Annotated in this window: 110 protein-coding genes and 1 pseudogene (1 of these 111 cut by a window edge); 66 read left to right on the plus strand and 45 right to left on the minus strand. The window is 65.7% G+C overall.

Going from position 1 to position 112921, the window contains the following annotated elements:
- Positions 1–400: 400 nt before the first annotated feature.
- The 3 genes from ltrA to U9J41_RS20350 all read left to right on the plus strand — a co-directional run bounded on the left by ltrA (position 401) and on the right by U9J41_RS20350 (position 5712).
- Positions 401–1768, plus strand: coding sequence for a group II intron reverse transcriptase/maturase (gene ltrA / locus U9J41_RS20340; protein WP_322401867.1), 1368 nt, complete (start codon positions 401–403; stop codon positions 1766–1768).
- Between the two features lie 238 nt (positions 1769–2006).
- Entirely contained in the window at positions 2007–3458 is a 1452-nt protein-coding gene (locus U9J41_RS20345) for a family 8 glycosyl hydrolase (protein ID WP_322403988.1), read from the plus strand.
- Between the two features lie 22 nt (positions 3459–3480).
- Entirely contained in the window at positions 3481–5712 is a 2232-nt protein-coding gene (locus U9J41_RS20350) for a beta-glucosidase (protein ID WP_322403989.1), read from the plus strand.
- A gap of 45 nt (positions 5713–5757) precedes the next feature.
- Here the strand turns inward: U9J41_RS20350 and U9J41_RS20355 are convergent, their stop codons facing one another.
- The 5 genes from U9J41_RS20355 to U9J41_RS20375 all read right to left on the minus strand — a co-directional run bounded on the left by U9J41_RS20355 (position 5758) and on the right by U9J41_RS20375 (position 10230).
- Positions 5758–6069 (minus strand): Dabb family protein, encoded by a 312-nt coding sequence (locus U9J41_RS20355; RefSeq protein WP_322403990.1) that lies wholly within the window; start codon positions 6067–6069, stop codon positions 5758–5760.
- Positions 6070–6118: 49 nt separating this feature from the next.
- The gene (locus U9J41_RS20360; RefSeq protein ID WP_322403991.1) at positions 6119–7018 is read right to left on the minus strand and encodes a DUF2145 domain-containing protein; all 900 of its coding nucleotides are present in this window, start codon (positions 7016–7018) and stop codon (positions 6119–6121) included.
- On the minus strand, positions 7018–7485 hold the full coding sequence (locus U9J41_RS20365; protein WP_322403992.1) for a hypothetical protein: 468 nt from the start codon (positions 7483–7485) through the stop codon (positions 7018–7020). The genes U9J41_RS20360 and U9J41_RS20365 overlap by 1 nt, the downstream gene beginning before the upstream one ends.
- Before the next feature lie 224 nt (positions 7486–7709).
- Positions 7710–8801 (minus strand): anhydro-N-acetylmuramic acid kinase, encoded by a 1092-nt coding sequence (locus U9J41_RS20370; protein WP_322403993.1) that lies wholly within the window; start codon positions 8799–8801, stop codon positions 7710–7712.
- A gap of 70 nt (positions 8802–8871) precedes the next feature.
- Entirely contained in the window at positions 8872–10230 is a 1359-nt protein-coding gene (locus U9J41_RS20375; RefSeq protein WP_322403994.1) for a M23 family metallopeptidase, read from the minus strand.
- A 160-nt stretch (positions 10231–10390) separates the two neighbouring features.
- Between U9J41_RS20375 and tyrS the strand changes: the two genes are divergently transcribed.
- The 10 genes from tyrS to ruvB all read left to right on the plus strand — a co-directional run bounded on the left by tyrS (position 10391) and on the right by ruvB (position 19267).
- Entirely contained in the window at positions 10391–11680 is a 1290-nt protein-coding gene (gene tyrS / locus U9J41_RS20380) for a tyrosine--tRNA ligase (protein ID WP_322403995.1), read from the plus strand.
- Positions 11677–12135 (plus strand): D-aminoacyl-tRNA deacylase, encoded by a 459-nt coding sequence (gene dtd / locus U9J41_RS20385; protein ID WP_322403996.1) that lies wholly within the window; start codon positions 11677–11679, stop codon positions 12133–12135. Before tyrS ends, dtd begins: the two co-directional genes overlap by 4 nt.
- A gap of 61 nt (positions 12136–12196) precedes the next feature.
- The gene (locus U9J41_RS20390) at positions 12197–12871 is read left to right on the plus strand and encodes a YbhB/YbcL family Raf kinase inhibitor-like protein (RefSeq protein ID WP_322403997.1); all 675 of its coding nucleotides are present in this window, start codon (positions 12197–12199) and stop codon (positions 12869–12871) included.
- Between the two features lie 82 nt (positions 12872–12953).
- Complete coding sequence (locus tag U9J41_RS20395) at positions 12954–13628, plus strand: histidine phosphatase family protein (RefSeq protein WP_322403998.1); 675 nt, start codon at positions 12954–12956, stop codon at positions 13626–13628.
- 130 nt (positions 13629–13758) lie between these two features.
- Positions 13759–14781, plus strand: a complete 1023-nt coding sequence (gene dusB, locus U9J41_RS20400; protein WP_322403999.1) for a tRNA dihydrouridine synthase DusB — start codon at positions 13759–13761, stop codon at positions 14779–14781.
- A 75-nt stretch (positions 14782–14856) separates the two neighbouring features.
- Complete coding sequence (locus U9J41_RS20405) at positions 14857–15090, plus strand: helix-turn-helix domain-containing protein (protein ID WP_056447956.1); 234 nt, start codon at positions 14857–14859, stop codon at positions 15088–15090.
- Between the two features lie 95 nt (positions 15091–15185).
- Positions 15186–16772: a bifunctional phosphoribosylaminoimidazolecarboxamide formyltransferase/IMP cyclohydrolase gene (purH, locus tag U9J41_RS20410; protein WP_322404000.1), complete on the plus strand. Its 1587-nt coding sequence runs from the start codon at positions 15186–15188 to the stop codon at positions 16770–16772.
- Positions 16773–16899: 127 nt separating this feature from the next.
- Positions 16900–17445, plus strand: a complete 546-nt coding sequence (gene ruvC / locus U9J41_RS20415; RefSeq protein WP_056447952.1) for a crossover junction endodeoxyribonuclease RuvC — start codon at positions 16900–16902, stop codon at positions 17443–17445.
- Positions 17446–17461: 16 nt separating this feature from the next.
- Entirely contained in the window at positions 17462–18040 is a 579-nt protein-coding gene (gene ruvA, locus U9J41_RS20420; protein WP_322404001.1) for a Holliday junction branch migration protein RuvA, read from the plus strand.
- 153 nt (positions 18041–18193) lie between these two features.
- A complete protein-coding gene (gene ruvB, locus U9J41_RS20425; protein WP_322404002.1) occupies positions 18194–19267 on the plus strand; it encodes a Holliday junction branch migration DNA helicase RuvB in 1074 nt (357 codons plus the stop codon).
- A gap of 21 nt (positions 19268–19288) precedes the next feature.
- Here the strand turns inward: ruvB and U9J41_RS20430 are convergent, their stop codons facing one another.
- The 5 genes from U9J41_RS20430 to U9J41_RS20450 form a co-directional block, all read right to left on the minus strand.
- Complete coding sequence (locus U9J41_RS20430; RefSeq protein ID WP_322404003.1) at positions 19289–19750, minus strand: hypothetical protein; 462 nt, start codon at positions 19748–19750, stop codon at positions 19289–19291.
- 86 nt (positions 19751–19836) lie between these two features.
- A complete protein-coding gene (locus U9J41_RS20435) occupies positions 19837–20292 on the minus strand; it encodes a DUF2147 domain-containing protein (protein ID WP_322404004.1) in 456 nt (151 codons plus the stop codon).
- 94 nt (positions 20293–20386) lie between these two features.
- Positions 20387–20923, minus strand: a complete 537-nt coding sequence (locus U9J41_RS20440; RefSeq protein WP_322404005.1) for a DinB family protein — start codon at positions 20921–20923, stop codon at positions 20387–20389.
- 86 nt (positions 20924–21009) lie between these two features.
- Positions 21010–23808, minus strand: coding sequence for a valine--tRNA ligase (locus U9J41_RS20445; protein WP_322404006.1), 2799 nt, complete (start codon positions 23806–23808; stop codon positions 21010–21012).
- A gap of 239 nt (positions 23809–24047) precedes the next feature.
- Entirely contained in the window at positions 24048–25622 is a 1575-nt protein-coding gene (locus tag U9J41_RS20450) for a S8 family serine peptidase (protein WP_322404007.1), read from the minus strand.
- Positions 25623–25959: 337 nt separating this feature from the next.
- On the opposite strand from U9J41_RS20450, the gene U9J41_RS20455 reads away from it, so the two are divergent.
- The 4 genes from U9J41_RS20455 (at position 25960) to U9J41_RS20470 (ending at position 30700) form a co-directional block, all read left to right on the plus strand.
- A complete protein-coding gene (locus U9J41_RS20455; RefSeq protein ID WP_322404008.1) occupies positions 25960–26598 on the plus strand; it encodes an ANTAR domain-containing response regulator in 639 nt (212 codons plus the stop codon).
- Between the two features lie 63 nt (positions 26599–26661).
- On the plus strand, positions 26662–27768 hold the full coding sequence (locus U9J41_RS20460) for an S-(hydroxymethyl)glutathione dehydrogenase/class III alcohol dehydrogenase (protein ID WP_322404009.1): 1107 nt from the start codon (positions 26662–26664) through the stop codon (positions 27766–27768).
- 144 nt (positions 27769–27912) lie between these two features.
- On the plus strand, positions 27913–28407 hold the full coding sequence (locus tag U9J41_RS20465; protein WP_322404010.1) for an outer membrane beta-barrel protein: 495 nt from the start codon (positions 27913–27915) through the stop codon (positions 28405–28407).
- A gap of 202 nt (positions 28408–28609) precedes the next feature.
- Complete coding sequence (locus tag U9J41_RS20470; protein WP_322404011.1) at positions 28610–30700, plus strand: M13 family metallopeptidase; 2091 nt, start codon at positions 28610–28612, stop codon at positions 30698–30700.
- Between the two features lie 111 nt (positions 30701–30811).
- Here U9J41_RS20470 and U9J41_RS20475 read toward each other — a convergent pair whose 3' ends face one another.
- Together U9J41_RS20475 and U9J41_RS20480 are read right to left on the minus strand one after the other, a co-directional pair.
- Positions 30812–31324: a hemerythrin domain-containing protein gene (locus tag U9J41_RS20475; RefSeq protein ID WP_322404012.1), complete on the minus strand. Its 513-nt coding sequence runs from the start codon at positions 31322–31324 to the stop codon at positions 30812–30814.
- Positions 31325–31497: 173 nt separating this feature from the next.
- Positions 31498–32040, minus strand: coding sequence for an SRPBCC family protein (locus U9J41_RS20480; RefSeq protein WP_082548277.1), 543 nt, complete (start codon positions 32038–32040; stop codon positions 31498–31500).
- A 258-nt stretch (positions 32041–32298) separates the two neighbouring features.
- On the opposite strand from U9J41_RS20480, the gene U9J41_RS20485 reads away from it, so the two are divergent.
- Entirely contained in the window at positions 32299–34617 is a 2319-nt protein-coding gene (locus tag U9J41_RS20485) for a UvrD-helicase domain-containing protein (RefSeq protein WP_322404013.1), read from the plus strand.
- Between the two features lie 152 nt (positions 34618–34769).
- Here the strand turns inward: U9J41_RS20485 and U9J41_RS20490 are convergent, their stop codons facing one another.
- Genes U9J41_RS20490 through U9J41_RS20500 form a run of 3 tightly spaced genes read right to left on the minus strand, consistent with a single transcriptional unit; the run spans position 34770 to position 36996 of the window.
- Positions 34770–35537, minus strand: a complete 768-nt coding sequence (locus tag U9J41_RS20490) for a BPSS1780 family membrane protein (RefSeq protein WP_322404014.1) — start codon at positions 35535–35537, stop codon at positions 34770–34772.
- Positions 35534–36493 (minus strand): homoserine kinase, encoded by a 960-nt coding sequence (locus tag U9J41_RS20495; protein ID WP_322404015.1) that lies wholly within the window; start codon positions 36491–36493, stop codon positions 35534–35536. The genes U9J41_RS20490 and U9J41_RS20495 overlap by 4 nt, the downstream gene beginning before the upstream one ends.
- Positions 36494–36552: 59 nt before the next feature.
- Positions 36553–36996, minus strand: a complete 444-nt coding sequence (locus tag U9J41_RS20500; protein ID WP_322404016.1) for a DUF2782 domain-containing protein — start codon at positions 36994–36996, stop codon at positions 36553–36555.
- A 185-nt stretch (positions 36997–37181) separates the two neighbouring features.
- Between U9J41_RS20500 and polA the strand changes: the two genes are divergently transcribed.
- Complete coding sequence (polA, locus tag U9J41_RS20505) at positions 37182–39941, plus strand: DNA polymerase I (RefSeq protein WP_322404017.1); 2760 nt, start codon at positions 37182–37184, stop codon at positions 39939–39941.
- Between the two features lie 26 nt (positions 39942–39967).
- Here polA and U9J41_RS20510 read toward each other — a convergent pair whose 3' ends face one another.
- Entirely contained in the window at positions 39968–40756 is a 789-nt protein-coding gene (locus tag U9J41_RS20510; RefSeq protein WP_322404018.1) for an alpha/beta fold hydrolase, read from the minus strand.
- Positions 40757–40991: 235 nt separating this feature from the next.
- Between U9J41_RS20510 and U9J41_RS20515 the strand changes: the two genes are divergently transcribed.
- The 4 genes from U9J41_RS20515 (at position 40992) to U9J41_RS20530 (ending at position 44225) form a co-directional block, all read left to right on the plus strand.
- The gene (locus U9J41_RS20515) at positions 40992–42209 is read left to right on the plus strand and encodes a DUF4382 domain-containing protein (protein ID WP_322404019.1); all 1218 of its coding nucleotides are present in this window, start codon (positions 40992–40994) and stop codon (positions 42207–42209) included.
- A gap of 103 nt (positions 42210–42312) precedes the next feature.
- Positions 42313–43128: a dienelactone hydrolase family protein gene (locus U9J41_RS20520; protein ID WP_322404020.1), complete on the plus strand. Its 816-nt coding sequence runs from the start codon at positions 42313–42315 to the stop codon at positions 43126–43128.
- 112 nt (positions 43129–43240) lie between these two features.
- Complete coding sequence (locus U9J41_RS20525) at positions 43241–43990, plus strand: ZIP family metal transporter (protein WP_322404094.1); 750 nt, start codon at positions 43241–43243, stop codon at positions 43988–43990.
- A 91-nt stretch (positions 43991–44081) separates the two neighbouring features.
- Positions 44082–44225 (plus strand): hypothetical protein, encoded by a 144-nt coding sequence (locus U9J41_RS20530; RefSeq protein WP_322404021.1) that lies wholly within the window; start codon positions 44082–44084, stop codon positions 44223–44225.
- A 177-nt stretch (positions 44226–44402) separates the two neighbouring features.
- Here U9J41_RS20530 and U9J41_RS20535 read toward each other — a convergent pair whose 3' ends face one another.
- Genes U9J41_RS20535 through U9J41_RS20545 form a run of 3 tightly spaced genes read right to left on the minus strand, consistent with a single transcriptional unit; the run spans position 44403 to position 47316 of the window.
- Positions 44403–45266: a sulfurtransferase gene (locus U9J41_RS20535; protein WP_322404022.1), complete on the minus strand. Its 864-nt coding sequence runs from the start codon at positions 45264–45266 to the stop codon at positions 44403–44405.
- Positions 45267–45275: 9 nt separating this feature from the next.
- Positions 45276–46187: a DMT family transporter gene (locus U9J41_RS20540; protein ID WP_322404023.1), complete on the minus strand. Its 912-nt coding sequence runs from the start codon at positions 46185–46187 to the stop codon at positions 45276–45278.
- A gap of 13 nt (positions 46188–46200) precedes the next feature.
- Positions 46201–47316, minus strand: a complete 1116-nt coding sequence (locus U9J41_RS20545; RefSeq protein WP_322404024.1) for an aromatic ring-hydroxylating oxygenase subunit alpha — start codon at positions 47314–47316, stop codon at positions 46201–46203.
- 473 nt (positions 47317–47789) lie between these two features.
- Here U9J41_RS20545 and U9J41_RS20550 point away from each other — a divergent pair, with 473 nt between their 5' ends.
- From U9J41_RS20550 to dxs, 3 genes are read left to right on the plus strand one after another with little or no spacing between them, the layout of a single operon-like run.
- The gene (locus U9J41_RS20550; protein ID WP_322404025.1) at positions 47790–48074 is read left to right on the plus strand and encodes an exodeoxyribonuclease VII small subunit; all 285 of its coding nucleotides are present in this window, start codon (positions 47790–47792) and stop codon (positions 48072–48074) included.
- A complete protein-coding gene (locus U9J41_RS20555; RefSeq protein WP_322404026.1) occupies positions 48071–48967 on the plus strand; it encodes a polyprenyl synthetase family protein in 897 nt (298 codons plus the stop codon). Before U9J41_RS20550 ends, U9J41_RS20555 begins: the two co-directional genes overlap by 4 nt.
- Positions 48968–50836 carry a 1-deoxy-D-xylulose-5-phosphate synthase gene (gene dxs, locus U9J41_RS20560; RefSeq protein WP_322404027.1) on the plus strand — a complete coding sequence of 623 codons (1869 nt, stop codon included), beginning with the start codon at positions 48968–48970 and terminating at the stop codon, positions 50834–50836.
- Positions 50837–50941: 105 nt separating this feature from the next.
- On the opposite strand, the gene U9J41_RS20565 is transcribed toward dxs, so the two are convergent.
- The 3 genes from U9J41_RS20565 to U9J41_RS20575 are packed head-to-tail and all read right to left on the minus strand — an operon-like array spanning position 50942 to position 53236.
- Positions 50942–51637 (minus strand): 2OG-Fe(II) oxygenase, encoded by a 696-nt coding sequence (locus tag U9J41_RS20565; RefSeq protein ID WP_322404028.1) that lies wholly within the window; start codon positions 51635–51637, stop codon positions 50942–50944.
- Positions 51634–52671 (minus strand): rhomboid family intramembrane serine protease, encoded by a 1038-nt coding sequence (locus U9J41_RS20570; protein WP_322404029.1) that lies wholly within the window; start codon positions 52669–52671, stop codon positions 51634–51636. The genes U9J41_RS20565 and U9J41_RS20570 overlap by 4 nt, the downstream gene beginning before the upstream one ends.
- Before the next feature lie 10 nt (positions 52672–52681).
- Positions 52682–53236, minus strand: coding sequence for a cob(I)yrinic acid a,c-diamide adenosyltransferase (locus tag U9J41_RS20575; protein ID WP_322404030.1), 555 nt, complete (start codon positions 53234–53236; stop codon positions 52682–52684).
- 74 nt (positions 53237–53310) lie between these two features.
- Here U9J41_RS20575 and U9J41_RS20580 point away from each other — a divergent pair, with 74 nt between their 5' ends.
- The 7 genes from U9J41_RS20580 to U9J41_RS20610 all read left to right on the plus strand — a co-directional run bounded on the left by U9J41_RS20580 (position 53311) and on the right by U9J41_RS20610 (position 60680).
- Entirely contained in the window at positions 53311–54792 is a 1482-nt protein-coding gene (locus U9J41_RS20580) for an FAD-linked oxidase C-terminal domain-containing protein (protein ID WP_322404031.1), read from the plus strand.
- A gap of 2 nt (positions 54793–54794) precedes the next feature.
- Positions 54795–55859 (plus strand): glycolate oxidase subunit GlcE, encoded by a 1065-nt coding sequence (gene glcE / locus U9J41_RS20585; protein ID WP_322404032.1) that lies wholly within the window; start codon positions 54795–54797, stop codon positions 55857–55859.
- Between the two features lie 3 nt (positions 55860–55862).
- Entirely contained in the window at positions 55863–57092 is a 1230-nt protein-coding gene (gene glcF, locus U9J41_RS20590; RefSeq protein WP_322404033.1) for a glycolate oxidase subunit GlcF, read from the plus strand.
- 59 nt (positions 57093–57151) lie between these two features.
- The gene (locus U9J41_RS20595; RefSeq protein ID WP_322404034.1) at positions 57152–57466 is read left to right on the plus strand and encodes a hypothetical protein; all 315 of its coding nucleotides are present in this window, start codon (positions 57152–57154) and stop codon (positions 57464–57466) included.
- 243 nt (positions 57467–57709) lie between these two features.
- Entirely contained in the window at positions 57710–59230 is a 1521-nt protein-coding gene (locus U9J41_RS20600) for a family 43 glycosylhydrolase (protein WP_322404035.1), read from the plus strand.
- Positions 59231–59292: 62 nt separating this feature from the next.
- Positions 59293–59982, plus strand: a complete 690-nt coding sequence (locus U9J41_RS20605) for a pentapeptide repeat-containing protein (RefSeq protein ID WP_322404036.1) — start codon at positions 59293–59295, stop codon at positions 59980–59982.
- Positions 59983–60044: 62 nt separating this feature from the next.
- Positions 60045–60680: a class I SAM-dependent rRNA methyltransferase gene (locus U9J41_RS20610; protein ID WP_322404037.1), complete on the plus strand. Its 636-nt coding sequence runs from the start codon at positions 60045–60047 to the stop codon at positions 60678–60680.
- Between the two features lie 180 nt (positions 60681–60860).
- Here the strand turns inward: U9J41_RS20610 and U9J41_RS20615 are convergent, their stop codons facing one another.
- From U9J41_RS20615 to U9J41_RS20630, 4 genes are all read right to left on the minus strand, one after another.
- On the minus strand, positions 60861–61487 hold the full coding sequence (locus U9J41_RS20615) for a hypothetical protein (protein WP_322404038.1): 627 nt from the start codon (positions 61485–61487) through the stop codon (positions 60861–60863).
- Between the two features lie 253 nt (positions 61488–61740).
- Entirely contained in the window at positions 61741–62202 is a 462-nt protein-coding gene (locus U9J41_RS20620) for a hypothetical protein (protein ID WP_322404039.1), read from the minus strand.
- A 562-nt stretch (positions 62203–62764) separates the two neighbouring features.
- Positions 62765–63088, minus strand: coding sequence for a DUF4431 domain-containing protein (locus U9J41_RS20625; protein ID WP_322404040.1), 324 nt, complete (start codon positions 63086–63088; stop codon positions 62765–62767).
- Between the two features lie 354 nt (positions 63089–63442).
- Positions 63443–63817 carry a hypothetical protein gene (locus U9J41_RS20630; RefSeq protein ID WP_322404041.1) on the minus strand — a complete coding sequence of 125 codons (375 nt, stop codon included), beginning with the start codon at positions 63815–63817 and terminating at the stop codon, positions 63443–63445.
- A gap of 368 nt (positions 63818–64185) precedes the next feature.
- Between U9J41_RS20630 and U9J41_RS20635 the strand changes: the two genes are divergently transcribed.
- Positions 64186–66360 carry a TonB-dependent receptor plug domain-containing protein gene (locus U9J41_RS20635; protein ID WP_322404042.1) on the plus strand — a complete coding sequence of 725 codons (2175 nt, stop codon included), beginning with the start codon at positions 64186–64188 and terminating at the stop codon, positions 66358–66360.
- Positions 66361–66370: 10 nt separating this feature from the next.
- Here the strand turns inward: U9J41_RS20635 and U9J41_RS20640 are convergent, their stop codons facing one another.
- A complete protein-coding gene (locus tag U9J41_RS20640; protein WP_322404043.1) occupies positions 66371–66853 on the minus strand; it encodes a glutathione peroxidase in 483 nt (160 codons plus the stop codon).
- Positions 66854–66914: 61 nt separating this feature from the next.
- On the opposite strand from U9J41_RS20640, the gene U9J41_RS20645 reads away from it, so the two are divergent.
- On the plus strand, positions 66915–67346 hold the full coding sequence (locus U9J41_RS20645; RefSeq protein ID WP_322404044.1) for a hypothetical protein: 432 nt from the start codon (positions 66915–66917) through the stop codon (positions 67344–67346).
- Positions 67347–67428: 82 nt separating this feature from the next.
- Positions 67429–68343 carry a hypothetical protein gene (locus U9J41_RS20650; RefSeq protein WP_322404045.1) on the plus strand — a complete coding sequence of 305 codons (915 nt, stop codon included), beginning with the start codon at positions 67429–67431 and terminating at the stop codon, positions 68341–68343.
- Here U9J41_RS20650 and U9J41_RS20655 read toward each other — a convergent pair.
- Together U9J41_RS20655 and U9J41_RS20660 are read right to left on the minus strand one after the other, a co-directional pair.
- Entirely contained in the window at positions 68340–69476 is a 1137-nt protein-coding gene (locus tag U9J41_RS20655) for a PilT/PilU family type 4a pilus ATPase (protein WP_322404046.1), read from the minus strand. The two genes, U9J41_RS20650 and U9J41_RS20655, sit on opposite strands and share 4 nt — an antisense overlap.
- A gap of 16 nt (positions 69477–69492) precedes the next feature.
- Positions 69493–70536, minus strand: coding sequence for a type IV pilus twitching motility protein PilT (locus U9J41_RS20660; protein ID WP_056447783.1), 1044 nt, complete (start codon positions 70534–70536; stop codon positions 69493–69495).
- Between the two features lie 162 nt (positions 70537–70698).
- On the opposite strand from U9J41_RS20660, the gene U9J41_RS20665 reads away from it, so the two are divergent.
- The 12 genes from U9J41_RS20665 to U9J41_RS20720 all read left to right on the plus strand — a co-directional run bounded on the left by U9J41_RS20665 (position 70699) and on the right by U9J41_RS20720 (position 86869).
- The gene (locus U9J41_RS20665; RefSeq protein WP_322404047.1) at positions 70699–71400 is read left to right on the plus strand and encodes a YggS family pyridoxal phosphate-dependent enzyme; all 702 of its coding nucleotides are present in this window, start codon (positions 70699–70701) and stop codon (positions 71398–71400) included.
- A 37-nt stretch (positions 71401–71437) separates the two neighbouring features.
- Positions 71438–72256: a pyrroline-5-carboxylate reductase gene (gene proC / locus U9J41_RS20670; RefSeq protein WP_322404048.1), complete on the plus strand. Its 819-nt coding sequence runs from the start codon at positions 71438–71440 to the stop codon at positions 72254–72256.
- A 132-nt stretch (positions 72257–72388) separates the two neighbouring features.
- A complete protein-coding gene (locus U9J41_RS20675) occupies positions 72389–73441 on the plus strand; it encodes a LacI family DNA-binding transcriptional regulator (RefSeq protein WP_322404049.1) in 1053 nt (350 codons plus the stop codon).
- 1 nt (position 73442) lies between these two features.
- On the plus strand, positions 73443–74363 hold the full coding sequence (locus tag U9J41_RS20680; RefSeq protein WP_322404050.1) for an ABC transporter permease: 921 nt from the start codon (positions 73443–73445) through the stop codon (positions 74361–74363).
- Positions 74364–74367: 4 nt separating this feature from the next.
- Positions 74368–75291 carry a carbohydrate ABC transporter permease gene (locus U9J41_RS20685; protein ID WP_322404051.1) on the plus strand — a complete coding sequence of 308 codons (924 nt, stop codon included), beginning with the start codon at positions 74368–74370 and terminating at the stop codon, positions 75289–75291.
- A complete protein-coding gene (locus U9J41_RS20690; RefSeq protein WP_322404052.1) occupies positions 75288–76904 on the plus strand; it encodes an extracellular solute-binding protein in 1617 nt (538 codons plus the stop codon). The genes U9J41_RS20685 and U9J41_RS20690 overlap by 4 nt, the downstream gene beginning before the upstream one ends.
- Positions 76905–76992: 88 nt before the next feature.
- Positions 76993–78168, plus strand: coding sequence for a glycoside hydrolase family 88 protein (locus tag U9J41_RS20695; protein ID WP_322404053.1), 1176 nt, complete (start codon positions 76993–76995; stop codon positions 78166–78168).
- Between the two features lie 105 nt (positions 78169–78273).
- Entirely contained in the window at positions 78274–81129 is a 2856-nt protein-coding gene (locus tag U9J41_RS20700; RefSeq protein ID WP_322404054.1) for a TonB-dependent receptor, read from the plus strand.
- Between the two features lie 10 nt (positions 81130–81139).
- On the plus strand, positions 81140–82900 hold the full coding sequence (locus U9J41_RS20705) for a glycoside hydrolase family 35 protein (RefSeq protein WP_322404055.1): 1761 nt from the start codon (positions 81140–81142) through the stop codon (positions 82898–82900).
- Entirely contained in the window at positions 82897–84963 is a 2067-nt protein-coding gene (locus U9J41_RS20710; RefSeq protein WP_322404056.1) for a phosphocholine-specific phospholipase C, read from the plus strand. Before U9J41_RS20705 ends, U9J41_RS20710 begins: the two co-directional genes overlap by 4 nt.
- 11 nt (positions 84964–84974) lie before the next feature.
- The gene (locus U9J41_RS20715) at positions 84975–86054 is read left to right on the plus strand and encodes an ABC transporter ATP-binding protein (protein WP_322404057.1); all 1080 of its coding nucleotides are present in this window, start codon (positions 84975–84977) and stop codon (positions 86052–86054) included.
- Positions 86051–86869 carry an NHL repeat-containing protein gene (locus tag U9J41_RS20720; protein WP_322404058.1) on the plus strand — a complete coding sequence of 273 codons (819 nt, stop codon included), beginning with the start codon at positions 86051–86053 and terminating at the stop codon, positions 86867–86869. Before U9J41_RS20715 ends, U9J41_RS20720 begins: the two co-directional genes overlap by 4 nt.
- A gap of 129 nt (positions 86870–86998) precedes the next feature.
- Here U9J41_RS20720 and U9J41_RS20725 read toward each other — a convergent pair whose 3' ends face one another.
- Both U9J41_RS20725 and U9J41_RS20730 read right to left on the minus strand, forming a co-directional pair.
- Positions 86999–89938: a polysaccharide lyase family 8 super-sandwich domain-containing protein gene (locus U9J41_RS20725; protein ID WP_322404059.1), complete on the minus strand. Its 2940-nt coding sequence runs from the start codon at positions 89936–89938 to the stop codon at positions 86999–87001.
- 128 nt (positions 89939–90066) lie between these two features.
- Positions 90067–90414 (minus strand): hypothetical protein, encoded by a 348-nt coding sequence (locus U9J41_RS20730; protein WP_056447741.1) that lies wholly within the window; start codon positions 90412–90414, stop codon positions 90067–90069.
- 114 nt (positions 90415–90528) lie between these two features.
- Here U9J41_RS20730 and U9J41_RS20735 point away from each other — a divergent pair, with 114 nt between their 5' ends.
- From U9J41_RS20735 to U9J41_RS20750, 4 genes are all read left to right on the plus strand, one after another.
- A complete protein-coding gene (locus U9J41_RS20735; RefSeq protein ID WP_322404060.1) occupies positions 90529–90927 on the plus strand; it encodes a VOC family protein in 399 nt (132 codons plus the stop codon).
- Between the two features lie 49 nt (positions 90928–90976).
- Positions 90977–91204 (plus strand): hypothetical protein, encoded by a 228-nt coding sequence (locus U9J41_RS20740; RefSeq protein ID WP_056447736.1) that lies wholly within the window; start codon positions 90977–90979, stop codon positions 91202–91204.
- Positions 91205–92554, plus strand: a complete 1350-nt coding sequence (locus U9J41_RS20745) for an MBL fold metallo-hydrolase (RefSeq protein WP_322404061.1) — start codon at positions 91205–91207, stop codon at positions 92552–92554.
- Between the two features lie 121 nt (positions 92555–92675).
- Positions 92676–93083, plus strand: a complete 408-nt coding sequence (locus tag U9J41_RS20750) for a hypothetical protein (protein WP_322404062.1) — start codon at positions 92676–92678, stop codon at positions 93081–93083.
- Positions 93084–93126: 43 nt separating this feature from the next.
- Here U9J41_RS20750 and U9J41_RS20755 read toward each other — a convergent pair whose 3' ends face one another.
- The 5 genes from U9J41_RS20755 to U9J41_RS20775 all read right to left on the minus strand — a co-directional run bounded on the left by U9J41_RS20755 (position 93127) and on the right by U9J41_RS20775 (position 96327).
- Positions 93127–93459, minus strand: coding sequence for a hypothetical protein (locus U9J41_RS20755; protein ID WP_322404063.1), 333 nt, complete (start codon positions 93457–93459; stop codon positions 93127–93129).
- A 170-nt stretch (positions 93460–93629) separates the two neighbouring features.
- Positions 93630–94433: a lipid II flippase Amj family protein gene (locus U9J41_RS20760; protein WP_322404064.1), complete on the minus strand. Its 804-nt coding sequence runs from the start codon at positions 94431–94433 to the stop codon at positions 93630–93632.
- A gap of 99 nt (positions 94434–94532) precedes the next feature.
- Positions 94533–94835 carry a hypothetical protein gene (locus U9J41_RS20765; protein ID WP_322404065.1) on the minus strand — a complete coding sequence of 101 codons (303 nt, stop codon included), beginning with the start codon at positions 94833–94835 and terminating at the stop codon, positions 94533–94535.
- 278 nt (positions 94836–95113) lie between these two features.
- The gene (locus U9J41_RS20770; RefSeq protein ID WP_322404066.1) at positions 95114–95434 is read right to left on the minus strand and encodes a hypothetical protein; all 321 of its coding nucleotides are present in this window, start codon (positions 95432–95434) and stop codon (positions 95114–95116) included.
- A 107-nt stretch (positions 95435–95541) separates the two neighbouring features.
- Complete coding sequence (locus U9J41_RS20775) at positions 95542–96327, minus strand: DeoR/GlpR family DNA-binding transcription regulator (RefSeq protein WP_322404067.1); 786 nt, start codon at positions 96325–96327, stop codon at positions 95542–95544.
- A gap of 73 nt (positions 96328–96400) precedes the next feature.
- Here U9J41_RS20775 and U9J41_RS20780 point away from each other — a divergent pair.
- A pseudogene (locus U9J41_RS20780) lies at positions 96401–96970 on the plus strand (NUDIX domain-containing protein); the annotation flags it as partial.
- A 368-nt stretch (positions 96971–97338) separates the two neighbouring features.
- Here the strand turns inward: U9J41_RS20780 and U9J41_RS20785 are convergent.
- The 5 genes from U9J41_RS20785 to ubiA are packed head-to-tail and all read right to left on the minus strand — an operon-like array spanning position 97339 to position 99631.
- Positions 97339–97722 carry a hypothetical protein gene (locus U9J41_RS20785; RefSeq protein ID WP_322404068.1) on the minus strand — a complete coding sequence of 128 codons (384 nt, stop codon included), beginning with the start codon at positions 97720–97722 and terminating at the stop codon, positions 97339–97341.
- 5 nt (positions 97723–97727) lie between these two features.
- Complete coding sequence (locus U9J41_RS20790; protein ID WP_322404069.1) at positions 97728–98021, minus strand: hypothetical protein; 294 nt, start codon at positions 98019–98021, stop codon at positions 97728–97730.
- On the minus strand, positions 98014–98418 hold the full coding sequence (locus U9J41_RS20795) for a phage holin family protein (RefSeq protein ID WP_322404070.1): 405 nt from the start codon (positions 98416–98418) through the stop codon (positions 98014–98016). The genes U9J41_RS20790 and U9J41_RS20795 overlap by 8 nt, the downstream gene beginning before the upstream one ends.
- Positions 98418–98738 (minus strand): ElaB/YgaM/YqjD family protein, encoded by a 321-nt coding sequence (locus tag U9J41_RS20800; RefSeq protein ID WP_056447712.1) that lies wholly within the window; start codon positions 98736–98738, stop codon positions 98418–98420. Before U9J41_RS20800 ends, U9J41_RS20795 begins: the two co-directional genes overlap by 1 nt.
- Before the next feature lie 38 nt (positions 98739–98776).
- On the minus strand, positions 98777–99631 hold the full coding sequence (gene ubiA, locus U9J41_RS20805) for a 4-hydroxybenzoate octaprenyltransferase (protein ID WP_322404071.1): 855 nt from the start codon (positions 99629–99631) through the stop codon (positions 98777–98779).
- A 184-nt stretch (positions 99632–99815) separates the two neighbouring features.
- On the opposite strand from ubiA, the gene U9J41_RS20810 reads away from it, so the two are divergent.
- Positions 99816–100361 (plus strand): hypothetical protein, encoded by a 546-nt coding sequence (locus tag U9J41_RS20810; protein ID WP_322404072.1) that lies wholly within the window; start codon positions 99816–99818, stop codon positions 100359–100361.
- Here the strand turns inward: U9J41_RS20810 and U9J41_RS20815 are convergent.
- Positions 100339–101283, minus strand: coding sequence for a hydrogen peroxide-inducible genes activator (locus U9J41_RS20815; protein WP_322404073.1), 945 nt, complete (start codon positions 101281–101283; stop codon positions 100339–100341). The genes U9J41_RS20810 and U9J41_RS20815 overlap by 23 nt on opposite strands.
- 136 nt (positions 101284–101419) lie before the next feature.
- On the opposite strand from U9J41_RS20815, the gene U9J41_RS20820 reads away from it, so the two are divergent.
- Positions 101420–102610, plus strand: a complete 1191-nt coding sequence (locus U9J41_RS20820; RefSeq protein WP_322404074.1) for a PilT/PilU family type 4a pilus ATPase — start codon at positions 101420–101422, stop codon at positions 102608–102610.
- Between the two features lie 10 nt (positions 102611–102620).
- A complete protein-coding gene (rfaE2, locus tag U9J41_RS20825) occupies positions 102621–103100 on the plus strand; it encodes a D-glycero-beta-D-manno-heptose 1-phosphate adenylyltransferase (protein ID WP_322404075.1) in 480 nt (159 codons plus the stop codon).
- Positions 103101–103110: 10 nt separating this feature from the next.
- Here the strand turns inward: rfaE2 and trmL are convergent, their stop codons facing one another.
- The gene (gene trmL, locus U9J41_RS20830; RefSeq protein ID WP_322404076.1) at positions 103111–103581 is read right to left on the minus strand and encodes a tRNA (uridine(34)/cytosine(34)/5-carboxymethylaminomethyluridine(34)-2'-O)-methyltransferase TrmL; all 471 of its coding nucleotides are present in this window, start codon (positions 103579–103581) and stop codon (positions 103111–103113) included.
- Positions 103582–103652: 71 nt separating this feature from the next.
- Positions 103653–104558 (minus strand): ComF family protein, encoded by a 906-nt coding sequence (locus U9J41_RS29355; RefSeq protein WP_425260834.1) that lies wholly within the window; start codon positions 104556–104558, stop codon positions 103653–103655.
- A gap of 85 nt (positions 104559–104643) precedes the next feature.
- Between U9J41_RS29355 and U9J41_RS20840 the strand changes: the two genes are divergently transcribed.
- The 7 genes from U9J41_RS20840 (at position 104644) to U9J41_RS20870 (ending at position 110723) form a co-directional block, all read left to right on the plus strand.
- Positions 104644–105525: a methyltransferase domain-containing protein gene (locus U9J41_RS20840; RefSeq protein WP_322404078.1), complete on the plus strand. Its 882-nt coding sequence runs from the start codon at positions 104644–104646 to the stop codon at positions 105523–105525.
- 436 nt (positions 105526–105961) lie between these two features.
- A complete protein-coding gene (coxB, locus tag U9J41_RS20845; protein WP_322404079.1) occupies positions 105962–107158 on the plus strand; it encodes a cytochrome c oxidase subunit II in 1197 nt (398 codons plus the stop codon).
- Between the two features lie 95 nt (positions 107159–107253).
- On the plus strand, positions 107254–108849 hold the full coding sequence (ctaD, locus tag U9J41_RS20850; RefSeq protein ID WP_322404080.1) for a cytochrome c oxidase subunit I: 1596 nt from the start codon (positions 107254–107256) through the stop codon (positions 108847–108849).
- 7 nt (positions 108850–108856) lie between these two features.
- Positions 108857–108976 (plus strand): cytochrome oxidase small assembly protein, encoded by a 120-nt coding sequence (locus U9J41_RS20855; RefSeq protein WP_322404081.1) that lies wholly within the window; start codon positions 108857–108859, stop codon positions 108974–108976.
- A gap of 7 nt (positions 108977–108983) precedes the next feature.
- Positions 108984–109559 (plus strand): cytochrome c oxidase assembly protein, encoded by a 576-nt coding sequence (locus U9J41_RS20860; RefSeq protein WP_322404082.1) that lies wholly within the window; start codon positions 108984–108986, stop codon positions 109557–109559.
- Between the two features lies 1 nt (position 109560).
- Positions 109561–109791 carry a DUF2970 domain-containing protein gene (locus U9J41_RS20865; RefSeq protein ID WP_322404083.1) on the plus strand — a complete coding sequence of 77 codons (231 nt, stop codon included), beginning with the start codon at positions 109561–109563 and terminating at the stop codon, positions 109789–109791.
- A gap of 74 nt (positions 109792–109865) precedes the next feature.
- The gene (locus U9J41_RS20870) at positions 109866–110723 is read left to right on the plus strand and encodes a cytochrome c oxidase subunit 3 (protein WP_322404084.1); all 858 of its coding nucleotides are present in this window, start codon (positions 109866–109868) and stop codon (positions 110721–110723) included.
- 172 nt (positions 110724–110895) lie between these two features.
- Here the strand turns inward: U9J41_RS20870 and U9J41_RS20875 are convergent, their stop codons facing one another.
- Complete coding sequence (locus U9J41_RS20875) at positions 110896–111099, minus strand: twin transmembrane helix small protein (RefSeq protein ID WP_322404085.1); 204 nt, start codon at positions 111097–111099, stop codon at positions 110896–110898.
- Between the two features lie 43 nt (positions 111100–111142).
- Here U9J41_RS20875 and U9J41_RS20880 point away from each other — a divergent pair, with 43 nt between their 5' ends.
- The 3 genes in view from U9J41_RS20880 to U9J41_RS20890 are tightly spaced (at most 49 nt apart) and all read left to right on the plus strand, a layout consistent with a single transcriptional unit that may run on beyond the window.
- Positions 111143–111880: an SURF1 family protein gene (locus U9J41_RS20880; RefSeq protein WP_322404086.1), complete on the plus strand. Its 738-nt coding sequence runs from the start codon at positions 111143–111145 to the stop codon at positions 111878–111880.
- Between the two features lie 49 nt (positions 111881–111929).
- Positions 111930–112493, plus strand: coding sequence for an SCO family protein (locus tag U9J41_RS20885; RefSeq protein ID WP_322404095.1), 564 nt, complete (start codon positions 111930–111932; stop codon positions 112491–112493).
- Positions 112494–112500: 7 nt separating this feature from the next.
- Positions 112501–112921 carry the start of a COX15/CtaA family protein gene (locus tag U9J41_RS20890; protein ID WP_322404087.1) on the plus strand. 749 nt of this gene lie beyond the right edge of the window, so the window shows 421 of its 1170 coding nt (coding positions 1–421); the start codon lies at positions 112501–112503; its stop codon lies off the right edge, out of view.

The raw sequence follows: 112921 nt of genomic DNA on the forward strand, positions 1-112921 counted from the left end.
GTGCGCCCAGCATGGGCGCACTCTTGCGGGTGAAAGTCCCGCCGCAAGCTGACCACAGCGAGCGAAGTGAAGCGCAACTGCGGAAGAGTAATCGACCGTGGGGAGGAAGCGTGAATCGTAAATCATGAGCCGATGGACAAGAATCGCATAGAAGGCGCTGCCGAGCAGGGCGAGCGGGCGACAAACCGCGAAGCTCTTGTGGTCGAGGCGAAGCGGCGTAGATGCGGCGGTTGTGTGATGAAGGAGTGCGGCCCTTACCTGGGGACGCCCCGCCTCACGCCTGAAAGGGCGGCGGCGCTGCCGTAGCGGGGTCTCAGCAGAGGTCATAGTAGTTGGCGGTAGCGCCGGGAAGGCTCGACCCCGCCGACGAAGGACCGAACGAGTAGGAGTGTTGTCCGGCATGTCGATGCGACAGGCAATGCGTCAGATGCCCGCCAAGGCGGGGCGGGAGGCCGTAGGTCAGGGTGAAGCCTTGGCTGAAATCTCCAGCGACGAAGCCTGTCGCCCGCGACATGCGTCAGGAGACGCGGGATCAATGCTGCTGCATGCAGCGTTGAGAAGGGAAAACCTGCTGCAAGCGTTCAAGCGTGTGCGCGCCAACAAGGGCGCAGCCGGGGTGGATGGTCGGGACATCGACGAAACCTCGCGCTACCTGGCCGTGGCCTGGCCGGGGATACGCGAACAATTGTTGGCGGGGACGTACCGGCCCAGCCCGGTACGCAGGGTAACGATTCCGAAGCCCGACGGTGGCGAGCGCGAGCTTGGCATCCCGACGGTGACGGATCGGCTGATCCAGCAGGCACTGCTCCAAGTGCTGCAACCGATTCTTGACCCCACATTTAGCGAGCACAGCTACGGCTTCCGCCCAGGCCGGCGTGCGCAGGACGCGGTACTTGCCGCCCGAGCGTACGTCCAGTCGGGGCGGCGGATCGTGGTGGATGTGGACCTGTCGAAATTCTTCGACAGGGTCAACCATGACATCCTGATCGACCGCTTACGGAAACGCATCGACGACGCTGGCGTGATCCGGCTGGTGCGCGCCTATCTGAACAGCGGCATCATGGACCATGGCGTGGTGCAGTCTCGGCATGAAGGCACGCCGCAAGGCGGTCCGCTCTCGCCCTTGCTGGCCAATGTCCTGCTCGATGAAGTGGACAAGGAATTGGAACGACGCGGCCATTGCTTTGCGCGCTACGCCGATGATGCGAACGTGTACGTTCGCAGCAAGCGTGCGGGCGAGCGGGTGATGGTGCTGTTGCGCCGCCTCTATGCCAAGTTGCACCTCGTGGTCAACGAAACCAAAAGCGCGGTCGGCAGCACCTTCGGTCGCAAGTTCCTCGGTTACAGCCTGTGGGTGGGAAGGGGGAGGGTGGTGAAATTGAAGGTCGCGGAGAAGCCGCTGGCAACATTCAAGCAACGCATCCGCGAACTGACAAGACGCTCTGGCGGCCGCAGCATGCTCCAGATCGTCGAGAGGCTGCGCTCCTACATGCTTGGCTGGAAAGGGTACTTCAAATATGCCGAAACCCCGAAGATATGGAGACAACTCGACGAATGGCTGCGTCACAGGCTCCGGGCGATCCAGCTCAAGCACTGGAAACGCGGGACGACCATGTATCGGGAACTGCTTCGACTCGGGGCAATGCCTGCTGTTGCCGAGCAGGTTGCGGCAAATAGCCGTCGCTGGTGGCGCAACGCCGACCGGCTGTTGAAGTCAGTCCTTACGGTTGCCTACTTCGACCGGTCGGGAGTACCACGCTTGTCCTGACCTCAACTACTCGAACCGCCCGGTGCGGACCCGCATGCCGGGTGGTGTGGCAGGGGCGCAGCTAACATTAGCTGCCCCCTATGCCGATCCGCCACAGTGTTGGATGCTGCCGTAATGACAAGCTAATCGATGGCTGATGGGCAACTAGCCGTAGTACACTGATTGCGCCGATGGGCGTCCGCTGCGCGCGGGCGTGGCGGCAAGGAGACACATAACCCTATAAAACGAAAGAAAAACAATGTCGAGGGCACCCATCTTACTTGGCGGTGTTACCGCTATCATCATCGCCTGGACCGGCGCCGCCCAGGCGCAACAGGCACCCGCCGCGTCGGCCGTCGCCGCGGCACAGGCCGTCGATGACGGCGCCGGCGCCTACCGGACGCAGCGCTACCACAACCTGTTCGCCGAACGCCTGGGCCGCAGTCCGCAAGAAACGCATGCGAGGATCGAGAGCACGTTCCAGCGACTGTTCCACGGCGACGGCCAGGAACAGCGCGTCTATTTCGAGACGGGGGCGAACGCGAACGGCACGCTTGCCTACATCACGGACTGGGCCAACAACGATGTCCGCACCGAGGGCATGAGCTACGGCATGATGATCGCCGTCCAACTCGACAAGAAGCGCGAATTCGACGCGCTGTGGAACTGGTCGAAGACCTATATGCTGACGACCGATCCGGCCAATCCGTCGCGCGGCTATTTCGCGTGGTCGATGAACACGGACGGCACGCCGCGCGCCACCGGGGCCGCGCCGGACGGCGAGGAATACTATGCGATGGCCCTGTATTTCGCCGCGCGCCGCTGGGGCAACGGCAAGGGCATCTACGATTACCAGCGCGAAGCCGATACCATCCTGCGCGGCATGCGTCACCACCCAGTCGTGACGGGCCTGCCGCCGTTCCGCATCCATCCGGGCGATGCGCCGTTCGTCGAGCCGGATACGCCCTGGCCCAGCCCGAACAACCGCCGCGAACAGGCCGCGGCCGACAAGGCTGGCAAACCGTGGCCTTTGCACCGCCCGCGCCGCGAACCGCGCGCGGTGACGGTTGGACCGATGGTCGACGAAGCGCACGCGATGGTCCGCTTCGTGCCCGAAACGTTCGTCCCCGGCTCCGATCCGTCCTACCACCTGCCCGCGTTCTACGAGCTGTGGGCGCGCTGGGGTCCGCGCGAAGACCGCGCATTCTGGGCCCGCGCGGCGGCCGCCAGCCGCGACTTCTTCGTCAAGACGGCCGACCCCGCGACGGGTCTCGGTCCCGACCGCGCCGACTTCGATGGCACGCCCTTGAAGAGCTGGGACGGCAGTCCCGGCGCGTTCGCCTACGACAGCTGGCGCACGATCAGCAACTGGTCCGTCGACCGCAGTTGGTGGAACAAGGATCCGCGTCAGCAGGGGCTGTCCGACCGCCTGCAGCGCTTCCTGGCCACGCAGGGCGTCGACCGCTTCGCCGACCGCTACACGCTGGACGGCAAGCCGCTGTCGGACCGCCATTCGACCGGGATGCTGGCGGCGGCCGCCGTCGGCAGCCTGGCGGCCACGCCGGGGCAGGTGTCCGACGACTTCCTGCGCGCGCTGTGGGACACGCCGGTACCGAGCGGCGAGCAGCGCTACTTCGACGGCATGTTGTACTTGATGAGCATGATGCACGTGGCGGGCGAATTCCGCGTGATCGACACGGTCCGCAAATAACACCAACGACAAGGAGACAAGCATGATGAAACAAACGACCGTCGCCGTCCTTCTCGCCTGCGCGGCGATGGGCGCCCAGGCGCAGGACCGCCCCTGGCTCGACAAATCCAGGTCGGCCGACGAGCGCGCCCGCGCGGCCGTCGCCGCCATGACGCTCGACGAAAAGCTGCTGCTGATCGTCAGCTACACGGGCAAGGAAGACCTGGCCAGGCAGCCGGACGACATCGTGCCGCCAAGCGTGAAAGCCGACGTGGCGGCGCACGAGATCAAGGGCTCGGCCGGCTACGTGCCGGGCATCGCGCGCCTGGGCATTCCGGGGCAGTGGCAGACCGACGCATCGATCGGCGTGCGCGTGAGCGGCATGGAACGCACGGCGCTGCCGTCGTCGCTGGCAACGGCGGCCAGCTTCGATCCGGCCGTCTCCGAGGCGGGCGGACGCATGATCGCCGACGAGGCGCGCGCGTCCGGCTTCAACACCTTCCTGGCCGGCGGCGCCAACCTGGCGCGCGAGCCGCGCAACGGCCGCAACTTCGAATACGTGGGTGAAGATCCGCTGCTGGCCGGACGCATGGCCGCGGGACTCGTGAACGGCATCCAGTCGCGCCACATGGTGTCGACGATGAAGCACTTCGCGATCAACGACCAGGAAAGCCAGCGCACGACGGTCGACGTCACGATCTCGCCCGAGGCCATGCGCCAGTCCGACCTGCTGGCGTTCGAGATCCTCAACGACCTGGCGAAACCGGGCTCCGTGATGTGCTCGTACAACCTCGTGAACGGCCGCTGGGCGTGCGAGAACGAATACCTGCTGAACAAGACGCTGAAGCAGGACTGGAAGTTCAAGGGCTATGTGATGGCCGACTGGGGCGCCGTGCACTCGACGGCGGACGCGGCGAACTATGGCCTCGACCAGTTCACGGGCTACCCGTGCTGCAATCACCACGGCCCGTTCTATTCGGCGAAGAATTTCAAACAGGCGATGGACCGCGGCGACGTGTCGATGCGGCGCCTGGACGACATGGCGCAGCGCATCCTGTGGCCGCTGTTCCAGACGGGTACCTTCGACGATCCGCCGAAAGTGGGCACGATCGATTTCGCCGCGCACGCCGCCGTGTCGCAGCACGCCGCCGAGGAATCGCTGGTGCTGCTGAAGAACGAGAAGAACCTGCTGCCGCTTACGAACGTGAAGTCGGTGGCCGTCATCGGCGGCCACGCGGACAAGGGCGTGCTGGCCGGCGGTGGCTCGTCCGGCGTGACGCCGGTCGGCGGCAATGCCGTGCCGGACCTGGCGCCCAAGTCGTGGCCGGGCCCCGTCGTGTACATGCCGTCGGCGCCGCTCGCGGCGTTGAAAACCGAGCTGCCGGCATCGAAGATCGGCTACGCGAGCGGCACGGACATCGGGGCCGCCGTCGCGCTGGCGAAGCAGTCCGACATCGCCGTCGTGTTCGTGACGCAGTGGATGGGCGAGGGCTTCGACGGCAAGCTGGAACTGGACGGCAACCAGGATGCGCTGGTCGCCGCCGTCGTGCGCGCGAATCCGCGGACCGTCGTCGTCGTGGAATCGGGCGGCGCGATCCTCATGCCGTGGCTGAACCAGGTACCGGCCGTGCTGGAAGCGTTCTATCCCGGCATGCGGGGCGGCGAGGCGATCGCGCGCATCCTGACGGGTAAAGTGAATCCGTCCGGCCACCTGCCGATCAGCTTCCCCGCCTCGGACGCGCAGCTGGCGCATGCGGACATTCCCGGCTTCGGCCACAAGGACGGCGTCCCCGTCCACATCACCTACGACGAAGGCGCCGCGATCGGCTACAAGTGGTACGACGCGAAAGGGTATAAACCGTTATTCGCGTTCGGCCATGGCCTGAGCTATACGCGCTTCGCCGTCGCGGCGCCGAAGGCGAACGTCGCGAACGGTGCGCTGACGGTCGGCGCCGCGCTGCGCAACACGGGCGGCCTGGCCGGCAAGGGCGTCGTGCAGGTGTATGTCGCGCCGGCGGACGTCAAGGCGTCGGGCTGGGAAGCGCCGAAACGCCTGGTCGCGTTCCAGAAGCTCGACCTGCAGGCGGGCGCCGCCAGCGCGTTCACGCAGGCCGTCGATCCGCGCCTGCTGGCCACGTATGAAGTCGCGGACAACAGCTGGCGCATCCGTGCGGGCACCTACCGCGTGCTGTTCGGGCAGGCGGCGGACGACCTGCCGGTGTCGGTGGACGTGACGCTGCCGGACATGGTGTGGAGCGCCGTCCACAAGGAGTAACGCGTTATCCGGGAGGGTGGGCACCACGTGCCCACGCGTGACGTCTTATCTGGCCCAGTAGTCCAGCACCAGCGACTTGGCGAGAGCAGGCTTGAGCGTCTCGACGAAGCGCCGGTGCGCCGGATGCGCGAGGTAGGCGTCGCGGTCCTCGGCCGCGGCGAACGTCAACGTGAAGCAGTGCGTGAAGCCGTCGTTCAGGCGTTCCGGACTCACGTTCGTGCCCCATTCGTAGCCGGCGATGCCCGGGATGGATGCGGGGAGGGCAGTGAAGCCGGTCACGATGGCGTCGACGTCGTCGTACGACGCGTCGTCCTTGAACGAGAACAGGACGACGTGGCGGAGCAGTTGGGTGGGCATGGGGCGGTCGGTGCAAGTTGACGAGCCGTCATCTTACACGGCCGTCCGATCAGGGCGCGAGCGCGATCACGTCGTCGCCCGGCAGCGGATCGCAGGCCGCGCCGAGCGGCTCCCAGCCGCGGTGCACGACGATGCGGCGCTCGTCGTGGCACAGCTCCACGCGGCGCGTCCGCGGCGCTGTGCGGTGCACGAAGTCCTCGATCGTCGTCGGCACGCTGATGTGCAGCGCGAGGGCATGGATGTCGTCGAGCGGATGGTCGCCCACGTGCACGAGGGGCACGAACTGGCCGGCGAACATCGTCCAGTGCGAGGGAATCTTGACGGGCTTGGCCGCGTAGCCTTGCGCGCGCAGCCACGCCTGCGCGCGCGCGCGCGGGGCGCCGGATTCGGCGAGGTGCCCCCACGCGAACGCGAGCAGCTCCGCCACCCACTGGTTGCAGTTCTGGTAGCGCGTGCCGAAGGCATAGGCGTTCGCGCTGTAGCTGTCGCCCAGCAGCGCGAGCGCGAGGGGTTTGTCGAGCGCGGCCCGCTCGAGCAGCGCGCTGTCCGCGGCGGGCGGGAACAGCAGGGCGACGTGGCCGTGCGTCGGCGCGTCGGCACCGAGCACGAAGCCGGACATGCCCTGGTCGAACAGGCGCGGCCGCGATTCGTCGCACGCGTAGTACAGCTGGCGTACGACCCACGGGCCGCCCTGATTGTCCTGCAGGGCGATGCCCGCGTGCGAGTACAGCAGGCCGAAGCGGGAGAGGTCCAGGCCCGCGCGCGCCACGAGGGCGATGCTGCTGCCCGAGCGCGCCAGTTCGTCCTTGACGGCCGCGGCGAAGCGCAGCACGCGGTCCTGGTCCGCGGCCGTGACCTTGTCGGCGCGGTCGCAGAACGTCGGGATGCCGGCCCATGCGCCCGCGCTCGCGAACAGCAGCAGCGCGGCCGCAACGAGCCGACCGACCATCAGATGGTCACTTTGCGCGAGGCGAGTTCGCGATACCAGTCGTCCTGCAGCGCGAGGAAGAAGGGCTTGCGCGTGTCGCCGTACGCGAATTCGTAGCCGTACACGCGCTCGTTCACCTGCACGATTTGCCCCTTGTCGACGCGGCGGTCGGCCAGCGCGCGGTCGGGCACGTCGACCCAGAACTCGGTCGCGGCATCGCCCGCGGCGGCGCGCAGCGTGATGCGCGTGACGCCCGCCTTGGCCGGGGCCTGGGCGACGTCGATCACGCGGTACGGGCCGGTCTCCGCGCGCCTGTTGTCGCCGTGCGAGCTGTTGCTGGAGCCGCCGATGGAATCGGAGATGCTGCCCGACGACGCGGAGCCGGCGCTGGAGGCGGACGACGCGACGCTGTCGGCATGGGCGGGCAAGGACATGGCGGCCGCGGCCAGCGCCAGGGCGAGTGCGCGGGTGAGATTCGTGAAGGTCATGATGTCTTTCTCAAGCGTATTGGGTAGTCACAATGGTACAAGTGCCGCGTGCCGCTGAGAAGGCACACGTGGTTTTGTCGCACCAAATATCGTAGGGTGGGTGGCCCTACGCCCACGCGGATGCCTGCGCGACGCGAACGTCGCGCGCGGGCACGTTTCATTTGGGGCCCCCGGCCCCAAATGCCCGCCCTGCGGAGGCGGCCGTGGTTTTGTCGCAAACGGCGTCAGGCCGGATACAAGGCGCCCAGGATGCGCGGTCCTGCCGCCCCCGTCACCGCCGGCAGGTTGCCCGGCTGGCGGCGCAGGAAGCGGTAGCCCAGCCACGCGAAGGCGAGCGCCTCCACGCGGTTCGGCGCGACGCCCAGCGTCTCCGTCGACGCGACGGGAATCCCGCCGCCGAGCGCGGTGGCGATGTCGCGCAGCAGCACGCCGTTGTACGCGCCGCCGCCGCAGACGTAGACGGCCTGCGCGGCGGCTTCATCCTGGATGGCGCGGGCGATGGTCACGGCCGTCAGCCGCGTCAACGTTGCCTGCACGTCGGCCGGCGCCACGCCCGGCCGCTGCGCCAGCTTCGCATCGAGCCATCGCGCGTGAAACAGGTCGCGGCCCGTGCTCTTGGGCGGCGGCTGGCGAAAGTACGGTTCGTCCAGGAGGAGGTCGAGCAGGGCGGTGTCGACCGTGCCGGTGGCCGCCCAGGCGCCGTCCTGGTCGTACGGCAGGCCGCGGTGGCGCGCGATCCACAAATCCATCAGTACGTTGCCGGGACCGGTGTCGTAGCCGTTCACGCGGCCGTCGCCGTGCAGCACGCTGATGTTGCCGATGCCGCCGATATTGACGACGACGCGTACCTGCCCGCGCTTGCCGAAGCGGGCTTCGTGGAAGGCCGGCACGAGGGGCGCGCCCTGGCCGCCGGCGGCGACGTCGCGGCTGCGGAAGTCGGCGATGACGTCGATGCCGGCGAGTTCGGCCAGCAGGGCGGGATTATTCGTCTGGCGCGTAAAACCGAGTTCGGGGCGGTGGCGGATGGTCTGGCCGTGCACGGCGACGGCGCGGACTGGGCCGGGCGCGGCGGCGGCCAGCGTTTTCACGCACTCGGCGTAGCAGCGCGCCAGCGCGTTCGCGGCCAGCGCCTCGCGTTCCAGTTCGTTGGCGCCGGCGGCCTGCAGGGCCATCAGTTCGGCGCGCAGGTCGGCCGGGAACGGCGTGAAGGCGGCGTCCAGCGTGCGGATGCCGCGCCCGGAAAAGTCGGCCAGCACGCCGTCGACGCCGTCCAGGCTCGTGCCGGACATCAGGCCGATGTAGAGGGTGGATGCCATTATCGATTCCTAAAAGCAAAACGCCTTGCCGGCATGCCGTGCAAGGCGTCTATATCGCAAAGCTGAAGGATCAGCGTGCGGCCATCGCGTTACCGGCCGGCGAGAGCAGCGAGAAGCGGTGCGACATCTCGGCGGCGGCCATCCTGAATCGGTTCAATTCGCCCGGCGTCAAAGGCTGCTGCTGCAGGTTCTTCAGCGCCATCGGGTCGGTGGCGTGGCCGCCGATGCGGAATTCGTAGTGCAGGTGCGGGCCCGTCGCCCAGCCCGTCGCGCCGACGTAGCCGATTACGTCGCCCTGCGCCACTTTCTGGCCGCGGTGCAGGCCGCCGGCGAAGCGGCTCATGTGGCCGTACGCGGTGCTGTAGTTGGACCAGTGCTTGAGCACGACGATGTTGCCGTAGCCGTTCTGGGTGCCGACGAAGTCGACCACGCCGTCGCCCGACGCCTTGATCGGGGTGCCCATCGGCGCCGCGAAGTCGACGCCCTCGTGTTTTTTCCAGACGCCGAGCACCGGGTGCATGCGCATCGAGAAGCCCGACGAGATGCGGTTGAATGCCACCGGCGACTTGAGGAACGCTTTTTTCAGCGACTTGCCGTCCAGGCTGTAGTAGCCGCCCTGGTGGCTGATGGGGTCTTCGTACCAGACGGACTGGTAGGCCACGCCGCGGTTGACGAATTCGCCGGCCAGGATGCGGCCCGTGCGCACCATCTCGCCGTCCAGCCAGTAGGTTTCGTAGACGACGTTGAAACGGTCGCCGCGCTTCAGGTCCGAGCGGAAGTCGATGCTCGTCGAGAACATCTCGATGATCTGGTTGACGACGGAATCCGGAATCTGGCTGCCGTCGCTGGCGTCGTCGGTGGCGGCGTACAGCGAGCTCGTGATGTCGCGCGAACGCATCTCGACACGGCGCTCGAGCTGGGCCGGGGCCGCGTTGGAGACGAATTTGTCGCCCTTGCGCGTCACGGTGACGGTCTTGAACTGGTCTTTGTCGGCGATCGTCGCGTGCAGGCTCAGCAGCAGACCGTTCTCGTCGGTCTCGGCCTGGATGCGCTTGCCGGTCTTGAGCGAGAGGATGGAGCGGGCCACCTTGTCGGCGCGGACGAAGGCCTGGGCTTGCTGGTCTTCGATGCCGAGACGGTTGAACACGGCGCCCAGCGAGTCGCCGGGACGGATGCGTTCTTCGTGGATGAATTGCTGCTGGTCTTGCTGGAGGGCCGCGATCTGGTCTGCCAGGTTCGGCAGTTGCAGGTCTTGCGCGACCGACTTGACCGGAATGTCCGATGCGTCCGGTGCGATCGGCGCGACGGCGGTGGCGCCGAAGGCGCACAGTGCCAGGGCCGCGGCACCCCCGGCGACGATGCGGGTTTTGCGGCTCGTTTCAGCCAGGCCAAACCAGCGCTTGCCGGTGATTTTCTGTATTGGGTTCATGCAATCAGTTAAAATTTACCGCTTGAACAGCCCAAGACCATTTGTCGTTGTTATTAGTGTTGTCGTTGAAACTTTTCGTGCGGCAAGATTGACGGGATCGCGAATTATATCAAACTACCGGGTCTTACAACCGTTTTAGTCCTTTTCCTACAAGATTTTTATGACTTCTCCAGAAATTTCTGGTAATGCAAAAATTGCAACGCCAGCGGCCGGCCCGGCGCTCCTGCCCCTGAGCGATGCCGTCCAGGACGCCCTCGCCATCGCCAAGCGCGGCGTGGACGAGCTGCTGATCGAGAGCGAATTTGCCCAGAAACTGGCCCGTTCGGAACAGAGCGGCACACCGCTGCGCATCAAGCTGGGCCTGGATCCGACGGCGCCCGACCTGCACCTCGGCCACACCGTCGTGCTGAACAAACTGCGCCAGCTGCAGGACCTGGGCCACCAGGTGATCTTCCTGATCGGCGACTTCACGTCGATGATCGGCGATCCGTCCGGCCGCAACGCCACCCGTCCCCCGCTGACCCGCGAACAGATCGAAACCAACGCCGCCACCTACTTCAAGCAGGCCTCGCTCGTGCTCGACCCGGCGCGCACGGAAATCCGCTACAACTCCGAATGGTGCGATGCCCTCGGCGCGCGCGGCATGATCCAGTTGGCCTCGCGCTACACCGTGGCCCGCATGATGGAACGCGACGACTTCACCAAGCGCTACAAGAGTGGGACGCCGATCTCGGTCCATGAGTTCCTCTATCCTTTGATGCAGGGCTACGATTCCGTCGCTTTGAAAGCAGACCTTGAGCTGGGTGGAACGGACCAGAAATTTAATCTGCTTGTGGGCCGCGAGCTACAAAAAGACTATGGCCAGGAGCCGCAGTGCATCCTGACCATGCCGCTGCTGGAAGGCCTGGACGGCGTCGAGAAGATGTCCAAGTCCAAGAACAACTACATCGGCATCACCGAACCGGCCAACACGATGTTCGGCAAGCTGATGAGCATCTCGGACGTCATGATGTGGAAGTATTACGAGCTGCTGTCGTTCCGTTCCATTCAGGATCTGGCCGCGTTGAAAGCGGAGGTGGCAGGCGGCCGCAACCCGCGCGATGCGAAGGTCGCGCTGGCCCAGGAAATCGTCGCCCGCTTCCACTCTCAGCAGGCCGCCGAGGATGCGCTGGCCGACTTCGTCAACCGTTCCAAGGGCGGCATCCCGGACGACGTGCCGGAAGTCGACGTCAACGGCGCGCCGCTGGGCCTGGCCCAGTTGCTGCGCCAGGCCGGGCTGTGCGCCTCGAGCTCGGAAGCCATGCGCATGATCGACCAGGGCGGCGTGCGCATCGATGGTACGGTCGTGGCCGACAAGGCGCTGCAAGTCCAGGCCGGCACGTTCGTGCTGCAGGTGGGCAAGCGCAAGTTCGCCCGCGTCACGCTCGCCGCGGGGCCGCTGTCCGCATGATCGGCCTGCTGCAACGGGTCGGCGAGGCCAGCGTTACCGTCGACGGCGCGGTCACCGGTGCCATCGGCCGCGGGCTGATGGTGCTCGTGTGCGCGGAAAAAGGCGACACGGAACGCGAGGCCGACGCGCTGCTGGCGAAACTGCTGACGTACCGCGTGTTTTCGGACGACGCCGGCAAGATGAACCGCAGCGTGACGGACGTGGCGGGCGGCCTGCTGCTCGTGCCGCAGTTCACGCTGGCGGCCGACACCCGTTCGGGCACGCGGCCGTCGTTTTCCCCGGCCGCCGCGCCGGAGGATGGACGGCGGCTGTTCGACCATGTCGTGCGCCAGGCGCGCGAGCGTCACGGTATCGTCGAAACGGGCCGTTTCGGCGCCGACATGAAGGTGGCGCTGATCAATGACGGACCGGTGACGTTCTGGCTGCGTATTGATCCACCCCGGGTCGCGAGCTGAAAGGGGAAACCGCGCGCCGCGGCGATGGTCTTACGGTGAGCGGATGGGAAGGAGACTAATCATGAAGATATGGAGCGATTCCTTTACCGAGGGCGACATGATTCCGCCCAGATGTGCGTTCGCCGAGATGGACCCCGGCGCCCACATCAAGCTGTCGAGCAACCGGAGTCCGCATATCGCCTGGGACGACGTGCCGGCCGGCACGCAGTCGCTGGCGCTGCTCGTGCACGACCTCGACGTGCCGACGGACGGCAGCAACGTGAACCAGGAGGGCCGGACCGTCCCCGATACGTTGCCGCGGACGGATTTCTATCACTGGTCGCTGGTCGACATTCCCGTCTGCCTGAAATCCTTCGCCGAGGGCCTGTTCTCGGACATGGTCACCCCGGGCGGCAAGAGCGGCCCCCTCGTGCCGTTCACGATCAAGAACGGCACCGAGCACCAGTTGCGTCACGGCATCAACGATTACACGGGCTGGTTCGCGAACGATCCCGCCATGGCCGGCGAATACTTTGGCTACGACGGCCCGTGCCCGCCGTGGAACGACGAGCGCGTGCATACCTATGTGTTCACGCTGTATGCCCTCGACATTCCGCGGCTGCCGCTGGCGGGCCCGTTCACCGGCAAGGAAGCGCGCCTGGCCATTACCGGGCACATCCTGGACGAGGCGAAGATCTTCGGCGTGTATTCGCTCAATCCCGACGTGGCGGGCAATCTGATCGGCCAGCCTTCCTGACCGGTTTTCACTCTACCTACGGCTGCCCGGCCAGCCGGGCAGCCCTGAACGATCGCTCCGCGGCGCGGGGCGGCGCATCCGCATGACGACAACGAACGCATCCGCAGCACCCACCGACATCCTCCTGATCCGCCACGGCGAAACGGCCTGGAACGCCGAGCGCCGCCTGCAGGGCCACCTGGACATTCCGCTGAACGACGAGGGCGAGCGCCAGGCCGCGCTGCTGGCGGGCGCGCTGGCGCCGGAAGCCATCGATGTGCTCGTCGCAAGCGACCTGCGGCGGGCCCGCCAGACGGCCCAGGCCGTGGCCGATGCGCGCGGCCTGGCGCTGGCCATCGAACCGGCGCTGCGCGAACGCGGCTACGGCGGCTTCGAAGGCTTGCTGTACAGCGAGATCGAGCAGCGTTTCCCGCTGGAATTCGCCGCCTGGCAGGCGCGCGACGTCGATGCCAGATTGCCGCCGGGCCGCAACGTGGGCGAGAGCTTCCGCGCCTTCTTCGACCGCGCCACCGGCGCCATCCTGGCGCTGGCGGCAACCCACCCGGGCAAGACCGTCGCGCTCGTCGCCCACGGCGGCGTGCTGGAATGCGCGTACCGGCTGGCGCGTGGACTGCCGCTGGAAACCCCGCGCGACTTCAAGGTCTATAACGCCAGCATCAACCGTTTCCGCTTCGATCCGGCCACGGGTAGCCTCGCATTGCACAGCTGGGGCGAGGTCGATCACCTGCGTCCCGCGGTGCTGGATGAACTGCCTTGACGGCATGCTGGCGGAATTGGCAAGTGTTTTCTGGTATGTGCGCAACAATTCAGCAAAAAAATGTGCTGATAAATTAAGCAGCACTTCGGGTAAAATAGCGAGTTCCCGTTGCTTCCCGTGATTTTCTGCCGTGCAAATTGGTCCCTATACGCTGCGCAATAACGTCTTCGTCGCCCCGATGGCCGGGGTGACCGACCGTCCATTCCGCCAGCTGTGCAAGAAACTGGGCGCGGGTTACGCGGTGTCCGAGATGGCGGCGTCGAATCCGCGCCTGTGGGCCAGCGAGAAGAGTTCGCGCCGTACCGACCACGCGGGCGAGATGGAACCGAAAGCCGTGCAGATCGCCGGCGCCGACCCGCACGACCTGGCCGAATGCGCCCGGTTCAACGTGGAGCGCGGCGCCCAGATCATCGACATCAACATGGGGTGCCCCGTCAAGAAGGTGTGCAACAACTGGTGCGGCTCGGCGCTGCTGCAGCATGAAGATCTCGTGCAGCGCATCCTGGACGCCGTCGTGAACGCCGTCGACGTGCCCGTCACGCTGAAATTCCGCACCGGCTGGGACCGCGAAAACAAGAACGCGCTGACCATTGCCCGGATGGCCGAGCAAGCCGGCATCGCCATGCTGACCCTGCACGGCCGCACCCGCGCCGACGGCTACAAGGGTGACGCGGAATACGACACCATCGCCGCCGTCAAGGCCGCCGTCGGGATTCCCGTCGTGGCCAACGGCGACATCACGACGCCGGACAAGGCCAGGTTCGTGCTCGACTATACGGGCGCCGACGCCGTCATGATCGGCCGCGCCGCCCAGGGGCGCCCTTGGATCTGCCGCGAAATCGATTACTTCCTGCGTACGGGCGGCTACCTGCCGGCGCCGCTGGTGGACGAGGTGCGCGAATTGATGAACGAGCACTTGCCGGCCCACTACGCCTTCTATGGCGAATACCTGGGCGTGCGCACGGCGCGCAAGCACATCGGCTGGTATGTCGAGGACTTGCCCGGTGGCGAAGAATTCCGCCAGCGCATGAATCGTATGGAATCGACGGCCGAACAATTGGCCGCAGTTGATGAATTTTTTAAATCGCAACACCGGTATGGCGAGCGGTTACAATACCGGCCCGCGCATGCAGATGCTGCGATTGCCGCCTAAAAGATAGTCAAAATAATAAGAACTTCGGAGACAAACGCTGCCACAAGCAGCATTCAACCAGGATGAAGCAGCAACATGAGTAAAGAAAGTATCCAGGAAGTCGTTCAAAAAAGCCTCGAAGACTATTTCAACGACCTGGGCGAGCAAAAACCGTCGAACATCTACGACATGATGCTTCTGACCGTCGAAAAGCCGATCCTGCAAGTCGTCATGACGCGGGCGGAAGGCAATCAGTCGCATGCCGCCCAGATGCTGGGCATTAATCGCAATACATTGCGCAAGAAATTGCAGGAGCACGGGCTGCTGTAAACCGCCGGCGGAGGGGCCGGGGCGTGCAGGCGTGCGTCGGGCCCTTTGTCCGGCGTGCGCGAGCCCGTCCAGATTTTTTTCAACAGGCCACTCCCATGATCAAACAAGCACTCATCTCCGTTTCCGACAAAACCGGCGTCCTCGATTTCGCGCGCGCGCTGTCCGCCCTCGGCGTGAACATCCTGTCCACCGGCGGCACCGCCAAACTGCTGCAGGACAATGGTGTACCGGTGACCGAAGTCGCCGATTACACGGGCTTCCCGGAAATGCTCGATGGCCGCGTGAAGACGCTGCATCCGAAGGTCCACGGCGGCATCCTGGCGCGCCGTGACTTCCCGGAACACGTGGCCAAGCTGGAAGAGCACGGCATTCCGGAGATCGACATGGTGGTGGTCAACCTGTATCCGTTCCAGGCCACCGTCGCGAAGGAGCAGTGCTCGCTGGAAGACGCGATCGAGAACATCGACATCGGCGGCCCGACCATGCTGCGCTCGGCCGCCAAGAACCACCGCGACGTCGTCGTCATCGTCGATCCGGCCGACTACGGTCCGGTACTGGCCGAGATGAAAGGCACCGGCGAGACGGCCGGCAGCGTGGGTTACGACACCAAGTTCCGCCTGGCCAAGAAAGTCTTTGCGCACACGGCGCAGTACGACGCCGCCATCACGAACTACCTGACCAGCCTTGGCCCGGACAAGGATCACACGAACCGCGCCGCCTACCCGCAGACGCTGAACCTGCACTTCGAAAAAGTCCAGGACATGCGCTACGGCGAAAACCCGCACCAGACGGCCGCGTTCTACCGCGACCTCGTGCCGGCCGCCGGCAGCCTGGCCAACTACCGTCAGCTGCAGGGCAAGGAACTGTCGTACAACAATATCGCCGACGCGGATGCCGCGTGGGAATGCGTCAAGTCACTGGGTGGCTTCAACCTGCCGGCCGGCTGCGTGATCATCAAGCACGCCAACCCGTGCGGCGTGGCCATCGGCGCCGACGCCCTGGACGCCTACCAGCGCGCCCTCAAGACCGACCCGACCTCGGCCTTCGGCGGCATCATCGCCTTCAACGTCCCGGTCGACGGCCCGGCGGCGGAAGCGGTCGCCAAGCTGTTCGTGGAAGTCCTGATCGCCCCGGCCTTCACGGCCGAAGCGCTGCAGATCATGTCCGCCAAGCAGAACGTGCGCCTGCTGGAAATCGCCATCGGTAACGGCCTGAACGTCTACGACGTCAAGCGCGTGGGCGGCGGCCTGCTCGTGCAATCGCCGGACGCGAAGAACGTCCTGCCGGGCGACCTGCGCGTCGTGACGAAGAAGCAGCCGACCCCGCAGCAGCTGCAGGACCTGATGTTCGCGTGGCGCGTCGCCAAGTTCGTGAAATCGAACGCGATCGTGTTCTGCGCCGGCGGCATGACGCTGGGCGTGGGCGCGGGCCAGATGAGTCGCATCGATTCCGCGCGCATTGCCTCGATCAAGGCGCAGAACGCCGGCCTGTCGCTGGCCGGCTCGGCCGTGGCGTCGGACGCGTTCTTCCCGTTCCGCGACGGTCTCGACGTCGTCGTCGACGCGGGCGCGACGTGCGTGATCCACCCGGGCGGCTCGATGCGCGACCAGGAAGTGATCGACGCGGCGGATGAACGTGGCGTGGTCATGCTCTATACTGGGACGCGTCACTTCCGTCATTAATTGCGAGCGTTTGGTGGGCACCCCGTGCCCACCATGCACGCCGCCAACGTGGGTGGTTTTGCCACCGACCTGTGTTTTTGCACAGTATTTTTCCCACGAAACACCCTCGCCGGTATAACATTCGATAATGATTATTCTCGGCATCGACCCCGGCCTGCGCACGACAGGGTTCGGCGTCATTGAAAAGCAAGGCAACCGGTTGCGCTACATCGCGTCCGGCACCATCAAGACCGGCAGCGAAGGTGCGTTGCCGCCGCGTCTGAAAGTCATCCTGACCGGCGTCAGCGAAATCGTCGCCACCTACCAGCCGGCCTGCGCGGCCATCGAAAAAGTCTTCGTCAACGTCAATCCGCAGTCGACCCTGCTGCTCGGCCAGGCGCGCGGCGCCGCGATCACGGCGCTCGTCGGCGCCGACCTCGAGGTGGCGGAGTACACGCCCACGCAGGTCAAGCAGGCCGTCGTCGGCACCGGCAAGGCCGTCAAGGCGCAGGTGCAGGAAATGGTCGCGCGCCTGCTCAAGCTGCCTGGCCTGCCGGGCTCGGACGCCGCCGATGCGCTCGGCATTGCCATCTGCCATGCCAACAGCCATGATGCGCTGGCGTTGATGGGCGCGCTCGCGCCGGCCAATCCGAAAAAGCCGACGCTGCACATGAAGCGCGGCCGCCTCGTATAACTATTGAAAGGTCACCATGATCGGTCGTCTCTCCGGAGTCCTGCTGGAAAAGAATCCGCCGCAAGTGCTCGTCGATTGCCAGGGTGTCGGCTATGAAGTCGATGTGCCGATGAGCACGTTCTACAACCTGCCGCACACGGGCGAGAAGGTGACGCTCTTCACGCACTACGTCGTGCGCGAGGATGCGCACCTGCTGTTCGGCTTCGGGTCGTCGAACGAGCGCGCCGTGTTCCGCCAGCTGATCAAGATCACCGGCGTCGGCGCGCGCACGGCATTGTCGATCCTGTCCGGGATGACGGTGGCCGACCTCGCCCAGGCCGTGACCTTGCAGGAAGCGGGCCGCCTGATCAAGGTGCCGGGCATCGGCAAGAAGACGGCCGAGCGCCTGTTGCTGGAACTGAAGGGCAAACTGGGGGCCGACATCGGTGCCGTGGCCCGCACGCCGCACGACGACGCGCAGGCAGACGTGCTCAATGCGCTGCTGGCTTTGGGGTATTCTGACAAGGAAGCCCTGGTCGCGATCAAGAACATGCCGACCGGGACCGGGGTGTCCGACGGCATCAAGCTGGCGTTGAAGGCGCTTTCGAAGGCGTGATTGGTAGGGTGGGCACCGTCATTCAGGCCCCGGCGTGATTGACCCCACGCGTCCAACCGGTGCCGGCACGGATACGCCTTTTCCAATGTCGCGCGTCACCGCGTGGGCACAGCGTGCCCACCCTGCGCAAACCCAGGTATTCGAACACAGTTTATGAGCATCCAGACCGACAATTTCACCGAGCAGCGCATCATCGACGCGGCGCCGGCCTCGCCCAACGAGGAGGCGATCGAGCGCGCGTTGCGCCCCAAGCATCTGGACGAATATGTCGGCCAGGAAAAGATCCGCGACCAGCTCGAGATCTTCATCCACGCGGCAAGAAAGCGCCGCGAGGCGCTCGACCACACGCTGCTGTTCGGTCCGCCGGGCCTCGGCAAGACGACGCTCGCCCACATCATCGCGCGCGAGATGGGCGTGAACCTGCGCCAGACGTCCGGCCCGGTGCTGGAGCGCCCCGGCGACCTGGCCGCGCTGCTGACGAACCTGGAAGCGAACGACGTCCTGTTCATCGACGAGATCCACCGCCTGTCGCCGGTCGTCGAGGAAATCCTGTATCCGGCGCTGGAAGATTATCAGATCGATATCATGATCGGCGAAGGTCCGGCCGCGCGGTCCGTGAAGCTCGACCTGCAGCCGTTCACGCTCGTCGGCGCCACCACCCGCGCGGGCATGCTGACGAATCCGCTGCGCGACCGCTTCGGCATCGTCGCCCGGCTGGAGTTCTACAACGTCGATGAATTGACCAAGATCGTCACGCGCAGCGCCGCGCTGCTGGAAGCGCCGATCGACCAGGATGGCGCGCGCGAAGTGGCCCAGCGCGCGCGGGGCACCCCGCGTATCGCCAACCGCCTGTTGCGCCGCGTGCGCGACTATGCGGAAGTGAAGGGCAACGGCGAGATCACCAAGGACATGGCCGACCGCGCGCTGCGCATGCTGGACGTGGACACGGTCGGGTTCGACGTGATGGACAGGAAGCTGCTGGAGGCGGTGCTGTTCAAGTTCTCCGGCGGGCCGGTCGGCATCGGCAACCTGGCCGCCGCCATCGGCGAAGCGGCGGACACCATCGAGGACGTGCTGGAACCTTATCTGATCCAGCAGGGTTACCTGCAGCGCACGCCGCGCGGCCGCATCGCGACGCCGCTGGCCTACCGCCATTTCGGCATCGCCGCGCCGCGCATCAGCCCGACAGGCGATCTATGGGACAACCTGCCCCCGGTCCAGTTGTAGCGAAATGAATGACGGCGCCGGTCAGGGCAGCGCCGGTTCCTGGCGGTCGCGCTTGCGCATCGGGCGCTGGCGGCGGTCCGGGATGGCGGGGAAGACGAAACTGATGAACATCAGCACGGAGGCCGCGAGCAGCAGGCCGCCGCTCCACAGCATTTCCTCTTCGCTGCGCGTCCACAGCACGACGCCGCCGACCGCGGCCGGCAGCATCAGCAGGAGACCGCCCAGCGCGCGCAGGGCAATGGAGCGCCGCATACGGGGCGCCAGCAGGGCAATGTACAGGAAGGTCCCGGAAATCAGGCTCAGGCCGAACAGTCCGCCAAGAACGGGCCAGCCGGGCATGCCGCGGGTGCTGACGTCGGACAGAACGAGCGGCGGCACCACCGGGATGACGATGGCAATCAAAAAAGACAGAAGCCGCAGGAAGATCATCGTCCTGACCTCGCGCGGTCCGAAATTGCAAATCGATAAGTCATGCAGCGCCATGTGTGATGAATGAAACATCGACCAGATTAGCATAACGCCTCGGTCATGGCGCGCACGTTGCGCAAACTTCGTATTTACGATCGTCGTTATTCCTGGCGCAGCCAGATCTGCGAACGCCCGAACATCGGCACGCCGACATAGCCCCGGACTTCGAGCTTCCTGCCGCCTTCGTGCACGCTCAGCTTGCTCTTGTACACCTTGCCGTTCTTGGGATCGAGGATCTCGCCGCCGGTATAGTCGTCGCCGTCCTTCCTGAGGCCGGAGACGATCGTCATGCCGATGATCGGCTGATCCTTGCGCGCGCCCTCGCACAGCGAGCATTTCGGATTCTGCTCTTGCTCCGGGGTGCGGAACAGTTTTTCGATCTTGCCCCGCAATTCGCCCTGGTTCTCCGTGATGCGGATCAGCGCGGTCGGCTTGCCGGAGGCGTCGTCGATGCTCTTCCACAGCCCGACCGGCGAGGCATCCTGAGCCGAGGCCAATGGCGTGGCGAAGACGGTGGCGAAGGCCGCGAGGGCGGCGGCATGGATCAGGGGGCGCATGGTGTCTCCTTATTGGATTGTCGGTATTTGCTCTGCCAGTGTAACAAACTGCACGGTCGTGCGGTAAACTGCGGAGCGCCCCGCGCCATGCGCTTCAATCCACGTTCGGCACCAGCAGCAGGAGGTCGGTCGCGCCCACGTCGACGCCCATCTGCGAGAACAGCGTCGTCGCCTGGCCCCGGTGATGCGTCTGGTGATTGAACACGTGCAGGAGGACGTCGCCCAGCCGCTTCTTGCTCGTGACGCCTTTCGTGGACGTGTATTCGAACGTCCCGTCCAGCTGGGATGGCCGGACTTCGTCGCAGAACGCAATGATGGCAGCGTCCAGCCTCGTCCGCAGCCCGTCCAGCTCGGGCAGGGTGGCGCACAGGGGCTGGTCGAGGGATGTCGGCCTTGATAAATCGTCCAGGCATCGCAGCGCTGCGAAGCCGGGCAGGTTGGCGGCGATGCGCTTGAGCCAGATGAGGTCCGCGATCACGAGGTGGTTGAGCGTACCGAACACCGAACCGAAGAACGCGCCCCGATCTTCGTGCAGCCGGTCCGCCGGCAGGGCCGCGGCCGCCTCGTACAGCTTCCGGTTCATCCACTGGTTGTACGTGGCCAGCTGGGGAAAGTGCGACGTGTCTGTCATGGTCTGGTCGAATGCGGGTGAAAAAAATGCGCCGGTGTGAACCGGCGCATTGTTTCGCGGACTGCGTCAGCGTGGACCTTGCGGCATCAGGCCGGCGGCAGCTTGGCGAACTGCTCGTTCAGCTTGGCCAGGGTGGCGCTGAAGCTGTCCAGGCGCTCGCGTTCCTGGGCGACGACGGCCGCGGGCGCGCGTGCGACGAAGCTTTCGCTGGACAGCTTGCCGTTGGCCTTGCCGATCTCGCCTTCGATGCGCGCGATTTCCTTTTTCAGGCGCTCGCGTTCGGCGCCGACGTCGATCTCGACCTTCAGCATCAGCTTCGTCGTGCCGACGATGGCGACGGCGGCCGGCGAATCCGGCAGCGCGTCGACGATCTGCACCTCGGACAGCTTGGCCAGCAGGGCGACGTACGGCGCGAAGCCCTGGGCAGCCGCGCGGTCGGCGTCGTTCGCCGGCTCGACGATCAGCGGTACGCGCACGGATGGCGACAGCTTCATTTCGCCGCGCAGGTTGCGGGTGGCGTCGGTGACTTTCTTGAACTGCTCCATCCACGCTTCCGCATCCGCGTCGATCAGCGCTTCGTTGGCGACCGGGTACGGTTGCAGCATGATCGTATCGCCCGTTTTACCCGCCAGCGGCGCGACCGCTTGCCACAGCGCCTCGGTGACGAACGGGATGATCGGGTGCGCGAGGCGCAGCACGACTTCCAGCACGCGCAGCAGCGTGTGGCGGGTGGCGCGCTGTTGTGCTTCCGTGCCCTGCTGCACCTGGACTTTAGCCAGCTCCAGGTACCAGTCGCAGTATTCGTCCCAGACGAAGCTGTAGATCGAATTCGCGATGTTGTCGAAGCGGTAGTCCTCGAAGCCCTTCGCCACGTCCAGCTCGACGCGGTTCAGGCGCGAGACGATCCAGCGGTCGGCCGGCGAATAGTCGGCGGCGTCCGGCTTGCCGCAGTCCTTGCCTTCCGTGTTCATCAGCACGAAGCGCGTCGCGTTCCACAGCTTGTTGCAGAAGTTGCGGTAGCCTTCGCAGCGGCCCAGGTCGAAGTTGATGTTGCGGCCGAGGGACGCATAGCTCGCCATCGTGAAGCGCACGGCGTCGGTGCCGAACGCCGCGATCCCGTCCGGGAATTCCTTGCGCGTCGCCTTGGCGATCTTCTCGGCGGCCTTCGGATTCATCAGGCCCGTCGTGCGCTTGGTGACGAGCGATTCGACGTCGATGCCGTCGATCAGGTCGATCGGGTCGAGCGTGTTGCCCTTCGACTTGGACATCTTCTGGCCCGACGAATCGCGCACGAGGCCGTGCACGTACACCGTCTTGAACGGCACCTCGCCGGTGAAGTGCGCCGTCATCATGACCATGCGCGCGACCCAGAAGAAGATGATGTCGAAGCCGGTGACCAGCACGGAGGAGGGCAGGAACAGGTCCATGTCCTTCGTCTGTTCCGGCCAGCCGACCGTCGAGAACGGGACCAGCGCGGACGAGAACCACGTGTCGAGCACGTCGTCGTCGCGCTTCAGTTCACCCGCGATGCCGGCGGCGGCCGCCTTCTGCTGCGCCTCTTCTTCGTTGCGGGCGACGACGACTTCGCCGTTCGGACCGTACCAGGCCGGGATGCGGTGGCCCCACCACAGCTGGCGCGAGATGCACCAATCCTGGATGTTGTTCAGCCACTGGTTGTACGTGGTCGTCCAGTTCTCCGGGACGAACTTGATTTCGCCGCTCGCGACCTTGTCCAGTGCCACGTCGGTGATCGACTTGCCGGGGTTGTGCGTGCCTTCCGGCGCCGGCTTGCTCATCGCGACGAACCACTGGTCGGTCAGCATCGGCTCGATGATGACGCCCGTGCGGTCGCCGCGCGGCACCTGCAGCTTGTGCGGCTTGACCTGTTCCAGCAGGCCTTGCGACTCGAGGTCGGCGACGATCTTCTTGCGCGCTTCGAAGCGATCGAGGCCGCGGTAGGCTTCCGGCGCGTCGTCGACGATTTTCGCGTCCAGCGTCATGATGCTCGGCATCGCCAGGTTGTGGCGCTGGCCGACGGCGTAGTCGTTGAAGTCATGCGCCGGCGTGATCTTCACGCAGCCGGTGCCGAATGCCTTGTCGACGTAGGTGTCGGCGATGACGGGGATCTCGCGGTCGACGAGCGGCAGCTTGAGCATCTTGCCGTGCAGGTGCGTGTAGCGTTCGTCGGTCGGATCGACGGCGACTGCGACGTCGCCCAGCATCGTTTCCGGACGCGTCGTCGCGACCGTCAGGTGGCCGCTGCCGTCCGCCAGCGGATACCGGATGTACCACATCGAACCGTCTTCTTCTTCCGACACCACTTCGAGGTCGGAGACGGCCGTGCCCAGCACCGGGTCCCAGTTGACGAGGCGCTTGCCGCGGTAGATCAGGCCTTGCTCGAACAGGCGCACGAAGACTTCGGTGACGGTTTTCGAGCGCGGCTCGTCCATCGTGAAGTATTCGCGGGCCCAGTCGGCGGAGGCGCCCAGGCGGCGCATCTGGCCGGTGATCGTGCTGCCCGACTTTTCCTTCCACTCCCACACCTTCTCGACGAAGGCTTCGCGGCCGAGGTCGTGGCGCGAGACTTTCTGCGCGTCGAGCTGGCGCTCCACGACGATCTGCGTGGCGATGCCGGCATGGTCGGTGCCCGGGATCCAGGCCGTGTTAAAGCCACGCATGCGGTAGTAGCGCGTCAGGCCATCCATGACGGTCTGGTTGAAGGCGTGACCCATGTGCAGGGTGCCCGTCACGTTCGGCGGCGGCAGCTGGATGCTGAACGACGGCTTGGCGTCGTCCATGGAGGCGGCAAAATATCCGCGCTGTTCCCATTCCGTGCGCCAGAATTGTTCGATGTCGGCTGGCTCGAAAGACTTGGCTAGTTCCATGATGTGGCTGAGGTGGCTGTATTTGCGAAAACGACCATTATAGATGACGACGTAATGCCTGCGCCGGAAGGAACGGCGAGAATTCGTAGGGTGGGCATTTGAGGCCGGGGGCCTCAAATGAAACGTGCCCACGCGGAAGCCAACATGACGCAAGCGTCACGCGTGGGCTCGGGGAGTCCACCCTACGCAAAACGGGCGCTGTCGCCAGTGCCCGTTTCGTCGTGCCGCGAAGCGATGGGTTATTTACCGCAGCCCAGCGACTTGATGCGATCGTACGCCGCCTTGGCCTGCACCAGACCATAGCCGTACTTGGTGTCGCGGCCGGCCTTGCCCAGGTCGAGCGCGCTGTTGTCCAGCGACGTGCGGATCTGGGAACCGGTGCAGGTCGGGAAGTAGCTCCACACCAGCGCGGCGACGGCCGACACGTGCGGCGTGGCCATCGACGTGCCGTCGAAGTAGGCGTAGTTCGACGCCTTCAGGGCCACCGTCGCGGTCTGCCCCAGCTGGGCCTTCATCGCGGCGCCGTCCGTGTCCGACGCGGTCAGCGACGGGATCGTCGTCACGGTCGTGCCCAGCGTGCCGCCGAAGCTGCCGGCCACGTTGTTGTAGACGATGGCGCCCACGCCGCCGCTGTTCTGGCAGTTGGTGACCTTGGTCGCGAAGTCGTTCGTGCCGCGCTGGATCAGGCAGATCTTGCCGGAGACGGCCGTGTTCACCGTATCGCCGATGCCGAAGTCGGCCAGCGGCGCGGTGGCGGTCTTGACGGGCGAGCCTTCCATCGCCGACGACGCGTAGCTGGTCGAGCCGACGCTCAGCGCCGTGTCGACGCCGGTACCCATCGGGACGGTGGACAGCACGGAGACGCCCGGACCGGCGATCTCGACGTCCTTGTTGTACTGCGAGAAGGAGGCGACGACCTTGTTCTCGTCCACGGCCGCCACCGACATCACGCTGGCATAGCCGGCCGGGTACGACGTCGTCGAATTGCCGTCGTTGCCGGCCGCCGCGATCGAGAGCACGCCCTTGGTCTGCAGGTTGTCGAACGCGCGCTGCTCGGTGATGCTGCGCGCGCCGCCGCCCAGCGACATCGTGATGACGTTCGCGCCCGCCGCGCCGCACTTGTTGGCCGCGTTGGCCAGGGTCGACGAGTAGGTCCACGCGCCGTCCGCGCCGAACACCTTCACGATGTGCAGCTTGAGCTGCTTGTTCGGATTCACGCCGACCACGCCCAGGCCGTTGTTGACGCCCGCGATGGTGCCGAACACGTGGGTGCCGTGGTGGGTCTCGTCGGTGTACCACCAGCCGGTGCCGGAATCGTATTCGCCGGTGACGTTGGCGCCGTTGTCCTTCAGGTCTTCGTGGCTGAAGTCGACGCCCGAGTCGATGATGCAGATCTTGCGGTTGCTCGCGTTCGCGTCCGCGAGCTGGTCGGCCTGCACGAGCTTGATGCCATACGGGACCAGTTGGCCGCTCGTGTACGGCACGCCGGTAGAGGGCGTCGTCAGCGAGAACGGCTTGCGGATCACGTCTTCCTCGACGTACTCGACGTTCGGATTGTGCTGCAGGCCCTGCAGCGCGGCCGTCGGCACTTCGATGGCCATCGCGTTCATGTTGAAGATTTCCTGCCTGACCGCTCCCCTTGCGGCCGCGACGGCGGATTTGACGTTGGCAGCCGAGCCCGGCTTGAAGGCGACGATCACGCGGGTGGTGCCGGGCGCGGCCGATGCACTGCCTGCGAACGCGACGGCAAGGGCCGCCACGCACAGCCCGAGGGCCGGAACCATCATTGATGCGCGAGTGTGCTTCTGATTCATCGGTGTTTTCTCCGTTGATTAGGGTATCGTTATCGCCGCTGGCCTTGTGGGCCGCGAGCTTGTGGTAGTACTCCTCTAACAGCCGATACATCGCGCTACCCGTATCGGGCAGCGTGGATCAGTTTATTTTGAGAACTTATACATATGCAATTGGTTTTCAATCGTGCGCGCCCCCTGTTGCGCTCGTGTCGCACGCATGTTGCGCTGGCGCAGGACGATTGAATTCGATTGACGAGCCGGCTTGTCAACGTGCTATATTTTTGCCGCGCCTCGGCGCCGTGCGACCGTTTGCGCCGCAGCGGGCGCGTTCACCCACATCGCTGCGAGAACCATCACAATGAGCGCGCACCTTCCTCTCCGCCGCCTGATCCTGGTCGTCGACGACGATCCCATCCTGCTCGACTACCTGGTGACCGTGCTGGACCATGCCGGCTACGACACCGTGAAAGCCGCCTCGGCCGCGGAGGCGCTGCAGCGCGTCGCCGAACGCGAAGCCGACATCGCGCTGGCGCTGCTGGACATCAGCATGCCCGGCATGTCCGGCCTCGAGCTGGCGCTGCGCCTCAGGGAGCACACGTCGGTCGCCTTCATGTTCCTGTCGTCGGTGGACGATGCCGAGACGGCGCGCCAGGCCGCCAGCCACGGCGCCGTCGGCTTCGTCGTCAAGCCGGTCGACGCCGCGCGCCTGCTGCCGTCCTTCGAATCCGCGCTCGCGCGCGCCGACGAAATCCGCCAGCTGCGCCGCACGGAAGCGAACCTGAACGCCGCGCTGGCGTCGGGCCGCGAGACGAGCCTGGCGGTGGGCCTCCTGATGACGCGCTTCCAGACCGACCGCAACACGGCGTTCGAAGTGCTGCGCGACCACGCCCGCTCGACCCGGCGCAAGATCAACGAAGTCGCGGAGCAGCTCGTCGCTGCCGAGGAATTGCTCAACAGCCTGCATGGGGCGTTCGTGGGGCGGCTGAAAGGTAAATAACGTTCCGCCCCTGGCTTGGTATCATGGCAAACTTTCTTGCATCATTTTCCGGGGATAGAAAACATGAAAACCAAGGCAGCGATTGCATGGCAGGCGGGGAAACCGCTGACGATCGAGGAAGTCGAGCTCGAAGGCCCGAAAGCGGGCGAGGTGCTGGTCGAAGTCAAGGCGACGGGCATCTGCCACACCGATTACTACACCCTGTCCGGCGCCGATCCGGAAGGGATCTTCCCCGCCATCCTGGGCCATGAAGGCGCCGGCGTCGTCGTCGACGTCGGCCCGGGCGTCACAAGCCTGCGCAAGGACGACCACGTCATCCCGCTGTACACGCCGGAATGCCGCCAGTGCAAATTCTGCCTGTCGCAAAAGACCAATCTGTGCCAGGCGATCCGCAGCACGCAGGGCCGCGGCCTGATGCCGGATGCGACCTCGCGCTTCTCGCTGGACGGCAAGCCGATCTATCACTACATGGGGACGTCGACCTTCTCGAACTACATCGTGGTGCCGGAAATCGCGCTGGCGAAAGTCCGTTCGGATGCGCCGTTCGACAAGATCTGCTACATCGGCTGCGGCGTCACGACGGGCATCGGCGCCGTCATCTTCACGGCGAAGGTCGAGGCGGGCGCGAACGTCGTCGTGTTCGGCCTGGGCGGCATCGGGCTGAACGTGATCCAGGCGGCGAAGATGGTCGGCGCCGACAAGATCATCGGCGTCGACCTCAACCCCGGCCGCGAAGACATGGCGCGCAAGTTCGGCATGACCCATTTCGTCAATCCGAAGAACGTCGAGAACGTCGTCGACACGATCGTCCAGCTGACGGACGGCGGCGCCGACTATTCGTTCGAGTGCATCGGCAACGTCACGACGATGCGCCAGGCGCTGGAATGCTGCCACAAGGGCTGGGGGCAATCGATCATCATCGGCGTGGCGGAAGCGGGCAAGGAGATCGCGACGCGGCCGTTCCAGCTGGTCACGGGCCGGGTGTGGAAAGGCTCCGCGTTCGGCGGCGCGCGCGGCCGCACCGACGTGCCGAAGATCGTCGACTGGTACATGGAAAACAAGATCAACATCGACGACCTGATCACCCACCACCTGCCGCTCGACCGGATCAACGAAGGCTTCGACCTGATGAAGAAGGGCGAGTCGATCCGCTCCGTCGTCGTGTACTGATCCTGCCATGCCCGCGGCGCCGCAAGCGTTGCGGGCATATGTGCCATATCGGCGCTTGAATATATTGTTTCTTGTATAATTTTCGATCCGTAATCGCGCTTGAGCCATTGCGGAAATAACTCAATATAAGAGATCGGAAATAATATGTTCAAGAAATTCGCAATCGCCGCCACGCTGGCGCTGGCAGCATCGTCGTCGTTCGCCGCAGGACCGTCCGGCTATTACGCCGGCCTGGACGTCGGCTCGACCAAGATCGACAACCTCGACGGCAATCAAACCGGCGTCGGCGGCTTCCTGGGTTATGGCTTCAACCGCTTCGTCGCCGTCGAACTGGGCTATCGCCAACTGGGCAGCTGGGATTTCGGCCCCGTCGAGGTGACGGCCAAGCAGACCCATGTCTCCGTCGTCGGCTCCTACCCGCTGGCTCCGCAATTCGACATCTACGGCCGCCTCGGCTACAACTCGCTGCGCGCCGAGGCGTCGTATGGCGGCTACAAATACGGTGACGACACCAACGGCGCCCTGTATGGCGTCGGCCTGAATTACCACTTCACCCCGACCATTTCCGGTCGTGTCGAAGTGCAGAAACCGTCCAGCGATTCGACCAATTACGGCGCCGGTATCGTTTTTAAATTCTGATCGACGCACCGGGAGGATTTCCCGGTGATGATGGTTATGAGCGGCATATCGTTCGGAAACGGAATATATGCCGTTTTTATTGGTGGGTTTCCGAACCGTATTCGGCCGTGGGCAATACGTCGACATGCATATATTGCTGTGCCGATTCCCGTGTGGCACGATGCCGTTTTGCTTGTTAACGTTTTATTCATTCGGATATCGCATGCGCCCAGTCCGCCTCGCACTTCTCCTGGCCCTGTCCGGCACCACCTTCGCCGCCGCCGCCCAGGACCATTCACCCGCGCCAGCACCGGCCACCGAGCGTCCCGCCACCGCATTCCCGTACACGCCGGGCCTGGACGTGAAGTCGATGGACCGCAACGCCGACCCTTGCGTCGACTTTTACCGGTACGCCTGCGGCGGCTGGATCAAGAACAACCCGATCCCGGCCGATCAGGCACGCTGGTCGGTGTACGGCAAGCTGGCGCAGGACAACCGCCGCTACCTGTGGGGCATCCTGGAAGACCTGGCCAAGCGCCAGGACGGCCGTAACGCGAACCAGCAAAAGATCGGCGACTACTTCGGCGCCTGCATGGACGAGAAGGCCATCGATGCGCGCGGCGCCGCACCGTTGAAGCCTTATTTCGACGCGATCGCGCAGCTGCACTCGAACCGCGACCTGCCGCGCGTGCTCGCGCGCCTGCAACTGGCGCTGGCCGATCCGGGCCTGTTCTTCGGCTTCTCGTCGAGCCAGGATTTTGCGGACTCCTCGCGCGTGATCGCGTTCGCGTTCGCCGGCGGCCTCGGCTTGCCGGACCGCGATTCCTATCTCAAGACGGACGCCAAGTCGAAAGAGATCCGCGCCAAGTACGTCACCCACATTGCCAACACGTTCAAGCTGCTGGGCGATGCGCCCGCCCAGGCGCAGCGCAACGCCGCGCGCGTGATGCAGATGGAGACGGCGCTCGCGCAGGCGTCGCTGTCGTCCGTGGACAAACGCGATCCGTATAAACTGTTCCACAAGGTCGATGCGAAAGGCTTGCAGGCGCTGACGCCGGACTTCGACTGGCACGCCTACCTGGACGAATTGGGGGAGGGGAGCCTGACGACGTTCAACGTCACGGAGCCCGCGTTCTTCAAGGCGCTCGGCAAGATGTGGAAGACGAACGACGTCGATGCCACGCGCACCTATCTGCGCTGGCACGTGGCGCGCAATATGTCGCCGCTGCTGGCGTCGAATTTCGACAACGAACACTTCGATTTCTTCAGCAAGACCCTGCGTGGCGTGCAGCAGCAGCAACCGCGCTGGAAGCGCTGCGTGGCCCTCGTCGACCATCAACTGGGCGAGGCGCTGGGCCAGGAATTCGTCAGCCGCGCGTTTTCCCCGGAGCTCAAGGAAAAGGCGCTGCACATGACGCGCCAGATCGAAGACGCGATGAAGCAGGACATCGACGAACTCGACTGGATGAGCGCGGCGACGAAGCAACAGGCGCAAAAGAAACTGGCCGCCATCGTCAACAAGATCGGCTACCCGGACAAGTGGCGCGACTACGGCGCCTACGCCGTCAAGCCGGGCGACTTCACCGGCAATGTCGAACGCGGCAACGAGTTCGAGGCGCGCCGCCAGCTGGCCAAGATCGGCAAGCCGCTCGACCGCACGGAATGGGGCATGACGCCGCCGACGGTGAACGCGTACTTCGATCCGCAGATGAACGACATCAACTTCCCCGCCGGCGTGCTGCAGCCGCCGCTGTTCGATCCGAAGATGGACGACGCGCCCAACTACGGCAACACGGGCGGTACCATCGGCCACGAGCTGACCCACGCCTTCGACGACGAGGGCCGCCAGTTCGACGCCAACGGCAACCTCAAGGACTGGTGGACGAAGAAGGATGCCAAGGCCTTCGAGGAACGCGCGCAGTGCATCGTCGACCAGTACGCCAAGTACACGGTGGTGGACGACATCAAGATCAACAGCAAGCTGACGCTGGGCGAGGACGTCGCCGACCTGGGCGGCCTGATCCTCGGCTGGATGGCGTGGCAGACCGAGATGGCGAGCATGCCGCAGAAAGCGCAGCCGCAGCCGCTGCGCGACGGCCTGACGCCGGAGCAGCGCTTCTTTGTCGGCTACGCGCAATGGGCTTGCGAAAGCGATCGTCCGGAAAACCTGCGTGTGAGCGCGATGACGGACCCGCACTCGCCGGGCCGCTACCGCGTCAATGGGCTGATGGTGAACATGCCGCAGTTCCAGCAGGCGTTCCAGTGCAAGGCGGGGCAGCCGATGGTGAAGGAGAAGCGCTGCAGGGTGTGGTGAGCGTTGGCTCGAGCGCGTCCCCGCGCAGGCGGGGATCCAAGTACTGAGCGGCCTGCACATGAATTGGGCCCCCGCCTACGCGGGGGCGACAATTGAAGGTGCGCGTCGTGCTCAGGACCGCGCGGCCCGGTCGCTGAGCTGCGCCTGCATGTGCACGAGGTTGGCTTCGAAGGCCTGCATCTGCAGCCCGATCGACGTCAGGTCGAGCGCCGCCTGCTTGAGTTCCGGGAACAGCTGCGTTTCCTCCTGGCGGATATGGCTCAGGACGGCGGCTATCAGTTCGCGTACCAATGGCTCGGCGCGGGCCTCGTCCAGCGACATGCCTTGCAGCGTGGCCAGCAGGTCGTCGACGGCGAGGTGGTCTTCCTCGAAGCGGGCGACCAGGTTCGGGTCGACACGGCGTACGCCGGGATAGAAGACGCCTTCCTCGAGGCGCGAGTGCATGTGGATGGCCTGGATCAGCTGGGTCGCCGCCTGCTTCCTGACGTCGGCGCTTTGCGTGTTCTGGTATTTGTCGGCGAGCTTGCGGACCAGGTCGTGGTCGCGCATCAGGGCTTGCACGGGATTATCGATCGGGAACGCGTCTTGCAGTTTCCGTCTTACGGGGTCGTCTGTCGTTGCCATGGATGTTCTCCTGAACGGTTGCCCGGCATATTCCGATATGCCGTCAGGGTTTAATCCTACTCGCCGTCACCCGTACGGCATGTTCGCCAACGCACCCAAGGTCGTGTCGCAGCAACGGCTTTGTCAAAAAAAACGCCGCCTGGCGGGCGGCGTACATACGGGTGGCGGGAGATTCAGTGCTGCGAGATGCTGCCGCGCCAGGCGCCTGTTTCCTTGCCGCGTTTTTCGAGCAGGTCCTTGAACTTCTGCAGGTTGCCGCGGGCTTCCAGGCGCACGGCGCCGAGGGCGTCGCCGATCTTCTCAGCCGGTCCTTCCGGCTGGTAATCCATCTGCAAGGTGATGCGGGTGACGTCGTCGGACAGCTTGTGGAAGGTCACGACGCCGCCGTTCGGCACGCCGCTGGTGCTGCGCCAGGCGATGCGCTTGTCCGGAATCTGCTCCGTGATCTCGGCATCCCATTCCTTGTCCTCGCCGGCCACATTGGCCTTCCAGTGCAGGCGCTTGTCGTCCAGTTGACGGACTTCATGGACGCTGCCCATGAACTGCGGGAAGTCTTCGAACTGGGTCCACTGATTGTAGGCGGTACGCACGGGGACATTGACCTCGATCGTTTCGAGGATCGACGAGCCCATGCCCGATTTATTACCCTTCATTTTTTTGGACAGCATCATGCCGCCGACGGCCAGCGCGGCGACCGTCACTACACGGTTCAGCATTTTTACCTCCTTATGCCAAGAGCGTTCGCTTGCGATACACAAAAGTGGTCCACGCCTGACAAAGGCGGGACCGATGAAAAACCCCATCTGTCGTCAAAATTACGTGAAAAGCGATCATCATGGCGCCCGCGAGCCTTGCGGAAACATTGTGGATGCAGTCAGGTTTCGGTGGCGACGTTGTTGTGATACTGTATATATCATCAGTAAAAATGCCGCCGCGGCGATGCCGGGGGCGGGTCACGACGTTATAATGCCCGCATGAATCTCCTCGACAACCTGAACCCCGAACAACTGGCCGCCGTCACGCTGCCGTCCCAGAGCGCCCTCATTCTTGCGGGCGCCGGGTCCGGCAAGACGCGGGTGCTGACGACCCGCATCGCCTGGCTGATCCAGACCGGGCAGGTGTCCCCGGCCGGCATCATGGCCGTGACCTTTACCAACAAGGCCGCCAAGGAGATGCTCACGCGGCTCTCGGCGATGCTGCCGGTGAATACGCGCGGCATGTGGATCGGCACGTTCCACGGCCTGTGCAACCGCCTGCTGCGCACGCACCACCGCGACGCCGCGTTGCCGCAGACGTTCCAGATCCTCGATTCGCAGGATCAGCTGTCGATGATCAAGCGCATGCTCAAGGCGCTGAACGTGGACGATGAAAAGTATCCGGCCAAGGACCTGATGTACTTCATCAACAACGCCAAGGACCGGGGCCAGCGCGCGCACGAGGTCGAAGCGTACGACCACGTGCAGAAGCGCATGGCGGAGCTGTACGATTTCTATGACCAGCAATGCCAGCGCGAAGGCGTCGTCGACTTCGCCGAGCTGCTGCTGCGCTCGTACGAACTGCTGCAGCGCAACCACCCGCTGCGCCAGCATTACCAGATGCGCTTCCGCCACATCCTCGTCGACGAGTTCCAGGATACCAACGACCTGCAGTACAACCTGCTGAAGCTGCTGGCCGGCCACGGCGAGCAGCGCGGCGGCGCCATCTTCGCCGTCGGCGACGACGACCAGAGCATCTACGCGTTCCGCGGCGCCAATGTCGGCAATATGCAGGCGTTCGAGCGCGACTTCGAAGTGAAAAACCTGATCAAGCTGGAGCAGAACTACCGCTCGCACGGCAACATCCTCGACAGCGCCAACCACCTCATTTCGAACAATGCGAAACGCCTCGGCAAGAACCTGCGCACGGACGCGGGCCAGGGCGAGCCGGTGCGCATCTACGAGGCGTCGTCCGACCTCGAAGAGGCGCAGTGGATCATCGACGAGGCCAAGAGCCTGATGGCCGAAGGCGTCAGTAAAAGCGAGATCGCCGTGCTGTACCGCTCCAACGCGCAGAGCCGCGTGATCGAGCACGCGCTGTTCGCGGCCGGCCTGCCGTACACCGTGTACGGCGGCCTGCGCTACTTCCAGCGCGCCGAGGTCAAGCACGCCATCGCCTACCTGCAGCTGATGGACAATCCGCACAACGATTCCGCGTTCATGCGCGTCGTGAATTTCCCGACGCGCGGCATCGGCGCCCGTTCGATCGAGCAGTTGCAGATGGCGGCGGAAAGCTATCGCGTGTCGCTGTACGCGGCCGTGCCCTACATGACGGGCAAGGCCGGCACGGCGCTCGGCAACTTCGTCAAGCTGATCGAGAGCGCGCGCTTCGAGACCCAGCAGCTGCCGCTGCCGGAGATGGTGCGCGTCGTGCTCGAGCGTAGCACGCTGCTGGCGCACTACGGCAACGAAAAAGAGGGCCAGGAGCGCATCGAGAACTTGCAGCAGATGGTCGGCGCCGCCACCCAGTTCGTGCAGGAAGAAGGTTTCGGCACGCAGGCGCCGGCCCACCTCGGCCCGCAGGCGCTGGCCGCGAGCGGCACGGCGATCGTGGACGGCGACGGCATCGACGTGCTCGACGCGGACGCGCCGCTGTCGACCGTGATGTCGCCGCTGTCCGCCTTCCTCGCGCACGCGTCGCTGGAGGCGGGCGACGCCCAGGCGCAGGCCGGCCAGGAAGCGATGCAGCTCATGACCGTGCACTCGGCCAAGGGCCTGGAATTCGACGCCGTGTTCATCACGGGCCTGGAAGAGGGCCTGTTCCCGCACGAGAGCAGCGCGCGCGAGATGGATGGCGTCGACGAGGAACGCCGGCTGATGTACGTGGCGATCACGCGCGCGCGCCAGCGCCTGTACATGAGTTTTACGCAGCAGCGCATGCTGCACGGCCAGACGCGCTTCAACATGAAGTCGCGCTTCTTCGACGAGCTGCCGGAGCACGCGCTGAAATGGCTGACGCCGCGCGTGCAGACGAACTGGTTCGCCGGCCGCAAGTCGACGACGGCCTGGGACGACGCCGATTTCCGCGAAGGCGGCAGCGACAACCAGATCGCCAAGCAGATCGCGCAAAAGTCCAGCAGCGGCAACGGGACCGGATGGCGCATCGGCGAGTCGGTGAATCACGCGCGGTTCGGCGAAGGTGTGATCGTCAACATCGAGGGCGGCGGCAGCAACGCGCGCGCGCAGATCAATTTCGGTGCGGCGGGGATGAAGGTGCTCGACCTGTCGGTGGCCAAATTGGAGCGCGTCGGCCGATAAATTGGCCGTTGGGTGGGCGCCCCGTGCCCACGCGCATGCATGTGATGCGCAAACGCCCGCGTGGGCGGAGGCCGCCCACCCAACGTTGGATCGTGTAATCGTAGGGGGGGCGCGGCCGGCGCAGGCACCCCGTGCCCGCCATCACATCGGCATCACGCCGGCTGCGGCGCCTTGTCGACCGGCTTGCCGAAAATCGTGCGATACCCCGCATACATCGCGCATTGCAGCAACAGCACGAACAGGAAGATCAGCCACATGAGCACGACCCGCCCCAGCGCGGCGTCGCCGAACACCAGGGCGGCGAGGATGCACACACCAAAGAAAATGGCGAACCAGGCCGCCAGCAGCACGAGGAACGGGCGCGCCGTGCGGATGACGGCGAAGAAGCTGTAGAACGTGGCCTTGCCCGGCCCCATGTGCTTCCAGTAGGTGAGCGGGGCGGCGAAGCACAGTGTCACCAGCACGGCCACGTCCAGCAGGAACACGCCGAACAGGGCCAGCAGGTGCGACGCCTGGATGTCCGGCGGGGTCTTGGCGTCGGGCCGGGGCATCATCTGCATGAGGACCTCGGGCGGGATCGCCAGGCGCGTGATCACCATCATCAGCAGCGACACGCCCAGGTAGACGAGCCCGAGCTTGCACAGCGCGGCCAGCGCCGGCTGGCGGAAGCCTGTCAGCAGCACGGCCGGGGTCACCCGGTCGCCGTTCTCGATCATCAGGCAGGCCTGCATGAAGGCCATCGAGAACGACGGAATCAGCACGACCGCAAGCACCGAACCCAGGAACGGCACGGCCGACAGGCCGATGCTGAACAGGATGTTGGCGAAGAGGAGCGTCGTCAGGGCTGCGGGCTGTTTGCGGAACAGGCCGATGCCTTGCTTCAGCCACTCCCATCCGGTACGTGCGGGTAAATCGTTCATGCTGTGAGGTCGGGGGCGCCTGTCGCGATACGCTCGCGCAGGACTCTTTCGAAGTGGGTGGGATCGTGCGGGGTCAGCATTTCGGCCTCGCGCGGACGGTAGAAGTCGTACAGGCGCGACAGCCAGAAGCGCAGCGCCGCCGCCCTCAGCATCGGCTGCCACGCCGCCTGGTCGGCCGCCGTGAACGGACGGACGGCGTGGTAGGCGCGCGTCATGGCCAGGACGCGCGCCGCGTCGAGGCGGCCGCTGTCCTGGTCGATGCACCAGTCGTTGACGGTGACGGCGAGGTCGAACAGCCAGGTGTCCCAGCCGGCAAAGTAGAAATCGAAGCAGCCACTCAAGCGTTCGCCGACGAACATCACGTTGTTGCGGAACAGGTCGGCGTGGACGGGACCGCGTTCCAGTTGCGCATACGTGGTGCCGGCCGCGAAGTCGCGCTGGAATGCCAGTTCCGATTGCAGCAGCGCGGCCGTGTCCGCGGCTAGCCAGGGCAGGACCTTGGGCACCGTCTCGACCCACCAGTCCAGCCCGCGCAGATTCGGCTGGTGCAGCGGGAAGTCGCGTCCGGCCAGGTGCATCCGCGCCAGTATCGCGCCCACTTCGGCACAATGGACCGGCTGCGGGTCCATCTGCGAGCTGCCGTCGAGCTTGCTGACGATGGCGGCAGGCTTGCCGTGCAGCGCTACCACCAGCTCGCCGGCTTCGTTCGCCACGGGCGCGGGCACGGGGATGCCGCGCTCGGCCAGGTGGCGCATCAGCTGCACGTAGAAGGGCAGTTGCTCGAAGTCGAGGTTTTCGAAGACGGTGAGGACGTACTCGCCGCGTTCCGTCGTCAGGAAGAAATTACTGTTTTCGATACCGCTCGCGATACCCTTGAGCGCGACGGCTTTACCAAGAGGAAACTGCTTGATCCACTGGGAGAGGTCATCCAGCGTGACCGGGGTGAAGACTGCCATTGTATAGGAAAGAAAAGTCGCTGTAGCGGCCACGCGGGGTGGCCGGTCCTGTTGACGGCTTACTTCTTCTCAGGCGCGGCGGTAGCCGGCATGGGAGGAGGCGGCGGCGCGTCGGCCGTCGTCGGGGCATTGGTGCCGGATTCGCTCGTGGCTTTCCGCTTGCCCGACAGGTCGAACTCACCCACCTTCCACTGCGGCGCGCGGATCGAATTCGTCTGCGCGTTGCCGGGCTGGGTGTTCGGTTTCATGTAGTAATGGCTGCCACCGGGCGTGGTGACTTCGACTTCGGTGACCTGGCCGCCGTCGCGGGTTTCCTTGATCTGGGTGCCGCGTTTCGGCGGAATACTGGTCGCGGGCACGTCGCTCCCCGGTTCGATGCGCTCGAGCTTCGGCGGCGCCGGGCTGGGCGTCGGCTGCGGCGCCGACTGCTGGGCCGCGGCCGATCCGGCCTGGGTGGCCAGGAACAGCGCGAAAATGGCGAGGCTGGAAGAGGTACGCGGCATGATGGTCACCTTTGTCGTTTAGTCCATTGTAACAAACGGCGCCACTTCCCTGTGAAAAGTGTGGCTTCGTCCCCATCTGGATGGCATCGCCGGCGGTACTGCCGGCTTATCTTTTTTCTACCCTGTTTCTGCGATAATGGCGCACGTTTTGCCGTGCCGCCGCGGCCCACTCTCGATTCTGCCCTATGGACAATACCCTGCTTCTCGTCGACGGTTCCAGTTATCTCTATCGTGCGTTCCACGCGCTGCCCGACCTGCGCAGCCCGGACGGCTACCCGACCGGCGCGATGCATGGCATGGTCAACATGCTGCGCCGCCTGCGTGCGGACTTCCCGGCCGCGTACATCGCCTGCGTGTTCGACGCCAAGGGCAAGACGTTCCGCGACGACCTGTATCCGGAGTACAAGGCCACGCGCGCGTCGATGCCGGAAGACCTGGCCAAACAGATCGAGCCGATCCACGAAGTCGTGCGCCACATGGGGTGGCCGATCCTGATGGTGGAGGGCGTCGAAGCGGACGACGTCATCGGCACCCTCGCGGCGCAGGCGACGGCGCGTGGTCTGAGCACCGTCGTCTCGACGGGCGACAAGGATCTCGCCCAGCTCGTGAACGACAAGGTCATGCTGATCAACACGATGAGCAACGAGAAGCTCGACGAGGCGGGCGTGCTGGCGAAATTCGGCGTGGCCCCGAACCGCATCATCGACTACCTGACCCTGATCGGCGACACTGTCGACAACGTCCCCGGCGTCACCAAGTGCGGTCCCAAGACGGCCGTGAAGTGGCTGGCCCTGCACGGTTCGCTGGACGGCGTGATCGAAAACGCCCACAGCATCACGGGCGCCGTCGGCGAGAACCTGCGCGCCGCCCTCGACTGGCTGCCGAAAGGCCGCGAACTGATCACCGTGAAGACGGATTGCGACCTCGTGGGCCACATCGTGTCGATCGAGGAAACCCTCGTCGGCCGCCCCGAGGACAAGGAGGCGCTGCGCGACTTCTTCCAGCGCTATGGCTTCAAGACCATGCTGCGCGAGATCGGCCCCGGCAACGCGGCCAAGTACGGCGCGCCCGGCGCGCCGGCACCCGCCCTCAATTCGCCGGAAGGCACGGGCGCCACCCAGCCGGGCATGCCGATCATCAAGGGCGAGTACGAGACCGTCACGACGATGGACGCGTTCGAGCGCTGGCTGGACCTGGTCGACAGGGCGGCGCTGACGTCGGTCGACACCGAGACGACGTCGCTCGACCCGATGACGGCGGAAATGGTCGGCATCTCGCTGTCCGTCGAAGCGGGCAAGGGCGCGTACATCCCGCTCGCGCACCGCTACGCCGGCGTGCCCGAGCAGCTGAACCGCGAGGACGTCCTGGCGCGCATGAAGCCATGGCTGGAAAACCCGGGCAAGCCGAAACTGGGGCAGAACCTCAAGTACGACAGCCACATCTTCGAAAACCACGGCGTGAAACTGCGCGGCATCGTGCACGACACGCTGCTGCAATCGTACGTGTTCGAATCGCACAAGCCGCACGACATGGACACGATGGCGCTGCGCCACCTGGGCTATACGACGATCCCCTTCGTCGACGTGTGCGGCAAGGGCGTGAACCAGATCTGCTTCGACCAGGTGGAACTCGGCCGCGCGACCGAGTACGCGGCGGAAGATTCCGACATCACCCTGCGCCTGCACCAGGCGATGATCGGCCACGTGGAAAGCGACGAAGGCCTGAACCATATCTACCGCAAGATCGAACTGCCCACGTCCGTCGTGTTGCAGAAGATCGAGCGTAACGGCGTGCTGATCGACGCCGACAAACTGGCGGCGCAGTCGAACGAGCTGGCGGCGCGCATCATGGAACTGGAGCGGCAAGCGTATGAGCTGGCCGGCGGCCCGTTCAACCTCGGGTCTCCCAAGCAGATCGGCGAGATCTTCTTCGGCAAGCTGCAGCTGCCGGTGATCAAGAAGACCGCGACCGGTGCGCCGTCGACCGACGAAGAGGTGCTGCAGAAGCTGGCCGAGGACTATCCGCTGCCGAAGATCCTGCTGGAGCACCGCGGCCTGTCGAAGCTGAAGTCGACGTACACCGACAAGCTGCCGAAGATGGTCAACGCGAAGACCGGCCGCGTGCACACGAACTACGCGCAGGCCGTCGCCATCACGGGCCGGCTCGCGTCGAACGATCCGAACCTGCAGAACATCCCCGTGCGCACGGGCGAGGGCCGCCGCATCCGCGAAGCGTTCGTCGCGCCGCCGGGCAGTGTGATCGTGTCGGCCGACTATTCGCAGATCGAGCTGCGCATCATGGCCCACATCTCGGAAGACGAGGCGATGCTGCGCGCGTTCGCGGCCGGCGAGGACATCCACCGCGCCACCGCCGCCGAGATCTTCGGCGTGGCGCCGGACGAGGTGGGGAGCGAGCAGCGGCGCTACGCGAAGGTCATCAACTTCGGCCTGATCTACGGGATGAGCGCCTTCGGCCTCGCGCAGAACCTGGGCATTGAACGGGGCGCCGCCAGCAACTACATCGAGCGCTATTTCCAGCGCTTCGCGGGCGTCAAGCGCTACATGGACGAGACCCGTCTGCTCGCCAAGGAGCGGGGCTATGTCGAGACGGTGTTCGGCCGCCGCCTGTGGCTCCCCGAGATCAACTCGCCGAACGGCCCGCGCCGCGCCGGCGCCGAACGGGCCGCGATCAATGCGCCGATGCAGGGCACGGCCGCCGACCTGATCAAGCTGGCGATGATCGCCGTGCAGGACTGGATCGAGAAGGAGGCCCTGGCAACGCGCATGGTGATGCAGGTGCACGATGAACTGGTGCTGGAAGTGCCGCAGGACGAGCTCGATCTCGTCAAGCAGAAGCTGCCGGCACTGATGGGCGACGTGGCCACGCTCAAGGTGCCGCTCGTGGCCGAAACGGGTGTGGGCAGCAACTGGGAAGAGGCGCACTAGTAGGGTGGACGGCACAGCCGTCCACCCTACGCGCCGAGGAAGTCCTCGGCCAGCCGTGCGACGGCCGTCGTCGCCAACAGGTCGTAGTGCGTCGTCCCCGGCACGACGGCCAGGCGCGCCGTGGCGCGCAGCGAACCGTCCAGGCCCGCGTCGCGCTGCCCGCCGCCGAGGGCCCGATACAACTCGACGATGTGTTCCAGCGTGACCGCGTCCGCATCCGCGAACACCAGCATCGTCCGAGCCCCGATGGCGCCCACCTGCGGCATCCAGTCGTAATCGCGGCTTTGCAGCTCGCCCATCTTGCGGAACGCCGTTTCCCAATTCACTTCAGGATACCGCGCGCCCAGCGGCGACTTCGCCACCTGGGCGCCGATCTGCGCCGCTTGCGTGTCCATGTGGTCGAACGCGGTGCGCACTTCCGGATAAAAGCCGGCGCGCTTCGCCGCCGCCGAGACGACGATCAGCCGGTCGACGGCGTCGGGATGGCGGATCGCCATCTGCAGCGCGACCCCGCCGCCAAACGAATAGCCCAGCAGGTCGGCATTGCCGAGATCCAGTTGGCGGATCACGGCCGCCACGTCGTCCGCCAGCGATTCGAAGCGCAGCGGGCGGTCCACGTCCGGCGTGTGCCCGTGGCCCTGCAGGTGGATGGCGATCACACGGCGGCCCGTCGCCAGCGCGGCGATGTTCCGGCCGAATACCTCGCTGGCCATGATCCCGCCGTGCAGCAGGACCAGGGGCTTGCCGCTGCCTTGTTCTTCCACGTGGACCTGCATGCCGTTGACGGTGACGCGTTGAGGAGTGGTGGTATTCATGACGTTCCTTGCGCGGTTGGAGGAATGCCATGGAGGATACGCAGCCATATTATGTTGTCAAACATAACTTGTTCAATATCTATGCGTACAGGATAAGTCGTGTTTACACGACAACAAAATGCTGCAGCTGTAAGCAGACGTTTCAATGTGCGCTGCCTAACATAAAAATTTCCCATGGGAATGTAGATTGGACTGACCGTCCGTGATGAGACGGGCATCCATAAAGGCAAACACCATGAACAAGACATTCCACCAAGCCGCACTGCTGGCAGGCAGCGCCCTGATCGCCACGTCCCTCGTCGCATGCGGCGGCGGTGGCGGTGGTTCGGGCACGCCGGCGCCGACGACGACGTCCACCGGCACCTTGAGCGTCGCGCTGACCGACGCGCCGGCCTGCGGCTTCGATGCCGTCAACGTGACCGTCAACAAGATTCGCGTCAACGCCAGCGCGAGCGCGAGCGATACGGATGCGGGCTGGACCGACATCACGCTGAATCCGGCCAGGAAGATCAACCTGCTGAACCTGACGAACGGCGTGCTGGACACGCTGGGCCAGACGCCGCTGCCCGCCGGGCATTACTCGCAACTGCGCCTCGTGCTGGATGCGAACGGCGGCAGCGGCCTGGCCAACTCGGTCGTGCCGACGGGCGGGACGGAACAGACGCTGACGACGCCGAGCGCCGTCCAGAGCGGCATCAAGCTGGCGAAGGAATTCGACGTCGCGGCCGGCCAGCAGGTCGACCTGGTGCTCGACTTCGACGCGTGCAAGTCGGTGGTCACGCAAGGGAAGGGCCGTTACCTGCTGAAACCTGTCGTGAAGGTGGTGCCGACGGCGGCCGTCGGGATTTCCGGCGTCGTCGCGACGGCGCTGCTGGGCAGCCACGTCACCGTGTCGGCGCAGCAGAACGGCGTCGAGATCGGTGCCACGGTCCCGAACGCGACGACGGGCGAGTTCTTCCTGTCGCACCTGGCCGCCGGCAACTACGACGTGGTCGTCACGGCCGACGACCATGCCACCGGCGTCGTCGGCGCCGTGCCGGTCGCGGCCAGCGGCAGCACGGTGCTGAGCAGCGCGAGCGCGCCGCTCGACCTGCCCGCCAGCGCGATGGGCTCGATCGCGGGCACGGTGACCCTGCCGGCGAATGCCGCCGAGGCGGCGTATGTGGCGGCGAAGCAGACGTTCGCGGCGGGACCGACCGTGACCGTCAAGTATGCGGGCGCCGATGTCTCGACCGGCGCCTACACGATCGCCAACCTGCCGGTCGCGGCACCCCGGTATGCGGCGTACAGCGCGACGTTGCCCCTGACCTTCGCGACGGCGACGACGGTCTTGCCGGGCGCCGGCAAGTACCGCGTCGAGGCCAGCGGCACGGGCTATACGACGAAGGCGATCGACGCGGTCGACATCTCGACCGCCAACGCGACCAAGGTCGACTTCACGCTGGCGCCGTAAGCGCCGCCCGCTGTGCGGCGCGCCGGCGCCGCACAGCGGGCAAGCGTGACGCGGATGGCGCTGCTAACATGGCAGGCCTGTCACCCGCGAACGAAAGATGCAAATGAACGACAACGCAAGCGCCGGCGATGGTTTTGCGGCAGCCGCCCGGCCCATCGCAACCCAGTCCGTGATCCACACCGATACCGAAGGCCTGGCCGCCGGCCTGGCCAGCCTGACGGTCGACGGCCAGGCGGTACCCGTCTACCACGCCCGTCCGGCCGGGCAGGACAAGCTGCCGGTGGTGATCGTCGTCTCCGAAATCTTCGGCCTGCACGAGCACATCGCCGACGTGGCGCGCCGCTTCGCCAAGCGGGGCTACCTGGCGCTGGCGCCGGATCTCTTCGTGCGCCAGGGCGACCCGTCCACCATCCCCGACATCACGACGCTCATGGCGCGCATCGTCCGCAAGGTGCCGGACGCCCAGGTGATGGGCGACATCGACGCCTGCGTGGCGTGGGCCGGCCGGAACGGCGGCGACGTCGACCGTCTCGGCATCAACGGCTTTTGCTGGGGCGGGCGCATGACGTGGCTGTACGCGGCGCACAACCCGCGCGTGAAGGCGGCCGTGGCGTGGTACGGCAAGCTGGTGGCCGCGCCGAATCCTCCCGGCCAGCCGCATCACCCCATCGACGTCGCGCCGGCGCTCACCGTGCCCGTGCTCGGCCTGTACGGCGCGAAGGACACCGGCATCCCGCTCGCCACGGTCGAGAAGATGACGGCCGCCCTGGGCCAGGGAACCAGCGATTCCGCGATCGTCGTCTACCCCGACGCCGGCCACGCGTTCAACGCCGACTATCGCCCGACCTACAACGCGAAGGCTGCCCGCGACGGCTTCGCCCGCGCGCTGGCCTGGCTGCGCGAACACGGCGTCGTCTGACGGCGCCACGCCCGTCGGGTTACAATCAGCGGTTTGCGCCCGAGGGCGTGTGCATCCGCGCGCCCCAAGAAAAAGAAGAGGCTTCAAGATCGACCCGATTCTCATCTCCATCCTGCTGGCCACCGGCCTGGCGGGCGTGGTCAGCATCACGGCCGCCGCGGTGTTTTCCTTTGCCTTGCTGACGAAAGTCGTCGAACGCATGGTCAGCCTGTCGGTCGGCATCATGCTGTCGACTTCGCTGCTGCACGCCTTGCCGGAAGCGTTCGAATCGAAGGCCGATACGCATGCGCTGTTCGCCACCCTGCTGGGCGGACTGCTCGCGTTCTTCCTGCTGGAGAAGGTGGCCCTGCTGCGCCATTCGCACCACCACGAGGGCGACGGGCACCACCACGCCCACGGCCACGACGCCATGCAGGCGGGACGCGCCGGCTGGATGATCCTGATCGGCGACGGCATGCACAACTTCACCGACGGCATCCTGATCGCGGCGGCGTTCCTGGCCGATCCGCAGCTGGGCATCGTCACGGGCGTGGCCATCATCGCCCACGAGATCCCGCAGGAGATCGGCGACTTCATCGTGCTGCTGAACGCCGGTTTCTCGCGCGTGCGCGCCTTCGTGTTCAACCTGTTATGCAGCCTGCTGGCCGTGCTGGGCGGGGTGCTCGGTTATGCGACGCTGGACCGCGCCAGCAACCTGATTCCCTACGTGCTGGTGTTCGCGTCGTCCGGCTTCATCTACATCGCCGTCAGCGACCTGATGCCGCAGATGCAGCGCCGCGCCACCGTGCGCGATTCGATTCCGCAGGTGCTGTTGATCGGGCTCGGTGTCGTCGTCGTCTTGTTCCTGACGCACGGCCATTAAGATACGGATCACGGCGGGATCCCTGCGCCTGCCGGTTGACAGGGCGATTCCTTGCGTCCTATGCTGAACCGTAACCTGAACGGAGGCGAGCATGGGAAGGCTGCTGAATCAACTGGTCGTGGCATTGCGCGACAAGCCGTCGCGCTTCGGGTACGTGCTCATGGCGCTCGTGGTGACGGTCGTGCTGTTCACGCTGGCGGACTTCCTGCCCGCTCCGTACGACTTCAGCCATTGATTCCGAACGGTGGCACGCGGCTTGTGAACGTCGCCCCTGCGCAGGCAGGGGCCCAAGTTTCATGCGCAGCGGCAGCGCTCTCAAAATTGGGTCCCCGCCTGCGCGGGGACGACGGCGTGACGCGGGGACGCCGGGGTGGCGCGGGGACGCCGGGGTGACGCAGGAGCGACGGAATGATCAGGCGGCGCCCGTCGCCACCGCGCGCTTCGGATCCGCCGTCCATTCGCTCCACGATCCCGGATACAGCGCCGCGCCCCGCAACCCGGCCACTTCCAGCGCCAGCAGGTTGTGGCACGCGGTCACGCCGGAGCCGCATTGCATGATGGCGTCCTTCGGATCGCCCACCGCCACCCCCAGCTCCGCCTTCAGCTGATCCGGCGCCTTGAAGCGGCCGTCGGCCTGCAGGTTGTCCTTGAAGAAGCGGTTCTTCGCGCCCGGGATATGGCCGCCGACCGGGTCGATCGTCTCGTTCTCGCCGCGGAAGCGGTCCGGCGCGCGCGCGTCGACGATGGTCTTGCCGCCGTGTTCCACGTTGTGCAGGACCGCGGCCACGTCCACCGTCGTCACGAGGGACGGGCGGGCGGCAATGCTGCCGCGGGCGCGCGGGGCCGGCGCATCGGCGACGACGGGTTGTCCCGCCGCCTGCCACGCGGGCAGGCCGCCATCCAGCACGGCGACGGCGTCATGCCCGACCCAGCGCAGCATCCACCACAGGCGCGCGCCGTACATGCCGCCGTGCGCGTCGTACGCGACGACCTGGGTATCGTCGTTCACGCCCCAGCCGCGCAGCAGTTCGATGAACGCCTCCTTCTCCGGCAGCGGATGGCGGCCGCGGAAGTTTCCCGCCGCGTCGCGCTTGGCGCCCGACAGCGCCGTTTCCATGTCGGCGAAGACGGCGCCCGGGATGTGGCCGGCCGCATAGGCCGCACGGCCGGCGGCGAGGTTCATGAGGTCGTGGCGGCAGTCGACGACGACCCAGTTCGGGTCGGCGACATGCGCTGCCAGTGCGGCGGGTTCGATCAGGGTCGTGAAGCTGGACATGGCACTCCTTTATTCGGTGACGATGGGGTCGAGTTCCTTGACGACGGCGCCGCGCGCCGTGCGCGTCGTATTGTAGAACGTCGCGGCGATCCCCGAGAGAAGGATCACGCCCATGCCCAGCCAGACGTGCCAGTCGAACACGTCGCCCCACAGCACCATGCCCCACAGGCTGGAAAAGATGATGCCCATGTACTGCAGGTTGGCGACGACGAGCACCTTGCCGATGCGGTAGGCGCGCGTCATGGCGATCTGGGCGATCAGGCCGCTGGCGGCGATCCCCGCCAGCAGGCCCATGCCGTGCCACGATTGCGGGCGGAACGTGCTCATGCCGTTCCCCAGCAGCGAGCCGACGAGGCCCGCGACGCCCATCGTGACGGAAAAATAGAACACGACGCGGTATTCCGGCTCGCCCATCTGGCCGAGGCGGCGCACCTGCATGTACGCCATGGCGGCGATCACGGACGAGGCGATGGCGACGACGCCGCCGATCCACTCATGGGTCGCGACGGCGGGACGCAGCACGAGCGTCACGCCGACGAAGCTCATCGTGATCGCGAGCGCCAGCGGCCATTCGGGCAAGCCCTTGCCGCGCCACCAGCCAATGAAGAACATATACGTGGCGAGCCAGATCGGCGCCATGTAATTGAGGGTGACGGCGGTTGCCAGCGGCAGCTTGGCGATCGCGTAGAACCACAGCCACAGCGAGACGACGCCGACGACGCTGCGCCAGAGATGCTCTTTCGGGAACGATGTCTTGAACGAACCGCCCTGCAGGCGAATCATCGGCAGCAGCAGCAGGGCGCCGATGAGGCCCCGGTACATCACGATTTCCGACGTCGAGTAGAGCGAGGAGGCCAGCTTCACGCACGCGCCCATGGCGGCGAACAGGAAGCTGGCGACCAACATCCAGAGTGGGGCCATCAGCTGGACACCATCACATCCCCGGAGGAATATTGTCGAGCTTGCCGCGATACCATTCGTGGAAGTGCTGCATGCCGTCTTCCATCGGCGACTGGTACGGGCCCGCCTCGGTGACGCCGCGTTCCATCAGCGCCTTGCGGCCGGCGTCCATGCGCAGGGCGATCTCGTCGTCCTCGACGCACGTCTCCATGTAGGCGGCGCGCTCGGCATCGACGAATTCGCGCTCGAACAGGACGAATTCTTCCGGATAGTAGAACTCGACCACGTTGCGCGTCTTCTGCGGACCCAGCGGCCACAGGGTCGACACGACGAGCACGTTCGGATACCACTCGACCATGATGTTCGGATACAGGGTCAGCCAGATCGCGCCGTATTTCGGTGCCTGGCCGTTGTTGAACTTGAGGACCTGTTCCTGCCATTTCTGATAGGCCGGCGAGCCGGACTTCTGCAGGCCGCGATGCACGCCCACGGTCTGGACGCTGAAGTCCGGACCGAATTCCCAGCGCAGGTCGTCGCAGCTGACGAAGTTGCCCAGGCCCGGGTGGAACGGCTCGACGTGGTAATCCTCCAGGTAGACCTCGATGAAGGTCTTCCAGTTGTAGTCGCACTCGTGCACCTCGACGTGGTCGAACATATAGCCCGAGAAATCGAGGTCCTTCGTGACGGACAGCTTGCCCAGCTTGTCCATCACGTCGTAGCCGTTCTGTTCGAACAGCAGGCCGTTCCAGTTCTGCAGCGGCGTCCTCGACAGGTTGAGGCAAGGCGTGTCGGCGAAATGCGGCGCGCCGATCAGTTCGCCCTTGAGGTCGTAGGTCCAGCGGTGCAGGGGACACACGATGTTCTTGGCGTTGCCGCGGCCATTGAACATCAGCGCCTGGCGGTGGCGGCAGACGTTCGACAGCAATTCGATGCCTTGCGCGTTGCGCACCAGCATGCGGCCCTCGTTCTCCGATTTCAGGGTCGCGAAATCGCCCGCCTCGGGCACCATCAACTCGTGGCCGACGTAGCGGGGCCCCTTGAGAAACAATTGCTGCATTTCGCGCTGCAGCAGCGCTTCGTCGAAATAAACATTTACCGGAAGCTGGGCGAGCGAACGCGCCAGCTTGGCGTGGGTAGCCAGATCGGACATCCCAACCCCCCTTTACAGATTTCAGCCAAAGAAGAGAAAGAATCCGAGAACAGTATTTTGGAACGTCGAACAGCTTGCCGCGCGCTGCATTGTCGGTTTGCGATGCTCACCGCACTGAGGTACGGTTGCGCTTCTCGACTAACACTGCGGCGGCTCGCGGCGGTTGTTCTCGCTCCATCAAGAGCGGAATACGGTATGTCGGAGACAGAACCGGAGATTATAGCGTGTAACGAGCTCTACAGTCCCGGACCGGCTCGCGATTGTGGTACGTGGGTGTTCAAAAATTGCCTAAACGGCATCGTTTTCATGAATCCCCAAGCGCTTTGCGATAAAATGTATCCTTGCTTGCAAGTTGGCGGCGACAGGCGCACCGTTCGTGTCGAAGTAGGATTGTTTAAAATAAGCGATTAGACTGGCGCGCCGCGCACAGGTTGCGCGTAGTGCGGCCCCGCCCCGAATCGATCAAACTCATTATGCCAAATAAAACAAACGCGGAGAGCGCCGGAGCGCCGGCCGCCGGAGCGCCGGCCGCGCAGCCGCCGGAATCCTTCGAGCAGGCGATGGCCGAACTGGCCCAACTCGTGACCCAAATGGAAAGTGGGCAATTGCCCTTGGAAGCATCGGTGGCCGCGTATGCACGCGGTTCCGAGCTCGTGCGCTATTGCGCGGCCCAGCTGGAAAAGGTCGAATCGCAGGTCAAGGTGCTGGAAGGCGAGATGCTGAAGCCGTTCAGCGCCGACGGCGAGGACGACGTATGAGCGCGGCCCAGGAGTTCCAGGCCTGGGTGAAGGCCGTGCAGGCCGACGCGGAAAGCGCCCTCGACCGCTTCCTGCCGGCGCCAAGCCGGGTGCCGGCGAAGCTGCACGAAGCGATGCGCTACACGGTGCTGGGCGGCGGCAAGCGCGTGCGCCCGCTGCTCGTGCACGCGAGCGGCGCGCTGTTCGGCGCGGCGCCTGACGCGCTGGCGCGCGCTGCGTGCGCCGTCGAAATGATCCACGCCTATTCGCTCGTCCACGACGACATGCCGTGCATGGACGACGACGCCCTGCGCCGCGGCAAGCCGACCGTGCACGTGGCGTATGACGAAGCGACCGCGCTGCTCGTGGGCGACGCGCTGCAGGCCCAGGCCTTCGAGGTGCTGGCCGGGACGGCCACCGTGCCGGCGGCGCGCACGGTGACCATGCTGCGCCTGCTGGCCGAGGCGGCAGGTTCCGCCGGCATGTGCGGCGGCCAGGCGATCGACCTGGACAGCGTCGGCATCAGCCTCACGCTCGACCAACTGGAGCGCATGCACCAGCTCAAGACGGGCGCGATGCTGCGCGTGTCCGTGCTGCTGGGCGCCCTGGCCGGCCGCGACCTCGCGTCGCACGAGCAGGAAGCGCTCGCCGCGTATTCGCGCGCGATCGGCCTCGCGTTCCAGGTCGTGGACGACGTCCTCGATGCGACCGAGGACTCGGCCACGCTGGGCAAGACGGCCGGCAAGGACGCGGCCGACAACAAGCCGACCTATGTGTCGATTCTGGGGCTGGAGCCGTCCAGGGCGCTGGCCGAACAATTGCGGCGGGAGGCGCACGACGCGCTGGCGCCGTTCGGAGAACAAGCACTGCGGCTGCGCGAGATCGCGGACCTGATCGTGCAGCGGAAGGCATAAATGAAACTGCTAGATACCATCAACGACCCGGCCGACCTGCGCAAGCTGCCGCGCACCCAGCTCACGCCGCTGGCGCACGAACTGCGCCAGTTCCTGCTCGATTCGGTCTCCAAGACGGGCGGCCATTTGTCGTCCAACCTCGGCACCGTCGAGCTGACGATCGCGCTGCACTACGTGTTCAATACGCCGGAAGACCGCATCGTGTGGGACGTCGGCCACCAGACCTATTCGCACAAGATCCTCACGGGCCGGCGCGAACGCATGCCCACCTTGCGCCAGCTGAACGGCCTGTCCGGCTTCCCCAAGCGCGACGAAAGCGCGTACGACACGTTCGGCACGGCGCACTCGTCGACGTCGATCTCGGCGGCCCTCGGCATGGCAACGGCTGCGAAGATCAAGGGCGAAAAACGCAAGGCCATCGCCGTCATCGGCGACGGCTCCATGACCGCCGGCATGGCCTTCGAGGCCCTGAACAATGCGGGCGTCGAGGACGACGTCGACCTGCTCGTGGTCCTGAACGACAACGACATGTCGATCTCGCCGCCGGTCGGCGCGCTCAATCGCTACCTGGCGCGCCTGATGTCGGGCCAGTTCTACGCGGCCGCCAAGAACGTCGGCAAGACGATGCTGCCCGCGCCGATGCTGGAGCTGGCGAAGAAACTCGAAGAGCACGCGAAGGGCATGGTCGTCCCGGCCACGATGTTCGAGGAATTCGGCTTCAACTACATCGGCCCCATCGACGGCCACGATCTCGATTCGCTGATCCCGACGCTGGAAAACATCAAGCGCCTGAAGGGTCCGCAATTCCTGCACGTCGTGACGAAGAAGGGGCAAGGCTACAAGCTGGCCGAGGCCGAGCCGATCCTGTACCACGGCACCGGCAAATTCAATCCGAGCGAAGGCATCAAGCCCGCCAAGGCCTCCAAGATCACGTACACCGAGGTGTTCGGCAACTGGCTGTGCGACATGGCGTCGGTCGACAAGCGCCTGGTCGGCATCACGCCGGCGATGCGCGAAGGCTCGGGCATGGTGCGCTTCAACCAGGAATACCCGGACCGCTACTTCGACGTCGGCATCGCCGAGCAGCATTCGGTGACGTTCGCCGGCGGCCTCGCGACCGAAGGCATGAAGCCGGTCGTCGCGATCTACTCGACCTTCCTGCAGCGCGGCTACGACCAGCTGATCCACGACGTGGCGCTGCAGAACCTGGACGTGACGTTCGCGCTGGACCGCGCGGGCCTCGTCGGCGCCGACGGCGCCACGCACGCCGGCAACTACGACATCGCCTACCTGCGCTGCATCCCGAACATGGTCGTGATGGCGCCGTCGGACGAAAACGAATGCCGCAAGATGCTGACGACGGCCTACCGCCACGAAGGCCCGGCCGCCGTGCGCTACCCGCGCGGCGCCGGCATCGGCGCGGCCATCGATCCGGCGCTGGATGTCCTCGAGATCGGCAAGGGCGTCGTCCGCCGCGAGGGCAAGGGCGTCGCGATCCTCGCGTTCGGCTCGATGGTGGCGCCCAGCCTCGGCGCCGCCGACGGCCTGAACGCGACCGTCGCCGACATGCGCTTCGTGAAGCCGCTCGACGTCGACCTCGTGCAACGGCTCGCGCGCGATCACGACTGCCTGGTGACGGTGGAAGAGGGCTGCACGATGGGCGGCGCCGGCTCCGCCGTCGCGGAGGCGCTGGCGGAAGCGGGCATCGTCAAGCCGTTGCTGATTCTCGGCCTGCCGGACCGCTTCATCGACCACGGCGATCCGGCCATGCTGCTGGCGTCCGTCGGCCTGGATGCGCACGGCATCGGCGCATCGATCCGCGAACGCTTCGGCAGCGGCGAGCCGCGCCTCGTCGTCAACAACCTCTGAACGCATTACGCCCGGTGGGCACCCCGTGCCCATGCGGACGTTCACGATACGCGTACGTTACGCCTGGGCTCGTTTCATTCGCGGCCCTGGCCTCGAATGCCCAGCCTACGCGAACAACTCCTCGGCGCGGCGGTACAGGATCCACGACGTGGCCACGTATTTGTCGCCGCTCGTCGCCACGTGCCCCTTGTGCGTGTGCGTAAAACCGGCGGGGGCGATGATCAGGCGGCCCTGGCGCGCCTCGACTTTGCGGCGCTGGTACAGGAATTCCGTCTCGCCGCCCTCCGCCACGTCGTTCAGGTAGAACTGGAACAGCAGCACGCGGTGCAGCGTGTCGCAACTGGCGTTCTGCGGATAGATCTCGGAATGCCAGTGGTGGTAGCCGCCGCTGCCGCGCAGGTATTTTTGCAGGTTGATCGCGCCGCAGCGGTACATGGCCTCGATCAGCCCATCGAGGTGCGGGCGGCCGCACTCGTCAAAATTGTCCAGCGCGAGCGCCACCGGCCGGCCCGTGGCGGGATGCGCCACCGTCGGCGCCAGGGCGCCCAGCAGCAGCGCGCGGTAGCGGTCCATGTAATCGGCCAGGTGGCGCCGCACGGCCGTCGTCATCACGTTGCAGACGTCGTGCCACTCCTTGTACTGGCTGATGGTGATGTCCCAGCTGTCCTTCTTCGCCACGTCCACGCCCATGCCGGTGCGGCCGCGCATGTGCTTGTCGCTGGCCTCGAACCGCGCCAGGATGTGCGCGCACTGGTCGGGCGTCAGCGCGCCGTCGTAGATGCCGATGAAGTCGTCGTTCATGCCGTTTTCCGCTCCGCCGGCACGTGCAGCGAGCGCGCCAGCAGGTGGCCGGCGAGCCAGCCGCCGGCCAGGCCGCCGATGTGCGCCGCGTTGTCCGTATGGGGATACAGGAAGCCCGCCGCCAGGTTGAACACCAGGAACGGCAGCAGCGAGCCGCGCAAGTCCTGCACGACGGTGGGCGGCACGCCGCTGTTCTCGCGCCGCATGAAGGCGAACAGGCCGCCGACGATGCCGAAGATCGCGCCGGACGCGCCCACGCTGTTCACGTGCGCGTTCCACATCACGCTCGCGACGCTGCCGCACACGCCGGCGATCATGTACAGGGCGGTGAAGCGCAGGCTGCCGAACAGGCGCTCGACCAGCTGGCCGACCTGCCACAGCGCGATCATGTTGAACGCCAGGTGCAGGATGCTCCCGTGCAGGAACAGCGAGGTGACGAGGCGCCACCATTGCCCGTTCAAGGTCAGGCGGCCGACGTTCGAGCCCCAGTCGACGAGCTGGATCGAGCGCAGCACGGCGTCGTAGTTCGAATTCCAGCCCCAGCCCAGCATCGATCCCATCGCGCCGCCCGGCAGGTTGCGGCGCACGAGCCACATGAGGAAGTAGATGCCGATGTTCAGCGCCAGCAGGGTCCACAGCACGGGGGTGGACGGGCTCCAGTAATCGATCCGGTCGTGGAAGTCGTTGCGCTCCGCGTGGGCGACGGCAAAGGCTTCCGTCCGGCGCGCCGGCAGCAGGGCGGCGATCCGCTGCGCCGTCGCGGCGTCCGGCGCGCTGAACCCGACGCCCAGGTTCTCGCGTACGCCCAGCACGTGGAAGTGCACGTCCTCGCCGTCCGTGTGGACGTTGACGATGTCGACCACGCGCAGCCGGTGTTCCGCGCGCACCGGGAAGCGGAACGAGCGGTGGCTGCTGCCGCGCACGAGCACGAAGTCCGGCTCGACGGCGACCTCGCCCTTGCCCTGGAAGTGGAACGGATTGGCCGGCCAGTTGGCGCGGCCGGCGTGGAAGCGGACGTCGAAGGTTGCCGTCATCCGCGCTCCGTCAGGTGCGCTTGCGCTCGTGCTGCCACAGCACGTCGCTGCCGCCCGCGTGCCGGTTCAGCACGCGCGCCAGCACGAACATCAGGTCCGACAGGCGATTCACGTACTGGCGCGGCTGCGCGTTGATGGTATCCGTTTTCGCCAGCGCGACGATGCTGCGCTCGGCGCGGCGACACACGGTGCGGCACACGTGCGTGAGCGACGCGGCGCGTGCGCCGGCCGGCAGGATGAATTCCTTCAGTACCGGCAGGTCGGCGTTGTACTTTTCCAGCAGCGCGTCCAGGCGCGCCACCTGTTCGTCCTTGATCAGCTGGTAGCCCGGGATGCACAGCTCGCCGCCCAGGTCGAACAGGTCGTGCTGGACCGTGACGAGTTCCTCGCGCAGGTCGCCCGGCATGTCCTCGCACAGCAGCAGGCCGACGAAGGAATTCAGTTCGTCGACGTCGCCCAGCGCCGCGATGCGCGCGCTGTCTTTACCGGTGCGGCTGCCGTCGCCCAGGCCGGTGCTGCCGTCGTCGCCGGTGCGGGTCGCGATCTTCGAAAGTCGATTGCCCATGCTTATATCCTGCCTACGAAAAAAGATAGGCGGAGCATACGCCAAATCGCGGGGATTGTGCTTACAATCGATCCATGATTCCCTCGATTCCAGTCGACCCCGAGCGCAGGCGCGCCGTCGCCGCCGCGCTGCGCGCCGTGCTCCCGGCGCGCGCCGTCCTCGCCGATCCCGAAGACACCCGTCCCTACGAATGCGACGGCCTCGCCGCCTACCGCCAGCTGCCGATGGTCGTGACCCTGCCCGACGACGAGGCGCAGGTGCTCGCCATCCTCAAGGTGTGCCGCGACCTGGACGTGCCGATCGTGCCGCGCGGCGCGGGCACGGGCCTGTCGGGCGGCGCGCAGCCGCTGGCGGACGGTGTCGTGATCTCGACGGCGCGCCTCTCCCGCATCCTGCGCGTGGAACCGTATGCGCGCACGGCCGTCGTGCAGCCGGGCGTGCGCAACCTCGCCATCTCGGAAGCGGCCGCGCCGTTCAACCTGTATTACGCGCCCGATCCATCGTCGCAGATCGCCTGCACGATCGGCGGCAACGTGGCCGAGAACTCGGGCGGCGTGCACTGCCTGAAATACGGCCTCACGGTGCACAACGTGCTGCGCGTGCGCGTCTGCACGATCGAAGGCGACATCATCGAACTCGGTGGCGACGCCCTCGATGCGCCCGGCCTCGACCTGCTGGCCGTGTTCATCGGCTCCGAAGGCATGCTTGGCATCGTCACCGAAGTCACGGTCAAGCTCGTGCCGAAGCCGGCGCAGGCGCAGGTGATCATGGCGTCGTTCGACGACGTGGCGACGGGCGGCAACGCGGTGGCGAGCGTGATCGCGGCCGGCATCATCCCGGCCGGCCTGGAGATGATGGATCGCACATCGTCGCGCATGGTCGAACCGTTCGTGAAAGCCGGCTACGACCTCGACGCCGCGGCGATCCTGCTGTGCGAGGCGGACGGCACGGCGGCCGAAGTGGCGGAAGAAATCGCGCGCATGACCGAGGTGCTGCGCGCGGCCGGCGCCAGCGCGATCACGGTGTCGCAGAGCGAGGCGGAGCGCCTGCGGTTCTGGTCCGGCCGCAAGAATGCGTTCCCGGCCGCGGGCCGCATCTCGCCCGACTACTACTGCATGGACGGCACGATCCCGCGCAAGCAGCTCGCGCACGTGCTGGCGCGCATCGAAGAGATGGAAACGACGTTCGGCCTGCGCTGCGCGAACGTCTTTCATGCGGGCGACGGCAATATGCACCCGCTGATCCTGTTCGACGCCAACCAGCCGGGAGAACTCGACCGGGCCGAAGCCTTCGGCGCCGCGATCCTCGCGCTGTGCGTGGAAGTGGGCGGCACCATCACGGGCGAGCACGGCGTGGGCGTGGAAAAGATCGATTCGATGTGCGTGCAGTTCGGCGCGCAGGAGCTCGCCGCGTTCTTCACGGTGAAACGCGCCTTCGATCCGCGCATGCTCCTCAATCCCAACAAGGCCATTCCCACGTTGAACCGCTGCGCGGAACTGGGCGCCATGCGCGTGTCGGGCGGCGCGCTGCCGTTCGCGCACCTGCCGCGTTTTTGATCATGCAGAATATCGTCGAACAGTTTCAGGAACGCGTGCGGACGGCCGCGCGCGACAAGCGCCCGCTCCGTATCCGCGGCGGCGGCACCAAGGACTGGTATGGACAGCGGCTCGAGGGCGACGTCCTCGACACGCGCGGGTACGCGGGCGTCGTCGATTACGAGCCGACGGAACTCGTGATCACGGCGCGCTGCGGCACGCCGCTGGCCGCCATCGAAGCGGCGCTGGCGGCGCGCGGCCAGATGCTCGCGTTCGAGCCGCCGCATTTCGGCGCGCACGCCACGCTGGGTGGGGCGGTCGCGGCCGGCCTGTCCGGACCGCGCCGCGCGAGCAGCGGCGCCGTGCGCGACTTCGTCCTCGGCTGCACGCTCCTGGACGGCAAGGGCGACGTGCTGCGCTTCGGCGGCCAGGTGATGAAGAACGTGGCCGGCTACGACGTCTCGCGCCTGCTGGCCGGGTCGCTCGGCACGCTCGGGCTGCTGCTGGACGTGTCCGTGAAAGTGCTGCCGCGCGCGCCGCGCGAAGCGACGCTCGTGTTCGACGGCGTGACCGAGATCGACGCCATCCGCCGCCTGAACGAATGGGCCGGCCAGCCGCTGCCGGTGTCCGCCAGCTGCTGGCACGACGGCGCGCTGACGGTGCGGCTGTCCGGCGCGCATGCGGCCGTCGATGCGGCCATCCGTTCTCTGGGCGGGGCCGTGCTGCCCGATTGCGCGCGCTTCTGGGAAAGCCTGCGCGAACAGCGCCACGCGTTTTTTGAGGGAGACATGCCGCTGTGGCGCCTGTCCGTGCCGTCGACCGTCGGCGCCATCGTGCTGGGCAGCGCGCAGCTGATCGAGTGGGGCGGGGCGCAGCGCTGGTTGCGCGCCCCCGGCGATGCCGCCACGACGGAACGCATCCGCGCGACCGTGGGCGCGGCGGGCGGCCATGCCACGCTGCTGCGCGGCGGCGATAAAGGCGTGGGCGTGTTCCAGCCGCTGGCGCCCGCCGTCGCACGCATTCACGCACGTTTGAAGGCCGGCTTCGATCCGGCCGGACTCTTCAACCCCGGCCGGATGTACGGATAGACCATGCAAACGAATCTCGCCAATTTCATCAAGGGCACACGCGAGGGCGATGAGGCCGACGCGATCCTGCGCGCCTGCGTGCACTGCGGCTTCTGCACCGCCACGTGTCCGACCTATCAGCTGCTGGGCGACGAGCTGGATGGCCCGCGCGGCCGCATCTACCTGATCAAGCAGGTGCTGGAAGGGGAGCCGCCGACGCGCAAGACGCAGCTGCACCTTGACCGCTGCCTCACCTGCCGCAACTGCGAAACCACGTGCCCGTCGGGCGTGCAGTACGGACGGCTCGTCGACATCGGCCGCAAGGTCGTCGACGAACGCGTGCCGCGCCCGTTCGCCGACAAGGTCAAGCGCACGACCTTGAAGGAATTCCTGCCGCGGTCGAATCTCTTCAAGCCGGCGTTCAAGGCGGGGCAGATGGTGCGCCCATTGTTGTCGGCCACGCTGCAGGACAAGCTGCAGAGCGCCCGTCCGCCCGGCCGCCGGCCCACGCGCGAGCACGCCCGCAAGATGCTCGTGCTGGAAGGCTGCGTGCAGCCCGCGATGGCGCCGAACGTCAACGCGGCGACGGCGCGCGTGCTCGATGCGCTGGGCATCCAGCTGCTGTCCGCACCGCGTGCCGGCTGCTGCGGCGCCGTGCGTTTCCACATGAACGACCAGGACGGCGGGCGCGCCGACATGCGCCGCAACGTCGACGCGTGGTGGCCGTATGTCGAGAGCGGCCAGGTGGAAGCCATCGTGATGACGGCATCCGGCTGCGGCGTGACGGTGAAGGATTACGGCCACCTGCTCGCGCACGATGCGGCGTATGCGGCAAAGGCCGCGCGCATCGCGGCGCTGACGAAGGACCTGTCGGAAGTGATGTGCGATTTCGAAGGCGAGATCGCGGCGCGGCTCGCAGGCCGCATCCATGAACGCGTCGCGTTCCACCCGCCGTGCACCTTGCAGCACGGCCAGCAGATCCGCGGCAAGGTCGAGGGCGTGCTGCGCGCGGCCGGCGTCGACGTCGTGCTGTGCGCGGAAAGCCATCTGTGCTGCGGCTCGGCCGGCACGTATTCCGTGCTGCATCCGCAGATCGCGCACGCGCTGCGCGACCGCAAGCTGGCCAATCTCGAGGCGACGGGCGCGCAGGAATACGTGTCCGCCAACGTGGGGTGCATCGCGCACCTGCAGTCGGGGACGGCGACGCCGGTGACGCACTGGATCGAGCTCGTCGACCGCGCGCTGGCCGCCTGAAAAAGCCGGCGCACCGTGGTAGCATCGGCGCCCTGTTTCGAAGATCGATGGAGTGGATCGTGAGTTTCGTGTTTCGGCTGATATCCCAGGACGAGGATGCGGCGCCGTCCGTCGCCTTCCAGGACAGCGTCAGTCCCGGCTATGTGCCGCTGTGGGAAGCGGTCGGCGTGTACGACGCCCTGTACAACAGCGACGGCCGCGAGGCGCGCGACATCTCGCGCGCCATCGCCTACGGTGTCGACCGCGTCGCCGACGACGAAGCGCTGGGCCGCCTGCTGCCGCCCGCCTGCCGCCTGGAAGAAGCGCTGCGCTTTCTGGAGAATGTGCACCGCGGCTGCACGATCCACGCGTCGGCGCGCGTCGAGACCCGCTGACCTGCGCATGATATCGAATTTAGTATTACGAACGTCATAAATACGATTGGTGCGTTCCGTTGTCGATAAGTAGACTGCAATTGCGGTAAATACCCGCCGGTAGTGTGGGGACTATTAAAACGACAACGGAGATCATATGGAAACCATGGCAATGCCCGGCGTGCGTGCGCGCCGGTCCGACTTTCTCCCTCCGCTGACATTCCCGACAGCTTCGGCACTCGACTGATTTTCAGCGGAGTATCCATGAAACGTCTATATTCCTGTCTCGCCATGCTGGCCGGCCTGGCCTGCACGGTTTTTTCGGCGCACGCCGCCATCACCATCAACACGAGCGTCCAGTACAAGATCAAGAACGTCAACAGCGGCCTGGTGCTGGGGGTCGACGGCGCCAGCCAGGCCGCCGGTTCGAAAGTGGTCCAGTGGACCGACAACGGCACGGCCGATCACCTGTGGCACTTCATGCCGATGGGGAACGGGCAGTACAACATCGAGAACATGCTGACGCACCAGGTGCTGGGCGTGGCCAGCGCCTCGACCGCGGACGGCGCGCAGATCGTGCAGTGGTCCGACAACGGCACGTCCGACCACCTGTGGACCGTCACCCAGGCGGCCGACGGGAACTTCCTGATCCAGAACGTCAACAGCGGCAAGTACCTCGACGTGTACATGGCGAGTACGTCGACCGCGGCCACCATCGACCAATGGGGCCTGACCAACTGCACGTGCCAGGAGTGGCAGCTGGTGAATACGCAGGTCAGCCCCTATCCGGCGCCGCGCGCCGTCGCCGGCAACGGCATCTACGTGCATGACCCGTTCATGCTGCGCGACACCAGCGGCAAATACTGGCTGTACGGTTCGCACCAGACGGTGGCCACGTCGACCGACGGCACCAACTTCACGATGTACACCAGTTGCACGAGCGCGCAGATGGGCGGCTATGCGCCGAACTGCCCGTCGATCGGCCCGGACTTCAGTTCCTGGGGCGGACTGCAGACGCCGAAGGGATGGAACAACGGCGCCAACACCGACATCTGGGCGCCCAGCATGCTGGTTTCGAACGGCACCTATTACCAGTACTATTCGCTTCCCTACCTGCCCAGCACCGGCGCGGAAGCCGTGATCGGCGTGGCCACCAGCTCGTCGCCGGCAGGGCCGTGGACCGACAAGGGCTTCGTCACCAGGTCATGGACCAGCACCACCACGCAGCCTGCCTCCGGCTTCTGGGCAACCACCGACAACGCCATCGACCCGGCGCCGTTCAAGGACGCCAGCGGCAACTGGTGGATGGCCTGGGGTTCGTGGAGCGATGGCACCCATCTGATGCAGCTGAACCCGAGCACCGGCCTGCAATCGACGACCAACACCACCGTCTACACGCTGGCGCAACGCGGCAACCCGTCGGCCGGCGAGGAGGGGCCGTTCATCTACTACTACAACGGTTACTACTATTACTTCGCGCCGATTAACCTCTGCTGCAACGGCACCAGCAGCACCTACCGCACCATCGTGGGCCGTTCCACCAGCGTGACCGGACCGTACGTGGACCGTGGCGGCGTGGCGCTGACGGCGGGCGGCGGCACCATCCTGCTCAGCACCCACGGCAACATCGTCGGCCCGGGCGGCGGCAGCGTGTTCACCGACGCCGGCAACAACAACGCGCCGACCTACGTCTACCACTACTACGACGGCAACAATGGCGGCCGCGCCACGCTGGGCATCAACACGCTCGGCTTCACGTCGGACGGCTGGCCGTTCGTCAAGTAAGGACCGGCGACCGCTTCAAATGGGGGATGCGCATGGCCGCGCGGGCGTGTATGCTGCCGGCCATGTCCCGAACCACCATCACTCTCAACGGCGAATCCGTCGGCCGCGCGCGCATCGAAGCGCTGCTGGCCGACGACACGCTGCTCGTCATCGAAGACTGCGACCTGACCGGCGCCGACCTGTCGCGCCTGAACCTGCAGGATTGCGTGTTCACCCGCTGCGCGTTGGCCGATGCGTCGTTGTATGCCGCGAACCTGGCGCGCACGCGCTGGCAGCGCTGCCGCGGCGGCCATGCGGATTTCGAATCGGCCGACCTGGTCGACGCGCGTTTCGACGCCTGTGACCTGAACAACGCCGGCTGGCGCCGCGCCAAGCTGGCGTCCGTCGCATTCCGCGGCTGCAAGCTGACGGGCGCGCGCTTCGAGGAAGTGAGCCAGTTGGGGCTCTCGTTCGAGGAGTGCCTGCTCGTCGGCGCGGACCTGCGCCGCATGTCGTTCCGCAAGGCGACGTTGCGCGGCGTGGATTTCGCCGACGCGGACCTGTCGGGCTGCGATTTCCGCGACGCCGTGTTCGAAGAAGGGTGCAGCCTGCGCGACGCCCACATCAAGGACACGCGCTTCGATGCGGCCGATTTGCGCGAGGCGGACCTGGGCGGCCTGAAGCTCGCGAACGCGAAGCAGTTCGCCGGCGCCACGATCTCCGCGCGCCAGGCGGCGGAACTGGTGCGGGCGCTGGGATTGAACGTGGCGTAGTGCGCCAAACGGAAACCGGCGGCCTTGCTGTATCATTCGGCTCCTGAAAACGAAGCCCGCATATGCTCATCATCACCATCAAACAGGGCAAGGAAAAGAGCCTGCTGTCCGGCGATCCCTGGATTTACCTCTCGGCCATCGACAAGGTCGAGGGGCGGCCGCAGGAACGCAGCAAGCCCGGCGCCACGGCGGTCGTGCAGACGTCGTCGCGCCAGTTCCTGGCGCGCGCGGCCTATAACGCGAAGTCGCAGATCGCGGCCCGCGTCTGGACCCTGCGCGAGGACGAGCCGGTCGACCACGCGATGATCAAGCGGCGCGTGCAGGCCGCGGTCGCGCGGCGTGCCGTCGCCGTGCGCGGCGCCGATCCGCAAGCCCTGGCCCTGGTGATCGATGGCGAGAAAGACGGCCTGCCGGGCCTCCTGGTGCACAGCTACGGCGGGACCGCCGGTTACCTGGTGTGCCAGTTCAATGCCGCCGGTGTCGACCTGTGGAAGGTGACCATCGTGCAGGCGTTGCTGGCGGCGACGGGCTGTCCCAACGTATTCGAACGCAGCGACGAGCTGTTGCGCAAGGGCGAAGGGCTGCCCGTCATCTGGCGTGCGCTGGCCGGCGACGAGCCGCCTCAGCGCCTGATGGTGCGCGATGGCCAGCGCCTGCGGCCGACCGATATCCGCACCGGGTTCGTTTATCCGCGCTGAGTGATTTGGCACAGGATCAATGGACGCGCCTCCAGAGGCCGCGCTGGAAAGCCGCCTGGTCGCAGCGGAGTTGCGACCACGGCCGGATGTGACCCGAAGCGTTCGTCCATGCCGGTTGTCGTCGTTCGAATACTTTGGGATTCCAGCTTGTCGCGTAGTGATGGTTGAAAGGCTTACCGGCTAACCGTCAATATAGATCGACGCCGTTAGATCGGCTATGCCAGGCGACATATGTCGTTCTATCAGCACGCATGCAGCTGCGTCGCGGTCTTTGCTGTTCCGAAAATACTCATGAAGCCTGCCCCAAGGACTCAGGCTGAACCCGGCACGGAGCTCGTCGTTCGAGAGCGGTGCCAGTCTGGTTCGAATTCTGATTAAATCGGCCTCGGAAAACTTCGGCATAACGATCTCAAGCGCATGAGCATTCAAGAACGTGAACGTTCGGTCGGAATGCGCGATAGCGATGCGCGCTGCCTCGGCAATTCCTTCCTGATCCGCAGGCAGGTTGTGCTCCCTGCGTATTGCAAGGTTCAACTCTTGCCCCGGTAAGCAAGAGGTCCAACCCAGGTTTCCGGGGCCGTCATTTACCCGAATGCGGACATAGTGCGGTGACGTCGACATTTCCCGGACCGCACGCGCAAAGGCCTCTGGAGCTTGGGCGACGTCTCGCGACGGCATCGATATCGAATCGCGAAGCGCATTTCCATCTGCATGTTGGGCATGGGCCGGCGAAATCCACGCGAACCCGATCGCCGCCGAAACAAGAAAGCGAAACATGCGCCGTCTCACGGAAGTAATGTCGTTCATTTGCGTCCACTGAAATCAGATCGTGCGACTGGTTCTGGCCGAACTCGGCCGGTCGACCCAGCATAACAGATCGACGATCCGGAAAACTCGCGGATCGTCACGGCCGGCCGCTGTCGATTGTGCATTCAACCGGTCAGAACCACGACAGGCTTCTTGCCGCCATGGCGTCTGCCGTCGAGTTTGTCTTCGGTCCAGGTTTGCCGCGGCTGCCGGCCCCCGACCAGGGCAGACGGCTAGCGAGGCAACCGCCGCTTCAACTGCTTTGGCCAAAATAGATTTTGATCGCGCATCCCTTTCCATCAAAGAACGCGGCAACATGTCTTATGTGTTTCCCCGAAAAAGTCCGTTCTGGGTGCTCGCCGCCAAAATCCGTTGCGTATATATGTTCGATAGGAGAAAACGCTTTTTCGAAACCGGCTCTGCTAATGCAAAGACTTGTCGTTTTTAAACCGAAAGAGAGACTAACTCGCGAAAAATTCGCTCCTTCAGGCACGAAGCCGGAATATTCCACATCTTTCATCGCTGCTGACAACGTTGTTTTCCGATCAGGCCTGATGTCGAGGTCTTGCCTCATCCCTAGGACTTTTGGATTTTCCACTCCCTGCTCTCTCACAATACGCGAACGAAAGCTAGAAAAACCGAAGCCAAGCGCTGCCAAAAACTTCTCATGCTCAGCGTAATCCGGTATCTGCGCAGCCCTAACGAGAAGTCGCAAGGCCTCGTCTCCCCGGGGATGTGGCAGAGTCTGCTGCGTAGCTGCTAAGGTAGACCAGTGCACCTAGACAGCAGAAAAAAACGTTCTTCATAAGTGAGAGCTCGGGAGGATTGTTGGCTATACGTGCTTGAGTTTTCGAACTGGAGTTTTTTGCCGGTTGGACGCCGCGATCGACGCCCAGTGACTGATAATGTGGCGTAGTATGCGATGGAAGCTTGGCTATTTTTTTGCACGCGAAAGTTCGTGTTAAAGACGATCAAATGGAAGGTCGCGGACGAGTTCGCGAGAGACCGCGATCGACCCATTCCGGATCTAAGCGTTCCACGCAGGGCCGTGCTGCCGAACGATCTTTGATTGCGGCCAGAAATATGGCCCATGTGCTGAAAACGCCAACTGTTCTTTGGTTGTGGTTAGCTGATCAATGCAAAAATCGCTGTCCTCATTGAAGAGGTAGTGTAAGTTTGTCTTGATGGGTGTTGACAGGGAACACTTGAGCATCTCTACCGCTATACGTAAATAGCCTTCATTGCAGACAATGGCCTCAAGCAGGCTCTGCCAGAAACTACGGCATTGATGTCGAGGCAAGCGCCTTCGGGGCTTCGCCGATCGCGATAAGAACCGGAGTGTGATGATGTCCAGTAATCGCGTGAAACAGCGGACCGCTGACAGTTACCAGCTTTCCGGCAAACGGTTGGAGGCTAAACTTTCCCATCGGAACCAGCGTAACCGTGGCTTGGTCGTGCTCCGCAGGATTGTCCTGAGAGGCGACCGTACACAACGGTTTCGTCAGGTGAAGGATAGCCTGCTGCTCTTTCAAGTCCGTCGCAGGTGACTCTCCATAGCCCGGCGGTCCAAAGAACGTTTCGATAGTGACGGTGCCGGACAAATTCGTGGCCGGGAGATCGTAGTGCTCACATGCAGCCGCATGTGCACTAACGGATATAACGAACGAGATCGAAATTATTTTCCACATAGTCGAGGTGCAACTTTTGTCATGCGTTTTGGACTTGTATGAACGAATCTGCATAGTGAAGCACAACGTTGGGCATTTCTTCAGCACTCGCGTTTGCGGCAAGAATGCTTGAGATATTCAGAAACACCCGACGTCATCCTTCAATTTCGATTGTTAGTGGGTACTACCGCTGCTTTGTCCGCGCCTTGGCAACGCTCTATCGTCGCGTCAGATAGTTCCCGATGGCCCTGCAGAGCCGGGGCCCACTGTAGCCGACGCAGTTACGCATCACCTCTGGTTTTTCGCCACCTCCGCACGCATCCGGTCTACCAATGCCCAATTTCCGCACAGAGACTGACGAATTTTCTCATCGGTAACGGGCACGATTCCATGCATCGCCTTTTCTCGCTTGCTCGACGCCTCCATTCGCCCAGCTTCAAATGCGGGTTCGAACTGCGCCCCCGCAGCCGGTAGTTTTGCCTTTCTCATTGCCTTATAGGCACTCAATAGTTCAGCAGGGGCCTTGCAATAGACCGCGTTATCGTAGCGATATCCCGCGACCTGCGCCATTGCAATCTGATGCTCTTGGCTTTGAGCGAGAACGGCGCCGCCGCACATCGTCAGAGCAAAAAATAAACTGGTTTGGCGTCGATACTGTCCCATGTTTTCCCCTCTGTGTCTGGCCACCGTAACGTAGCCGTTCGTCGGCATTGGCTTCTTGCTACGCCAACCGTTGTATATAGTTTATCCAAAGGCGGCACCCGAAGATGCACCGATTCCCACCGACAGCGTTGCGGGCTTCCTGCTGCGTGCTCGGTTCGGGGACAGGCGCTGCTTGCCGCACCCGACCCTTCCAGCATCAGTGTATGCTTCGCGCCGACGTCCAGGCAACGACAGTCGAGCCGGCGATCCAGGCGCTCACGCCATCACCCCGCTCAGCTTGTTGATCATTTCACGCGTCGTGGTTTTGCGAGAGAAACAACATCGCGTTTCTCTCCATAATGGCGGGTTCATTAAAGCCGAGTACGCTCATGACCCGCTTCGCCTGCGCCCCGACCCTAGCCCTGGCCCTGGCCCTGATGTGCAGCTTCGCCGCCCACGCCGCCGAACCTATCGACGCCAAACCGGCCGAGGCGAAGAAGGCGCCCATCGCCAAGGTCGAGGTCAAGGGCAAGGGCGACGACTACGATCCGCGCCGCGACGATACCGCCAGCAAGACCGTGATGACGCAGGAAGAGATCCTGAAGTACGGCGACACCAATGTGTACGACGTGCTCAAGCGCGCGCCGGGCGTGACGGTGGTGGGCAACAGCATCCGCATGCGCGGGCTGGGCAACGGCTACACGCAGATCCTCGTGAACGGCGAGCGTCCGCCGCCGGGCTTTGCGCTGGATGCCGTGCCGCCGGACCAGATCGAGCGGATCGAGATCATTCGCGCCGCCTCGGCCGAGTTCTCGATGCAGGCAATCGCGGGCACCGTCAACATCGTGCTGAAGAAGGTCGTGGCCAAGCCGCAGAAAGACGCACGGCTCACCATCAACCATGCGGACGAGAAGCAGAGCCAATACCTGAACGCCTCGGTGGCCGACAAGCGCGGCGCCCTGTCGTGGTACGTGAACGTGAATGCCCAGCACAACCTGCGCGCAGCGACGAGCACGGAACTGGACCGGTTCACGGCGCCGGACGATACCGTCACGCTGCTGCGCGACGAGGTCGTCGCTCACCGCAACACGAACCGGATCATCGGCATCGCGCCGCGCCTGAACTGGAAGGTGTCCGACAACGATCAGGTGAACCTGAGCGGCAACGTGCTGGCGCAGGATGCCGCGAGCGACGACGCGAGCCTGGACACCAATCGCATCGGCGGCCTGCCCGCGCCCGACTATCTGCGCGGGCACGGGCGCAGCGATTCGTCGGGCCGCTTCGGTTCGGCGGAGCTGAACTGGGTCGCCAAGCGCTGGGGCGGCAAGCTCGATGCCAAGCTGCGCGCATCGAACGCCGACTTCGACGTGCGCACCGACCGCCTGATGGCCACGGCCGGCGACGCGCTGCGGTTCGCGCGCCTGCGCGACGGGCGCGTGCGTTTTTCAGGCACGAGCAGCAGCGGCAAGTATACGCGCAGCCTGTTCGACGGGCATGCGCTGGCGACGGGCTGGGAAATCAGCCGCGAGGAACAGGACAGCAGGACGCACCGGGTGGACGGCCTGGTGGGCCAGGTGCCGCTCGACTTCATCGAGGCGTTCGATCCGCGCGTGCGCCGCGCGGCCGCCTTCGCGCAGGACGAATGGAACGTCACGCGGCAGTGGTCGATGTACCTGGGGGCACGCTGGGAAGGCATCCGCACCGACAGCGGCGGCACGGGCCTGGTCGATACCACCTCGAACGCGCACGTGCTCAGCCCCGTCGCGCAGACGTTGTACAAGTTTCCCGACAAGAGCGGCCGCCAACTGCGCCTCGCGCTGACGCACACGTTCAAGGCACCGGACGCCAACCAGCTGAGCGCCCGCCGCGTCGAGTCGGAAACGAACACCCGGTTCAGCGCCGACGTCAGCGGCAACCCGGCCCTGCGTCCCGAGCAGGCGAACGGCGTCGACGTCACCTACGAGCACTTCTGGGCGCCGGGGGCCGTGTTCTCGGTCGGCGGCTCGCAGCGCCGCATCCGGGACTACATCCGCACGGTCCTCGGGCAGGACGCGAACGGCCGCTGGCTGTACCAGCCGGTCAACGACGGCAACGCGGTGGTGCGCACGTTCGACGTCGAGGTCAAGTTTCCGCTGAAGGCGGTCATGCGCGCCGGCGCGCCGCCGCTCGACCTGCGCTTCAACCTGAACCGCAACTGGTCGCAGGTCGCGACCGTGCCGGGGCCGGACAATCGGCTCGACCGGCAGATCCCGCTCTCCGCCGTGTTCGGCGCCGACTACAAGAAGGAACCGTTCAGCTGGGGTATCAATCTGGCCTTCCGCGAAGGCGGCATGGTGCGTGTGTCGCAGGAGCAGGGCACGCAGCTGCAGGCGCGCCGCGACGTGGACGGCTACGTCCAGTACTCGCCGCGCAAGGGGCTCGACCTGCGGCTTTCCGTCGGCAATGCGCTGGGCGCGGACGACGTGGGTTATTCGCGCTACCGCGACGCCAGCGGCACCAGCGAAATGTGGACGCGCGGTCCGCAGTCGATGGAACTGCGCTGCAACGTCGGTGTGAAATTCTGAGGGCGCAGGCTTACTGCTGCAGCGCCTTCTCGATGTCGCCCGCGATGTCTTCCGGCTTGGTTTGCGGCGCATAGCGATGCAGGACGGTGCCGTCGCGGCCGACGAGGAATTTGGTGAAGTTCCACTTGATGCCTTCCGTGCCCAGCACGCCCCGGGCTTCGCCCTTGAGGTGCTTCCATAGCGGATGCGCGGCGTCGCCGTTGACGTCGACCTTGGCGAACATCGGGAAGTTTACGCCGTAGTTCTTTTCGCAGAAGGCGCCGATCTCCGCTTCGCTGCCCGGTTCCTGGCCGCCGAACTGGTTGCAGGGGAAGCCCAGCACTTCCAGGCCGCGCGGGTGCAGCTCGCGGTACAGGGTCTCGAGGCCCTGGTATTGCGGCGTGAAGCCGCATTTGCTGGCGGTGTTGACGATGAGGAGGACCTTGCCGCGGTACTGGGCCAGGTCGACCGGTTTGCCGTCGAGGGAAGTGGCCTGGAAGTCGAACACGTTCATGCGAGTCTCCTGTAAGCTTGCGTTGAATCGAAGGCAACAGTGTAAGACAAAGGAAGGCAGCATGCAGACGAGTGCGAACATTCCCCTGGCCGTCGGTGCGCTGCTCAGTGCCGTCGCGGCGCTGCTCCACCTGGGCATCATCGCGGGCGGCCCCGCATGGTATCGCTTCTTCGGCGCGGGCGAGCGCTTCGCGCGGGCGGCGGCGCAGGGCCGGCGGTATCCGGCCATCGTCACGCTGGGCATCGCCGCCGTGCTGTCCACGTGGTCCGCGTATGCGCTGGCGGGGGCCGGTGTCATTGGCGCTCTGCCGTTCCTGAAAGTGGCGCTGGTGGCCATCACCGCCGTCTATCTCGTGCGCGGGGTCGCGTTCGCGCCGCTCGTTCTCGCCAATGGCGGGGCGATCACGCCGTTCGTCGTGTGGAGTTCGGTGATCTGTTTCGGCTACGGGGTGGTGCACCTCGTCGGCCTCGTGCAGCGCTGGACGGCGCTCTGACACGTCAGGTCCGCGCCGGTATGCACCGGAGGTGCCTTCCGATACGATAACGCCTGCATGACAAACGCTCGACGGAGGCTACATGGACGCAACAACGATCTGGGCACTACGCAAACCTTTGGTATGGGTTTGGCGCAAGTTGGCGGGCTTGATGGGGGCGTGGACCGTCGAGCCGATCTTTCGTCAGGCGCACGATCATCATGTCGCATTACGCCGCTGGCAACGGCGGTGGACTGAACTGGCCGATGGCGTCGCGTACAAGCTGCATACCCGGAGCAGCTTCGATGAAGCCGGTCATGCCGAGCAATCGATCCTGATACGAAACAGTGGAAACGTGCAGGTCGACGACATGAAGTTTTGCGTCGAGGCCAGGCTCGGCATCATGTCATATCAGATACCGCTTACGGTGTACCGGTTGCAGCCTGGCCGGATAGCGAAGCTGGCGCTGACCGGGCTACCTGTAGAGGATTTGTTCGTACATGAAGAAGGAATTTATGAGACGTACGAGTCCATACAGGTGTACCCGGTCCAGATCGTACGGGATCGCCACGTCGAAGTCTACGCGACGGCCGGCATCGTCCTGCATCCGACCCACAACGATTTTCTTAATGGAGAATGGAAGCGCTGGAACGGTCGCCTGTACAACACCAAGGCGCTTGCGGACGCGCGGCGTGACCACCTGCTCCGCCTGTCCTATTCACTGTGCGGACGACATGGACTGATCGGTTTCGATGCCGGCACACTGCTGGCGCAGGCGCTGCGCACAAAGCGTTATCGGAACGTGCCTGGTGTGTTGATGTTCGGATTGGCGTCGTCTCGACCGATTCTCAATATTATTCTGTGGACCCGGCTGTTGTTGCGCATCGAGCGGATCGCATTCGAGTGCGATGCCTCGATGGCGGCGGCGGCCGAACACGTGATGCACAAAGGCCAGAGCGCTGGCCCCGTTCGCGTGGTCTCTCTGGAAGACGCTTCGATGACGAGAGCCGGCTATTAGACCAGCCCCAGCGCTTCCGTCCCCGCCGAGAAATCGCGGTTCTTCGCGTGCTTGCTATTGAGCTTGATGTTCAGGCGCAGGTCGTTCACGGAGTCCGCGTTGCGCAGCGCATCTTCGTAGGTGATCTTGTCGGCTTCGTACAGGTCGAACAGTGCCTGGTCGAAGGTCTGCATGCCCAGCTCGCGCGACTTCTTCATGATCTCCTTGATCTCGTGGACTTCGCCCTTGAAGATCAGGTCCGAGATCAGCGGAGAATTCAGCATGATCTCCATCGCGACCACGCGGCCCTTCGCTTCCTTCTTCGGGACGAGGCGCTGCGAGATCAGGCCCTTCAGGTTCAGCGACAGGTCCATCAGGAGCTGCTGGCGGCGCTCTTCCGGGAAGAAGTTGATGATGCGGTCCAGTGCCTGGTTCGAGCTGTTCGCGTGCAGCGTGGCGAGGCACAGGTGGCCGGTCTCGGCGAACGCGATCGCGTGTTCCATCGTCTCGCGGTCGCGGATCTCGCCGATCTGGATCACGTCCGGCGCCTGGCGCAGGGAGTTCTTCAGCGCCGCCTCGAAGCTGTCCGTGTCGACGCCGACCTCGCGCTGCGTGATCACGCAGTTCTTGTGCGGGTGGACGAATTCGACCGGGTCTTCGATCGTGATGATGTGGCCGTAGCTGTTCTCGTTGCGGTAGCCGACCATCGTCGCGAGCGTCGTCGATTTGCCGGAGCCCGTGGCGCCGACCATGATCACGAGGCCGCGCTTGGTCATGATCACGTCCTTGAGCACGTCCGGCAGGTCGAGGTCCTCGAACTTCGGGATCGTCGTCGTGATCACGCGCAGCACCATGCCCACGGCACCCATCTGCATGAACGCCGAGACGCGGAAGCGACCCAGGTCGCCCGGGCTGATGGCGAAGTTGGCTTCCCTGGACAGCTCGAAGCCGGCCGCCTGCTTGTCGTTCATGATGGCGCGCGCCAGGTCGGCCGTGTGCGACCCCGTCAGCGCCTGGCTGGACACGGGCGTCATGCGGCCGTCGATCTTCATCGCCGGCGGAAAGCCGGACGTGATGAACAGGTCGGAACCGCCCTTGCTGACCATCAGGCGCAGCAGGTCGAACATGAATTTGGAGGCCTGGTCGCGTTCCATGGTTGGTCCTCGGTGCTTATCCTGGGAAGTTTTCGGGGATCTTGGCGGCGGCGCGCGCGGCCGCGGGCGAGATCACGTTGCGGCGCACGAGGTCCGTCAGGTTCTGGTCCAGCGTCTGCATGCCGACGTTGGAGCCGGTCTGGATCGCGGAATACATCTGCGCGATCTTCGCTTCGCGGATCAGGTTGCGGATGGCCGGCGTGCCGATCATGATCTCGTGCGCGGCCACGCGGCCGGAGCCGTCCTTCGTCTTCAGCAGCGTCTGCGAGATCACGGCCTGCAGCGATTCGGACAGCATCGCGCGCACCATCTCCTTTTCCTCGGCCGGGAACACGTCGACGATACGGTCGATGGTCTTCGCGGCCGACGACGTGTGCAGCGTGCCGAACACGAGGTGGCCCGTCTCGGCGGCGGACAGCGCGAGGCGGATCGTTTCCAGGTCGCGCAGCTCGCCGACGAGGATCGCGTCCGGGTCTTCGCGCAGCGCCGAGCGCAGCGCGTTGTTGAAGGACAGCGTGTGCGGGCCGACTTCGCGCTGGTTGATCAGGCACTTCTTCGATTCGTGCACGAATTCGATCGGGTCCTCGATGGTGAGGATGTGGCCGTATTCGTTTTCGTTCAGGTGGTTGACCATCGCGGCCAAGGTCGTCGATTTGCCGGAGCCGGTCGGCCCCGTCACGAGCACGAGGCCGCGCGGCCGCATCGCGAGTTCGGTGAAGATCTTGGGCGCGTTCAGCTCTTCCAGCGTGAGGATCTTCGACGGAATCGTCCGCATCACGGCCGCAGCGCCGCGTTCCTGGTTGTAGGCGTTGACGCGGAAGCGCGCCAGCCCCGGGATCGCGAACGAGAAGTCGCACTCCAGCATTTCTTCGTACTGCTTGCGCTGGCCGTCGTTCATGATGTCATAGATCATGCCGTGCACGTCCTTGTGCTCCAGCGCCGGCAGGTTGATGCGGCGTACGTCGCCATGCACGCGGATCATCGGCGGCAGGCCGGATGAGAGGTGCAGGTCCGAGGCCTTGTTCTTCACCGAGAAGGCGAGCAACTCTGAGATGTCCATTTATAATCCTTTGGCGCGAGAGAGATATGTTCGTCGTTCCCGCGAAGGCGGGAACCCAATTGCCGCGTGCATGCCCGCCGAGCTTGGGTCCCCGCCTGCGCGGGGACGACGATTGGTTACCGCTCGCATCAGCCTTAAAAATATTTCCTATAGAAAACCATTATGTCCACAATCGCAGCCAACTTGCAAGCTGTCGAAGCGACAATCCAGGCCGCCTGCGAGGCCGCGCATCGGCCCCGTTCCGAGGTCCGGTTGCTGGCGGTGTCGAAGATGTTTCCCCCTGAAGCCGTGCTGGAAGCGATCGACGCCGGCCAGCGCGCGTTCGGCGAAAACTATGTGCAGGAAGGCGTCGACAAAATCGCCGCTGTGGCAAAAGCGCGACCTGACCTGATGCTGGAATGGCATTTCATCGGCCCGATCCAGAGCAACAAGACGCGGCCCATCGCGACCAGCTTCCAGTGGGTACACACGGTCGAGCGATTGAAAATCGCGCAGCGCCTGTCCGAACAGCGGCCGCCGGAACTGGGCCCGCTCGACATCTGCCTGCAAGTGAACATCAGCGGCGAAGCCACCAAAAGTGGCGCCAAGCCGGAGGAATTGCTGGACCTCGCCAAGGCCGTCGTCCAGTTGCCGAACCTGCGCTTGCGCGGCCTGATGGCGATCCCGGAAGCGCAGGCCGATCCGGTCCTGCAGCGCGCGCCGTTCGCGCGCCTGCGCGCGCTCGCGCACGACATCGACCGTGCCGGCATCCACCTCGACACGCTGTCGATGGGCATGTCGGGCGACCTGCAACCGGCCGTGCTGGAAGGCGCCACCATCGTCCGCGTCGGCAGCGCGATCTTCGGTGCGCGCCACTACGAATGAACAAGCGCGCAACGCGCGCGCGAACACAAAGGACACCATGAAGATCAGTTTCATCGGCGGCGGCAACATGGCCACCGCCCTCATCGCCGGCCTGGCCGGCAAGGTCGCGCAAGCCGCGGACATCCACGTCGTCGACCCCAACGCCGACGCACTCGAGCGCCTGCGCACACAATATGGTGTGACGACGTCGCCGGATAGCGGCGCGGCGATCGCCGCCAGCGACGTCATCGTGCTGGCCGTGAAGCCGCAGCAGATGCGCGACGTGACGGTGCACTTGCAATCGCAACTGGCGAACAAGCCGCTGCTGCTGTCGATCGCGGCCGGCATCCGCGGCGCCGACCTGTCGCGCTGGCTCGGCGGCTACGGTGCCATCGTGCGCACGATGCCGAACACGCCCGCGCTGATCGGGCAGGGCATCACCGGCATGGTCGCGATGGCCGGCACCAGCGCGCCGCAAAAGCAGGCGGCCGACACCATCATGCGCGCCGTCGGCCAGACCGTGTGGCTGGACGAGGAAAGCCTGATCGATCCGGTGACGGCGGTGTCGGGCAGCGGTCCGGCCTACGTCTTCTACTTCCTCGAAGCGATGGAGCAGGCCGCCGCCGAGATGGGCCTGTCCGCGGAGCAGGGCAAGGCGCTGGCGCTGGCGACGTTCACCGGCGCGGCCCAGCTGGCGGCGCAGTCCGACGAACCCGTCGACGTGCTGCGCCAGCGCGTGACGTCGAAGGGCGGCACGACGCACGCCGCCATCACGAGCATGGAAGCGGCCGGCGTCAAGCAGGCCATCGTCGCGGCGATGAAGGCGGCGGCCGCGCGCGGGCGCGAGCTGGGCGAGGAGATGGGGCGCGACGCCTGACGTTCCCCGGCGCCTGCCGCGATGCGCCGCGCCGCGGCGCATTTTCAACATTGCATAAAAAGTTCGTTGCGTTTTCGGCGGAATCTGGTAACGTTAACCTATTCGAACGAAAAACACGACGGAGAACAGGGAATGCCGGAGACGAAAAGCAGCGGCGGCGCCGCGCACGTCACGTCGCACGACGTGGCGCGCAAGGCCGGCGTGTCGGTCATGACGGTGTCGCGCGCGATGAGCGGGGAAGGCTACGTGGCCGAGAAGACGCGCGAAAAGGTGCTGGCTGCCGCGCGCGAACTGGGTTACACGCCGAATCTGTCGGCGCGCATGATGAAGGGCAGCCGCACGAACGTGATCGGCGTGCTGGTCAACGACCTGCTGTCGACGGTGATCAACGAGATCGTCGGCGCCGTCAGCGTCAGCCTGCGCAAATGCGGCATGGACCTGATCATCTACAACTCGATCGACGACATCGGCGCGTCCGGCCGCAGCGGCGTGCAGCAGATGATCCGCAACCACTGCGACGGCCTGCTGTTCGTGCTGCCGCGCCTGTCGGAAGGCTATATCGAATTCCTCGAGGCGAGCAGCCAGCCCACGGTCCTCGTCAATTACTGCCGCACCGATACGACCCTGCCCGTCGTGAGCGGCGCCAACTACGCGGGCGGCGTGGCCGCGGCCGAGCACCTGCTGGCGCTGGGCCACCGCCGCATCGGCTTCATCGCCGGTTCGCAGCACACGGGCCAGAGCCAGGAGCGCGAGCGCGGCTACAAGGCGGCGCTGCGCAAGGCCGGCATCCGCAGCGACCGCACGCTCGTCGCGCAGGGCGACTTCGGCCAGGGCTCCGGCTTCGAGGCGGCCGGGAAGCTGCTGCGCCTTCCCGATCCGCCGACGGCCATCTTCGCGGCCAACGACGACATGGCGATCGGCGCGATCAACGCCGCGCATTCGCTCGGCCTCGCCGTTCCGCAAGACGTGTCGGTGGTCGGCTTCGACGACATCCCCGCCGCGTCGCTGCTGCACCCGCGCCTGACGACCCTGCGCCAGCCGCTGGCGGACATCAGCGCAGCCGCGGTGGCTGAACTGGTCCGCCGCATCAACAACGCGGACGGGCAGCAGCACCGCACCGAATTCCCCTGCGAGCTGGTGGTGCGCGAATCCACCGCCGCCGCACCGTTGCGGGAAGCGGCCTGACATGGACAAGCGCTCCCGCTCCCAACGCGTCGCGCGCGAACTGGCGCGCAACCGCAGCGTGTACCTGATGCTGGCGCCGGTGCTCGCGTACTTCATCGTGTTCCAGTACGTGCCGATGGCCGGCGCCGTCATCGCGTTCAAGGACTTCAATCCCGCTTCCGGCATCCACGGCAGCCCGTGGGTCGGCCTGGACTGGTTCCGCCAGTTCTTCGACAGCCTGTTCGTCGGCCGCGTCATTTCGAACACCATCTTGATCAACGTGTACGACGTCCTCGTCGGTTTTCCCGCGCCGATCGTCCTCGCGCTGCTGCTGAACGAACTCACGAGCACGCGGTTCCGCCAGTTCGTCCAGACCGTCACGTACCTGCCGCACTTCATTTCCGTCGTCGTCGTCAGCGGCATGCTGCTGGACTTCTTTGCGCGCGACGGCGTCGTCGGCCAGATCGTCGCGAGCCTCGGCGGCACGCCGCAGGCCGTGATGAACGATCCGGACTGGTTCCGCACGGTGTACGTCGGTTCCGAGATCTGGCAGAGCGTGGGCTGGGGTTCGATCATCTACCTGGCCGCGCTGGCGGGCATCAACCCGACCCTGTACGAAGCGGCGCGCGTCGACGGCGCCAACCGCTGGCAGCGCCTGCGCCACATCACCTTGCCGGGCCTCCTGCCGATCATCGCGACCTTGCTCGTGCTGCGCCTGGGCCAGATGATGACGGTCGGCTTCGAAAAGATCATCCTGCTCTACAACCCGGCCACGTACGAGACGGCCGACGTGATCTCGACCTATGTATACCGCCACGGCATCCTCGATGCGAACTACAGCTATGCGGCCGCCGTGGGCCTGTTCAACTCCGCCGTCGCCATGGTCTTGCTGGTGGTGGCAAATAAGCTGAGCCGGCGCTGGTCCGGCACCAGCATCTGGTGATGCCATGACGACCCGAGTCCTGTCCCGTCCCGAACCCGCAGTCCGCGCCTGGCGCCCGCGCCAGGGCTGGGGTTCCGCCGCCTTCGACGCCGCCAACGCGGCCGTGCTGCTGGCGCTGTGCTTCATCACGTTCTACCCGTTTTATTATGTGCTGATCGCGTCGCTGTCCGACCCCGTCGCGCTGATGGCCAACCGCGGCTTCATGCTGCTGCCGCGCGGCTTTTCGCTGGAGGCGTTCCACCGCGTGTGGGACAACCCGATGGTGCGCAGCGGTTTCTTCAACACGCTCGTGATCGTCGTCGGCGGCACCGCGCTCAACCTCGTGCTGACCTGCTGCGGCGCGTACGCCCTGTCGCGCCGGCGCCTGCCGCTGGAAAAGGCGTTCATGGTGCTGATCGTGTTCACCATGTTCTTTTCCGGCGGCCTGGTGCCCAACTACCTGCTGGTGCGCGACCTGGGCCTGCTGAATTCGCGCTGGGCCATCATCCTGCCGTTCGCCGTCAGCGCATGGAACCTGATCATCCTGCGCGCCGCGTTCAACGCCGTGCCCAAGGATTACGAAGAGGCGGCGCGCATCGACGGCGCCGGCGACTTCACGATCCTGCTGCGCGTGTACGTCCCGCTGTGCATGCCGACCATCGCCGTCGTCGGCCTGTTCTACGCCGTCAGCCACTGGAACGGCTACTTCTATTCGATGATCTATCTGTCCGACCGCGACCTGTTCCCGATCCAGCTGGTGCTGCGCGAGATCCTCGTCTCCGGCAGCACGGATTCGATGATGACGGGTGAGGCCGTCGGCCGAGAAGCGTTGTCGAACACGATCAAGTACGCCACCGTCGTCGTGGCCACGATTCCCGTGCTGGCCGTGTACCCGTTCCTGCAGCGCTGGTTCGTGAAGGGCGTTTTGACGGGAGGGATCAAGGAATGAAAAAAGCCTGTCTTCTTGCGCTGGTGCTGGTAACGTTAACGGATTCCGCGCGGTCCGCGCCGGAGCCGATCACGCTGCCGATCGTGAAGCAACCGCTGCACCTGACGTGGTTCGCCAACTTCAACGGCAAGGCGGCCGTCTCGCTGAAGTCGTACGGCGAACAGAGCGCCTACCACGTGCTGGCGGAGCGCACCGGCATCACGGTCGATTTCCAGCATCCGCCGCTCGGCGCGGAGCGCGAGCGTTTCAACCTGCTGCTCGTGTCGGGCAACTACCCGGACGTCATCGAGGCCGACTGGTTCGGCTATCCGGGCGGATCGAGCAAGGCCTTGAAGGATGGCGTCGTCATCCCGCTCAATGACCTGATCCGCCGCTACGCGCCGAACCTGCAGGCGCTGCTCGACAAGCACCCCGAGGTCTACCGCCAGATCAGCACCGACGACGGCACGATCTACGCCTTTCCCATGCTGCGCATCGACCCACAGGTGCGCAGCGTATGGGGCCCGCAGGTGCGCCAGGACTGGCTCGATAAGCTCGGCTTGACGCCGCCGTCCACGATCGCCGACTGGTACCGCGTGCTGAAGGCATTCAAGACGCGCGACCCGAACGGCAACGGCCGCGCCGACGAGATCCCGTTCTCCGCGCTGACGATCCCCGGCGAAAAGACGGTGCCCGGCCTGCCGCCGCCGCTGTGGGTGTTCCTCGGCGGCTTCGGCCTCGCGCCCGAGTTCTACCGCTGCGGCACGAAGGTCTGCTACAGCCCCGCGCAGCCGGCCTACCGCGACTTTCTCGCGACGATGCGCCAGTGGTATCGCGAAGGCCTGCTCGACCCGGACTACCTGGCGCAGACCGAGCGCCAGTTCGACGCCAAGATGACGAATGGCCTCGTCGGCGCATACGCGGGCTACAACGGCAGCGGCCTGGCGCGCTTCACGGCGATGAACCGCGCGCGCTTCCCCGGCTTCAAACTGGTGGCGACGCCTTATCCGCTGGGCCCCGCGGGCAAGCGCTACGTCACGTGGCCGGAAGCGGGCGAGGAGTACATGGGGGTCGGCGCCGCCATCACGCCGAACGATCACCACGTCGTCGAGACGGTGAAATTCCTCGACTATGGCTACTCGGAAGCCGGCGGCCTGACCCTGAGCTTCGGCCGCGAGGGCGTCAGCTACACGATGGTGAACGGCGAGCCGCGCTACACGGATCTGGTCATGAAGAATCCGAAGCTGTCCGTGGCCGAGGCGATCTTCGCCCACGCGCGCCCGCAGCAAGGTCCGCTCGTGCAGGACGTGCGCTACCTGCGCCAGTTCTATTCGATGCCCGAGCAGCTGGAAGCCGTGCGCACGTGGTCCGACGCGTCGACCGAGCTGCTGCTGCCGCCGCTCGAAGTCGCGAGCCTCGATGCGCGCAAGTTCAACGCGATCATGAGCGACATGAAGATCTATGTCGCGGAGATGACGACGCGCTTCATCACCGGACGCGAGCCGCTGGAGCATTTCGATGCGTACCGGCGCAAGCTCGACCAGGCGGGCCTGCCGTTCGTCGTCGCCGCGATGCAGCGCGCGCTCGACCGCTACGACAGCAAGGCGGTCCAGGGGGCGCGGGAGCAACCATGAGGCAATCTATCGCCAATCGATTCGCGGCTCGATCTGTTAACGTTAACGGTTCTGTGCGCCGACTCCTTTTCATACCAGTCCAAAGAACATGACGACACTTCTACTCAACGCCGCCGACCGCGACCTGTTCCGCGGCGCCCTGGACCAGGCCCTGGCCCAACTGGAGGGCACGTTGGCCGAATTCGGCGCGCGCTTCCCCGACGATACGGCGCCGCAAGGCCGCTACCGGCCGCGCCGCTGGCTCGACTATCCCGACGGCGCCAATTCCGGCTGGACCACGGGCTTCTGGACCGGCATGCTGTGGCTCGCCCACGAGCTGTCGGGACAATCGGCCTTCCGCACCGCCGCGCACGCGCACCTGGCCAGTTTCGAGGCGCGCCTGGAACGGCGCATCCAGATCGATCACCACGACCTGGGCTTCCTGTACATGCCGTCGTGCGTCGCGGCGTGGCGCATCCGCGGCGATGCGCACGCGCGCACCGTCGCGCTGGGCGCCGCCGACTACCTGATGCGGCGCTACCTGCCGCGCGCCGGCATCATCCAGGCGTGGGGCGACCTCGATGACCCGGCCCAGCGCGGCCGCATGATCATCGACTGCCTGATGAACCTCCCGCTGCTGCACTGGGCCGGCAGCGCCGGCGGCGACGCGCGCTACCGCGACGCGGCGCTGCGCCACCTGGAGCGCTCGCGCGACTTCCTCGTGCGCGCCGACGATTCGAGCTTTCACACCTATCACTTCGATCCGGAGACGGGCGCGCCGCTGTACGGCAGCACGGCGCAGGGCCTGGCCGACGATTCGTGCTGGGCGCGCGGCCAGGCCTGGGGCATGTATGGCTTCGCGCTGAACCACCGGCACGCGCCTGATCTCGGCCTGCTGGCCGTCGCGATGCGCCAGGCCGATTACTTCATCGCGCACCTGCCGCCGAACGGCATCGCGTACTGGGATCTCGCGTTCGGCCCGGGCAGCGGCGAACCGTGGGACAGCTCGGCCAGCGCGATCGCCGCGTGCGGCCTGCTCGAACTGGCGGATCACCTGACCGAAGACGCGGCGGGCGCCGAGCGTTATCGCGCCGCGGCGCTGCACATGCTGCGCGGCCTCGCCACGCACTGCGCGGCGCGCGCGCCGGCCAGCAATGCGCTGCTGCTGCATGGCGTGTACAGCAAGCCGCACGGGCAGGGCATCGATGAACCGAGTTTGTGGGGCGATTACTTCTATCTGGAGGCGCTGGCGCGTGTGCTGCATGGCGCGAACGGCTACTGGTAGGACGTACAAGGTGACATAAGAAGCGCCGCATGGCGGCAAGGGCGGGCGCGATATACCGCGCCCGGAACAGCAGTGATATCGTGGAATCCGAGACAGGAGATGGAGATGGCAACGAATAACAAGACTTACGATGTGCACCACACCTTGAACCCGATGGCGATCGCCGTCGCCTGCGCCATCCTCGGCGCGACGGCAAGTGCGTCGGCGCAGACGGCGCACGACGGCCCGGCGGTGCAGCAGGTCGAAGTGACGGGCATCCGCGCCTCGAAGCAGAAGTCGCTGGAAAAGAAGCGCAACAACGACACGATGAGCGAGGTCGTGACCGCGGAAGACGTGGGCAAGATGCCCGACAAGAACGTGGCCGACGCGCTGCAGAAGCTCCCCGGCGTGAACACCCTGGCCGGCAGCGGCGGGCAGGGCGGCTACGACGAGAACGACCGCGTGAGCATGCGCGGCACGAGCCCCAGCCTGTCGCTCACGACGATCAACGGCCACTCGGTCGCGACGGCCGACTGGGACGCGAGCGACCAGCTGGCCGGCGGCGCCGGCTCCAGTGGGTCGGGCGCGGCGCGCAGCGTCAGCTTCCTGCTGCTGCCGTCCGAGATCGTCAGCCAGGTCATCGTGCACAAGAGCGCGGAAGCGGACCAGGTCGAGGGCGGCGTCGCGGGTGCCGTCGACATCATCACGCGCCGTCCGCTCGACAGCAAGAAGACCTTCAGCGCGGAAGCGGGCGTGCAGGGCGTGTACTCCGACCTGGCCGGCAAGACCAATCCGCAGCTTTCCGCCTTCCTCAACTGGACCAACGCGAACCGCACGGCCGGCGTCATGCTGCAGGTGTTCGACCAGAAGCGCAATGTGCGCCGCGACAGCCAGCAGGTCACGTGGGGCCGCATCGGCGCCGCGACGAATGCGGGCAAGGCCAACGGCGGCGCGCTCGCGGGCATGCCGTTCGTCTCCGAAGTGATCGAGAGCCTGTTCCAGCAGCAGCGCAAGCGTACCGGCGGCCTGCTCGGCGCGGAGTTCAAGGTGACGAACGACTTCACGATCAACGCCGACGTCTTCCGCTCGAAGCTGGATGCCAGCTATTCCAACAACCGCTTCGTCGTGCGTCCCACGAACTCGATCGCCGGCGGCCTGGTGCCGACCAATGTGACGGTCGCGAACGGCGCCGTGACGTCCGCGCAGTTCGACAACACGGGCACGACGACGGGCACGCAGCTGGAATCGCAGGTCAACCCGAGCGCCGCGTCGCGCACCGGCTATGAAAACGTCGACTTCAAATGGCGCGTCAACGATGCCCTGCGCGTGACGGGCCGCGGCGGCAGTACGAAGGCCGAGGGCGACACTTACCTGTACTGGAACTATGCGTTCCTGCCGAATACCGCGACCGGCTATGTCTACAACGGCCCCAACGATCCGGTGACGGTGCTGCTGCCGAACGGCGCGGCCGCCGCGAACCTGACGTCGAACCCCGGCAATTCGGGCGCCGACCAGAGCTACAGCCTGCAGCACAGCGAGGACCGCGAGCACTATGGCCAGCTCGACGCCGAGTACAGCTTCGAGAGCGGCTTCGTGAACAGCGTCAAGGTGGGCGTGCGCGGTTCCGATCACACGCGCACGGGCACCCGCCCGCTGAAGGCCGGCCTGCCCGAGAACGCGACGCGGAACGGCCAGGTATCGGCCGCGTCGCTGCCCGTCATCGGCTGGGGCGGTGCGCAGTTCCCATCCGACTTCGGCAGCAACCTGGGGGCGACGGGCGCCACCGGGCCCTATATTTCGCCGGACGCGGTGGTGTCCTGGTCGCAGGCCAACCTGAACGCCGACGACGCCTTCAACAAGCCGGTGGCAGGCGTCTTCACCGTCAAGGAAAAAGTGAAGTCCGGCTATGTGATGGCGCGCTTCAGCAGCGAACGGTGGCGCGGCAACGCGGGCGTGCGCCTCGTGCGCACGGCAACCAGCGTGACGACGAACACGGGCCTGCCGTGCGGCGTGCCGTCTGCCACCAACGGCATCACGTACGGCAGCGCCGCGCAGACGACCGCCTGCGCAGGCTTCGTGCTGGCGGGCGGCCAGCTCACGACCGGTTCGCGCTTCGGCAACTTCTACACGCTCACGACGGATTCCAGCTACACCAAGGCGCTGCCCAGCATGAACCTCGTGTACGACGCGACGCAGGATCTCGTGCTGCGCACGGCGGCGGCGCGCGTGATGTCGCGCCCGGACTACAGCGCGCTCGGCGCCAGCATCAGCGGCTTCGCCTACAACCCGGCGGCGATTCCGGTGTCCACCGCGTCGGGCGGCAACGCCAAGCTCGGTCCCGTCCTCGCGAACAACTACAACCTCGGCGTCGAGTGGTACTTCAAGCCGCGCAGCCTGTTGTCGGCGCAGCTGTTCTACATCGACTTCGACGCGCTGGTCGGTGCGGGCACGTCGACGCAGCAGTTGCTCAACACGGCGGTGCCGGCATCGCTTGGCGGGCCGCAGGTCGTGAGCACGGTGGTCAGCTCGCCGGTGATGACGACTGGCCGCTCGAAGGGCATCGAATTCGGTTACGAGCAACCCGTGTGGGGCGGCTTCGGCATCCAGGCCAACTACACGTACGTCGACGCGAAAGAGGCGAGCGGCCTGCCGATGCTGGGCGCGTCGCGCAACTCGTACACGGCGGGCGGGTTCTACGAGAACGACAAGTTCAGCGCGCGCCTCGTGTACTCGTGGCGCGGCGCCGCGCGCACCGGCCTGTACGGCCTGTCGCAGAACTATGCGGCGGCGTCGGGCACCGTGGCGGCCTCGCTCAACTACACGCTGACGGAGTCGGTCACGCTGACGTTCGAGGGCCTGAACCTGAACAATCCGACGCTGCGCTACTACAACGCCGCGGACGCGAACATCCCGTTCGCGGCGACGACGGCCCTGCACAGCAGCGGGCGCCAGTACTACTTCGGCGCGCGCTTCAAGTATTGAAAGGCGGGACATGGGTGATTTTCGTATCGAGGGCAACGGCTTCCTGCTGGACGGGCGGCCCTTCCGGATCCTGTCCGGCGCGATGCACTACTTCCGCATCCCGCCCGCGTACTGGGAAGACCGGCTGAAGAAGCTCAAGGCGATGGGCCTCAACACGGTCGAGACCTACGTCGCGTGGAACGTGCACGAACCACGGCCCGGCGAATTCGACTTCGACGGCATGGCCGATCTCGCGCGCTTCGTCGCGACGGCGCAGGCGCTGGGCCTGTACGTGATCGTGCGTCCGGGCCCGTTCATCTGCGCCGAGTGGGAATTCGGCGGCCTGCCGGCGTGGCTGCTGGCCGACCCGGACATGGAGGTGCGCTGCTGTTATCCGCCCTATCTCGCGGCCGTGCGCCGGTTCTACGAAGCGCTGCTGCCACGGCTGCTGCCGCTGCAGATCCAGCGCGGCGGTCCCGTCATCGCGATGCAGGTCGAGAACGAGTATGGCAGCTACGGCAGCGACCAGGCGTATCTGGCCTGGCTGCGCGACCTGATGCTGGAACTGGGCGTGGCGACGATGCTGTTCACGTCCGACGGCGCGACCGACCACATGCTCACGCACGGCACGCTGGACGGCGTGTGGAAGACCGCGAACTTCGGTTCGCGCGCGGACGGCGAGTTCGCCACGCTGCGCCGCCACCAGCCCGACGCGCCGCTGATGTGCATGGAGTTCTGGAACGGCTGGTTCGACCACTGGGGCGAGCCGCACCACACGCGCGATGCGGGGGATGCCGCCGCCGCGCTGGACGAGATCCTCGCGGCCGGGGCGTCCGTCAACGTCTACATGTTCCACGGCGGGACGAGCTTCGGCTTCATGAACGGTGCGAATACCGACCTGGAGACGCGCCGCTACCAGCCGACGGTGAACTCGTACGACTACGACGCGCCGCTGAGCGAGGACGGCGAACCGACGCCGAAGTATCACGCGTTCCGGCGCGTGATCGGCAAGTACGTCGACCTGCCGCCGCTGGCCCTGCCGGCGCCGGCGCCGGTGCCGCGGCTCGACCTCGGCCCCATCCGGTTCACCGACTACGCGTCGCTGGCGGACAACGCGGCGCGGCTGGGCCCGACCATCGAAGCGGCCGCGCCGCGCTCGATGGAAGCGCTGGGCCAGGACTATGGCTACACGCTGTACCGCACCCGCACGCGCCATCCGGGCGGTACCGTGCGCCTGTCGGCCGAGCGCCTGCACGACCGCGCCCAGCTCTTCGTTGACGGCGTGCCCGCGGGCGTGCTCGAACGCGACGGCGACCTCGCCATCGACGTCACGCTGCCGGGCGGCCCCTGCGTCATCGAATTGCTCGTCGAAAACCAGGGCCGCGTGAACTACGGCCCGGACCTGCAGGACCGTAAGGGCTTGCTGGGCTGGGTCAGGCTCGGCATCAACAAGCTGTATCACTGGGAGATGATCCCGTTATCGTTGCGTCATCTGGACGTGCTGGGGTTTGGTGCGTACGACGGCCGGCCGACGGACCGTCCCGGCTTTCACCGCGCGGCATTCGACGTGGCGGCGCCCGGCGACTGCTTCCTCGACCTGTCCGGCTGGACGAAGGGGGCGGCGTGGCTGAACGGCTTCAATCTCGGCCGCTACTGGGAGCGCGGTCCGCAGCGCCGCCTGTACGTGCCGGCGCCGCTGCTCAAACAGGGCCGCAACGAATTGATCGTGTTCGAACAGCATGGCAGCGCGTGCCGCACGGCGGCGCTGCATGCGGACAGGGGAGCAGCATGACCAGTCTTTCACGCCGCCGTTTCCTCGGGAGCGCCACGGCCGCCGCCGTCCTCGAGGCGATGCCGCCGCTGCTGCGCGAGGCGCTGGCGGTGCCGGCGCGCCGCAACGATGGAACGAACGGCAGCATCGCCGACGTCCGCCACGTCGTCATCCTGATGCAGGAAAACCGCTCGTTCGACCATTACTTCGGCACGCTGGCCGGCGTGCGCGGCTTCGGCGACCGCATGACGATCCCCGTGCGCGACGGCCGCACGGTCTGGCAACAGCACAACGGCCGCCGCATCGTGATGCCGTACCGTCTCGATGCCGCTGCCGGCAACGCGCAGCCAGCGCTGGACCTGCCGCACACGTGGCCGGACGCGCAGGCTGCCTGGGACGACGGCCGCCTGAACGCCTGGCCGCGCGCCAAGACGGATGCGGCGATGGCCTATTACACCCGCGCCGAGCTGCCCGTGCAGTTCGCGCTGGCCGACGCCTTCACCTTGTGCGACGCTTACCACTGCTCGCTGCAGGGCGGCACGAACCCGAACCGCCTGTTCATGATGACGGGGACGAACGATCCGTCCGGGCGCCGCGGCGGTCCCGCCATCGACAACCACATGGAAGGCTTCGGCCCCGTGGAGCAGGGCTTCACGTGGACCACGTACGCGGAGCGCCTGGAAGCGGCGGGCGTCAGCTGGAAGGTCTACAACGACATGGCGGACAACTACGGCTGCAATATGCTGGAGACGTTCAGAAGCTTCCGCGCAGCGCACGCCGCGCGTCCGTGTGCGCTGGCGGACAAGGGGCTGTCGACGACCTTGCGCGACGCCACGCTGGACGGCCTGCGCGACGACGTCGTGAACGGCCGCCTGCCACAGGTCAGCTGGATCATTCCGCCGCGCCTGTACAGCGAACATCCGGGGCCGTCCACGCCCGTGCAGGGCGGCGCCTACACGCTGCAGGTGCTGGAAGCGCTGCTCGCCGATCCCGAGGTCTGGAGCGGCACAGTGTTCCTGCAGATGTTCGACGAGAACGATGCATTCTTCGACCACGTGCCGCCGCCGGCGCCGCCCGCGTTCGCACCGGACGGGACGCGCGCGGGGCTGTCGACCATCGGCTGCGCCGACGAATGCCATCGCGACGGCCGGCTGTACGGCCTCGGGCCGCGCGTGCCGATGCTCGTGATGTCCCCGTGGAGCAAGGGCGGCTGGGTGAATTCGCAGGTGTTCGACCACACGTCGATCCTGCGCTTCCTCGAAACCCGCTTCGGCGTGATGGAGCCGAACATCAGCGCCTGGCGCCGCGCCGTCTGCGGCGACCTGACGAGCTGCTTCGATTTCGCGTCGCCCGACGCGTCGGCGCCGCGCCTCCCCGTCTACGGCACGGCGCAGGCCGACGCTGAGCGGATGCGCCAGCGCGCCACGCCCGGCATCGAGGTGCCAGCGGAAACCGCGCAGGCGGCGCCGCGCCAGGAGCCGGGCACGCGGCCGTCGCGCGCGCTGCCTTACTACCTCGAAGTGCTGGCCGAGCCGCGCCCGGACGGCATCGCGCTCGCCTTCGCCAACGCGGGCACGGCCGGCGCCGTGTTTCACGTGTATGACCGCCTGCGCCTGGGCCGCATCCCGCGCCGCTACACGGTGGAGGCGGGCAAGCAGCTGGCCGACGTGTGGACAGCGCCGCCCGTCGTCGCGAGCGCCGTGCCGGTCAAGGTGCCGCCGGCAGGCGCCTACGACCTGTGGATCCTCGGGCCGAACGGATTCCATCGCGGCCTGCGCGGCATGGGCGTGCCGGCTATGTCTGTTCGTGCCATGCGCGACGGCGACCGCATCGTGCTCGAACTGCGCAACGGCGCGGATGCACCGCGCGAAGCGGTGCTGACGATGCTCGCGTACGCCGACCCGGCACCGCGCACGATCGCGCTGGCGGCACACGCCGTCGAACGCGTCGCGCTGCCCGGCCCGTGGTACGACGCCGTCGTGCGCAGCGGCGACGCCGCCTGGCGCTTCGCCGGCCGCATCGAGACCGGCTACGACGGCACCAGCGATCCCGCGATGACCCTCGCGTCCACTCAACCCTGGTAGCAGGAGCCAGCATGGCCGACATCCAACTGCAAAACGTACGCAAGTCCTACGACAACGGCTACCACGCCGTGAAGGATTTTAATTTGCACATCCGCGACGGCGAGTTCGTCGTGTTCGTCGGGCCGTCCGGCTGCGGCAAGTCGACGACCCTGCGCATGATCGCGGGGCTCGAAGAGATCTCGGACGGCAGCCTGCAGATCGGCGGGCGCGTCGTCAACGACCTGCAGCCGAAAGAACGCGACATCGCGATGGTCTTCCAGAACTACGCGCTGTACCCGCACATGACGGTGCGCGAGAACATGGGGTTCGCCCTGAAACTCGACAAGGTGCCGAAGGGGCAGATCGCCGAGCGCGTCGACGAAGCGGCGCGCATGCTGCACCTCGACGCGCTGCTCGACCGCAAGCCGAAGGAGCTGTCCGGCGGCCAGCGCCAGCGCGTGGCGTTGGGCCGCGCCATCGTGCGCAAGCCGCATGCGTTCCTGATGGACGAGCCGCTGTCCAACCTGGACGCCAAGCTGCGCGTGGAGATGCGCGCGTCGATCACGCGGCTGCACCGCAAATTGGGGGTAACGACCGTCTACGTCACGCACGACCAGGTCGAGGCGATGACGATGGGCGACCGCATCGTCGTCATGAAGGATGGTGACATCCAGCAGGTGGCCAGTCCGCTCGAACTCTATGAGCATCCGGCCAACCGCTTCGTCGCCAGCTTCATCGGCTCGCCCGCGATGGGCTTCCTCGAAGGCCGGCTGGCGCGCGGAACGCTGGTCGGCGACGGTTTCACATTGGCGCTGCCGGCCGCGCTGGCGGCACATGCGGCGGCGTTCGACGGCAAGCCTGTCGCCGCCGGCATCCGGCCCGAGCACCTGACGCTCGCGGACGATGGGATCGAAGCCGTCGTCGACGTCGTCGAAGCGCTCGGCGCGGACACGATGGTCGGCCTGCAGGTCGGCAGCCAGTCCATCGTCGCGCGGCTGGCGCCGGACGTGCAGGTGACGCCGGGCCGGCGCGTGAAGCTCGCGCCCGATCCCGCACGCATCCACCTGTTCGACATGGACGGCGGCGCGAACATCGGGCTGTCGGCGTCATGACGCCCGCCCTGCGTTTCCTTGCGATCGATGAAGGCCGCCAGCGCCTGCACCTGATCGATACGCACGATCCGGTCTTTGGCTGGCAACGCGATCTCGCCGATTTCCCGCTCGCCCGCGACCTGCAGCGCATCGGTCCGCGCCGCGTCCTCGTCGGCTTCGAGCGCGGCTTTGTCGAGATCGACGTCGACAGCGGCGACATCGTCCGCGTGTGCGACCGCTGGTCCGGCGTGACGGCCGCGCGCCGCCTGGACGACGGTTCGACGCTCGTCACGGGCATGAACCTGGATGGCGGAGAAAACGGCATCGACGTGCTCACGCTGGACGTCGACCTGCGCGTGATCGCGACCGCCAGGCGCGACGGCGACTACGTGCGCCTGATGCGGCCCGCGGGCGACGGCTATTTGCTGTGCACGAACGACCACATCCTCGAAACCGATGCAGCGCTGCGGCCAAGGCGCAGGCTGGCAGCGCCGGGCTTCGAGCATGCGTGGAAGGCCGAGCGGCTGGCCGACGGCTCGACGCTCGTCGCGGCCGGCTACGGCGCGTTCATGGCGCGCTTCGATGCGGACGGGCGCCTCGTCCAGACGTTCGGCGGCAGGGACGCCGTGCCCGCCGAGGTCGCGCCGTTCTTCTACGCGACCTTCCAGGTGCTGGCCGACGGCCGCATCGCCATCGCCAATTGGCAGGGACATGGTCCGGACAATGGGCACAAGGGGCGGCAGCTGCTCGTGTTCGATGCGGATGGGACGCTGCGGGATACGTGGTCGGATCCCGTGCGTATCTCGTCGCTGCAAGGGTTATTGGTGCTGGCGTAAAAATCCGCGCACCGTAATGCCGTCGTTCCCGCGGCGGCGGGAACCCAAGTTCGCATCCGGAGTCGGAAAATCGGGTTCCCGCCTGCGCGGGAACGACGGGTTACGCACGTTATCGATCGTCGGACCGGTTCAGTGGTAGACCACGTACAACACCGGCCGATTCGCCGCCGCCGCCTCGCGCGAGCCATAGTTCACCCAGCCGTTCGCGCCGACGTTCACGGGTGAATCGACCTTCAGCGGCAGCACCTTGTCGCCGCCAGCCGCCGCGACGGCCGCCGACGTCACGTCCAGCATGACGGCCTGTCCGGCCGCGCCGACGACCCACGTGCCGAGCACGGACGACACGCCCGGCATCGTGTTCCACGTGAGTCCCGTTTCCGCCCACGCGCTCGACGCGAGCAGCGATACGCGGTTGCTGAACGTGTTCGCGGCCCCGACGCTCGTCGGCATTAGTGCCAGCGTCGCACCCGCGATCGTGCCGCCGATGCCGGACAGGTCGAACTTGAGCGCCGCCTGGCGCGCATAGCCCACGCCATCGTTCTTGACGACGAGCGTGTTCGCCGTGCCGAAGTTGGTACCGGCCGCGGCGCCGTCCTGCACATACGTGTCGGCGCTGGGCGCCAGCGCGACGGTCGTTCCTTCCGCCAGCTGCACGGCGTAGCTGCGGCCGGCGGACGCGTTGACGTTCACGGTCAGTTTGATGGTGGGGTAGAGCTGCGTCACCGTCACGGCCGGGTCCTTGCCGATCACCTGCCACGCGCTGCGATTGAGTTCGAGGTTGATCGTGCCGGTGTTGGCCTGCGTCGGGTCGGCGACGCCGATGTGCAGTTCCGATCCGGTGTCGCGCACGGCGACGGATGCCTTGCGGTTGCTCGTCAGGTAGGCGCCGCCGGCGTCGTTGACGGTCTTCGTCGCGTCGTTCCAGAAGTTGACGCCCGTGACGCCGGCCGCCGTGTCGCGCGCGGCGTGCGCATCAAGGCTGTTCTCGAGGATCGTCACCGTGGGGCTGGCCGCGAAGGCGGCCGTGCGCGCCGCCGTGTAGTTCGGCAGGATCACGTAGGCGTACGACGCGTTCGCCGGCGCCGCGCCGTGGTTCAGCGCGAGGCTGAGGAAGGTGTTCGTCACCGTCGTGGCGGGGCCGCCCGTGTTGATCTGCTGCCAGCTGCCGCTGCGGGTCTCGCGCAGGCCGGACAGACTCACGGGGGAGGGGAACCAGTAGCCGATGTCCGTGCCGCTCACGTTGCCGGCCAGGTTCGCCCACTGCACGCTGGTCGTCGTCGCGGACCAGCCGCTCGTCGTGGGCATGGACAGGCCGTTCACCGTCAGCGCGTTGTTGCCGGCCGCGTTCAGCTTGCGGTTCTCGACGATCGTCTCGACCGTGCGGCCGTCGGTGTTCGCGATGCCCGAGCCGAGCGCGATGATCTTGTCGCCGAACAGGAACCACGACTTCCTGCCCTGCAGCGTGGACCCTGTCACTTTCGACATCGAGAACTGCAGGCCGGCCGTCGCGTGCAGGTTGTCGACCTCCGAACCGCCGGCCCAGTGGTACGTGTTCGGATAGTTGCCGAAGCTCGCCGGCGTGCCGCTGCCCGAGCCGTCCGTCGTCGTGCCAGGCAGGCGCGCCTGGTTCACCGTGGGCCAGTAATCGCCGGAGAATTGCGTCAGGTCGTTGTTGTACACATAGGTCATGCCGGCGCCCGTCCACCAGGCCTTGATGTTCTCGCCGTTGCCGTATTCGAAGGCCGAGATGCGCGTCGAGAACAGCGACACCATGCTCGAATAGCCCGCATAGCTGTGCAGCGCGCGGTCCATGCTGGCGAAGACGTGGGTCTGGATCTGCTCGGGATCGGGCGTGATGCCGCTGTTGGCGAGGATGCCTTTCAGGTTGGCGATGTCGTACAGCGACAGGCCCTTGTAGTAGTTGGCGAACGTGGTATCGCGCTGCATCCAGTGCTTGACCGTGCCGTTGATGGCGGCGGCGTTCGCGGCCGGCGCGCCTTGCGCGAGCCGCGCCAGCGACACCGTCAGCGAGCGGCCCGCGTCGTGGTCGGTCGACGCCTGGCGCGAGATCGCGCGCCCGCGCACGGCGTCCATCACGGCGCCCTGGTAGACCATCGGCTTGTAGCCGTTCGCATACCAGTCGTAGACGTTGCCCGCGTTGGCGTCCGTGACGGCCCACGTGGAGCCGTTCAGCAGGTAGTACAGGCGCGCGATGTCGGACATCAGCACCAGGCCGTAGCTGCCCGTGTAGGCGACGTTCGTGTGCTGGATGAACGAGCCGTCCGCATAGAAGCCGTCGCCGCTCGTCACGTACAGGAGCGCCTGGCTGATGGCGTCGCGGCCCTGCGCGATCTTCGTGGCCGACTTGCCGATCACGCCGCGCAGCGCGACGACGGATGCCTTGTCCAGGCGGTTGGCGCCCGTCTCGACGAGCGTCGTGCCGGTGCGTTTGGTCGGATCGGGCACGTAGTAGTCGACGGCGGCGAGGTGGTTGGCGATCTGCGTGGCGGAGAGCTGGCCGTACATCAGCACCGTGATGTCGTTCAGCGCCTGCGGCGAGCCGATCTCCCAGTCCCACCAGTTGTCGTATTTCGTGATGCCGCTGCCGTAGTGGTGCGCGTTCATCCAATCCAGCGCGGAGAGGATCGCCGTACCCAGCGCCGCGTTCCCCTGCAACGAAGAGCCGGTCGTCGAATACGCCAGCGCCATCGCCAGCAGCCGACTGTAGGTTTGCGTGATCGTGGTCGACCTGGTCCAGGTGGCGAGGTCGCTCCACAGGCAGGTGCGGCCGCTGCCTGTCTGGAGCGTGTCCCAATAGCCCTGGGCGGTGCTCGTGATGGTCGCGATCTGGGCGGCGACGTCCGGATCCGCCGTGTTGACGGCGCTGCCGCCCGTGAGCTGCAGGCTCCATTTGGCGCGCAGCGTGTCGTATTCGTCGGCGGCCGCGGCTTCCAGGTGGCCGCCACCGGACATCGATGACTGCGTGGTCGCGGCGGTGTCGTCCTGCGCGGTGCCGCCGCAGGCGCTCAACGCAGCGGCCAGCAGCAGGAGGGGAAATCGGGTGGGCATGGCGTGGTCTCCATCGTTTGTGGTAACGTTAACGGAAGGTCGCCATAAAATGATAGCCGAGCAGTTTGCATGCCCGGCCATGATATTTTTAAATCGCGCGTGGATGTGTTATGGCGTGATACGGCGGCTCAGTCGTCGAAGTCCTCGGCCAGGTTCTTCCAGCCGCGGCTCTTGGCGAACGGGGCGAATTCCTCGGGCGCCTCGAGCACGATGAGGCGGCTCTCCTGCAGGCCCGGGTCGCTGTGGCCGAAGTCCGGCCCCTTGTACCCGACGGCGCGCAGGCGGTCGATGATCTGGCGTACCAGCACGGTATCCTTGTACGCGCCGGGTTCGAGCCGGGCCTTGAATTCCACGTACACGTCGATGATCCCGTAGCCCTCGTCGAAAATGCGGATCGCCTTGACGTCGAGGGTACGGCCCTGGCTGTCCCGGGCCTGGAATGGGCCGGACAGTTCAATGTCGGAATCGGTAGTCATGGGGGAAGCATACCATTCCTGGATTTTTTTTCGCAGGCGTGTCGATTTCGCGCGCCGCCGTTCGTCGTCAGGAGGCAGGACCCGTCATCCAACCACTTTCCACACGAGGACATCATGAACAAGCAGATCATCTTCAACCTGCCGGTCAAGGACCTGGACAAATCCAGGGTGTTCTTTGCCGCGCTGGGCTTCGGCTTCAACCCGCGCTTCAGCAACGAGAACGCGGCGTTCATGGACGTCGTGGACGACACGGTCCGCGTCATGCTGATGACCGAAGCCTTCTTCAGCTCCTTCACCAACCGGCCAGCCGTGCGGGCGAAGGAAGCCAACGAGGTGATCATCTGCCTGAGCTGCGAGAGCCGGGACGAAGTGGACAGCCTGATCGCCAGGGCCACCGCCGCCGGCGCGCGCATCCCGCATCCGCCCGAAGACAACGGCTTCATGTACGACCAGGGCTTCGAGGACCTCGACGGCCATTTGTGGAACCTCGTCTGGATGGCGCCGCAGGGCTGATCGGGCCGGAATGGTAGGATAGCGGTCCGCGCATCAACCAGAGGTAGTCATGACCATATTCGCCATGTCCGTATTCGACGCCACCGTCATCTACGACGGCAAGGAGCTCTTCAAGGGCCGCGGTGCCGCGAGCGTGTGGGCCGAAAAGCTCGCCAAGGAAATCGAAACCGCCGTCACGGTCGAGAAGATCGGCACCGGCTGGGCGTTGTGCGCCCGGCTGGACGGCGCCGATTGCCGCTGGGGCATCCTGGGGCAGCGGCTCAAGCGGCTGGACTGAATGGCCGCGCTGACGGTATCGAGGATCCTGCACGCGGGCTATGTGTTCGAATGCGGCGGCGTGCGCATCGCCTTCGACACGATCTTCGAAAACCCGTTCAGCCGCAACTGCCACGCGTTTCCGGACGCGCGGTTCGACGTCGACCTGATCCGGCGCCAGCGCTTCGATGCCGTGTTCATCTCGCACTTCCACGACGACCACTGCTCGCTCGAGAGCCTGGACCTGCTGGACCGCGCGACGCCGCTGTACATCTACTGCCTGTTCGACGAATTGTTCGACATGGTGCGCCAGCTGGGTTTCACCAGCGTGCACGCGCTGCGCCTGGACGCGCCGGTGGACGTCGGCCCGTTCCAGGTCGTGCCGCGCGAAGCGATGGACGCCGACGTGGACTCGATGTTCCAGATACGGGCCGCCGGACTGAATGTGCTGAACGTGGTCGATTCCTGGATCGACGATGCGACGCTCGCGCGCCTCGTCGGCGAGAAACCGTGGGACCTCGTGCTGTGGCCATTCCAGACCATGCGCGAGCTCGAGGTGCTGGCACCAAGACGCCATGCGCCCGCGCCGCCCGAGCTGCCGGAGGACGCGCTGGACCAGCTGCGCGCGTTGGCGCCGCGCTATGTCGTGCCGAGTTCCTGTCAGTTCGCGCTCGAACCGTGGTCGTGGTACAACCGCGCCTTCTTCCCGATCTCGTATGCCCGGTTCGCGCAGGAGGTCGGGGCCGCGCTGCCGCGGGCGCGGGTGGTGCGCATGGATCCCGGCGTGTCGATGCGGCTCGATGCGGATGGGTTGCATCCGGCGCCGCCGCTGGACTGGGTCATCCCTGTCGGCGATCAGGACGTCGACTACGTCTACGAAGGCAATGTGGACGCGCCGCCGACGAGCGACGTCGCCCGCCATTTCCCGGCACTGACGGCAGCGCAATGGACGCGCGTGCTGGACTACTGCCGCACCGGCCTGCCGCAAAAATATGCCGACCTTGACGCCGCCGGCGAGTATTTCGACAGTCCCCGCACCTGGCAGTTGTCGATCTACGATCACGCGGGCGAGGTCACGCGCTTCCGCTACCGCCTGGGCGGCGCCCACGCGACGCCGCTTGAGGACGCGGGCGGTCCGCCGGGCTGGACCACCGACATCCCCGCCGCGAAGCTGTACGCGGCGCTGGCGCTGGGCGAGTCGCTGACGTCGATGTACATGCGGATCAACGATGCCGTATTCGATGCCGGCACCGAACGCGAACTGGCGGAGGCCGACGTGGTCGACGATCCGCTGATCCGCTGCCTGTTCAGCGACGGCTTCGGGGCCTACCAGCGCGCGCAGTTGCGGCGCCTGCTGGGCCTTACAGACTGAAACGTCTCTTACAGCGGCACCGACAGCTTTTCCCTCCCTGACCTGACACACTGTGGCCATGCGTACAGACCGCGCCGGGCCGGCGCGATAGCATCCGTCATTATCCGATCAGGAGAGAACAATGAACATCAACATACCTGTCATGCGCATCGCCGCCATCCTCGCGCTGACCGCCGCGTCGGCGTCCGCGTTCGCGCAGAGCGCCGAATATCGCCGTGGCTACGACGACGGTTACGCGGCCGGCCTGCGCGATGCGCGCGGCGACCGCGGTCCGCATCGCGGCTGGCCCCGCGTGTTCATCGAGGACGCGGAATATGGCGCGCACGGCGCGGCGTGCGATGCGCGCCGGGCGGTGCGTGCTGAAATCGAGCGCAACCACGGCAACGTCCTGGCCGGTAACCAGCTGTGCGGCGATCCGGCGCATGGCCAGCCCAAGCGGCTGAGGATCGTCTATCGCTGCGGCGACAGCGAGGCGGTCAGGGTGATCGCGCGCGAGAACGAGACGCTGCAGCTGAGCTGCCGACACTGAACGGCTGAGTCTTCCCGGCAGTCGATGGCGCGGCGCGTCGACGTCAAAGCCCGACGCCCCATTGCTCGACGGTCACCTTCGACACGCGTTTTTCCGGCGTCGTGTCGACGAGAACGGCGACGTCATAGTGCGTGATAACGGATTGCGCCACATCGTGTTCTACCGCGTAGCGTTTGAATCCCGTCCCGTTGTTCACGCAGCAGACGAGCTGAAGGCCTCGGTCGGTAAAGAACTTCTCGGCAACGTCGAGCGACGTGCCCGCCGGCAGATGGCTGGCCGTCTCCGAACGCCAATAGTCGGCGCGTTCGGCCGCTTTGTGGTGGGCGCAGCCGGACAGCAAGAGTCCGGCTGCCATGATGCAAATATTACGAAACATTCTTCATCCTTTCGATGGGTGCACGCCTGCTCTGGAATCCAGCTTTCTTCCTCATCCTGTTGGTCCACTTTCCAATGCAATGCGTGGTCAACGGCACGTAACGTGGCTGCCTTGCCGTCGGTCTTGCCCGTCGTTGGCGCATGCCTTTGGTGGCGGACCACAAAAGGGCTTCATATGACGCGGGCCACCGAGGCAATCAGGATCGCCGCCGGCACGAGCAGTGCTTGCGCCGCCACCGTGCCAGCCAATCGGCTTCCCACCAGCCAGACGACGGCCTTCCGGAACTGCCCTTCCGTCACCTTTCCTTCGACGACATCGTCGGTCATCCCGGACATGTGCGGGTCGATGAACATCGCCATCATGATGGTGGCGCCGCCGTTGACGATCGACGAGAGCGTGCTCGAGGTGACCCGAACCGATGGATCGAGGACGCCTGCATAAAGCGAGGCAAACACGCCGACCGTCCAGAGCGCCGTAGCGCCGACATTCAACAGCGTGATCCGGCGTGAAACGCCATGCCCCGACCGGATCTCGGTGACGTTTCGCGCGGCAGGCACGGTAGCGACGTCCCGGACGTAAGAAAGACCGCCTTTAAAGAAACTGTGAAGGATCAGCTTGGGAATCGAGCGATTGACCTGGAAATGCAGCACGGCGCGGCAGAACACCCGCTGGAACGTGGGAATCAGCAGCGCACCCGCGACCGTCGCCAGGCTTGCCGACACCATCAACCAGCGAAAATCGCCCAGCAGCGTGCCGGTTGCGAGAGCGTGCAGGTTGGTCTCGACGCGCTTTGCCAGGAATGGACCAAGAAACGAATTCGAGGTTCGGGACACGAGCATAAGAATGCTGAATAGCGCCAACGACACCGCGATCCGCTTCGTCCGTACGCCGGCAATCCGTACCGAGTAGGCGAGTGTGCCGATCAGGTGGATGACGAACGTGAGAAAGCAGATGAGGAAAAGTTGTTTGTCCATGTCTTAGTCTGTGACGGGGAACGTAAGTCGCATTTCCATGGCAATCTTGGTTGTGAATGGACGCACGGCAGGAGCGCTTCTGAACATTAATATTTCATGTTAATTCTGGATTGGCGTCCAACCGAGTTCCGCATCGGACAGCAAACGCAGTGTGATCAACTTGGGACTGCCACGAACAGTGGTAATGGCGTGGCCGCGCTTTTCGTTGACAACCCGCGTGAAGAACTCGTGTTCGGTAATGGGTTGAGACTTCTCGTCGAGGTAGATCGCCTTTTCGTACTGTGCGATGAGGCTTTGCTTCCAGGTTGCCATGTCAGCCATCGTCGGATGCGATGTCTCTGCGGCACGAGCAACCGTCAGGGACCAAAAGAGGAAAGCGAAAACCAGAAACAGGTGCTTCATCAATCAAGTCCCAGGTTGTTTGCGTCGTCGGGATGTCCGTGATCCATGCTGGGCAAGCTCAGCCCAGCGGCGACGCGTCCACGCTTCAGTTCAGCGCTGCTCTTCGCCAGGTTGAGACCACGCGACCGCCCGGTAACGGCCAAGCTTAGCAGAGTCATGCGGTCAAAAAAGGCGCGCTTTCTCACGCCTGGCTCGTTTGTCTTCCGGCCGACTCCAGCGATTGACCCAGCATGGCAAATTGGCGATCCGGAAAACCCGCGAATCGTCACAGCCGCCCGCTACCGACTTTTCTTTTCGGTCCGTACCAACGTAGCGACGTGTTCGAGCTTGCAGTTGTCGAGCGACGTCGTGGTCACGTCGACCGGACCGTACCATTTATAAACGCCGACAAAGCCGCCGGTGCGCAGAATCCACGCTTTCTTCCTGACGGTATCCAGCAGCACCGAATGATGAAAGCCGTCGATGACATGGCTGGTATCCGGAATCGCGATCCGGACCAGGGATTCTCCGGCGGCCGCATCCGGCGCTTGCGCGTCCGGGATCTCGACCGTGAAACCGGAATAGGAAATGCCGTAGCGTTCGACCAGCGCGTCCGTCATCGGGCATGCCGATGCATGGGTCGATAAACAGGTTGCGACAACTGCGCACGCAAATAGTTTCATTGCTCGTCCATCCTGCACGTCGGCCGACGTACCGTAAATTGTCATCATTGTGTGGCATCCTTTTGCCCCGGCTGTGGCGGCACATGCAGCGCAATACCCAGCTCGCGATAAGGTCGCAGCAACGCCTCGTCCGTCCCCGCCGGCACCACGATCCCGCTGATCTCGGAAAGCCCGACGATGCGATACGGCGACGCCGTCGCCAGTTTCTCCGACGAGGCCAGTACGATCGTTTCGGCCGCCGCGTGGCACAGCGCGCGCTTGATGCAGGCTTCCTCGTAATCCCCGGTCGACAGCCCGCTGTCCGGATGTACGCTGGTCACGCCCATGAAATAGGTGTCGGCGCGGATCTGCGCGATGGCTTCCAGCGTCGCCGCGCCCACGCCCACGGCCGAATGCCGGAACAGGCGGCCGCCGAGCATGATGACCTCGATGTCCGGATGGTCCATCAACGCCATCGCGATCGACGGGCTGTGCGTGACGACGGTCGCGCGCAGGTGGCGCGGCAGCGCGCGCACGAGCTGGGCGCACGTGGTGCCGCCGTCGACGAACACGACCTGGCCCGGCTGCACCAGCGCGGCGGCCGCGCGGCCGATGGCGGCCTTGTCGGCCGTGGCGATGCCGTGGCGCGTGGCGAAATCGGCCAGCGCCGGACTCGCGGGCAGGGCGCCGCCGTGCACGCGCTGCAGCAGGCCTTCCTTTGCCAGTTCGCGCAGGTCGCGCCGGATCGTGTCTTCCGACACGTTCAACGCCGCGCTCATCGTCGTGGCGACGATCCGGCCGTCGCGCCGCAAGGCGTCCATCAGATACTGTTTTCGCTGGCTCGTCAGCATGCGTCCCTTTCGTCGTGCTTGACGTTGCGTGATATTGCACGATAGTTTACACGAACTTCAATATTCGGAGAATATCGTGCAGGATCATGTGGAAATCAGGCAGGTCGAGCTGCTGTCGGACGACTGGGGCGTGCTGAAAAAGACGACGTTCGCGCTGCGCACGCAGGACGGCGGCTGGGACGTGCAGACCCGCGAAACGTATGACCGCGGCAATGGTGCGACGCTCTTGCTGGTCAACCGCGCGCGCCGTACCGTCGTGCTGACGCGGCAGTTCCGCCTGCCGGCCCATGTGAACGGGCACGACGGCTTTCTCGTCGAGGCGGCGGCCGGCCTGCTCGACGGCGCGAGTCCGGAAGCGCGCATCCGCGCCGAGGTCGAAGAGGAAACGGGTTACCGCGTCGGCACCGTGCGCCGCCTGTGGGATGCGTTCATGAGCCCCGGCAGCGTGACGGAGCGCCTGCACTTCTTCGTGGCCGAGTACGAGGCGCGCGACCGCATCGGGCCGGGCGGCGGCGTGGCGGAAGAGGGCGAGCGGCTGGACGTGCTGGAGCTCGACGTCGACGCGGCGCTGGCCATGATCGGCACGGGCATCGTCGACGGCAAGACGATCATGCTGCTGCAGTACGCGCAGCTGCACCTGTTCGCGCCGCGCGGGATGATGATCCTGATCGCGGGGCCATACCGGTCCGGCACGGACGACGATCCGGCGCGCATCGCGCAGAACGTGGCGGCGATGGGGGCGTGCGTGATGCCGCTGTACGAGGCCGGGCACCTGCCCGTGCTGGGCGAATGGCTGGCGCTGCCGATGGTGCGCCTGGCCGGTTCGAAGCAAGCGGGCGACGCCATATTCGACGCCGTGTTCCACCCGCACGCGCAGCGTTTGCTGGAACGCTGCGACGCGGTGCTGCGCATCGGCGGCGCGTCGGCGGGCGCGGACCTGATGGTGGCGACGGCGAAGCGGCTGGGCAAGCGCGTGTACGCGGCGCTGGACGAGATCCCGCGCGCGTCCGTTCAGAATTGCGCGTACTCGCCTTCCGCGGCGTTGTAGACGAGGACCTTTCCCGACGCATTGACCTGGTAGCGGTCGCGCACCGGCGAGACGTCCGGATCGCCGCCGCAGCGCTGGTCGTGGATTTCATGGGCGGCGAATTCCCATCGGTCTGCCGTGGCGTTGGCCGGGGTATCGCTCTCGTTCATGAACGTCAGGCAGTCGAGATCCTTGACCCGATGCGCCTTCAACTGCGCGACGAGCAGGTCCAGCGCCTGCCGTTCCGAAATCTTCCCAGGCGCGGCGGCATTGCGCGCCGGCGTGTCCGGAGACGTGCGCGAACAACCGGCCGACAGGACGGCCAGAACGAACAACGGCGCAGACAGGATGCGCAACACGAACGTCATCCCCATCAGCGCCGCAGCTGCGCCACGACACCCAGCGCGCCGCGCGCCATCTTCCACACCGACAGCGCCGACGTGGCGACGCCGGCCAGGCGCTTGCGGCGCATGAGGACGAGTCCCAGCACGGCGCCGGCCGCACCCAGCACGAGCTTGCGGTTGGCGGCGACGTAGCCGGCCAGCGGATTGCCGGCCAGCGCTTTCGACGGGCGCAGCGCGTCCAGCTCGTAGGCCAGGCCCACGCGCTGTCCGGCGCATTGCTCGATCAGCGCGGCGCGGCGCGCGGTGAGGTGGGTCTTATTCATCGGTCGCTCCCGCAGGGTGCGCCGCGTGCTGGGCTGCCCCGTGGCGCAGGTAATCGATGTCGTTGCGCAGCTCGGCCAGGGTGGCGGACAGCAGCGGCGCCTCCGCGTTCATGCTGGCGCGCACCTTCAGCACGATGATGGCGGCCAGCGCGCCGAACAGGACGGCCATGCCGCCGACGGCTTGCAGGCGGTAGGTGTCCCAGAAGACGGCGATGACGAACAGCGCGGCCAGCAGCAGGGCGCCGGCGGCCAGGAACACGGCCAGCAAGGTCCACGCGAGGTGGCCCAGCAGGCGGCGTGCGTCTTCCTGGAATTCGATGGCGGCCAGTTCCAGGCGCGTGCCGGCCATGGCGACGAGTGTCGCCCCGATCCGGCCGGCCGTCGCGAAGAACGTCATTATTTACGGGCGATCAGCATGCCGATCACGACACCGACCGCGGTGCCGAGGCCGACCGCCTTCCACGGGTTTTCCTTGACGTATTCGTCGGTGGCCTTGGCGGCGACCTTGGCTTTTTCGACCGCGGCTTCTTCCAGGCGGATGATGTCGTCCTTGGCCTTGACGAGGGTGCGCTCGAACTTGGCCTTGGCGACCTTGAACTCTTCGCCGGTCAGGTGGCCGCTGTGGCGCAGCCAGGCTTCCGCGTCCTGGATGACGGTCTTCAGGTCGGACAGCAGCTGGTCGCGGGCGCCGGTCTGGGTCGGGATTTTTTCCATCATGGGTGAACCTCTCGTTATCGATTATGTTACGGACAATATTATCCTAATGCATAGTCTAGCGCGACGCCAGCGAACACGGCCGCACCCAACCAGTTGTTTTGGTTGAACGCGGCGAAGCATTGCATGCGGTCGCGCCCGCGGATCAGGGTGTAGTGGTAGACGGCCATCGCGGCCGCCACCGCGATGCCCGCCACGAACCACCCGCGCAGGCCCAGCATCCAGCCGCACGCGAGATCGATGCCGAGCGCCGCCGCATAGCACACCATGATGGCGAAGACGTCGTAGCGGCCGAACGTGATGGCCGACGTGCGGATGCCGATGATCAGGTCGTCGTCGCGGTCGACCATCGCATATTCGGTGTCGTACGCGACCGACCAGAACACGTTCGCGGCCAGCAGCCACCAGGCGACGGCCGGCACGTGGCCTTGCACGGCGGCGAAGGCCATCGGGATACCGAAGCCGAACGCGATGCCGAGGTAGGCCTGCGGGATCGCGAAGAAGCGCTTGAAATACGGATAGCTGCCGGCCACGATCACGGCCACCACGGACAGTTCCTTCGTCAGCGTGTTCAGCGGCAGGATCAGCAGGAACGAGACGATCGCGAGCACGGCCGCCACCATCAGCGCTTCCCAGCCCTTGATGCGGCCGCTGGTGAGCGGACGGTCGACGGTGCGCTTGACGTGGCGGTCGAATTCGCGGTCGGCGTAATCGTTGATCGCGCAGCCGCTCGATCGCATCAGCGCGGTGCCGACGATGAAGATGACGAGATACAGCGGATCGGGATGCCCGCCCGACGCCATCCACAACGCCCACAGCGTGGGCCACAGCAGCAGCAGGATGCCGATCGGCTTGTGGGCCCGGACCAGGCGGAAATACAGCGCCAGCTTGTTCATGTCGTTCGAATTGAATAATTGAATATCTGCAAGGTCAGGATTGTAGCCTGTCGGGGCGCGCCCGGCAGTACGGCACCGATCGCGTGAACCCGGCGCGCGTGTGGAAACGGGTACGTAGACGATGCACAAGGCATGGCGCACGCTGGCGCTCTACGATCCGGACTTTCGACTGAGGAGACCTCGTATGCGGTTCGTAACCATGGTGGTGCTGGCCGGAATCGGACTCGGCTGTTGTACGCGCGCGGACGCCGGCGGCCAGGCGGAGCAGGGGGAATGGACGGAAGCGCAGTCGCTGCGCGAGCTCCCGGCCGGCATCCAGGCGCTGCTGGGCGTGGGGCTCGGCGCGGACGGCATCGCCGACCGGGGCGAGGATTTCAACGAAGGCGATCTCGGTGCCGACAACATGCCGACGCGCCGCTTCGCGCTCGGCATCGTCAACGGCGACACCGCCCTCGTGGCCGTGGAACAGGGCGGCCGCGCCTATGCCGTGCGCGCCGTGGAATTCCGGCAGGCCGGCACGACGTGGGACGCGGTCCGCTGCGCGTCGATGAACGAATTGCCGCGCCGCGGCGCCGAACTGGCCGACGCCTTCACCGGCCACCATGCCGGGCATCCCGGGCCGTGTCGGGACTTCGGCATGCGCCTGGCCCAGCCCGCCGGCGCATCCCCATTGCCGGCCGCGGTGGCGCCGGTCGCACCGGTGCGCGTCAGGCTGCGGCCTGGAGCGTGACCATCTCGACACCGGGCAGCCCGCAGTCGGCGACGGCTTTCACGACGGCATCGATGGCGGCGCGGCGCGTAAAACTCTTGCGCCACACGATCACGACGCGGCGCGACGGCGCCGGGTCCTGGAACGGGACGAAGGTCAGCATGCCGTGCGGGTCCTTCATGTCCGGCACGGAGGCGCGCGGCAGCACGGTCAGGCCGATGCCGCTCGCGACCATGTGGCGGATCGTTTCCAGCGACGAGCCTTCGAACGTGCGCTGCATGCCGTTGCCCGGCGCCGACGAGAAGCGCGCCATCTCGGGGCAGACTTCCAGCACCTGGTCGCGGAAGCAGTGGCCGGTGCCCAGCAGCAGCATCGTCTCGCTCTTGAGGTCTTCGGCCGAGATGTCCGCGCGCGTGGCCCACGGATGGTGCTTCGGCATGGCGACGACGAACGGTTCGTCGTACAGCGGCTGCACGGCCATGCCGTGTTCCGGCAGCGGCAGGGCCATGATGGCGGCGTCCAGCTCGCCCTGGCGCAGCAGGTCGAGCAGTTTTACCGTGAAATTCTCTTGCAGCACGAGCGGCATCTGCGGCACGTGCTCGATCAGGTTTTTCACGAGCGGCGGCAGCAGGTAGGGGCCGACCGTGTAGATCACGCCCAGGCGCAGCGGGCCGGACAGCGGGTCCTTGTTCTGCTTGGCCAATTCCTTGATGGCGGCCGTCTGCTCGAGCACGCGCTCGGCCTGCGCCACGATCTGCGCGCCCAGCGGCGTCACGGAGACTTCCGAGCCGCCCCGTTCGAACAGGGTCACGCCGAGTTCGTCCTCGAGTTTCTTGATGGCGACGGACAGCGTCGGCTGGGCAACGAAACAGGCTTCGGCCGCATGCCCGAAATGGCGGGCGCGCGCGACGGCGACGATGTACTTCAGTTCGGTCAGTGTCATGGGTTCTTTCTTACCAGCCGTGTTCTAGAAGACACGTTTGCCCAGGTTTTAGGCAGTCTGGCACTATTTTACCGGTAAAGCCATGGATATAATGGCCGGGCTGGCGATGTTGCCTGGCGTTAATAAAGAGGCATCCATGTCTTCGACCTTCGGCCCGGCGGAAGCCCAGGCCTATATGCACAAGCTGCTCACGGTGATGCACCACCAGGGCGGCTCCGACCTGTTCATCTCGGCCGATTTCCCGCCCAGCATGAAGCACCAGGGCGCGATGAAACCCCTGAGCAACCAGCGCCTGACGGGCGACGTCACGCGTGCGCTCGCCTTGGCGCTGATGAACGAGCGCCAACGGACCGAGTTCGAGGCCGAGATGGAGTGCAATTTCGCCATTTCCCTGCCCGGCGTGTGCCGTTTCCGCGTCAACGTATTCGTGCAGCAGCAGAGCGTGAGCATGGTGGTGCGCACGATCGCGTCGGAAATCCCGAACTTCGAGAAACTCGACCTGCCCGAGGTGCTGAAGGACGTCGTCATGACCAAGCGGGGCCTGGTCCTCGTCGTCGGCGGCACGGGGTCTGGCAAGTCGACGACGCTGGCGGCGATGATCGATTACCGCAACAGCAATTCGGCCGGCCACATCATCACGGTCGAGGACCCCGTCGAATACGTCCACAAGAACAAGAGCTGCCTCATCACGCACCGCGAGGTCGGCGTCGACACGCTGTCCTGGCACAACGCGTTGAAGAACACGCTGCGCCAGGCGCCGGACGTGATCTTGATCGGTGAGATCCGCGACACGGAAACGATGGAGCACGCGATCGCGTTCGCCGAAACGGGCCACCTATGCCTCGGCACGCTGCACGCGAACAATGCCAACCAGACGATGGACCGCATCATCAACTTCTTCCCGGAAGAACGCCGCAACCAGTTGCTGATGGACCTGTCGTCGAACCTGCGCGCGATCGTGTCGCAGCGCCTGGTCCGCACGGAAGACGGCAAGGGCCGCAAGGCCGCGATCGAAATCCTGCTGAACACGCCGACGATCGGCGAGATGATCTTAAAAGGCAATTTCCAGAGCATCAAGGAGATCATGCACAAGTCGCGCGAACTGGGCATGTGCACGTTCGACCAGGCGTTGTTCGAGCTCTACAACAAGGGCTTCATCAGCTACGACGAAGCGATCCGCAACGCCGATTCCGCGAACGGCCTGCGCCTGCAGATCAAGCTGTCCGGCGAGCGCAAGGCGCCGGGCGAGGGCGGCGCCGCCGCCAAACCGGCCGAGCTGTCGATGCTGATGGACGAGCCGGAAGAGGAACCGCCGGCCGCGGGGTAGAATGCACGCCATGTCTACCTTCGAACAAAAACTCTGCACCCGCGCCACCCTGCCGCAACGCATCGCCGACCTGCCGAAGCCCGTCGTGCTGACGAACGGCGTGTTCGACATCCTGCACCGCGGCCACGTCACATATCTGGCGCAGGCCCGCGCGCTGGGCGCGTCGCTGGTCGTCGCGGTCAACACGGACGCCTCCGTGAAGCGCCTGGGGAAGGGCGACGACCGCCCGCTCAACACGCTGGCCGACCGCATGGCCGTGCTGGCCGCGCTGGAATCCGTCAGCCTCGTCGTGGAATTCGACGAGGACACGGCGCTGGAAGTGGTCGAGGAAGCCCGTCCCGACATCTACGCCAAGGGCGGCGACTACGTCATGAGCGCCATCCCGGAAGGCAAGGCGGTGCTTGCCTATGGCGGCAAGGCCGTCGCGATCGATTTCGCGCACGACCGCTCGACGACCAAGCTCGTCGCGAAGATCCGCCAGTTCGGCTGACCTCCCGGCATCAAGCCCCGCCCGCGAACCCGTTCTGGCGCCACGCCTCGTAGACGACGACGGCCACCGTGTTCGACAGGTTCAGGCTGCGGTTGCCCGGCATCATCGGCAAGCGGATGCGCTGGGCCGGCGCGAACGATGCGCGCAGCGCCGGGTCGAGGCCGCGCGATTCCGCGCCGAACACGAAGACGTCGCCCGGACGGAACGCGCAATCCGCGAACGGCGACGAGCCGTGCGTTGTCATGGCGAACATCCGGGTCGAATCGGGCTGGGCGTCCGCCAGGAAGGCGTCCCAGTTCTTGTGCACCTTCATCGTGGCGTAATCGTGGTAGTCGAGGCCGGCGCGGCGCATCTTGGCGTCGTCCAGCGGAAAGCCGAGCGGCTCGATCAGGTGCAGCTGCGCGCCCGTGTTCGCGCACAGGCGGATGATGTTGCCCGTGTTGGGTGGGATCTCGGGTTCGACCAATACGACGTGAAACAAGACATTCTCCTCAAAATCGTCATTGCCTGCGTGCGGCCATGCAGCCCGCACGGGCGGAAATCCGGTGGTACCTAATGGGGCGGCGTGCGCGCGAACACGAAATTCGTCACGCGCGCCGCGCCGCAGCGCTTGAACGTGGCGGCCAGTTCGCCCAGCGTGTGGCCGCTCGTCATGACGTCGTCGACGAGGCCGACGTGGCGGCCCTCGACGAGGTCCGGATCGGCCACCGCGAACGCGTCGCGCACATTCTTCGCCCGCACGCTCGGGGCCACGCCCGACTGCGCCGGCGTGTCGAGCGTGCGCAGCGCCAGCGCCGGATGACATGCTACCCCGAGCGCGGCCGCCAGTGGCCGCGCGATCTCCAGTGCCTGGTTGAAGCCGCGCTCGACCAGCCGGCCCGGCCCCAGCGGCACCGGGCACAGCAGGTCGGGCAGCGGCAGGCCTGGCCTGGCCAGCACGGCGTCGCGGATCCGGCGCGCGAACCACGGCGCGAGCGCGAGGCGGGCGCCGAATTTTAATTGAAGGACGAGCTGGTCGAGCGGAATCGCGTAATCGACGGCCGCGACGGTGGCGTCGAAGGCGGGCGGGTCGCGGAGGCAAGAGCCGCAGATCAAGGTCGCAGCCTCACCAACGTCGCCGCCGCGCAGGCGGGGACTCAATCCTGCATGCGTACCTGGCGGCACAAACTTGGGCCCCCGCCTGCGCGGGGGCGACGATATGTCTACAGCATGCGTACGCGGCTGCACGACCTCGGGCCCCCGCCTGCGCGGAGGCGACGGGATTTCTACTGGTCGATCCATTGGTAGCGGATTCCCGCATTGCCCGCAGCGCACCGTGCGCGGCTGCGCATACGCGTCCCGGCACGCCGCGCACACGACGTCGTCGCAGCCGCCCCCGCACAAGGCGCAGACGGACGGCATCAGCACGCGCAGCAATGCTCGTGGCCAATGTCGCAGGGATGAATAACGGGTCGTCATCGTGATTTCTACCCATCATGTACACTGCCGCCATTATCCCATTCACCCGCAGTCGACAATGGTTTCGCCCCAAGCCCCCTCCAAGATGAGCGCCCCGATCGATCCGGTCCGCGTGCGCCAGCTGTTCGCCGACCCCGTCCGGGTCGCTCCCTCCGATTTCCTGCGGCGCGAGATCGCCCGTCGCATGTTCGACCGCCTCACGCTCGTCAAGACGGCGCCGCGCCAGGTGCTGGACGCCGGCTGCGGCACGGGCGTCGACATCGCCGAACTGCAAAAGCGCTATCCGGCCGCGCAAGTGCTGGGCCTGGATGCCGTGCCGGCCATGCTGGCGGCCGCCGGGGCCGGGCAGGCGCCGCGCTCCCTGCTCAGCCGTTTGCTCCCGGCCAAGGCCGGCATCGATCTCGTTTGCGGCGACTTCGGCAACCTGCCGTTCGGGCCGAACTCGCTCGACCTCGTGTGGTCGAACCTGGCATTGCACTGGCATCCCCAGCCCGACCGCGTGTTCGCCGAATGGCGCCGCGTGCTGCGCGTGGATGGGTTGCTGATGTTCTCGAACTTCGGTCCGGACACCTTCCGTGAATTGCGCGCCGCGTTCGCCGCGATGGACGAGACCCCGCACACGCTGCCGTTCGTCGACATGCACGACTTCGGCGACCAGCTCGTGGAAGCAGGGTTCACGACGCCCGTCATGGACATGGAGCAGATCACGGTCACGTACGACACGGCCGACAAGCTGCTCGCCGACGTGCGCGCGTTCGGCGGCAATCCGCTGGCCACGCGCCACCGCGGGCTCGTCGGCCGGGCGGCGTGGCGGCGCATGCGCGACGCGCTGGAGGCGGGGCGCCGCGCGGACGGCAAGCTCGGACTGACGTTCGAGGTCATCTACGGCCACGCATTCCGGCCCGCGCCGAAAACGACGGCCGCCGGCGAGGCGATCATCCGGTTCCAGCCGCCCAAGCCGCGCTGAGCATCGGCGGACCGGCGTACCGCGTTCCCGGCGCCCGCATGCAGCGTGTATACGATCGCGGTAATTTTCCTTGAATAAAAATTACCTGTTTCAGTATAATCAAAGACACTTTTTTCGACTGGATCAAAAAAGCGCTAAAAATTTAAGCACAAAAGCGTAAGGTCGAAGGTTGGAGCATCACCCGGGGAGATCGGACAGCGTATCCGGTGTCCCCCGCAAGCAAGGTTAGAAGTCATCGTCCATCCAGGGAGCCAGACGGTTCCCGGCCGGGCGGTGTCGAGTCCCGAAGCGTCCGCCGGCGCGACGGGAAGTGGTTGCGTTTAGTTTAAAAAGGATTTCGGAACGGAAGTTGTCTTCCGTGGCCTCCTCCATGGTCACCCATAGGAGGGTCGCTTCCGTTCAAGAAATTTCTCTTCTAAAGGTGGTTGGGGACAACATGACATATGCAAAACGATTCAAAGCGTTGATGCCCGGTCTCGCGTTAGCGGTGGCCAGCATCCCGGTATTCGCGGAGCCCGGGCCCGTCGTGACCGGACGTCCGGAAGCGCTTCAGCTGAACCTGCAGCAGCCCGTCACGGGCATCGCAGCCTATATCTACAGCCTGCACAACTGGATGATGATCGTCTGCCTGATCATCTTCCTCGCCGTCTTCGGCGTCATGTTCTACTCGGTGTTCAAGCACCGCAAATCCCTCGGCCACAAACCGGCCACCTTCCACGAATCCACGACGGTCGAAATCGCCTGGACCATCATACCGTTCCTGATCGTCATCGGCATGGCCCTGCCGGCCACGCACGCCGTCGTGCAGATGAAGGATACGTCGAACGCCGATCTCACGGTCAAGGTCACCGGCATGCAGTGGAAGTGGGGTTACGACTACCTGAAGGGCGAGGGCGAAGGCGTCTCGTTCCTGTCGAACCTGGCCACGCCGCGCACCCAGGTGGGCGAACCGGGCATCGCGCCGACCGAGAAGCGCACCGAAAACTACCTGCTCGAGGTCGACAATCCCCTCGTCGTCCCGGTCGGCAAGAAGGTCCGCCTCGTGCTGACCGCCAACGACGTGATCCACTCGTGGACCATTCCCGCCTTCGCCGTCAAGCAGGACGCCATCCCCGGCTTCGTGCGCGACACGTGGTTCAAGGCCGAGCAGATCGGCACCTACCGCGGCAGCTGCGTCGAGCTGTGCGGCAAGGACCACGCCTTCATGCCGATCGTCGTGAAGGTGGTCTCGGCCGATGACTACACCGCGTGGGTCAACGGTGAGAAGAAACGCATGGCCGCGCTGTCCGACGACCCGAACAAGGTCTGGACCATCGACGAGCTCAAGACGAAAGGCGAAAAAGTCTTTGCGTCCAACTGCGTGGCCTGCCACCAGGCCAGCGGCCAGGGCATCCCTGGCGCGTTCGCCCCGCTGGTCGGTTCGCCGGTCGTGCTGGGTCCGAAGGCCGCACAGATCGACGTGCTGCTGAACGGTAAGCACAGCGGCAAGTATCCATCGGCGATGCCGTCTTGGAAGCAATTGTCGGATTCCGAGATCGCTTCCGTCATCACCTTTACCCGCAACAACTGGACCAACAAGGCCGACGAAAACATCGTCCAGCCGTCCGAGGTCCTGGCTGCACGCGGCAAATAAGGCAGACAAGGCTCAACAAGCGTTTGGATTCAAGGGACCGGGCCGTCGCGCCACCGCAAACGGCCCTTGTTGTCCCGCACGACTAGGATACTGACATGACTTCCAGCACCATCGATCACTCGCACGACCACGGCCACGATCACGCACACGACCACCCGGTCGGCCTGCGCCGCTGGCTTTTCGCCACCAACCACAAGGACATCGGTACGCTGTACCTGTGGTTCGCGTTCACCATGCTGCTCTCGGGCGGCGTGCTGGCGCTGATGATCCGCACCGAGCTGTTCCAGCCCGGCCTGCAGTTTTTCCGCCCCGAATTCTTCAACCAGCTGACCACCATGCACGGCATCGTGATGGTGTTCGGCGCGATCATGCCGGCGTTCGTCGGCTTCGCCAACTGGATGATCCCGCTGCAGATCGGCGCATCCGACATGGCGTTCGCGCGCATGAACAACTTCTCGTTCTGGCTGCTGCCGCCGGCCGCACTCCTGCTGGCGACGTCGTTCTTCGTGCCGGGCGGCGCCACCGCGGCCGGCTGGACGCTGTACGCGCCGCTGTCGACGCAGATGGGCCCGGGCATGGACATGGCGATCTTCGCCCTGCACATCATGGGCGCGTCGTCGATCATGGGCTCGATCAACATCATCGTCACGATCCTGAACATGCGCGCGCCGGGCCTGACGCTGATGAAGATGCCGATGTTCTGCTGGACCTGGCTGATCACCGCCTACCTGCTGATCGCCGTGATGCCCGTGCTGGCCGGCGCCATCACCATGACCCTGACCGACCGCCACTTCGGCACGTCGTTCTTCAACGCCGCCGGCGGCGGCGACCCGGTGATGTACCAGCACATCTTCTGGTTCTTCGGCCACCCCGAGGTCTACATCATGATCCTGCCGGCGTTCGGCATCGTCTCGCAGATCATCCCGGCCTTCGCCCGCAAGCCGCTGTTCGGCTACGCGTCGATGGTGTACGCGACCGCGTCGATCGCGATCCTGTCGTTCATCGTCTGGGCGCACCACATGTTCACGACCGGCATGCCGGTGACGAGCCAGCTGTTCTTCATGTACGCCACCATGCTGATCGCGGTGCCGACCGGCGTGAAGGTGTTCAACTGGGTCGCCACGATGTGGAAGGGCTCGATGACCTTTGAAACCCCGATGCTGTTCGCCGTCGGCTTCATCTTCGTGTTCACGATGGGCGGCTTCACGGGCCTGATCCTGGCCGTGACCCCGATCGACATCCAGATGCAGGACACCTATTACGTCGTCGCCCACTTCCACTACGTGCTGGTGGCGGGTTCGCTGTTTGCCCTGTTCGCCGGCTTCTACTACTGGGCGCCGAAGTGGACCGGCCACATGTATCCGGAATGGCGCGGCAAGTTCCACTTCTGGAACTCGCTGGTCTGGTTCAACGTGACGTTCTTCCCGATGCACTTCCTGGGCCTGGCCGGCATGCCGCGCCGCTACGCCGACTATGCCGTGCAGTTCACCGACTTCAACCAGGTCGTGTCGATCGGCGCCTTCCTGTTCGGCCTGTCGCAGGTGTATTTCCTGCTCTTCGTCGTGGTGCCGACCATCCGCGGCGGCAAGCAGGCCGACGCGAAGCCGTGGGAAGGCGCCGAAGGCCTGGAGTGGACCGTGCCGAGCCCGGCGCCGTTCCACACCTTCGAAACCCCGCCGCTGGTGAAGTGAGGCCGCGATGACCGATCATCGTTCGCAGCAGCAGAAGAAGGCCAACCTGCGCACGGCCCTGTGGCTGGCCGGGCTGGCGCTGTTCTTCTTCGTGATGCTGTTCGTCAAGCGCCTGTGGCTGAGCTGAGGACGTCATGCAAGCGGAAAAGAACGCGGGCCGCCACGAGGAAAGTGGCCGCCTGCGGCTAAACCGGACCACGCTCGCCAAGCTGCTGGTGGTCGCGGCCATCATGTTCGGCTTCGGCTATGCCATGGTGCCGATCTACCGCCAGGTGTGCGAAGTGCTCGGCATTAACGTGCTCACGCAAAAGGACGGCACGGTGGCACCCCCGGCCAACACCCAGGTCGACAAGGCGCGCACGGTCACCGTCGTCCTGGACGGCAACTCCCAGGGCCCGTGGCGCTTCCGCCCGACGCAGCGCAGCATCGACGTGCACCCGGGCGAGATGGCGACAGTGATCTACGAAGTCGTGAACACGCAGGCGCGCACCGTGAAGGCGCAGGCCATCCCGAGTTACGCGCCGCAGTCGGCCCAGCCGTATTTCAAGAAGGTCGAGTGCTTCTGCTTCAAGGAGCAGATATTGAAACCGAACGAGGCGCGCCAGATGCCGGTCGTGTTCTTCATCGATCGGAAACTGCCGCGCGAGGTGAAGGACATCACGCTGTCGTACACGTTCTTCGAAGTCGGCGCCGTGACGGCGCAGAAGTGATATGGCAAACGACGACGATCCGCAGCACCGTCCGCCCGCACGGACGCAGACCTTCGGGGCCACGATGAAAGCCGTGTTCTGGTCGTTTTTCGGCGTGCGCAAGCGCCGCGACTACGAGCACGACGCGGCCAACCTGAACCCGGTCCACGTGATCGTGGGCGCCCTGATCGGGGTGGCGGTGTTCATCGGCATCCTGGTGCTGGTGGTGCGGATGGTCGTCGCCAACAGTTAAAAATATAAGCAACACGAAAGCAGGGAAGCGCAGCACCCCGGAATTCGAAACAATGCTTGATTGAGGAGATATACATGAGTTCACCCAATACCGCGCCGTACTATTTCGTCCCCGCTCCGTCCAGGTGGCCGCTGGCAGCCGGCATGTCGATGCTGTGCACGATGGCCGGCGCTTCCGGCTGGGTCAACGGGGCCGCCTGGGGCCCCGGCGTGTGCACGGCCGGCATCGTGGCGATGCTGATCGTGCTGTACAACTGGTTCGGCGACGCGATCGGCGAGTCGGAATCGGGCAAGTACAACGAGCGCATCGACCTGTCCTACCGCTGGTCGATGAGCTGGTTCATCTTTTCCGAGGTGATGTTCTTCGGCGCCTTCTTCGGCGCGCTGTTCTACGCACGCACGATCTCGATGCCGTGGCTGTCCGACCTCGACCATAAAATCATCTGGCCGGATTTTTCCGGCCACTGGGGCAATATCGGCCCGGCCGGCACCGTCGAGCAGTTCAGCACGATGGGCCCGTTCCCGATCCCGACCATCAACACGGCGCTGCTGCTGAGCTCGGGCGTGACCCTGACCATCGCCCACCACGCGCTGCGCGCCGGCCACCGCGCCCGCACGGCACTGTTCCTGTTCGCGACGATCCTGCTGGGCGCCACCTTCATGGGCTTCCAGGCGTACGAATACCACCACGCCTATACCGAACTGAACCTGAAGCTGACCTCGGGCATCTACGGCTCGACCTTCTTCATGCTCACGGGCTTCCACGGCTTCCACGTGACGATGGGGGCGATCATGCTGTCCGTCGTGCTGTACCGCGTGCTGCGCGGCCACTTCACACCGGAACACCATTTCGCGTTCGAGGGCGCGGCGTGGTACTGGCACTTCGTCGACGTCGTGTGGCTGGGGCTGTATATCGTCGTGTACTGGTTGTAAATCAACCAATTTATGAACGTCGTCCCCGCGCAGGCGGGGACCGAAGTTTTTGCGTTACCTATGGCGCAAGCAAAATTGGGTCCCCGCCTCCGCGGGGACGACGTGTTTATGACGTGCTTAAAACGTGTTTATGACGTGCTTAGAACGTCCTTGCGACATGCTGACGATGCGCTTATGAATGCAGCCCTTTCGGCTGAATCCACCCCATCTTGTACGAGAACAGCACGAGCAGGAACAGCGCGATCGACAGCCCGACCCGCATCGCCAGCGCCTGGACGGTCCGGTTGCTGCGGCCCTTGTCGCGCATCAGGAAGAAGAGGGCGGAGGCAAGGCTGCCGATGATGAGCACGAAGGCGATGGCGACGACGATTTTCATGGGCGGCCGATGAGTTTGGTTGTTAGGGTTTCACTATCATTGTATGCGACTCCGCTTCCGTTTTAGAACCATTCCTTTCCTGGCGACGCTCGTGCTGGTCGCGCTCGGGATCGCGCTGGGCAACTGGCAGGTGCGGCGCGCGGCGGAAAAGACGGCGCTGCAGGCCCGGCTCACGCAGCGCGCCGCCTTGCCGCCCGTCGTGCTCGACGGGACGCCGGTCGACCCCGCCGCCATCGAATATCGCCGTGTCAGCGTGACCGGCGAATTCGTCCCCGGCTGGCCGCTGTTCCTCGACAACCGGCCGCTCGACGGACGCACCGGATTCGTTTTGCTGATGCCGTTTACAATAGCGGCTACCGGCAAGGTGGTCCTCGTCGCGCGGGGCTGGCTGGCGCGCGATCCGGCCGTCCACGACCGCGTGCCGCACGTGGCCACGCCGGCCGGCCGCCGGACCATCGAGGGCCTCGCCGTACTGCATCCGGCGCGCGTGATGGAACTCGGCAAGGCGCCGCCGGCCAAGCCCGGCGCCATCGTGCAGAACGTCGATCCGGCCGGCTTCGCCCGGGCCAGCGGTTTGAGCGTGCTGCCCGTGCTGGTCGAGCAGACGAGCGTGGACGGCACCGGCGCAGCGGCCGCGGAACCGATCCGCACATGGCCGGCCCCCGCCGTCGACGTCGACCGCAACCAGGGCTATGCCTTCCAGTGGTACGCGCTGGCGGCGATGGCTTTCTTATTTTTTGTGATGACAGGATTTCGAAGTGGAACCAAACAAGCTGGCTGACGCAGCCGCGATCCCCGCCGATGCCGCCCCCCGCAAGCGCGGGCGCCGGATGCTGTGGCTGGTGCTGGCCGTGTGCGCCGCGCCGGTGATCGCCTCCTATTTCACCTACTACGTCATCAAGCCGCAGACGCGCAACAACTACGGCACGCTGATCGACCAGCGCGCCCACCCGGTCCCGGCCATGGCCACGACGACGCTGGACGGCCGTCCGCAGGCGCTGGACCAGTTCAAGGGCAAGTGGGTGATGCTGATGACGGGGCCGGGCGCCTGTCCGGACGCCTGCCAGAAGCAGTTGTTCGCCATGCGCCAGCTGCGCCTGATGCAGGGCAAAGAAGCCGACCGCATCGAACGCGTCTGGCTCATCACCGACAAGGAACCGCTTGACACCCTGACCATCCGCGAATACGACGGCACCCACATGCTGCGCGCCGACGCCGCGGCGGTGGCCGGCTGGCTGCCGGCCGACGCGGGCACGACGCCGGCCGACCACATCTACATGATCGACCCGCTGGGCCACCTGATGATGCGCTTCCCGAAAGACCCCGGGTTCAAGGACGTACGCAAGGTCTACAAGGACATCTACAAGCTGTTGAAGGCGTCGTCCGTCGGCTGAGCGCATCATGGAAGTCTCCAATTTCATCCTGCTGGCCCTGACCGGCATCCTGGCGGCCAGCGTGCCGCTCGCGCTCGTGTGGACGGCGACCGGCACGAACAAATACCGCAAGCTGGCGTGGGTGATCGCCTTCTTCACGTTCGACCTGATCGTGTTCGGCGGTTTTACGCGCCTCACGGATTCCGGCCTCGGCTGTCCGGACTGGCCCGGCTGCTACGGCGAAGCGAACCCGTTCCTCGCGCACGCCCACATCGCCGCGGCCGAGGCGCTGATGCCCACCGGGCCCGTGACGACGATGAAAGCGTGGATCGAGATGATCCACCGCTTCCTCGCGATGGGCATCGGCGTCATGATCATCGGCCTGATGGCCGCCTCCTGGCTGGAATGGCGCCGCGCGCGCGCGCGCGGCGGCAAACCCGCGCACGGCC

Source organism: Massilia luteola, from assembly GCF_034420155.1.
Classification (GTDB): Bacteria; Pseudomonadota; Gammaproteobacteria; order Burkholderiales; family Burkholderiaceae_D; genus Telluria; species Telluria luteola.

Coding starts and splice junctions, on each gene's coding strand:
- ltrA (WP_322401867.1), top strand. CDS start 401: ATGTCGATGCGACAGGCAATGCGTCAGATGCCCGCCAAGGCGGGGCGG.
- U9J41_RS20345 (WP_322403988.1), top strand. CDS start 2,007: ATGTCGAGGGCACCCATCTTACTTGGCGGTGTTACCGCTATCATCATC.
- U9J41_RS20350 (WP_322403989.1), top strand. CDS start 3,481: ATGATGAAACAAACGACCGTCGCCGTCCTTCTCGCCTGCGCGGCGATG.
- U9J41_RS20355 (WP_322403990.1), bottom strand. CDS start 6,069: ATGCCCACCCAACTGCTCCGCCACGTCGTCCTGTTCTCGTTCAAGGAC.
- U9J41_RS20360 (WP_322403991.1), bottom strand. CDS start 7,018: ATGGTCGGTCGGCTCGTTGCGGCCGCGCTGCTGCTGTTCGCGAGCGCG.
- U9J41_RS20365 (WP_322403992.1), bottom strand. CDS start 7,485: ATGACCTTCACGAATCTCACCCGCGCACTCGCCCTGGCGCTGGCCGCG.
- U9J41_RS20370 (WP_322403993.1), bottom strand. CDS start 8,801: ATGGCATCCACCCTCTACATCGGCCTGATGTCCGGCACGAGCCTGGAC.
- U9J41_RS20375 (WP_322403994.1), bottom strand. CDS start 10,230: ATGAACCCAATACAGAAAATCACCGGCAAGCGCTGGTTTGGCCTGGCT.
- tyrS (WP_322403995.1), top strand. CDS start 10,391: ATGACTTCTCCAGAAATTTCTGGTAATGCAAAAATTGCAACGCCAGCG.
- dtd (WP_322403996.1), top strand. CDS start 11,677: ATGATCGGCCTGCTGCAACGGGTCGGCGAGGCCAGCGTTACCGTCGAC.
- U9J41_RS20390 (WP_322403997.1), top strand. CDS start 12,197: ATGAAGATATGGAGCGATTCCTTTACCGAGGGCGACATGATTCCGCCC.
- U9J41_RS20395 (WP_322403998.1), top strand. CDS start 12,954: ATGACGACAACGAACGCATCCGCAGCACCCACCGACATCCTCCTGATC.
- U9J41_RS20405 (WP_056447956.1), top strand. CDS start 14,857: ATGAGTAAAGAAAGTATCCAGGAAGTCGTTCAAAAAAGCCTCGAAGAC.
- purH (WP_322404000.1), top strand. CDS start 15,186: ATGATCAAACAAGCACTCATCTCCGTTTCCGACAAAACCGGCGTCCTC.
- ruvC (WP_056447952.1), top strand. CDS start 16,900: ATGATTATTCTCGGCATCGACCCCGGCCTGCGCACGACAGGGTTCGGC.
- ruvA (WP_322404001.1), top strand. CDS start 17,462: ATGATCGGTCGTCTCTCCGGAGTCCTGCTGGAAAAGAATCCGCCGCAA.
- ruvB (WP_322404002.1), top strand. CDS start 18,194: ATGAGCATCCAGACCGACAATTTCACCGAGCAGCGCATCATCGACGCG.
- U9J41_RS20430 (WP_322404003.1), bottom strand. CDS start 19,750: ATGGCGCTGCATGACTTATCGATTTGCAATTTCGGACCGCGCGAGGTC.
- U9J41_RS20435 (WP_322404004.1), bottom strand. CDS start 20,292: ATGCGCCCCCTGATCCATGCCGCCGCCCTCGCGGCCTTCGCCACCGTC.
- U9J41_RS20440 (WP_322404005.1), bottom strand. CDS start 20,923: ATGACAGACACGTCGCACTTTCCCCAGCTGGCCACGTACAACCAGTGG.
- U9J41_RS20445 (WP_322404006.1), bottom strand. CDS start 23,808: ATGGAACTAGCCAAGTCTTTCGAGCCAGCCGACATCGAACAATTCTGG.
- U9J41_RS20450 (WP_322404007.1), bottom strand. CDS start 25,622: ATGAATCAGAAGCACACTCGCGCATCAATGATGGTTCCGGCCCTCGGG.
- U9J41_RS20455 (WP_322404008.1), top strand. CDS start 25,960: ATGAGCGCGCACCTTCCTCTCCGCCGCCTGATCCTGGTCGTCGACGAC.
- U9J41_RS20460 (WP_322404009.1), top strand. CDS start 26,662: ATGAAAACCAAGGCAGCGATTGCATGGCAGGCGGGGAAACCGCTGACG.
- U9J41_RS20465 (WP_322404010.1), top strand. CDS start 27,913: ATGTTCAAGAAATTCGCAATCGCCGCCACGCTGGCGCTGGCAGCATCG.
- U9J41_RS20470 (WP_322404011.1), top strand. CDS start 28,610: ATGCGCCCAGTCCGCCTCGCACTTCTCCTGGCCCTGTCCGGCACCACC.
- U9J41_RS20475 (WP_322404012.1), bottom strand. CDS start 31,324: ATGGCAACGACAGACGACCCCGTAAGACGGAAACTGCAAGACGCGTTC.
- U9J41_RS20480 (WP_082548277.1), bottom strand. CDS start 32,040: ATGCTGAACCGTGTAGTGACGGTCGCCGCGCTGGCCGTCGGCGGCATG.
- U9J41_RS20485 (WP_322404013.1), top strand. CDS start 32,299: ATGAATCTCCTCGACAACCTGAACCCCGAACAACTGGCCGCCGTCACG.
- U9J41_RS20490 (WP_322404014.1), bottom strand. CDS start 35,537: ATGAACGATTTACCCGCACGTACCGGATGGGAGTGGCTGAAGCAAGGC.
- U9J41_RS20495 (WP_322404015.1), bottom strand. CDS start 36,493: ATGGCAGTCTTCACCCCGGTCACGCTGGATGACCTCTCCCAGTGGATC.
- U9J41_RS20500 (WP_322404016.1), bottom strand. CDS start 36,996: ATGCCGCGTACCTCTTCCAGCCTCGCCATTTTCGCGCTGTTCCTGGCC.
- polA (WP_322404017.1), top strand. CDS start 37,182: ATGGACAATACCCTGCTTCTCGTCGACGGTTCCAGTTATCTCTATCGT.
- U9J41_RS20510 (WP_322404018.1), bottom strand. CDS start 40,756: ATGAATACCACCACTCCTCAACGCGTCACCGTCAACGGCATGCAGGTC.
- U9J41_RS20515 (WP_322404019.1), top strand. CDS start 40,992: ATGAACAAGACATTCCACCAAGCCGCACTGCTGGCAGGCAGCGCCCTG.
- U9J41_RS20520 (WP_322404020.1), top strand. CDS start 42,313: ATGAACGACAACGCAAGCGCCGGCGATGGTTTTGCGGCAGCCGCCCGG.
- U9J41_RS20530 (WP_322404021.1), top strand. CDS start 44,082: ATGGGAAGGCTGCTGAATCAACTGGTCGTGGCATTGCGCGACAAGCCG.
- U9J41_RS20535 (WP_322404022.1), bottom strand. CDS start 45,266: ATGTCCAGCTTCACGACCCTGATCGAACCCGCCGCACTGGCAGCGCAT.
- U9J41_RS20540 (WP_322404023.1), bottom strand. CDS start 46,187: ATGGCCCCACTCTGGATGTTGGTCGCCAGCTTCCTGTTCGCCGCCATG.
- U9J41_RS20545 (WP_322404024.1), bottom strand. CDS start 47,316: ATGTCCGATCTGGCTACCCACGCCAAGCTGGCGCGTTCGCTCGCCCAG.
- U9J41_RS20550 (WP_322404025.1), top strand. CDS start 47,790: ATGCCAAATAAAACAAACGCGGAGAGCGCCGGAGCGCCGGCCGCCGGA.
- U9J41_RS20555 (WP_322404026.1), top strand. CDS start 48,071: ATGAGCGCGGCCCAGGAGTTCCAGGCCTGGGTGAAGGCCGTGCAGGCC.
- dxs (WP_322404027.1), top strand. CDS start 48,968: ATGAAACTGCTAGATACCATCAACGACCCGGCCGACCTGCGCAAGCTG.
- U9J41_RS20565 (WP_322404028.1), bottom strand. CDS start 51,637: ATGAACGACGACTTCATCGGCATCTACGACGGCGCGCTGACGCCCGAC.
- U9J41_RS20570 (WP_322404029.1), bottom strand. CDS start 52,671: ATGACGGCAACCTTCGACGTCCGCTTCCACGCCGGCCGCGCCAACTGG.
- U9J41_RS20575 (WP_322404030.1), bottom strand. CDS start 53,236: ATGGGCAATCGACTTTCGAAGATCGCGACCCGCACCGGCGACGACGGC.
- U9J41_RS20580 (WP_322404031.1), top strand. CDS start 53,311: ATGATTCCCTCGATTCCAGTCGACCCCGAGCGCAGGCGCGCCGTCGCC.
- glcE (WP_322404032.1), top strand. CDS start 54,795: ATGCAGAATATCGTCGAACAGTTTCAGGAACGCGTGCGGACGGCCGCG.
- glcF (WP_322404033.1), top strand. CDS start 55,863: ATGCAAACGAATCTCGCCAATTTCATCAAGGGCACACGCGAGGGCGAT.
- U9J41_RS20600 (WP_322404035.1), top strand. CDS start 57,710: ATGAAACGTCTATATTCCTGTCTCGCCATGCTGGCCGGCCTGGCCTGC.
- U9J41_RS20605 (WP_322404036.1), top strand. CDS start 59,293: ATGTCCCGAACCACCATCACTCTCAACGGCGAATCCGTCGGCCGCGCG.
- U9J41_RS20610 (WP_322404037.1), top strand. CDS start 60,045: ATGCTCATCATCACCATCAAACAGGGCAAGGAAAAGAGCCTGCTGTCC.
- U9J41_RS20615 (WP_322404038.1), bottom strand. CDS start 61,487: ATGAACGACATTACTTCCGTGAGACGGCGCATGTTTCGCTTTCTTGTT.
- U9J41_RS20630 (WP_322404041.1), bottom strand. CDS start 63,817: ATGGGACAGTATCGACGCCAAACCAGTTTATTTTTTGCTCTGACGATG.
- U9J41_RS20635 (WP_322404042.1), top strand. CDS start 64,186: ATGACCCGCTTCGCCTGCGCCCCGACCCTAGCCCTGGCCCTGGCCCTG.
- U9J41_RS20640 (WP_322404043.1), bottom strand. CDS start 66,853: ATGAACGTGTTCGACTTCCAGGCCACTTCCCTCGACGGCAAACCGGTC.
- U9J41_RS20645 (WP_322404044.1), top strand. CDS start 66,915: ATGCAGACGAGTGCGAACATTCCCCTGGCCGTCGGTGCGCTGCTCAGT.
- U9J41_RS20650 (WP_322404045.1), top strand. CDS start 67,429: ATGGACGCAACAACGATCTGGGCACTACGCAAACCTTTGGTATGGGTT.
- U9J41_RS20655 (WP_322404046.1), bottom strand. CDS start 69,476: ATGGAACGCGACCAGGCCTCCAAATTCATGTTCGACCTGCTGCGCCTG.
- U9J41_RS20660 (WP_056447783.1), bottom strand. CDS start 70,536: ATGGACATCTCAGAGTTGCTCGCCTTCTCGGTGAAGAACAAGGCCTCG.
- U9J41_RS20665 (WP_322404047.1), top strand. CDS start 70,699: ATGTCCACAATCGCAGCCAACTTGCAAGCTGTCGAAGCGACAATCCAG.
- proC (WP_322404048.1), top strand. CDS start 71,438: ATGAAGATCAGTTTCATCGGCGGCGGCAACATGGCCACCGCCCTCATC.
- U9J41_RS20675 (WP_322404049.1), top strand. CDS start 72,389: ATGCCGGAGACGAAAAGCAGCGGCGGCGCCGCGCACGTCACGTCGCAC.
- U9J41_RS20680 (WP_322404050.1), top strand. CDS start 73,443: ATGGACAAGCGCTCCCGCTCCCAACGCGTCGCGCGCGAACTGGCGCGC.
- U9J41_RS20685 (WP_322404051.1), top strand. CDS start 74,368: ATGACGACCCGAGTCCTGTCCCGTCCCGAACCCGCAGTCCGCGCCTGG.
- U9J41_RS20690 (WP_322404052.1), top strand. CDS start 75,288: ATGAAAAAAGCCTGTCTTCTTGCGCTGGTGCTGGTAACGTTAACGGAT.
- U9J41_RS20695 (WP_322404053.1), top strand. CDS start 76,993: ATGACGACACTTCTACTCAACGCCGCCGACCGCGACCTGTTCCGCGGC.
- U9J41_RS20700 (WP_322404054.1), top strand. CDS start 78,274: ATGGCAACGAATAACAAGACTTACGATGTGCACCACACCTTGAACCCG.
- U9J41_RS20705 (WP_322404055.1), top strand. CDS start 81,140: ATGGGTGATTTTCGTATCGAGGGCAACGGCTTCCTGCTGGACGGGCGG.
- U9J41_RS20710 (WP_322404056.1), top strand. CDS start 82,897: ATGACCAGTCTTTCACGCCGCCGTTTCCTCGGGAGCGCCACGGCCGCC.
- U9J41_RS20715 (WP_322404057.1), top strand. CDS start 84,975: ATGGCCGACATCCAACTGCAAAACGTACGCAAGTCCTACGACAACGGC.
- U9J41_RS20720 (WP_322404058.1), top strand. CDS start 86,051: ATGACGCCCGCCCTGCGTTTCCTTGCGATCGATGAAGGCCGCCAGCGC.
- U9J41_RS20725 (WP_322404059.1), bottom strand. CDS start 89,938: ATGCCCACCCGATTTCCCCTCCTGCTGCTGGCCGCTGCGTTGAGCGCC.
- U9J41_RS20730 (WP_056447741.1), bottom strand. CDS start 90,414: ATGACTACCGATTCCGACATTGAACTGTCCGGCCCATTCCAGGCCCGG.
- U9J41_RS20735 (WP_322404060.1), top strand. CDS start 90,529: ATGAACAAGCAGATCATCTTCAACCTGCCGGTCAAGGACCTGGACAAA.
- U9J41_RS20740 (WP_056447736.1), top strand. CDS start 90,977: ATGACCATATTCGCCATGTCCGTATTCGACGCCACCGTCATCTACGAC.
- U9J41_RS20745 (WP_322404061.1), top strand. CDS start 91,205: ATGGCCGCGCTGACGGTATCGAGGATCCTGCACGCGGGCTATGTGTTC.
- U9J41_RS20750 (WP_322404062.1), top strand. CDS start 92,676: ATGAACATCAACATACCTGTCATGCGCATCGCCGCCATCCTCGCGCTG.
- U9J41_RS20755 (WP_322404063.1), bottom strand. CDS start 93,459: ATGTTTCGTAATATTTGCATCATGGCAGCCGGACTCTTGCTGTCCGGC.
- U9J41_RS20760 (WP_322404064.1), bottom strand. CDS start 94,433: ATGGACAAACAACTTTTCCTCATCTGCTTTCTCACGTTCGTCATCCAC.
- U9J41_RS20765 (WP_322404065.1), bottom strand. CDS start 94,835: ATGAAGCACCTGTTTCTGGTTTTCGCTTTCCTCTTTTGGTCCCTGACG.
- U9J41_RS20770 (WP_322404066.1), bottom strand. CDS start 95,434: ATGACGGACGCGCTGGTCGAACGCTACGGCATTTCCTATTCCGGTTTC.
- U9J41_RS20775 (WP_322404067.1), bottom strand. CDS start 96,327: ATGCTGACGAGCCAGCGAAAACAGTATCTGATGGACGCCTTGCGGCGC.
- U9J41_RS20785 (WP_322404068.1), bottom strand. CDS start 97,722: ATGACGTTCGTGTTGCGCATCCTGTCTGCGCCGTTGTTCGTTCTGGCC.
- U9J41_RS20790 (WP_322404069.1), bottom strand. CDS start 98,021: ATGAATAAGACCCACCTCACCGCGCGCCGCGCCGCGCTGATCGAGCAA.
- U9J41_RS20795 (WP_322404070.1), bottom strand. CDS start 98,418: ATGACGTTCTTCGCGACGGCCGGCCGGATCGGGGCGACACTCGTCGCC.
- U9J41_RS20800 (WP_056447712.1), bottom strand. CDS start 98,738: ATGATGGAAAAAATCCCGACCCAGACCGGCGCCCGCGACCAGCTGCTG.
- ubiA (WP_322404071.1), bottom strand. CDS start 99,631: ATGAACAAGCTGGCGCTGTATTTCCGCCTGGTCCGGGCCCACAAGCCG.
- U9J41_RS20810 (WP_322404072.1), top strand. CDS start 99,816: ATGCGGTTCGTAACCATGGTGGTGCTGGCCGGAATCGGACTCGGCTGT.
- U9J41_RS20815 (WP_322404073.1), bottom strand. CDS start 101,283: ATGACACTGACCGAACTGAAGTACATCGTCGCCGTCGCGCGCGCCCGC.
- U9J41_RS20820 (WP_322404074.1), top strand. CDS start 101,420: ATGTCTTCGACCTTCGGCCCGGCGGAAGCCCAGGCCTATATGCACAAG.
- rfaE2 (WP_322404075.1), top strand. CDS start 102,621: ATGTCTACCTTCGAACAAAAACTCTGCACCCGCGCCACCCTGCCGCAA.
- U9J41_RS29355 (WP_425260834.1), bottom strand. CDS start 104,558: ATGACGACCCGTTATTCATCCCTGCGACATTGGCCACGAGCATTGCTG.
- U9J41_RS20840 (WP_322404078.1), top strand. CDS start 104,644: ATGAGCGCCCCGATCGATCCGGTCCGCGTGCGCCAGCTGTTCGCCGAC.
- coxB (WP_322404079.1), top strand. CDS start 105,962: ATGACATATGCAAAACGATTCAAAGCGTTGATGCCCGGTCTCGCGTTA.
- ctaD (WP_322404080.1), top strand. CDS start 107,254: ATGACTTCCAGCACCATCGATCACTCGCACGACCACGGCCACGATCAC.
- U9J41_RS20855 (WP_322404081.1), top strand. CDS start 108,857: ATGACCGATCATCGTTCGCAGCAGCAGAAGAAGGCCAACCTGCGCACG.
- U9J41_RS20860 (WP_322404082.1), top strand. CDS start 108,984: ATGCAAGCGGAAAAGAACGCGGGCCGCCACGAGGAAAGTGGCCGCCTG.
- U9J41_RS20865 (WP_322404083.1), top strand. CDS start 109,561: ATGGCAAACGACGACGATCCGCAGCACCGTCCGCCCGCACGGACGCAG.
- U9J41_RS20870 (WP_322404084.1), top strand. CDS start 109,866: ATGAGTTCACCCAATACCGCGCCGTACTATTTCGTCCCCGCTCCGTCC.
- U9J41_RS20875 (WP_322404085.1), bottom strand. CDS start 111,099: ATGAAAATCGTCGTCGCCATCGCCTTCGTGCTCATCATCGGCAGCCTT.
- U9J41_RS20880 (WP_322404086.1), top strand. CDS start 111,143: ATGCGACTCCGCTTCCGTTTTAGAACCATTCCTTTCCTGGCGACGCTC.
- U9J41_RS20885 (WP_322404095.1), top strand. CDS start 111,930: ATGCTGTGGCTGGTGCTGGCCGTGTGCGCCGCGCCGGTGATCGCCTCC.